General features: G+C 38.8%; 93 protein-coding genes, 2 tRNA genes and 1 other annotated feature (1 of these 96 running past the window's edge). Of the genes, 13 read left to right on the top strand and 82 right to left on the bottom strand.

The annotated features are described in order from the left end of the window. The 6 genes from NE664_10685 to yunB form a co-directional block, all read right to left on the bottom strand. Positions 1-716, bottom strand: partial view of an SH3 domain-containing protein gene (locus NE664_10685; protein ID MCQ4727109.1) — the 5' portion only. Its footprint begins 397 nt before the window's first position; 716 of the gene's 1,113 nt are visible here — the first part of the coding sequence; the start codon lies at positions 714-716; the stop codon falls past the left edge of the window. Between the two features lie 354 nt (positions 717-1,070). Next, complete coding sequence (locus NE664_10680) at positions 1,071-1,502, bottom strand: LarC family nickel insertion protein (protein ID MCQ4727108.1); 432 nt, start codon at positions 1,500-1,502, stop codon at positions 1,071-1,073. Then, positions 1,502-2,407 (bottom strand): LarC family nickel insertion protein, encoded by a 906-nt coding sequence (locus NE664_10675; protein ID MCQ4727107.1) that lies wholly within the window; start codon positions 2,405-2,407, stop codon positions 1,502-1,504. Before NE664_10675 ends, NE664_10680 begins: the two co-directional genes overlap by 1 nt. Continuing rightward, positions 2,407-3,159, bottom strand: a complete 753-nt coding sequence (larB, locus tag NE664_10670) for a nickel pincer cofactor biosynthesis protein LarB (GenBank protein MCQ4727106.1) — start codon at positions 3,157-3,159, stop codon at positions 2,407-2,409. Before larB ends, NE664_10675 begins: the two co-directional genes overlap by 1 nt. 17 nt (positions 3,160-3,176) lie before the next feature. Beyond that, positions 3,177-3,953: an ATP-dependent sacrificial sulfur transferase LarE gene (gene larE, locus NE664_10665; protein ID MCQ4727105.1), complete on the bottom strand. Its 777-nt coding sequence runs from the start codon at positions 3,951-3,953 to the stop codon at positions 3,177-3,179. A 70-nt stretch (positions 3,954-4,023) separates the two neighbouring features. Beyond that, complete coding sequence (yunB, locus tag NE664_10660) at positions 4,024-4,659, bottom strand: sporulation protein YunB (GenBank protein ID MCQ4727104.1); 636 nt, start codon at positions 4,657-4,659, stop codon at positions 4,024-4,026. A 162-nt stretch (positions 4,660-4,821) separates the two neighbouring features. Between yunB and NE664_10655 the strand changes: the two genes are divergently transcribed. Next, positions 4,822-7,590 carry a PBP1A family penicillin-binding protein gene (locus tag NE664_10655; protein MCQ4727103.1) on the top strand — a complete coding sequence of 923 codons (2,769 nt, stop codon included), beginning with the start codon at positions 4,822-4,824 and terminating at the stop codon, positions 7,588-7,590. A 594-nt stretch (positions 7,591-8,184) separates the two neighbouring features. After that, positions 8,185-8,541, top strand: a complete 357-nt coding sequence (locus NE664_10650) for a molecular chaperone Hsp90 (protein MCQ4727102.1) — start codon at positions 8,185-8,187, stop codon at positions 8,539-8,541. 372 nt (positions 8,542-8,913) lie between these two features. On the opposite strand, the gene NE664_10645 is transcribed toward NE664_10650, so the two are convergent. The 6 genes from NE664_10645 to NE664_10620 all read right to left on the bottom strand — a co-directional run bounded on the left by NE664_10645 (position 8,914) and on the right by NE664_10620 (position 18,112). After that, on the bottom strand, positions 8,914-9,615 hold the full coding sequence (locus NE664_10645; GenBank protein MCQ4727101.1) for a response regulator transcription factor: 702 nt from the start codon (positions 9,613-9,615) through the stop codon (positions 8,914-8,916). 2,019 nt (positions 9,616-11,634) lie between these two features. Further along, on the bottom strand, positions 11,635-13,026 hold the full coding sequence (gene rlmD, locus NE664_10640; protein MCQ4727100.1) for a 23S rRNA (uracil(1939)-C(5))-methyltransferase RlmD: 1,392 nt from the start codon (positions 13,024-13,026) through the stop codon (positions 11,635-11,637). A gap of 63 nt (positions 13,027-13,089) precedes the next feature. Next, complete coding sequence (locus NE664_10635; protein ID MCQ4727099.1) at positions 13,090-14,031, bottom strand: HD domain-containing protein; 942 nt, start codon at positions 14,029-14,031, stop codon at positions 13,090-13,092. Positions 14,032-14,321: 290 nt separating this feature from the next. After that, the gene (locus NE664_10630; protein ID MCQ4727098.1) at positions 14,322-15,755 is read right to left on the bottom strand and encodes a trypsin-like peptidase domain-containing protein; all 1,434 of its coding nucleotides are present in this window, start codon (positions 15,753-15,755) and stop codon (positions 14,322-14,324) included. A gap of 192 nt (positions 15,756-15,947) precedes the next feature. After that, positions 15,948-17,267 carry an AAA family ATPase gene (locus NE664_10625; protein ID MCQ4727097.1) on the bottom strand — a complete coding sequence of 440 codons (1,320 nt, stop codon included), beginning with the start codon at positions 17,265-17,267 and terminating at the stop codon, positions 15,948-15,950. Positions 17,268-17,281: 14 nt separating this feature from the next. Continuing rightward, on the bottom strand, positions 17,282-18,112 hold the full coding sequence (locus NE664_10620; protein MCQ4727096.1) for a Cof-type HAD-IIB family hydrolase: 831 nt from the start codon (positions 18,110-18,112) through the stop codon (positions 17,282-17,284). A gap of 389 nt (positions 18,113-18,501) precedes the next feature. Between NE664_10620 and NE664_10615 the strand changes: the two genes are divergently transcribed. After that, the gene (locus NE664_10615; protein ID MCQ4727095.1) at positions 18,502-19,125 is read left to right on the top strand and encodes an undecaprenyl diphosphate synthase family protein; all 624 of its coding nucleotides are present in this window, start codon (positions 18,502-18,504) and stop codon (positions 19,123-19,125) included. A gap of 618 nt (positions 19,126-19,743) precedes the next feature. Here NE664_10615 and queA read toward each other — a convergent pair. The 10 genes from queA to NE664_10565 form a co-directional block, all read right to left on the bottom strand. Next, positions 19,744-20,769, bottom strand: coding sequence for a tRNA preQ1(34) S-adenosylmethionine ribosyltransferase-isomerase QueA (gene queA, locus NE664_10610; GenBank protein ID MCQ4727094.1), 1,026 nt, complete (start codon positions 20,767-20,769; stop codon positions 19,744-19,746). 20 nt (positions 20,770-20,789) lie between these two features. After that, positions 20,790-22,430, bottom strand: coding sequence for a SpoIID/LytB domain-containing protein (locus tag NE664_10605; protein ID MCQ4727093.1), 1,641 nt, complete (start codon positions 22,428-22,430; stop codon positions 20,790-20,792). A gap of 187 nt (positions 22,431-22,617) precedes the next feature. After that, on the bottom strand, positions 22,618-24,849 hold the full coding sequence (locus tag NE664_10600; protein ID MCQ4727092.1) for an EAL domain-containing protein: 2,232 nt from the start codon (positions 24,847-24,849) through the stop codon (positions 22,618-22,620). Between the two features lie 115 nt (positions 24,850-24,964). Next, positions 24,965-26,488, bottom strand: a complete 1,524-nt coding sequence (locus NE664_10595; GenBank protein MCQ4727091.1) for a FapA family protein — start codon at positions 26,486-26,488, stop codon at positions 24,965-24,967. A gap of 535 nt (positions 26,489-27,023) precedes the next feature. Then, complete coding sequence (locus NE664_10590) at positions 27,024-27,893, bottom strand: DegV family protein (protein ID MCQ4727090.1); 870 nt, start codon at positions 27,891-27,893, stop codon at positions 27,024-27,026. Positions 27,894-28,195: 302 nt separating this feature from the next. After that, positions 28,196-28,552 carry a stage V sporulation protein AE gene (gene spoVAE / locus NE664_10585; GenBank protein MCQ4727089.1) on the bottom strand — a complete coding sequence of 119 codons (357 nt, stop codon included), beginning with the start codon at positions 28,550-28,552 and terminating at the stop codon, positions 28,196-28,198. Positions 28,553-28,556: 4 nt separating this feature from the next. Further along, positions 28,557-29,567 (bottom strand): stage V sporulation protein AD, encoded by a 1,011-nt coding sequence (gene spoVAD / locus NE664_10580; protein ID MCQ4727088.1) that lies wholly within the window; start codon positions 29,565-29,567, stop codon positions 28,557-28,559. Between the two features lies 1 nt (position 29,568). Further along, positions 29,569-30,024, bottom strand: a complete 456-nt coding sequence (gene spoVAC, locus NE664_10575) for a stage V sporulation protein AC (GenBank protein ID MCQ4727087.1) — start codon at positions 30,022-30,024, stop codon at positions 29,569-29,571. A gap of 115 nt (positions 30,025-30,139) precedes the next feature. Beyond that, on the bottom strand, positions 30,140-33,811 hold the full coding sequence (gene addA / locus NE664_10570; GenBank protein MCQ4727086.1) for a helicase-exonuclease AddAB subunit AddA: 3,672 nt from the start codon (positions 33,809-33,811) through the stop codon (positions 30,140-30,142). A gap of 13 nt (positions 33,812-33,824) precedes the next feature. Further along, positions 33,825-34,418, bottom strand: coding sequence for a hypothetical protein (locus NE664_10565; protein ID MCQ4727085.1), 594 nt, complete (start codon positions 34,416-34,418; stop codon positions 33,825-33,827). Between the two features lie 338 nt (positions 34,419-34,756). Between NE664_10565 and NE664_10560 the strand changes: the two genes are divergently transcribed. From NE664_10560 to NE664_10550, 3 genes are all read left to right on the top strand, one after another. Then, a complete protein-coding gene (locus tag NE664_10560; protein MCQ4727084.1) occupies positions 34,757-35,542 on the top strand; it encodes a hypothetical protein in 786 nt (261 codons plus the stop codon). 120 nt (positions 35,543-35,662) lie between these two features. Continuing rightward, positions 35,663-36,616, top strand: a complete 954-nt coding sequence (locus tag NE664_10555; GenBank protein ID MCQ4727083.1) for a hypothetical protein — start codon at positions 35,663-35,665, stop codon at positions 36,614-36,616. 272 nt (positions 36,617-36,888) lie between these two features. Further along, entirely contained in the window at positions 36,889-38,496 is a 1,608-nt protein-coding gene (locus NE664_10550) for a hypothetical protein (protein ID MCQ4727082.1), read from the top strand. Positions 38,497-38,865: 369 nt separating this feature from the next. Here the strand turns inward: NE664_10550 and hisE are convergent, their stop codons facing one another. The 17 genes from hisE to NE664_10465 all read right to left on the bottom strand — a co-directional run bounded on the left by hisE (position 38,866) and on the right by NE664_10465 (position 57,189). Continuing rightward, positions 38,866-39,189 carry a phosphoribosyl-ATP diphosphatase gene (gene hisE, locus NE664_10545; GenBank protein MCQ4727081.1) on the bottom strand — a complete coding sequence of 108 codons (324 nt, stop codon included), beginning with the start codon at positions 39,187-39,189 and terminating at the stop codon, positions 38,866-38,868. Continuing rightward, positions 39,190-39,525 carry a phosphoribosyl-AMP cyclohydrolase gene (gene hisI / locus NE664_10540; protein ID MCQ4727080.1) on the bottom strand — a complete coding sequence of 112 codons (336 nt, stop codon included), beginning with the start codon at positions 39,523-39,525 and terminating at the stop codon, positions 39,190-39,192. A 9-nt stretch (positions 39,526-39,534) separates the two neighbouring features. Then, positions 39,535-40,293, bottom strand: a complete 759-nt coding sequence (hisF, locus tag NE664_10535; protein ID MCQ4727079.1) for an imidazole glycerol phosphate synthase subunit HisF — start codon at positions 40,291-40,293, stop codon at positions 39,535-39,537. 12 nt (positions 40,294-40,305) lie between these two features. Next, positions 40,306-41,025 carry a 1-(5-phosphoribosyl)-5-[(5-phosphoribosylamino)methylideneamino]imidazole-4-carboxamide isomerase gene (gene hisA, locus NE664_10530; GenBank protein MCQ4727078.1) on the bottom strand — a complete coding sequence of 240 codons (720 nt, stop codon included), beginning with the start codon at positions 41,023-41,025 and terminating at the stop codon, positions 40,306-40,308. 2 nt (positions 41,026-41,027) lie between these two features. Beyond that, positions 41,028-41,624, bottom strand: a complete 597-nt coding sequence (hisH, locus tag NE664_10525; GenBank protein ID MCQ4727077.1) for an imidazole glycerol phosphate synthase subunit HisH — start codon at positions 41,622-41,624, stop codon at positions 41,028-41,030. Positions 41,625-41,627: 3 nt separating this feature from the next. Next, positions 41,628-42,218, bottom strand: a complete 591-nt coding sequence (hisB, locus tag NE664_10520) for an imidazoleglycerol-phosphate dehydratase HisB (protein ID MCQ4727076.1) — start codon at positions 42,216-42,218, stop codon at positions 41,628-41,630. 124 nt (positions 42,219-42,342) lie between these two features. After that, on the bottom strand, positions 42,343-43,632 hold the full coding sequence (gene hisD / locus NE664_10515; protein MCQ4727075.1) for a histidinol dehydrogenase: 1,290 nt from the start codon (positions 43,630-43,632) through the stop codon (positions 42,343-42,345). A 19-nt stretch (positions 43,633-43,651) separates the two neighbouring features. Then, positions 43,652-44,287 (bottom strand): ATP phosphoribosyltransferase, encoded by a 636-nt coding sequence (hisG, locus tag NE664_10510; GenBank protein MCQ4727074.1) that lies wholly within the window; start codon positions 44,285-44,287, stop codon positions 43,652-43,654. 14 nt (positions 44,288-44,301) lie between these two features. Continuing rightward, positions 44,302-45,570, bottom strand: coding sequence for an ATP phosphoribosyltransferase regulatory subunit (gene hisZ / locus NE664_10505; protein ID MCQ4727073.1), 1,269 nt, complete (start codon positions 45,568-45,570; stop codon positions 44,302-44,304). A 148-nt stretch (positions 45,571-45,718) separates the two neighbouring features. After that, on the bottom strand, positions 45,719-47,554 hold the full coding sequence (recQ, locus tag NE664_10500) for a DNA helicase RecQ (GenBank protein MCQ4727072.1): 1,836 nt from the start codon (positions 47,552-47,554) through the stop codon (positions 45,719-45,721). 639 nt (positions 47,555-48,193) lie between these two features. Continuing rightward, complete coding sequence (locus NE664_10495; GenBank protein MCQ4727071.1) at positions 48,194-49,267, bottom strand: aminotransferase class I/II-fold pyridoxal phosphate-dependent enzyme; 1,074 nt, start codon at positions 49,265-49,267, stop codon at positions 48,194-48,196. Positions 49,268-49,600: 333 nt separating this feature from the next. Beyond that, positions 49,601-50,671 carry a branched-chain amino acid aminotransferase gene (locus NE664_10490; GenBank protein MCQ4727070.1) on the bottom strand — a complete coding sequence of 357 codons (1,071 nt, stop codon included), beginning with the start codon at positions 50,669-50,671 and terminating at the stop codon, positions 49,601-49,603. A 70-nt stretch (positions 50,672-50,741) separates the two neighbouring features. Next, positions 50,742-52,007, bottom strand: coding sequence for a histidine--tRNA ligase (hisS, locus tag NE664_10485; GenBank protein MCQ4727069.1), 1,266 nt, complete (start codon positions 52,005-52,007; stop codon positions 50,742-50,744). Between the two features lie 56 nt (positions 52,008-52,063). Then, positions 52,064-52,278, bottom strand: a binding site (T-box leader). A gap of 90 nt (positions 52,279-52,368) precedes the next feature. Next, positions 52,369-53,814 (bottom strand): coproporphyrinogen dehydrogenase HemZ, encoded by a 1,446-nt coding sequence (gene hemZ / locus NE664_10480; GenBank protein MCQ4727068.1) that lies wholly within the window; start codon positions 53,812-53,814, stop codon positions 52,369-52,371. Positions 53,815-53,818: 4 nt separating this feature from the next. After that, a complete protein-coding gene (locus tag NE664_10475; protein ID MCQ4727067.1) occupies positions 53,819-54,481 on the bottom strand; it encodes an MBL fold metallo-hydrolase in 663 nt (220 codons plus the stop codon). Between the two features lie 9 nt (positions 54,482-54,490). Further along, positions 54,491-54,940: a D-aminoacyl-tRNA deacylase gene (gene dtd / locus NE664_10470; protein MCQ4727066.1), complete on the bottom strand. Its 450-nt coding sequence runs from the start codon at positions 54,938-54,940 to the stop codon at positions 54,491-54,493. 11 nt (positions 54,941-54,951) lie between these two features. Further along, positions 54,952-57,189, bottom strand: a complete 2,238-nt coding sequence (locus NE664_10465; GenBank protein MCQ4727065.1) for a bifunctional (p)ppGpp synthetase/guanosine-3',5'-bis(diphosphate) 3'-pyrophosphohydrolase — start codon at positions 57,187-57,189, stop codon at positions 54,952-54,954. A 281-nt stretch (positions 57,190-57,470) separates the two neighbouring features. On the opposite strand from NE664_10465, the gene NE664_10460 reads away from it, so the two are divergent. From NE664_10460 to NE664_10450, 3 genes are read left to right on the top strand one after another with little or no spacing between them, the layout of a single operon-like run. Next, positions 57,471-58,199: a tRNA 2-thiocytidine biosynthesis TtcA family protein gene (locus NE664_10460; GenBank protein MCQ4727064.1), complete on the top strand. Its 729-nt coding sequence runs from the start codon at positions 57,471-57,473 to the stop codon at positions 58,197-58,199. A 17-nt stretch (positions 58,200-58,216) separates the two neighbouring features. Continuing rightward, on the top strand, positions 58,217-59,281 hold the full coding sequence (locus tag NE664_10455) for a tyrosine-type recombinase/integrase (GenBank protein ID MCQ4727063.1): 1,065 nt from the start codon (positions 58,217-58,219) through the stop codon (positions 59,279-59,281). A 2-nt stretch (positions 59,282-59,283) separates the two neighbouring features. Continuing rightward, on the top strand, positions 59,284-59,913 hold the full coding sequence (locus NE664_10450; protein MCQ4727062.1) for a CoA pyrophosphatase: 630 nt from the start codon (positions 59,284-59,286) through the stop codon (positions 59,911-59,913). 89 nt (positions 59,914-60,002) lie between these two features. Here NE664_10450 and NE664_10445 read toward each other — a convergent pair whose 3' ends face one another. The 6 genes from NE664_10445 to NE664_10420 all read right to left on the bottom strand — a co-directional run bounded on the left by NE664_10445 (position 60,003) and on the right by NE664_10420 (position 66,244). After that, positions 60,003-61,223 (bottom strand): mandelate racemase/muconate lactonizing enzyme family protein, encoded by a 1,221-nt coding sequence (locus tag NE664_10445; protein MCQ4727061.1) that lies wholly within the window; start codon positions 61,221-61,223, stop codon positions 60,003-60,005. A 152-nt stretch (positions 61,224-61,375) separates the two neighbouring features. Then, positions 61,376-62,077, bottom strand: a complete 702-nt coding sequence (locus tag NE664_10440; GenBank protein MCQ4727060.1) for an alpha/beta hydrolase — start codon at positions 62,075-62,077, stop codon at positions 61,376-61,378. A 312-nt stretch (positions 62,078-62,389) separates the two neighbouring features. Then, positions 62,390-63,559 (bottom strand): aminotransferase class I/II-fold pyridoxal phosphate-dependent enzyme, encoded by a 1,170-nt coding sequence (locus NE664_10435; GenBank protein ID MCQ4727059.1) that lies wholly within the window; start codon positions 63,557-63,559, stop codon positions 62,390-62,392. 74 nt (positions 63,560-63,633) lie between these two features. Beyond that, positions 63,634-64,635 (bottom strand): 4-hydroxythreonine-4-phosphate dehydrogenase PdxA, encoded by a 1,002-nt coding sequence (gene pdxA, locus NE664_10430; GenBank protein MCQ4727058.1) that lies wholly within the window; start codon positions 64,633-64,635, stop codon positions 63,634-63,636. 111 nt (positions 64,636-64,746) lie between these two features. Then, a complete protein-coding gene (locus NE664_10425; protein MCQ4727057.1) occupies positions 64,747-65,907 on the bottom strand; it encodes a UxaA family hydrolase in 1,161 nt (386 codons plus the stop codon). A gap of 43 nt (positions 65,908-65,950) precedes the next feature. Then, positions 65,951-66,244, bottom strand: coding sequence for a UxaA family hydrolase (locus NE664_10420; protein MCQ4727056.1), 294 nt, complete (start codon positions 66,242-66,244; stop codon positions 65,951-65,953). A 482-nt stretch (positions 66,245-66,726) separates the two neighbouring features. Between NE664_10420 and NE664_10415 the strand changes: the two genes are divergently transcribed. After that, a complete protein-coding gene (locus NE664_10415; protein ID MCQ4727055.1) occupies positions 66,727-67,932 on the top strand; it encodes a cation:proton antiporter in 1,206 nt (401 codons plus the stop codon). Between the two features lie 592 nt (positions 67,933-68,524). On the opposite strand, the gene NE664_10410 is transcribed toward NE664_10415, so the two are convergent. After that, complete coding sequence (locus NE664_10410; protein ID MCQ4727054.1) at positions 68,525-69,175, bottom strand: adaptor protein MecA; 651 nt, start codon at positions 69,173-69,175, stop codon at positions 68,525-68,527. 168 nt (positions 69,176-69,343) lie between these two features. On the opposite strand from NE664_10410, the gene NE664_10405 reads away from it, so the two are divergent. Further along, entirely contained in the window at positions 69,344-71,053 is a 1,710-nt protein-coding gene (locus NE664_10405) for a CvpA family protein (GenBank protein ID MCQ4727053.1), read from the top strand. A 95-nt stretch (positions 71,054-71,148) separates the two neighbouring features. Here NE664_10405 and scpB read toward each other — a convergent pair whose 3' ends face one another. From scpB to trpS, 28 genes are all read right to left on the bottom strand, one after another. Next, the gene (scpB, locus tag NE664_10400; protein ID MCQ4727052.1) at positions 71,149-71,697 is read right to left on the bottom strand and encodes an SMC-Scp complex subunit ScpB; all 549 of its coding nucleotides are present in this window, start codon (positions 71,695-71,697) and stop codon (positions 71,149-71,151) included. Next, a complete protein-coding gene (locus NE664_10395; protein ID MCQ4727051.1) occupies positions 71,678-72,451 on the bottom strand; it encodes a segregation/condensation protein A in 774 nt (257 codons plus the stop codon). Before NE664_10395 ends, scpB begins: the two co-directional genes overlap by 20 nt. A gap of 15 nt (positions 72,452-72,466) precedes the next feature. Next, entirely contained in the window at positions 72,467-73,054 is a 588-nt protein-coding gene (locus NE664_10390) for a site-2 protease family protein (protein MCQ4727050.1), read from the bottom strand. Positions 73,055-73,234: 180 nt separating this feature from the next. Continuing rightward, positions 73,235-74,410 (bottom strand): S41 family peptidase, encoded by a 1,176-nt coding sequence (locus NE664_10385; protein ID MCQ4727049.1) that lies wholly within the window; start codon positions 74,408-74,410, stop codon positions 73,235-73,237. Between the two features lie 263 nt (positions 74,411-74,673). Then, on the bottom strand, positions 74,674-75,837 hold the full coding sequence (locus NE664_10380) for a cyclopropane-fatty-acyl-phospholipid synthase family protein (protein MCQ4727048.1): 1,164 nt from the start codon (positions 75,835-75,837) through the stop codon (positions 74,674-74,676). Positions 75,838-76,263: 426 nt separating this feature from the next. Then, entirely contained in the window at positions 76,264-77,163 is a 900-nt protein-coding gene (ftsX, locus tag NE664_10375; GenBank protein MCQ4727047.1) for a permease-like cell division protein FtsX, read from the bottom strand. Beyond that, positions 77,153-77,839 carry a cell division ATP-binding protein FtsE gene (gene ftsE, locus NE664_10370; protein ID MCQ4727046.1) on the bottom strand — a complete coding sequence of 229 codons (687 nt, stop codon included), beginning with the start codon at positions 77,837-77,839 and terminating at the stop codon, positions 77,153-77,155. The genes ftsX and ftsE overlap by 11 nt, the downstream gene beginning before the upstream one ends. Before the next feature lie 41 nt (positions 77,840-77,880). Then, positions 77,881-78,975: a helix-turn-helix domain-containing protein gene (locus NE664_10365; GenBank protein MCQ4727045.1), complete on the bottom strand. Its 1,095-nt coding sequence runs from the start codon at positions 78,973-78,975 to the stop codon at positions 77,881-77,883. A 262-nt stretch (positions 78,976-79,237) separates the two neighbouring features. Continuing rightward, entirely contained in the window at positions 79,238-80,113 is an 876-nt protein-coding gene (locus NE664_10360) for a YitT family protein (GenBank protein MCQ4727044.1), read from the bottom strand. A 144-nt stretch (positions 80,114-80,257) separates the two neighbouring features. Continuing rightward, the gene (locus NE664_10355; protein ID MCQ4727043.1) at positions 80,258-80,983 is read right to left on the bottom strand and encodes a WecB/TagA/CpsF family glycosyltransferase; all 726 of its coding nucleotides are present in this window, start codon (positions 80,981-80,983) and stop codon (positions 80,258-80,260) included. A gap of 9 nt (positions 80,984-80,992) precedes the next feature. Then, positions 80,993-83,224, bottom strand: a complete 2,232-nt coding sequence (gene csaB / locus NE664_10350; protein MCQ4727042.1) for a polysaccharide pyruvyl transferase CsaB — start codon at positions 83,222-83,224, stop codon at positions 80,993-80,995. A 23-nt stretch (positions 83,225-83,247) separates the two neighbouring features. Next, positions 83,248-83,736 carry a DUF4330 domain-containing protein gene (locus NE664_10345; protein MCQ4727041.1) on the bottom strand — a complete coding sequence of 163 codons (489 nt, stop codon included), beginning with the start codon at positions 83,734-83,736 and terminating at the stop codon, positions 83,248-83,250. Continuing rightward, on the bottom strand, positions 83,733-84,212 hold the full coding sequence (locus tag NE664_10340; GenBank protein ID MCQ4727040.1) for a DUF4330 domain-containing protein: 480 nt from the start codon (positions 84,210-84,212) through the stop codon (positions 83,733-83,735). The genes NE664_10345 and NE664_10340 overlap by 4 nt, the downstream gene beginning before the upstream one ends. Beyond that, positions 84,193-85,332 (bottom strand): glycosyltransferase family 4 protein, encoded by a 1,140-nt coding sequence (locus tag NE664_10335; GenBank protein ID MCQ4727039.1) that lies wholly within the window; start codon positions 85,330-85,332, stop codon positions 84,193-84,195. The genes NE664_10340 and NE664_10335 overlap by 20 nt, the downstream gene beginning before the upstream one ends. Next, the gene (locus NE664_10330; GenBank protein ID MCQ4727038.1) at positions 85,325-86,743 is read right to left on the bottom strand and encodes an O-antigen ligase family protein; all 1,419 of its coding nucleotides are present in this window, start codon (positions 86,741-86,743) and stop codon (positions 85,325-85,327) included. The genes NE664_10335 and NE664_10330 overlap by 8 nt, the downstream gene beginning before the upstream one ends. Continuing rightward, a complete protein-coding gene (gene murJ, locus NE664_10325; GenBank protein MCQ4727037.1) occupies positions 86,736-88,307 on the bottom strand; it encodes a murein biosynthesis integral membrane protein MurJ in 1,572 nt (523 codons plus the stop codon). The genes NE664_10330 and murJ overlap by 8 nt, the downstream gene beginning before the upstream one ends. 1,693 nt (positions 88,308-90,000) lie before the next feature. Continuing rightward, complete coding sequence (locus NE664_10320) at positions 90,001-90,729, bottom strand: amino acid ABC transporter ATP-binding protein (protein MCQ4727036.1); 729 nt, start codon at positions 90,727-90,729, stop codon at positions 90,001-90,003. A gap of 31 nt (positions 90,730-90,760) precedes the next feature. Then, on the bottom strand, positions 90,761-91,456 hold the full coding sequence (locus NE664_10315) for an amino acid ABC transporter permease (GenBank protein MCQ4727035.1): 696 nt from the start codon (positions 91,454-91,456) through the stop codon (positions 90,761-90,763). Between the two features lie 76 nt (positions 91,457-91,532). Continuing rightward, positions 91,533-92,345: a transporter substrate-binding domain-containing protein gene (locus NE664_10310; protein ID MCQ4727034.1), complete on the bottom strand. Its 813-nt coding sequence runs from the start codon at positions 92,343-92,345 to the stop codon at positions 91,533-91,535. 143 nt (positions 92,346-92,488) lie between these two features. Next, on the bottom strand, positions 92,489-93,715 hold the full coding sequence (locus tag NE664_10305; GenBank protein MCQ4727033.1) for a chloride channel protein: 1,227 nt from the start codon (positions 93,713-93,715) through the stop codon (positions 92,489-92,491). A 238-nt stretch (positions 93,716-93,953) separates the two neighbouring features. Beyond that, positions 93,954-96,767, bottom strand: a complete 2,814-nt coding sequence (locus NE664_10300) for a phosphodiester glycosidase family protein (protein MCQ4727032.1) — start codon at positions 96,765-96,767, stop codon at positions 93,954-93,956. Positions 96,768-96,796: 29 nt separating this feature from the next. Continuing rightward, positions 96,797-97,279 (bottom strand): hypothetical protein, encoded by a 483-nt coding sequence (locus NE664_10295; protein ID MCQ4727031.1) that lies wholly within the window; start codon positions 97,277-97,279, stop codon positions 96,797-96,799. Between the two features lie 197 nt (positions 97,280-97,476). After that, positions 97,477-98,427 carry a TIGR01212 family radical SAM protein gene (locus NE664_10290; GenBank protein MCQ4727030.1) on the bottom strand — a complete coding sequence of 317 codons (951 nt, stop codon included), beginning with the start codon at positions 98,425-98,427 and terminating at the stop codon, positions 97,477-97,479. A 5-nt stretch (positions 98,428-98,432) separates the two neighbouring features. Further along, positions 98,433-98,843 (bottom strand): hypothetical protein, encoded by a 411-nt coding sequence (locus tag NE664_10285; protein MCQ4727029.1) that lies wholly within the window; start codon positions 98,841-98,843, stop codon positions 98,433-98,435. A gap of 201 nt (positions 98,844-99,044) precedes the next feature. Next, positions 99,045-99,974 (bottom strand): cysteine synthase A, encoded by a 930-nt coding sequence (cysK, locus tag NE664_10280; protein ID MCQ4727028.1) that lies wholly within the window; start codon positions 99,972-99,974, stop codon positions 99,045-99,047. A gap of 405 nt (positions 99,975-100,379) precedes the next feature. After that, a complete protein-coding gene (locus NE664_10275) occupies positions 100,380-101,315 on the bottom strand; it encodes a hypothetical protein (GenBank protein MCQ4727027.1) in 936 nt (311 codons plus the stop codon). A gap of 64 nt (positions 101,316-101,379) precedes the next feature. Next, positions 101,380-101,901, bottom strand: coding sequence for a QueT transporter family protein (locus NE664_10270; protein ID MCQ4727026.1), 522 nt, complete (start codon positions 101,899-101,901; stop codon positions 101,380-101,382). 99 nt (positions 101,902-102,000) lie between these two features. Beyond that, complete coding sequence (trpS, locus tag NE664_10265) at positions 102,001-102,999, bottom strand: tryptophan--tRNA ligase (GenBank protein ID MCQ4727025.1); 999 nt, start codon at positions 102,997-102,999, stop codon at positions 102,001-102,003. A gap of 121 nt (positions 103,000-103,120) precedes the next feature. On the opposite strand from trpS, the gene NE664_10260 reads away from it, so the two are divergent. Then, a complete protein-coding gene (locus NE664_10260; protein ID MCQ4727024.1) occupies positions 103,121-104,158 on the top strand; it encodes a 3-deoxy-7-phosphoheptulonate synthase in 1,038 nt (345 codons plus the stop codon). 337 nt (positions 104,159-104,495) lie between these two features. Here the strand turns inward: NE664_10260 and NE664_10255 are convergent, their stop codons facing one another. Beyond that, the gene (locus NE664_10255) at positions 104,496-107,111 is read right to left on the bottom strand and encodes a calcium-translocating P-type ATPase, PMCA-type (GenBank protein MCQ4727023.1); all 2,616 of its coding nucleotides are present in this window, start codon (positions 107,109-107,111) and stop codon (positions 104,496-104,498) included. A 93-nt stretch (positions 107,112-107,204) separates the two neighbouring features. Here NE664_10255 and ytaF point away from each other — a divergent pair, with 93 nt between their 5' ends. Further along, a complete protein-coding gene (gene ytaF, locus NE664_10250) occupies positions 107,205-107,843 on the top strand; it encodes a sporulation membrane protein YtaF (protein ID MCQ4727022.1) in 639 nt (212 codons plus the stop codon). On the opposite strand, the gene NE664_10245 is transcribed toward ytaF, so the two are convergent. The 7 genes from NE664_10245 to NE664_10215 all read right to left on the bottom strand — a co-directional run bounded on the left by NE664_10245 (position 107,840) and on the right by NE664_10215 (position 115,246). Further along, on the bottom strand, positions 107,840-108,688 hold the full coding sequence (locus NE664_10245) for a patatin family protein (GenBank protein ID MCQ4727021.1): 849 nt from the start codon (positions 108,686-108,688) through the stop codon (positions 107,840-107,842). The genes ytaF and NE664_10245 overlap by 4 nt on opposite strands. Positions 108,689-108,700: 12 nt before the next feature. Further along, positions 108,701-109,390, bottom strand: a complete 690-nt coding sequence (locus NE664_10240; protein MCQ4727020.1) for a ComF family protein — start codon at positions 109,388-109,390, stop codon at positions 108,701-108,703. A gap of 9 nt (positions 109,391-109,399) precedes the next feature. Further along, positions 109,400-111,640, bottom strand: coding sequence for an ATP-dependent RecD-like DNA helicase (locus NE664_10235; protein MCQ4727019.1), 2,241 nt, complete (start codon positions 111,638-111,640; stop codon positions 109,400-109,402). Between the two features lie 589 nt (positions 111,641-112,229). Next, positions 112,230-113,084, bottom strand: coding sequence for a DUF3298 domain-containing protein (locus NE664_10230; GenBank protein MCQ4727018.1), 855 nt, complete (start codon positions 113,082-113,084; stop codon positions 112,230-112,232). Further along, positions 113,084-113,563, bottom strand: a complete 480-nt coding sequence (locus NE664_10225) for a sigma-70 family RNA polymerase sigma factor (GenBank protein ID MCQ4727017.1) — start codon at positions 113,561-113,563, stop codon at positions 113,084-113,086. Before NE664_10225 ends, NE664_10230 begins: the two co-directional genes overlap by 1 nt. Positions 113,564-115,099: 1,536 nt before the next feature. Beyond that, a tRNA-Cys gene (locus NE664_10220) sits at positions 115,100-115,170 on the bottom strand. A gap of 4 nt (positions 115,171-115,174) precedes the next feature. After that, positions 115,175-115,246 (bottom strand) — tRNA-Glu (locus NE664_10215). Between the last annotated feature and the right edge of the window lie 97 nt (positions 115,247-115,343).

The raw sequence follows: 115,343 nt of genomic DNA, 5'->3' as shown, positions 1-115,343 counted from the left end.
CTTCTTGAAGGTTTTTCTCCTGTACGCACCGCAACAAATTCGCTGCTTACATATCCTGTTTGTCCCGCATCTGTTTTAACTTTTACCCAATCTCCATTAACCTCTAAAACATCAAGCACTTCATCTAAAGAAAGCGTCGTAATAATCCCGCCGTCCGTTGAGGCAGAATCTCTAAGCCTCAAAGATGAGCCTGTAACAATAGCGTAAGTCTGAGAAGCGATTTCTTCTCCGCCTGAAAAAGTCGGAACTTCACTTAATAATTCTCCTGTAACATACGATTTGCTTACATACGCCGTATCGCCGTTTCCTCTTCTGATCTGATACCAGCTTCCGTCTTGTGCCGTTACCGTTACGGTATCGCCCTTATTAACTTTAGCAACGGTATCTGAAGATGTCGAAGCTTTGCTTCTTACATTAACGTCGTTGTCATTAACCTGCCCTTGGGCTTCCGTAATGTTAACAAATTCAGAAGAAACGTAAGCGCCGTTTACATTATCGAATGAAATTTTATACCAGTCTCCGTCTTTTGCAAGTATTTCAATATTATCGCCGTTATTCAAAACATCAATTTTTTCTGAAGATGTACTTTTATCTGATCTGACATTTATATCGCTTCCTTTAATAGTTCCTTTAACCGCGGCAAATGCGTTAAATGAAAATCCGAGTGTTAAAACCGAACCAATAATTAAAGATGCGCTTATTTTATGTAATATCATAATTACCCCCATTAATAATTGTTACGTTTTTGTTACGAGTTAATTATAAGTATGTTTACCATAAATGTCAACTAAAATTTAAAAATAAGCTAAAAAAAAGAGCTTTTTTATGAATTTTTAACAAATTAAATTACTTTTTTCTTACAAATAAGCTTTTTTATTGTAATCTACTTGTAATATATTTAATTTATTAAAAATATGTTACGTTTTATTTTATAATTATATTACGCATTTCTTAACTCAAGTTTACATCATTAAACATATTTCGCCGGAAACTTCTTTTTAAAAAAATGTCAGAACCCACATTTAAACTGAAACTGATTTTTTCAAATAAAAATGGCCTTTTCAGGCCATTTATTTTATTTCCTTATATATTTCGTTTAACGCTGTATGGTTTTTTTCCGCAAGTTCTTTTGCGCTTTCAAATTCAGGATATATTTTTTCACCTATAGGGCTTAAAACAGATTTAACTTTTAATTTCCCGTATTTTGTTTCTATTTCTTTGATTTCCCTTTTCAAACATACCCTTTCTTCTTTTCTTTTTCTGAGGCCGATAGAAGTCGTTTCGGAAAAAATAATATTTTCCGCTTCTTCCGTCATATCGTCCGTACAAAGTACGGTAAGCTTATACGCCGGACGGTTTTTCTTCATATATATAGGCGTATAAAAAACATCCCTCGCGCCTGCCTTAAAAAGTCTGTCCATTACATATCCGAGCGTTTCACCCGTACAGTCGTCGATGTTTGTTTCAAGCACGTTTATAACGTCTCTTGTTTTAAAATCCATTATCCTTCATGCCTTTCGCCAAGCATAACTCTTAAAACGTTTGGTATTTTAATATTCTTTTTCCCCGCCCCATATCCGGTTTTTAATGTGTTCATTACAGGAGCAGGACCGTATGACTCTGCAAGTTCGGCAATTATAGCCGCACCTGTAGGCGTTACAAGCTCGGTATCAATATCAATCTGTCTGCTTACTACATTTGAAGAAGAGAAAATCTCGGCCGTTGCCGGAACAGGCACGGGAATCTGTCCATGCTGGCACTCTATAAATCCATATCCGTCGTTAACAACAGACGCATATATTTCATCGGGATTAATCATATCAATTAAAATTGCCGTTCCGATTATATCGACAATAGAATCCAACGCCCCGACTTCATGGAAATGGACTTCCTCAAGGCTTTTGCCGTGTACCTTCGCTTCAGCCTCCGCAACCCTCATAAATATTTTCTTTGCCAGCTCTTTTGCTTTATCGCTTATTGAGCTTTCATCTATAATTTTATTAACGTCAAAAAGATTTCTATGTACATGGCCATGATGGTGATCGTGGTCATGATTATGCTTATGCTCATGCCCGCACCATTCCTCATGATGATGAATCGCTTCGTGTCCGTCCTCATGGCTGTGGCAATGTTTATGTCCATGCTCGTGGCCATGGCAATGCTCGTGGGCATGTCCGTGATCGTGGTGGTGATGCCCTCCTTCATCGCCTTCAATCACTACGTCAACGTCAACAGCCCCAATGCCGTTTTTCTCAGCCCTGCCAAGTTCAATTTTAAATCCGTCAACATTTATCTTTTTAATTTCCTCGAGAAACGCTTCTTTATCAATTCCTAAATCAAGAAGCGCACCTAAAGTCATATCTCCGCTTATTCCAGCGAAACAATCGAAATATAAAATTTTTCCCATTATTTTCTTGCCCCCAATTTATTAATGCTGTTAGCCGTATATCCCGCCCCGAAACCATTATCGATATTCACAACAACAACGCCGTTTGCACAGCTGTTAAGCATGCATAAAAGCGAAGAAAGGCCGTTAAAATTTGCGCCGTATCCGACCGACGTCGGCACCGCTATAACAGGCTTATCGGTAAGCCCTCCTATAACGCTTGCCAAAGCGCCCTCCATTCCAGCAACCGCAATTATAACATCCGCTTCAGCTATTTTATCCAATTTTGCTAAAAGTCTGTGAAGGCCGGCAACTCCCACATCATAAACCCTTTCAACATTATTTCCGAGATACTCTGCCGTAAGCGCGGCTTCTTCCGCAACCGGTATGTCGCTTGTGCCTCCAGTGGCTACAAGTATTTTCCCTCCGGTCTTTTCAACCGGTTCGCGTTCGATAAGTATAATCCTTGCATCTTTGTGGTAAACCGCATCAGGGCAAATTTCCTTCACGCCCAAATACATTTCCTCCGTCGCCCTTGTTCCGAGTATATTTTTTGTGCCGGCTCTGAGCATATTCTCAACTATGCCTTTAATCTGTTCAATAGTTTTGCCCGCGCAATAAATAACTTCAGGGCATCCGTTTCTTAAAGCGCGCTGATGATCTATAACGGCATATCCCAAATCTTCAAATGGTTTAAATTTTAAATGCTTTTCAGCTTCTTCAACGGAAATCTTCCCTTCTTTCAAACTATTCAGCACAGTCCTTACATCCAATTTATTAACCGCCCCTTTCAATCCATGCTTCCGCTTCTGAACCCTTCCAAGTCCAAAGTTATGTATTTAAATCCTATATCCTTGATTTTCTTAATCAATACGGCGTCTTTCATAAACGCCTCAAAATACTCCCGCGGCATTTCAATCCTCGCAATGTCGCCGTGAAGCCTGACCCTTCCGCTTTTAATGCCCGCGTCATCAATAAGCTTTTCAGCCCTTTCAACCATAGAAAAGTTTTCCGCCGTCAGTAAAGTGTCGTATGGGAAACGCGTTGCCAAGCACGAGTTTGACGCTTTATCCCAGGTTTCAAGCCCCATTCTAAAAGCCTCTTCGCGTATATCTTTTTTTGTGAATCCTGCCTGATAAAGCGGGCTGACAATTCCAAGCTCTTCGGCCGCCGCCGCTCCGGGCCTGTAAACGCCTGCGTCGTCTAAATTTTTTCCGTCGGCAACAACACTGAAACCGAGCTCTTCCGCTTTTTTCAGCACGCCGCCCATTATATTTTTTTTGCAGTGATAACAGCGGTCTTTCCTATTATGTTTAAACTCTTCTGTTTTAAACACGTCGGCTTCAACTGTATAATACATCACTCCCGCTTTTTTTGCAAGACGAACGGCATCGTCAAAATCCTTTGAAGCAAGTTGGGCCCCGTTCGCTATAATTGCAATAACATTATCCCCAAGCGCTTTCACGGCGGCATTAAGGAGAAAATCGGAATCTGTCCCCCCGGAATATGCAATGCAAATTTTTTTATATCCATTTAAAATATCTTCAAGATTTTTCATTTTTCCCATATAATTACCCCCATATTGAAAGCTCGTTTAATTCATACTATTTTACTATTATATACTTCATTTTTCAACTTTATTTGCCCATATTAATATAATTATTCGGAACTTTTCCTGCCTTTACCGTATCTATTAAAACAATTTTCCTTGTTGTTTCAACAGTGCCGCTTCCCAATGGGTTAACTGTCTTAATATCAAGCTTTACGGAAATATAAACCCTGAAATTAACTTGGTTTATACCTGCCGTCAGAAATTCGGTTTCATAATCTACATCGGCTTTGCCCATCTGTTTTATGTAAAAACCAATTTCGGGACCTGTATTGGCAAAATAGTCAATGCCTAAGGCGGAGCCTAGAGGTATATATACTTTCCTTTTTTCCATTTCCGCCATTTCATTATTAATACTTTCGCTTACGTCTGCACATAATTCATTTATAAGCACTGTGTTTGCCGAAAACGACTCCCCATTATCGCTGAAAAAATCGCCTGTATTAAGTTCTCTGCCCTCTATGCTCCCGCTTACGCATCTGTCAATCACCCCCGCCGCAATTTGCTTCGCTTCAACCATACTTATTTCAATTACGGCAGGCATAATCTTCCGTTCGGCAGCCAAAAATATATTAATCAGAACAAATACCGCCGCAGCGGTTTTAAATAAAAAAATACGCTTTTTTCTGCTGCTTACATAATGCTTTTTTAAATATGCTTCCATATCGCACCCCCATTAAACATACTATGTTTGTGCAGGCCGTTTTCTGCATTGTAATAGTTTTTTAATAAATCCTTATGCAAATATTACCTAATATTTAATAAATATACTTTAACATCTCTTTTTTTTCTGCTATAATTGCTAAATGATGAAAGGAGGCATATAATGGATTATTCTCAAAAAGCCAATCAGCATAAGACAAATAACAGCCGCAAAAAACGCAGAAAAAGGAAAAATACGGTTTTTACCCTTATAATGCGAGTTATAGTTGTTATTGTCATTGTAGGAGGGTTTGCACTAGGCGGAGCCTTCCTTGGCGCGTACATGGGCATCATCGAAACAGCCCCTATACTTAACGCTGACGATGTAATCCCGGAAAGCTACACATCCATAATATATGACGAAAACGGAAACGAAATAGACAGGCTCCATGGTAAAGAAAACAGGGTTTATGTGAAACTATCGTCAATCCCTTTATACCTTCAGGAAGCCGTGATTTCAATTGAAGACGAAAGGTTTTACGAACACAACGGCATTGATATTAAAGGTATGTTCAGGGCGCTTTTTGTCAACATAAAGAATATGGAAGCTACCCAGGGCGCAAGTACGATAACGCAGCAGCTTATTAAAAACGAAGTTTTAGATTCGGAAAAACGTTTAAAAAGAAAGTTGCAGGAACAATATCTTGCCGTAAATTTTGAAAAAGACCTGGAAAAAGCTCTTGGCAGCAAAAAAAAGGCCAAAGACTATATACTTGAGCTCTATTTGAACACAATCGCTTTAAACCACGGCCTTAACGGCGTTCAGGCGGCAGCTGAATTTTATTTCGGAAAAGACGTAAGCGAACTTACACTTGCCGAATGTGCAAGCATTGCAGGCATAACCAAAAACCCTTCAAGATACAGCCCTATTTCCAATCCGGAACAAAATAAGGAACGTCAGACGCTTGTACTTAACAAAATGAAAGAACTCGGCTATATAACCCAAAGCGAATACGATCAGGCAATGGCCGAAGACATTTATTCTAAATTAGTAGGTTCAAAAAAGACAAATGAAAACACAAACGCACTGCACAATTATTTTGTAGACAGCGCTATAGTTGAACTTGCCGACCAACTTGCCGAAGTTAAAAAAATAACGACGCAGCAGGCATATGACATGATTTACAGCGGCGGTCTGCAAATATATCTGACAATAAATACAAATATGCAGAATATCATGGAGGAATCATTTAAAAAGGACGAGCTTTTTATTCCTTCCGGAACAAGCTACAACGTAACCTACAATATATCCGTTATGGATAAGGCCACAGAAAAGCAGAGCCATTATTCAAGGGAAACAACCGTTTCAAGCCAAGAAGAAATTGACGCGTTTGTAGAATCCGTAAAAAGCGAAATATTAAACGACAGCAACGAACTTGTAGCCGATAATGTTTTACAGTCTAAATCATTACAAGCCGCAATGGTCGTTATGGATTACCATAACGGTCAGGTTAAAGCTATCGTAGGAGGACGTGAAAAAACAGGAGACCTTGTGTTTAACCGCGCAACACAGGCTTTAAGGCAGCCTGGCTCATGCTTTAAGGTTCTTGCCGCATACGCCCCCGCTATAGATCTCGGCCTTGTTATGCCGGGCACCCTCATACGCGACGAAGAATACACTTATAACGGCTGGTCGCCTAAAAACTGGTATTCAGGTTACCGCGGGCTTTGCAGCGTTCGGGAAGGAATTAAAGATTCTCTTAATATACTTGCCGCCAAAACCATAGTTATGGTTGGAGTTGATACAGCTTATGACTACCTCGTTAATTTTGGATTTACAACGCTTGAACCAGGGCGCGAAATTAACGGCCAGCTGTATACTGATAAATCTCCGGCAATAAGTCTCGGCGGCGTTACGGACGGCGTTACCGTTCTGGAACTTACAGGGGCTTACAGCGCAATCGCCAACGGCGGCGTGTATAATAAGCCTATATTTTACACAAAAGTGCTTGACCACGACGGAAATGTTATAATCGACAACACTACTCCCGAAAGTCATCGTGTAATTAAAGAAACAACCGCCTATCTCCTCACGGATATGATGGAGGACGTTGTTTCAGGCGGCGGAACAGGCGGCCTTGCAAGATTTTCACAAGTGCGTATGCCTATAGCAGGCAAAACAGGTACGACAAATGACGACAAGGATCTCATGTTTGCCGGGTATACCCCTTACTACTGCGCCGGTATATGGATGGGATATGATAATCCAGCAAGAATGAAATATGATAAAAGTTATCATTTACTCCTATGGCGCGATGTAATGGAACAGATACACGCTGGGCTTGAAAACAAAAGTTTTGTGCAGCCAAACGGCATAGTCACCATGAATATGTGTTCCGTTTCAGGCGGTACGCCGAACAGTCTTTGCAGCAACGATTATTTTGGAAACCCCGTTACAACCGATATTTGCGCTTCTGATTTTGCAAATTCAGCCGCGGCATGCACCGTACATCAAGAAGTAAGAATTTGTAAGGACAGCTTAAAGCCGCCCGGCGATAACTGCCCTGAAGAAAGCATCGAAACTATTGTGTTGGCCGTAGATTCTGACGGTAATGTTATGAACAACCCCGAAGAAGGAGGAATTGATTTAAGCACAAAATGCGACCTTGAACACACCGGCTCTGAGGAAAATCCAGACGGCTCCGGAAACACGGACGGAACAGATACGGAGGCTCCTGATTGGCTGTTCCCTCCCGACGGAAACGGAAATCATAACAATAACGGAAACAGTAGTTCGGAAAACGGAAACTCTTCAAGCAACGATTCAAATAACAGCAGTGGCAGCAGCTCTGAAAATACGCCGCCTTCAAACGGCAACGACAGCCATGACCCGCTCCCTGAAGAAAATGCAGGCCTTCCCGGGCTAAGCGGCCTTCCCGGCGTTGAAGAGTAGTAATACAATATATATGAAATTACAGCCTGTAATTTTAAGGCATGGGAAACAAATTATTTTTCCCATGCCTTTATATTTTGTAAATTTTTAGGCATAGACCTTATATAAATATATCGCCCATTTAAATCAACCTAAAATCATTTCACTTGTCGGGGATTCCGTTTTCCCATATGCCGCTTTAAGATTTAACCAGATAATAATATCTATTAAGAATCCGGATGCTTAAAAACACAGTTTATTTCCATAATTTTAAATATAAGTCTGTCTTTCGGTAAAATCGTTTTCCTGTGAAAAAACATAATTCGGCAATAGTCTAATTCAGTTGTTTTTTATTTCCTAAATGTCTTTATCAATTAATAATAAAATCATATCAACATATATCAAAAAAATTATCAATCATGTTCTATTGCCGCCAATATTTAAATTTTTCCAAATCGGGTTTCGTAAATGTACGTCATAAGCCTTAGAAACACATATTTTCTTCATGCGCTGAAACCTATAAAATACGTAATACTGATTATTTAATTTCAATTTGTAATAAGTTATTTTTTATGGTAAAATATGTATATATTACATAAGAAAGAGGGTATTAATATGGATAAAAGAGCATTGGATTTTATTGTTGAAAAGTCACATGAATTAATAAACTCGCCTACATGCTGCAAAGAAGCTAAATACGCCGCCCAATCTTGGCTTGATTCATTGGGAACAGCCAACGAAGCCGCTGAAACAAGAAAATTCATAGAGGAACTGGAAGCAGATATTATGCCGATTGACAATTTAATCGGTTTTGCCGGCTCCGAAGAAGGCAGTAAATATTTTGGAACCGAAACAGCTGAAAACATTGTTATACATGCAAAACAAATAAAATCTAACGGCGCGGTGTACTGCGACTGCCCTGCATGTGCGGCTGCCGAAGCAATACTTTCCAAAAAGAATATTATTCTTTAACAATTAATTTTAATAATAAAATAGCGAATGTCGCCTAAAAATATATGTTTAAGCGACATTCGCGACAATCTTATATATAAAATAAACGGTCAAAGTTTTTAATTACGATATTTTGTCACTATATTTTACTAAATTATACCATAATTAATATTTTTGAAAATGATTTACTGCTCTAAACAGTTCGCAAAAGTATTCCGTTTACTATTTTTATAAAGTTAAAACTCAACGATCGCCGTTTGTGCCAATTACTTTTGTAATAATATTCCTCTTTGGGTGGTCTTTAGCTTCTTCTTTAGTCATCCTGCCGTGTCTTACCATTTCCATAACATACGACAGGTTACCAAAACATTTAGAAAGTCTTTTCGTAAACTATTACTCCGCCTTTACCATTCTGTAACCAACGCCGATATGAGTTTGAATATACTGAGGCGAATTCTCACCCTTTTCAATTTTTTTACGCAAGGTTGCCATAAATACCCTAAGTGAGGCAACGTCGTTTTCCCAACTGCTTCCCCAAATATTCTGCGTAATAAACGTATGTGTCAATACTTTTCCGATGTTCCTTGAAAGAAGGCATAACAGCTTATATTCAATAGGAGTTAAATGCAGTTCCTCACTTCCGAGGTATGCGCATCCGGCGGCATAATCAATACGCAGATCCCCATTTATAAATGTTGACGCCTCGGCTACAGACTCGTCTTTCATAATTAAAAGCCGTCTTTGAGTAACGCGAAGCCTCGCCAGTAATTCTTCAACAGAAAATGGTTTTGTCAAGTAATCATCCGCCCCTGCATCCAAAGCTTCAATTTTGTCAGTATCTTCACTTCTTGCACTTATAACAATTATGGGCATATTAGACCATGTCCGTATTTTTCCTATTACACTTACACCGTCCGTATCAGGCAGGCCTAAATCAAGCAAAACAATATCAGGATTATGCGAAGAAGCTTCTAAAATAGCCGTTTCTCCATTTACCGCTGTTAAATATCTATATCCGTGAGCCTTTAAAGTTGTTGTAATCAAATTCTTCACCGACGTATCGTCCTCAACAACTAAAATTAACGGTTTATTCATATAATGTTTCCCCCTAAATCATTGATGTAAAAGCAAAGTTTTCCATAAACTGCTTTTTTCCGTTATTGATATGAATTTACTATGATTTCAGGCACAAATATTACCGACCGATTTTTTAACTCTTCCGGCAACATATATAATATCACGTCATTACTGTATACCTTAAAACATTTTAAACTCATATGTTCAACTACGTTACTGTTTCTAAATTATTTTCAATAATTTATCCATGTATAAAAATTTCTCCTTATAATCCAAACTCCTTTTTATCATATTAAAAAAATGATAAAGTAAGAAAAAGTATTTTTCAAATAACATTAAGATTGTATAAAGATTATACCCCATTTTATAAAAATAAGCCATTATGTATTAAAACTCAACTAAAATAGAAAAGCATAGAATAATTTCTATGCCTTAAATGTATATTTTCAAATCTAATAATATTAAACAATGCTAAATTAATCCAATATTATATTTTTTGTTCTAATCTGCTTCCGCAGACAAATTATTTGATACAATTCAAATTCTAACAATCGGAACATTCATTCTCACATAATATATAAATATATTGTTTTCGTCACGTATGTATGTTATTTTACATTTGCTATTGCCATTCATTGTAAATATAGTATCTGCAATTTTATACAATAAATATCGATAAATTCAATTGTGTCTAACATAACATTTTAAATATATTTCCATTCTATATAAATTTAACTGCAATCCAGATCCCTATAAAACTGATTGTTCCAATACAGCATATAATTTTCAGTAAATTTTTATATTTTTTTGAAAAATACTCCTGATAAAAAATCACTTCATATAAAAATAAAAGCTGTAATATAGTCGGAACCGGTGAAAATCCCAATGTGAAATAAAAGGAAAGAAACGCCGGTATAAAATCCATAGAAAAAATTAAGAAAACATATCTGATGAAAATAACGATAATATACAGCTCAAAAATAAAGAAAAAAAGATTGATAAATTTTAATTTTTCTTCCCGTTCTGCCATTTTGTCACCCTCAAAAGATGTTTGCTATATAAAAAATGTAACCTAAAACCATAAAACATACCGTACCCAAAAAACATATTTTCCTCATCTTCTTTCGGTAACCTTCAGAAAAATACTGCTGAAGGCATATTGTTTCTATAAGAAATAATATCTGCGCAATTAATACAATAATCTGTGAGAATCTATTAAAAAAAATCACCCCAAAATTATCAATATAAAAATTAGAATTAACAACAAAAAACGAGTAAACAAATGCAAAGGGATAGTATATCTGCAAAAAAAAGAAAACATAATTTATATATTTTAAAATGTGTACTATTTTTTTATGTTCTTTATCAACCATTATTTATTTCCCCGAATATTCTTTACTTTTTCCTTTTATTTCTTCTTCATTTCATCAAATATAGTATGTAATATCATCTCTTTTTCTATGATTTATATAAGATGATTATACCTTCAGTATAAAAGGATATATACGCTCCATACGGTAAACTTTTCTGCTCTTCGGCGTTGCAAATACTTGCCTGTTAACTCTCGAATTTTCATTCGGAAAACGCTGCGCGCCGCGATCCTCACGCGGTTCACACCATTACCTCTTAGTAAACCGACACATTTGCGCCTTGAATAACAAAAAAATTCCCCCATGGGGACTATTGCGCCGCTAATGCCCGTTAAAACCATGTATGTCCCTGTAAACTAAAGCTATTAACCTTCTTGTCTCATTTCTAAAAAATATTTTAAATTGCATCTTAAAAATGCATAATTTTTCTGCCAGAATTTGTTTCTCTTTAATAACCTTTAAGAAATTCCAAAAATTTTAATAACAAGCGATTTATTTCAAATGAAAATTAAAAAGGCAATGAAATTTTTTCTATCTCACTGCCTTAAAAACATTTATTGTTTGTTCTATGCGTCCATCAAAACACCATTTTTACGGGTCAAGAAACAGATATTTTCAATCTTTAAAATGACATATTTTTGACCCTCGAACCACAATATATTGCAGTTTAATCCTCATTTTTTGTGTTGTCGCCACAATACGTCATCAGAGTCACCGTTTCCACATGCGTAGAATGACAAAATTGATCAAATGGCTGTACATCACCTAAAGCATACCCATTTTGCACAAGAAATTTCAGATCCCTTGCAAAAGTTGAAGGTTCACATGATATATATACAACCTTTTGCGGCGCCATTTCAACAATAGTGTTAAGCACTTCCTTGTCGCATCCTTTTCTCGGAGGATCAACAACAAGCACATCAGGTTTAAATCCTACTCTATGCAGCTCAGGTGTAATATCCTCTGCGGAGCCAACCAAAAATTCGGCATTTTCAATGCCATTCATTTTTGCATTATTCTTTGCATCCGCAATGGCTTCCGGTATAATTTCAATTCCTACAACTTTTTTAGCATGTTTAGCCATAAACAGCGAAATTGTACCTATGCCGCAATATATGTCCAGCACGTTTTCATTTCCTGTAAGGCCTGCCAGCTGCACAGCTTTCTCATATATGGCCTTTGTCTGAACAGGATTAACCTGAAAAAAGCTCAAAGGCGATATGTTGAATTTAACTCCGCCTATATAGTCCGTTATATAACTTTGTCCCCAAACTGTTTTTGTATTCTTTCCAAGTATAACATTTGTCTTTTCCCTATTTATATTAAGTACAATACTTTTCATTCCTTCAACCGCTATAAGCTTTTTAACAAGTTTATCTATTTGAGGAACTTCTACACCGTTTATAACAAGGCAAACCATAATTTCTCCGGTAGTAAATCCTACCCTAGTTAAAATATGTCGTATAATACCTTTATGGCTTTTTTCATCATATACAGATATATTATATTTGTTTATAAAATCCCTGACAATTTTTATAATTACATCGTTTATATTATGTTGTATATAACACTTTTCACAATTTATTACATTATGGCTGCGTTTTGAATAAAATCCAATCTTAACGCCGTCTTTTCCTTCTGAAACCGGAAACTGCGCCTTATTCCTATAATTATACGGATTATCCATTCCAACTGTCGGAAGCACATTTATTTCTTTGAACCCGCCTATACGTTCAAGCGTATCCCTAACACGCTTTGTTTTAAACTCAAGCTGCGCTTTGTAATCTATATGCTGAAGCGAACACCCCCCGCATTTCCCCGCCGCCGAACAAACAGGCTCTATCCTATTTGGCGAAGGCCGTAAAATTTCAGCAACTTTGCCGTATGCGAGGCTTTTATTCACCTTCAGTATTTTAGCTTTTATTTTCTCACCAACAACGGTTTCGGGAACAAATACTGCAAATCCTTCAAATTTCCCTATTCCCTGCCCGTCGCTTCCAATATCGTTTATATCGATTATATATTCCTTATTTTTCTCCACAGGAGGCTTGATTTTCATATTTTCCCCTTCCCAAAAAACTAACCGATGCTGTCATTTTATAGCCGTATGACATAGATAATGTCAATACTCAGAATTCCTTATATTCCTTTGCATTATCCTCTGATACCCAACCCAGTTGCCTTGAGTTGAATTTCCTTCAATAGCTTCTTCAATAGCCTTTGTTTTTGCGTCCATATTGTCTGCACAGTGAAGTATGAAAGCTTCTATTGTTTTCGGAAGTTCAGGGGAACCGAATTCATACTCGCCGTGATGCGCCAATATGCTGTGTTTTATGAGGCTTTCAAGCGTTTTGGGAAAGTCTTCAATTTTTGAGGCCGCCTCATGTACCATTTCAGATCCCATTACAATATGTCCTAAAAGCTGTCCGTCGTCAGTATATTCATTCATTGGAAACTGCGAAAGTTCCTTAACTTTTGCAACATCGTGAAGCATAGCTGTTGCCACAAGCAAATCTCTGTTAACGTTTTTATATCTTCCAGCCATAAAATCACAGATTTGCGTAACTGAAAGCGTATGTTCAACTAAGCCGCCTAAATAGCTGTGGTGCATCGTCCTTGCAGCCGAATGGGTTTTAAAGCACTTTGAAACATATTCATCATTAATAAAAATCTCTTGAAGCAGTTTTTTTATATACTTGTCATTTATGCTGTCTATGTATCCATAAAGTTCTTTAAGCATCTCATCTATATTTTTTTCCGTGCTTGGAATATAGTCCATCGGATTATATTCACCCTCGTCGCTTTTTCGTATCCTCCTTATATTCAACTGCGGTTCGTTGTTGTATATAAGCACCGTACCGTCAATTTTGATAAAATCATTTTCATCAAAGCTCTTTATATCGTTGTTTAAATCCCATACCTTTGCATCAATTGTTCCTGTCTTATCCTGAAGCTTAAGCGAATAATAACTTTTTCCAGCCCTAGACTTCAATGTCTGCTTTGACTTGCAGAGATAATGCTCTACTAAGTTTTCCCCTTCACGCAACTCGTTTATATATCTCATTAATATCTACACCGCTTTCTAAATTATAAATAATTTATATTATACATTATTAAGCCTCTTTTAACAAGCCAAAGCTAAATCCGTAATGAATTAAAGCAGTCCTTGTAATCCTGTTTAAAAATAAAATACCGCATAATTGCAGTTTACAATTATGCGGTATTTTAATTAAAATCATTTTATTGTCGTTTAACGTCCTTTCATTATATATGGCGGCAATGTTGCCATACTCATATAAAGGATTAAATGAAAAACAATTTATTCTATTTATATATAAAGGCAATTTATACCTGTCAGTTATTTGCGGCAATATTATTTGCATCCATTATCTCTATATTAAGGGTCATAGGCGTTTCCCCGTTTCTAATAATGCCGACTTCCGCACTTGATCCGATCTCAAGCTCAGAAATTGCAGCAGTAAGCGATTCCATATCCATTGTGGATTTTCCGTTAACCGAAACAATTATATCATTCTCCTGAAGCCCAGCGTTTGCAGCTCCCGCTCCTTCAGTAACCTGAACAACGAGGACTCCTACCGGAAGCCTATACATGCTTGAAATATCTTCCGTTATATCCGTGCCCATAATGCCTATATACGGCCTTGGAGTCGTCCCCTCTTCCAAAAGCCTTTCGGCAACCTCAAGGGCCGTATTGCTTGGGATTGCATAACCCATTGCTTCGGCAACAGTCGTACTTGTTTTTGCCGTGTTAATACCTACTATTTCTCCGGAATAATTAACAAGCGCCCCGCCGCTGTTGCCTTTGTTAATTGCGGCGCTTGTCTGGATAACATTAAGGTTAATCCCTTCAATTTCAATATTTTTATTAAGTATGCTTATCATACCTCCCGTCGCGCTCTTTCCTTCTCCCAAAGCGTTGCCAATAGCTATTACGCTTTCGCCGACTTTAAGTTCGTCGGAATTTCCAAATTTAGCAACTGTTATTTCTTCAATGCCGGCCGATTTAAAATCCGACCTAAGGGCACAGAGCACAGCTATATCAGCCGTTGAATCTGTACCGACTATTGTTGCCGGGATTGTTTCAGCCCCTGTTACGGAAATACTTACTTGGTTTGCCCCTGAAACAACATGGTTATTTGTCAGTATATAAACGTTTTCGGCGTCGCTGTCAAATATAACCCCTGAACCGGAGCCGGAGCCTTCATATGGCACCATAAAGCCATAATAATTTGTTGTTCCATGTACTTCCGTATTTATATTAACAACGGCAGGCGAAACTGATTCTATAACATCAACAGCAGTCATAGCGCCGCCGCTGGAACTGCTAACCGCTTCGGCTTTTGCAATAGTTGTTCCCGTAGTATTTTGAACCTCCAATTCAGGCGTACTTTTCTGAGTGTTTCCGCCTCCAAACACGAGATTTTGCATAACAGAATATGAAGCTCCGATTCCAACCCCGCCAAACAGGCTTATAACAAGGCATGCAGCCAAAACTTTTTTAAAGCCCGTTCCTTTTTTATGCTTTACGCTTTCTTTATAATAAGTATCTTTTATAGGTTCATACGGCGCTCTTTTTCTTTCTTCGGCCGCTTCCGCCATGGATTCGGTTCTTTCCGTTTTGTCAAAATAACTTCTTTTAGTTTCGGCTTCTTTTTCTTTTATTTTATTGTACTCATCAAACGACACCTGATTCTCCATTACATGCTGTTCGTCTGTATTATCCAAAATATTATTCCCGCTGTTTGCAGTCCTTTCATCATCATACATAATAACTACCTCCTAATATTGCTTTCTTCTTATCTATGTATTGAATTATATTCCCAATTTTTGAACTTAATATGAACTTGCTGTAAATAATCGCTTAAAAGTTTTTATTTTATGTAAACATAATTTTAATTAAAATTCATAAAAAAGCTTTGAGACATATAAGCCTCAAAGCATAATACGTTTGTATCATTTTTAAACATTGCGCAGTCTTGCAAGTCTCTCCTTTATTTTAATTTCAATTCCATTAGACGAAGGCTCATAATATACGCGGCCTAAAAGTTCGTCGGGAAGATACTGCTGCTTTACATAATGTCCCTCGTATTCATGTACATATTTATATCCTTCGCCGTGCCCGAGTTCCTTTGCTCCGCTGTAATGCGGATCTCTTAAATGTGAAGGCACGCTTTTTATTTTAACATTCTTAACATCATCAAGAGCTCTATCAATACCTATATACGAGGCGTTGCTTTTAGGCGCGCACGCAATATATGTAACCGCTTGTGCAAGTATTATCCTGCCTTCCGGCATTCCTATAAAATTTACCGCTTCTGCCGCCGCAACTGCAACCTGAAGGGCATGTGGATCGGCATTTCCGACGTCCTCGCTGGCGCAAATAACAATCCTTCTTGCAATAAATCTCGGATCTTCACCGGCATATATCATTTTTGCAAGATAATACAAAGCGGCGTCAGGATCCGACCCACGCATACTTTTTATAAATGCCGAAATCGTATCATAATGATTATCGCCGTCTTTTTCATAATTTAAAGCACGCTTTTGTATACATTCCTGCGCAACTCCGATTGTTATATCAATTGTGCCGTCTTTTCCTTTTTCAGTTGTTAAAACTGCCAGTTCAACTGCGTTTAGCGCCGCTCTGGCATCTCCGTTTGATACGTCTGCAAGAAATTTTAACGCTTTATCTTCAATATTGACTTTAAAATATCCATATCCTCTTTCCCTATCTTTTAAAGCCCTTAAAATGAGTTTTTCTATATCGGCGGATTCAAGCTGCTTTAATTCAAAAACTATGCTGCGGCTTACTAAAGCTTTATTTACTTCAAAATACGGATTTTCGGTTGTAGCTCCTATTAACACTATAATTCCCTCTTCAACGTGTGGAAGAAGGGCGTCTTGCTGCGTTTTATTGAAACGGTGTATCTCGTCTATAAACAATATGGTTTTCTCGCCGTCAACAGACATCTTATCTTTGGCCTTTAAAACCACGTCTTTAATCTCCTTAATGCCGGAGGTTGTCGCATTAATCTGCAAAAACGGCCTTTTTGTCGTGTTTGCAATTATTTTTGCCAATGTTGTCTTACCGGTTCCCGGCGGGCCGTACAGTATAATAGAGCTAAGTTTGTCAGCTTTTATGGCTCTGTAAAGCAGTTTGCCCTTACCGACAACATGTTCCTGCCCGACAAATTCCTCAAGCGTTGACGGGCGCATTTTGGCAGCAAGAGGAGCGTCTTTTTTCATATTCTGCCGCATGCTGTATTCAAATAAATCCATAACAACCCAACCTTTCAAAAAAATCTGTTAACGGCGTAGGCGACTCCGTCGTTGTCATTAGACAATGTAATAAAATCAGAAACAGCTTTAACCTTTTCAACTGCATTTTCAACCGCAACACCCATGCCGACAAACTCCAGCATGTCTATATCGTTGTTTTCATCTCCGAATGCAACAACCTCATCGGGGCTTACCCCGAAATATTCGCATAATATCTTAACACCCCTTGCCTTTCCCATGCCGTTACGATTTATAAAAAGATATCCGTCCCAAATAAAGTCGCGTACTTCTATGCCGCCGATTCCGCTTTTTCTTATTATATCGGATATTTCATCCGCAAGCCTTTTTTCACATGCAAGCGTAACTTGGTATATCGGTTCTTTAATGCAGCACAGCTTTTCAGGATTTTTAAAATACCTTATTCCTCCCGCATAGCTTTTTATTCTGCCTGAAAACGTATGCTTATTAAAGAAATCATATTTTTCGGCATCCTTATCAGGTAAATGCTTATAATATTTAAATCCGTCCGAAACTTCGATAAACGTCTTATATTCTATCCCTAATTCAACAAGATACTTAACTTGTTCATAAGTTAAATTCATATTATAAACCGGGCTTTTTTTTACAGGATCGAAAAGAAGTATTCCGTCTATGCATACAAAAGGAGCTTTTATTCCCAGCGCGTTTGCAATAGGCAAAGTTTTCCTTATATTTCGTCCTGTACATAGTGTAAAAATTATCCCCTTTTCCTGAAGGCGCTTTATAGTTTTAATTGTATTTTCAGAAAGTTTGCCGTTACTGCCGATCAAAGTTCCGTCAATATCGGAAACAGCCATTTTGTACATGCAATCACCTAATTTTATGTAAAATTGTTTATTGATTATTATACCACATAAATCATTGTCAATCTATATATGCCGTTAAGCTTAGCTTTAGTTTACAAGACACACACTGTTTTAACGGGCGTTAGCGGCGCAATATCTATGTTAAATCCTTCCGCTGTTCCGGCGCTCATTTGCCTTGCTCTTACGCCGCTAACGCCCGCGCTCACAAGGGAAAATTTTTTGCAGTTAATGGCGCGGTTGATTCTACGGCAAGAGGATGCAGCACAAAAATGCGTAAAATTTCTCCTCTTGTGGCGCATATGCCCTTATAAACCGAAGCTAATTGTCGGTTATAAATATTTGTATTTATTGCCATAATAATATATAAATACACATGAAAGGATAATATTATGAGAATACCTAAACATATAGGAATAATCCCTGACGGAAACAGGAGATGGGCTCTTGAAAACGGGCTTGAAAAAAAAGACGGTTATAATAAAGGCCTTAATCCCGGATTGGAACTTTACAAAATTTGTAAAGATAAAGGTATTAAAGAAATGACATACTACGGCTTTACAGTTGATAATACAAAACGCCCTACAGAACAAAGGCTGGCTTTTACAAAAGCATGCGTTGACGCTGTTAAACTTCTTTCAGGTGAGGATGCAGAACTGCTTGTCCTCGGCAATACAAATTCAAAAATGTTTCCGGAAGAGCTAATCCCATATACAACTCGAAAAACTTTCGGTAAAGGAGGAATAAAAGTTAATTTCCTTGTAAACTACAGTTGGGAATGGGACACCGGATACGCCAAAGATAATTTAAAAGGGCCGTTGAAATCAAGCGATGTTTCAAGAGTGGATCTTGTTATTCGATGGGGCGGCAGAAAAAGGCTTTCCGGATTTCTTCCACTACAGTCAGTTTATTCCGATTTTTATTTTATAGACGAGTTTTGGCCCGATTTCAGTTCCAAACATATTGATGACGCCATAAATTGGTATAATAAACAGGAAATAACCCTTGGGGGTTGAAAAAAAGAGGTTTTGATATTCTCAAAACCCAATCATCCAATATGGATATCCAAAAATTCTAAGCCTAAATTTTCTATTATAATCTCAAAATATATCAAATTTTTATTTTTGCCTCCCGGCAGCTTCAGTTTACAAGACGGCGCGGGAACTTCCGTATATATTCCAATGGATAGCTTCGATTTACAATGGCGCACACGGTTTTAACTCTCCGGCCTCACAAGGCAAAAACTTTTTTCAGTTCAAGGCACAGCCGCTCCTGCGGCAAGCGTATGCAACGCCGAAATGCGGAAAATTTTCCTTGTGAGGCGTGTGTGCCCTTGTAAACCGAAGCTATATACTAATGAAACATTTAAAACTCCATAAACAATTGTCAGTATAAGGAGTATAACAAAAAAAGCCGCTCCCGTTTAATAAAGTCAGGGAGCAGCCCATTTTTCAGGCTTTTATAAATAAATGGTAAACTGTATAAATGCAAAAAAACTCAATAATAATTGAAACTATATAAATTCGGATACTTTATATTCGTCACGGCATCCCCATACGCATATAAAAAAGTATTCCTGTTATATAATGGCAACTGTTTTCAGGAGATATTTTTACTATTAAAACAATCTGCCGCTAAACGATAAACATGGCGTCCCCGAAGCTAAAAAACCTATATTTTTCTTCAACAGCAGTTTTATATGCTTCCATCACATGCTCTTTCCCCGCAAACGCCGAAACGAGCATAATAAGCGTTGACTCAGGCAAATGGAAATTAGTTATAAGGCAGTCTATGGCTTTAAATTTGTACCCCGGGTATATAAATATTTTTGTCCAACCGCTTTCAGCCCGGATTAATCCGCTTTCATCGGCAACCGACTCCAATGTCCTTGTTGATGTTGTTCCTACGGAAATAATCCTTCCCCCAGCTTTTTTTGCAGAATTTATAATATCTGCCTGCTCCTGCTCAACAACATAATATTCACTGTGCATTTCATGTTCCAAAACATCTTCCACCTTAACAGGCCTGAATGTACCAAGACCAACATGCAGCGTAACGCGGGCAATTTTAACTCCCATATTTTCTATTTCTTTTAAAAGCTCAGGAGTAAAATGCAGTCCGGCGGTCGGTGCAGCCGCCGAACCGTCGTGTTCGGCATAAACAGTCTGGTATCTTGCTTTATCTTTCAGTTTATGTGTAATATACGGCGGAAGAGGCATTTCTCCCAGTTCGTTAAGTACCGTTTCAAAAACGCCCTTATAACTGAACTTTACAATCCTGTTGCCGCCCTCTATAATGTCAATGACTTCTGCTTCCATCATCCCTTCGCCAAATACGATTTTATCTCCTATTTTAGCTTTTTTCCCGGGATAAACCAACACTTCCCATGTATCGATACCTTTTCTTACAAGCAAAAGCACTTCGATTCTGGCGCCTGTATTTTTCCGCCGGCCTATAAGCCTCGCCGGGAGCACTTTAGTATCGTTTATAACAAGGCAATCGCCCTTTTTCAAATATTGTGTTATACTTTTAAATACAGTATGTTTTATTTCTCCCGTTTGCCTGTCCATTACCATAAGCCTTGAAGAAGCTCTGTCATTTAAGGGCTCCTGCGCAATTAATTCTTCCGGGAGGAAATAGTTAAAATCGCTTGTCTTCATTTTAAATCCCCTATCAGTTGTTATTCTACAGTGATGCCTGTATAATAATATTTTAATATTTCGTCATACTTATATCCTATAGCCGCCATACCGTTTGCACCGTACTGGCTCATACCTACGCCATGCCCGTTGCCCTTTCCTTCAAATATAAATTTATCGTCGGCGGCAGTAAAAGTCTGTGTGTCATTAACCGTAATTTCAGATATGCCCTCTATTTCCGTTATGTCATTCCCTTTCCCGATAGCATGCACTCCAGAAACTTCTCGGCCTATGACAAGTTCGCTGTTTCCTCCCCCCATTATGTATGCATTGTCAAAGTCAATTTCACCCATATCCGAACTTGACTTTACATAAACGCTTTGAGAGCCTTTATTTTCAGCCGAACTGTCCGTATTTGGAGTACTTATTTCGCCACCGTCGTCTTTAATAACCGCACCGCCGCGCCCATTTACAGTGTACATACGGCTGGGAAGGCTTCCTTGAGAAGTCTGGCTGAAGATAGTCCTGGTTTCTTCTTTCTCAAGCTTTTTAGTTCCCTCTGTTCCCGTTATTGTCAGTTCTAATACGCGTCCGTATTGGGAAGTTTTAGTTATTTCAATATCAATAATATTTCCTATATTTATACCTTTCCCCGCAAGTATACTTTCCATTTCACTTGCAGTATATGTGCGTGTCCAAACCCCTACGCCAGTTTCATTTATTTCGGGAACCCCTTTTAAATACGGCAGATCGTTTACCCATACGTTAACTCCATCGTCAGTTGCTCCGCCGCTTGAAGCAAAAAATACAGCGTTAATAAGCTTGCCGTCATAATATGCCCCTTCTCCGCTCGTTTCATCGACAGCCCTGTTTGTCGTTTCTTTTTCCTGATCATATCCTAAATATGCCTGACAATGTACGTTGTCGCACACGTCATATCCTGATGAAGAATGACGTCCCATATATGAAGCCGTATATGTCCTTGCGGCAACCGCCTGCGCCTTAAGAGCTTCAATTTCCCATGAGGACGGCATTTCACTAGGTACAACGCCATAAAGATATTCGTCCATTGTTAAAACATTTACAGCCGTTATATTACCGCCGCCATACCTTCCAAACTCAATAACTCCTCTGTATTTTCTGGAGCCTATTGCAGTTGTATTGCCTTCAGACGCCGCAATCTGAGGGAATATGCCGTTAAACACTATCTTATCTTTTCCCCCGTCTTTTAAAACCATTACAGACGACGTGTCCGATATAACTTTGCCTCCAACGTCGCCGGCGGCGCGTTTTGCATCAGTCTCTCCGCATATATAAACGCCCCAAAGCTCTTCCCCTACGAAAGCGGGTACTGCCGCATATCCCCAAAGTTTTTCTATATCCGCACATGCGTCCAAAGCATCTTCATAACTTCCATAAAATTCGTTAACATCAATTATATTTCCTGACGGAACATTAACGCTGAAAGAGGACTCTGCCAAAAGTTCGGCCTCCGCGCTGAAATCTCCTTCATGCCCAATTCCTATCTTAATATTATTATTTCCAATCGGCACAGAAGAAACCTCTTTAAATCCATTTTCAATCCCAACTCTGACGTAATCAGGCATATCATAAGCCCTGCAAACGCCGGAATAAACAATCAAAAAAGCAAATATAAAAAATATCAGTCCTCTTTTTTTCAATTAAGCGTCCTCCCTGTAATATCAATGACTAATATTATATGTCAAAAACTTTCAAAAATCAATTTAAAATCCCGTTTGGCAGCATAAATAAAATACTGCCAAACGGGATTTTACAGAACTGTTGCCCAGAGACTTTTTCGCTGTTTAAACATTGCTTTTATTTTTGTATATCTAAAAATACATATATTTAATGAGGCAACATAATTTTTTCAAATTCACTATCCTCAAGAGGTTCGCTGAAATAAAATCCTTGTATAGAATCACAGCCAATATCTTTAATATTTTCATATTGCTTTTGTGTTTCAACGCCTTCACATATAATTTCAAGGTTCAGTTCCTTGGCCATATTTATAATATGCCTGAATATAGTTTTCCCACGGGCGCCGTCTTCAAAGTTAATAAGGAATTTCCTATCAAATTTTATTTCATCTGCAGGTATTTCCCTTAACATATCAAGAGATGAATAACCCGTTCCGAAATCATCGATCGAAATTAAAAACCCTTCATTTTTAAGCCTTGTTATAATGTTTATAACTTTCTCGCTGTTATCATATACAGACGTTTCCGTAAGCTCAAGCACTATAAGTTTCGGCGGAACGTTATATTTCCTGACAATATTTAAAATACGGTCAATGAGATCCCGGCGATGTAAATTAAGCCTCGAAATATTAACTGAAAGCCTAACCGGCATAATCCCTTCCGACAGCCACTTATTTATCCTGATACAAGCCTGTTCTAGCATTAAAAGGTCGAGTTCAAGCACACAGCCGCCGGCCTCCATTAAATGAACAAAAGAACCGGGCATTAAAATTCCATATTCGGGATGTTTCCATCTTGCAAGCACTTCAGCTCCGATAACTTCTTTTGTGTTCGCGTCATACTGCGGCTGGAAATACGGTATAAATTCCTTATGTTGTATTGCTCTTGACAATTCCGGCAGAAGCGATGTATTTAAATCTATGCTTATCCTTTCATTCTCGTCAAACCAATGCCATTTAATTCCAACAGAATCAGGCTGTTTTTCAATAACCATATTAGCTTTATAATTAATTTTCGCAAAATCACTGTTTTCGTCAAGGCAGAATGCAACGCCCACATACGAACAATGATAATTATAAACAATATTTCCGTCGTTTGCCGAAATACTGTAAAGCCTTTCAAAAAGCCCGTCTATACGTCCTGAAACCATATCCTTTGAACCTTTAAATAAAACCGCAAAACAATCTTCCGAAATTCTGGCCGCAATTTCCTTGCCTGAAACATAGTTTTTCAAAATATCGGCCACGTCCCTCAAAATCCTAACGCTTACATCATTTCCAAATATGCTGTGCGCCTTATCAAAATCCGGTATCCTAAAAAGCAGATATGACCAACCGCTTTTATCAATAATTTGTTTATATCTTCGCGAAATATATTCAAAATTAGCAAGGCCCGTAAGCCTGTCATATAACGCAATATTTTCCATAATTTTATTTTTGCTTTCTCTGCTTTTTAAAAGCGCGATAATCAGGATTGACGTAACCATAACGGAAATAATCGCAACCAATATTATTTCCGTAACCAACTCTGCTTTTCTTCCGTCTAAAATATTTGAATCAATTTGATTAACAATAAACCAGTCGTTTACTTCCAAAGGCAGATAGCTCACATAATAACTTTTATCATTTCCAGCCCTGTAATAAATTGAACCGCCCATTCCGGAATTGATGTCAGACTCCATACGGGAAAATTCCGGCTGATTCTCTTTAAAATCACCGGCTGTAAAATCCTTTTCCATATTAACGCCGAGTTCACGCCCTTCTTCCCGATCCCAAAATAATAATTCTCCTGAGCTTTTGATTATGTATATATTGCCTTCCCCACCCAAAACCGGAGTTTGAATTATTTTCTTATAATGTTCGACATCGCATTCAAGCGTAACCGTTCCGATTATAATATTTTCATCATATATCGGCGTCATAATCACAATTACGTCGTTTCCGTCAGGCTGTATAACAGATTTCCGTGCGTCGGAAATTATAGTTTCCCCGCCTATGGCTTTTCTGAATATTTCTTCAACCGCAACGTCCCCAAAAAATCCATCGCTTGAGTAGCTTTTCCCATCCAAAGAAGAAACAACAATACGCATCCCCTCTTCAAGCCAGTCCTGCTCCAAAACAAATGTTTTTGCCGAATCGCTTTCAGGACCTCCGACAGCGCTTATTGCATTGGCTGTTATATCCAAATTTTCAACATCTTTCTCAATCGTCTGCTTTACTGCAATGGCGCTTTGCTTTGTTGTTTCATTCAGGCCCGTAATAAGATTATACTCAACCAGGCCCGTCATATGGTACGCGCTTACTGCCGCAATAACTATAAGTCCGAAAAAACAAATAAAAAACAAGGCCATATATTTATAGAACCTTTTTTGCTTACCCATACTGCTCCCCACAATCCATTATTTTATAAAAAACCATATACAAGAAACCATCATTATCATACAATCTTATAAAATTCGGAAAGATTCATACGACGGCTTAAAACTTAATTAATGATCACGACAACCCTAACTCAATTTTGCCGTTTTCCATATACAGCTTCATACCCGGCAAAAAGCTGCTGCTGCACCATAAATTTCCAAACAACGTACAGAAAACATTAGCATAAACCGCTTTAAAAGATACAAATTTAAAATCGCACTCATCTTCAATATTTATAAAATAGCCAACTGTATTCGAAAGATTTTTTTCAGCAAAACGCATATTCTTCAGGGCATGGTTCAATATTTTCTGAACGGCTGAATTCCTTGCCGCATTTCCTGATATTCCGTTCATCCGAGTAAGTTCGTCAACGCGCCGCGACCATGCTTCATACTCATTCCTGTCTTTTTCAATCCTTATATTAAAAAGTTCAGGCGAAAGTATTTCAAGCCGTGTTTCAGTTCCCGAAGTATTTCCGAATTCGTTTGCTTTTATTTCCCTCGCCGCACATTTGCCGCCTATTATACGCCCTTTAGGGCCCAGCGCATATATACCTTTCTCACATAGTATGTCGCTTGAAAGCAAAACGTCCGTATAAACGCTGCCAAAAACTTCCGCTTTTACATTCTCTAAAAACGGGGCCCTTATGCTTCCTTTAGTTTTCAGAGAACTTTCCCCACCGCCTTTAATGCCAAGTCCGGCAACTATATTTTTACCGGCGGTTATACGGCAATTTTCGATTATCCTTCCAACAATGACATTTCCGGAAGCCCTGACAATGCAATCGGACAATATAGAATCCTTCACATAAATTGAACCGTCAAAATCTAAGTTTTCCGAAACTTCATCAACATACAGTATCGGTATAATCGATAATATCCCGTTGTTAAATTCTATTTCGCCGCTTATGCCAGCAAAAAGCTTTTCGCCGTCTTTGGACACTATAACGTTATCGCCCGCTTCAGCCCAGTTAATTCCCTGTCTGACAGGCATAAACTGCCTTCCGTAAACATCTATTCCCTCATGTTCTTTCCCGCTTTCATGCCTTGCGCACAGAAGCTGCCCTTCGCTGACAACATTTACAAAATCCGGAGCATTTATATCAACGCTGTAATCATTGTTTTTCGGTTTTATAGTCAGCATATTATCAAAATTCAGTTCCAGAGGATTATAATCGTCAGTAACTGCTTCTTTTCCATGTGCAATTAATATCGGCACATCAAAAACAGGGGTTTCGGCAAGCCTTTTCAGCTGGCGTTCATAAACCCCATAGTTGATTCCTTTTTTTTCTAACTCCTCTTTTATTAAAATCTCCAGACCTTCGCCTGAAATATTATAAAATTCCCTCGATAATTTAATCCATGCATCCATCCTGTCATCAGAAACGGATATTTCGATTAACTTATCGTCTGGAAGTTTTTTGTATTTCACAGGCTTATACATGCCGTTTTCTTCCAATTCGTCAAACCGGACGCTTTTAACAAGTTTTTTTATTTCATTATACTCATTTTCATCAGCCAAAAGGCCTTTTATATCAGGATCTGATAAAAAAGCGTCTAATACGCTGTTTTCATAAAAAGACTCATCGAACCCCCTCATCAATATCCTCCTCATAAAATTAAAACCAATAATTCAAATTATATTATTTTATAATATTTTGATGAAAAAACATTAGCTTTGTTTTACAAAAACACATGTATCACAAGGAAAATTTTCCGCGTTTCGGCATTGCAACGCTTACCGTAGGATCCGCCGCGCCTATGCGCATATGCCTTGAACATCAAAAAATTTTTCTTTGTGAGGTTGAAGAGTTTTAACCGGCAGCAACGGCATAAGAGCAAGGCAAAGATGCGCATACGCAGCGAAAAACCTACGGCAAGCGGCTTTAACGCGGCTATTGCACCGCTGTTGCCAATTAAAATCACATGTACCATTGTAAACCAAAGCTAATATTATTTTAGCATATTTTACTCTAAAAATAAATTAAAAAATAAATTTTTGTCCAAAAAATGATAAACAATTTAATTTGCAAATAGTTTTTCGTAAAAATATTTTTTTGGAAATTTCTGAAAACAAGCTCCGTTTTTTATAATTTATAATAATAAAAAGCCTGTTTAATAATACAGGCTTTAAATTATATATCCAATTTCCTTGTACATGCAACCGCGATAGCTCCGGGGCCTATATGGCAGGCAATGCTTAAAGAAAGCGGGTCGATTATAACATTATGATTTGGATAAATTTCTTTCAATTCTTCATAAAATTCCATTATTTCATCTTTGTTAGAGGTATACGCCATTTCTATATGCATCCCTTCGCCGTTTTCAGGAACTTTAAAACGGTTTTCAAAATCATTTCTTAAAGCGTTAATCATAATTTTTTTAGCCATTTTTTTAGTGCGCGCTTTTGCAAAGGCATCCAACTTTTCACCTTGAATCTGCAAAACCGGTTTGAGCTTCAAAATATCTCCCAACGCCGCGGCCGCCGGCGTAATCCTTCCGCCTTTTTTTAAATATTTCAGCGTTTCAAGCGTTATATAAATGCTTGATTCAAATTTTGTATTTTCAAGAATTTCTTTAATTTCCAGAGCTGATTTGCCTGATTGGGAAAGCTTTAGCGCGTCAAAAACAGACTGCTTCTGCGTTACTGAAATCCTTTGGTTATTGACAACCCGTACCCTGCCGCCGTAATCTTCAGCCAATACTGCCGCCGTTTGATACGAACTGCTCAGACCGCTTGACATAGGTATATGGACAATCTCATCATAATCCGCAAGAACTCTGTCCCAAAGATCAAGTATGTCTCCCACAGCCGGCTGTGATGTTGAAATTTCAGCGCCCGCTTCAAGCATTTTATAAAAATCGTCTTGTGTTAAATTAATATCTTCAAGAAATATTTCACCATTTATCGTAAACGGCATCGGAATAACATTAATCCCAAGGCTTTTACCCTCTTTTTGGGTTATTCCGCTGTTACTGTCAGTAATTACCGCTACCTTTTTCATAATATTATCCTCCGCAGACAAAATTTAAGGTTATTTATCGAAATATTATACCATATTAATACCTTTTTGTCACTAATATGTATACCCATACTATTATTTATTTTTATATCGACTGTTTTTATCGGAAAAAAGTCTTTAGAAATTCCCAATTTTCGGTTAACATTTCATTATTTTTCAGGTTTCAAAATTTCTGTCTATTTATGCCTATATTTTTATTAATACAAAAGAATCTATTAATATTCCCCGCCGTTCTGCAAATGTACGGCGGGGATAATAACTTCAAACAAAACTATTTAATTGTTTCATCCTTTTTCTTTCGGGTTGAATATTAACGCCGCCAAAAATGCAAAAAATACAGCCGCGCTTACTCCGCCCGCCGCCGCTTTAAGGCCGCCGGTAAAAATCCCCAAAAATCCGACTTTATCGATTTCTTCAATTACGCCTTTGCTTAAAACCCAGCCGAACCCTGTTAACGGCACTGTAGCCCCGCTGCCTCCAAAATCCGCAATAATTTCATATATGCCGAGGCCTCCCAAAATACAGCCGAGGCTTACAAACATAACAAGTATACGAGCCGATGTTAACTTTGTTTTATCAACAAGTATCTGGCCTATAACACATATCAGCCCGCCGACCAAAAATGCTTTTAAATAATCCATTATATCACTCCATTTCAATTGACACGGCATGCGCTATGCCCGGTATGCTTTCTCCCTGCTGGCTTGTTGTAGTGCTCATAAGCGCCCCTGTAGGAACAAGAAGAAGTTTTTTGATTTTTTTATGGCTTAACAGCGTATTGTAATATCCGCAGTAGGTCACCGCCGAACATGCGCACCCACTGCCTCCGCTGTGGGTATCCTGCTTTTCCCTGTCAAAAATTTCAATCCCGCAGTCAGTCAGGTTATCGCCCATTAAATACCCCTCGGCTTCAAGCAGCCTTCTTAAAAGCGCGCGGCCTATATATCCCAAATCTCCCGTTGCAATAACGTCATAGTAATCGGGTTTCCTGTGAGTATCATTAAAATGTGCGGCAATAACTTTTGCGGCCGCCGGGGCCATTGCCGCCCCCATATTGTTTGCGTCTTTTATGCCCATATCGACAATAGTTCCCGTCGTTATATGAGTTATTTTAGGCCCGTCGCCTTTTTTGGCCAGTATGGCCGCACCTACCCCGGTTACAGTCCAAGTAGAAGAAGGCGGCCTTTGCGTCCCCATTTCCAAAGGAAACCTGAACTGTTTTTCCGCCGAACAAAAATGGCTTCCCGCGTTGCACACAACCTTTTGCGCATAACCTCCGTCTACAGCCATTGCGCCTAGGCTTAAAGATTCCCCAAAGGTTGAACATGCTCCGAAAAGACCGAAATATGGTATGTTAAAATCCCTTAAACCGAATGTTGAGCCGCAGCATTGATTTAAAAGATCCCCTGAAAACGCATAATCTATATCTCCTGCTTTAAGCCCCGCTTTTTCAAGGCATAAGCTTACAGTTTCGCTTACGAATTTGCTTTCCGCTTTTTCCCAGCTTTCGGCTCCGAAATCAGCCTTATCAATCTTCCTGTCAAAATAGCCGCTAAGCGGTCCCTCGCCTTCCTTTTTTCCCACTATCGACGCCGTTGATATGATAACCGGCGGCATATTAAGCTTAACAGTCTGCTTACCAATCCTCTTATTCATGTCACATCACCTTACCTAAATAGAAATATGCAAAACCGACAAGCATGGAAGACAATATACCATAAACAATAACAGGTCCGGCAACTGTGAAAATTTTTGCCGCAAGTCCAAGAATCCACCCCTCTTTCTTAAACTCAACCGCAGGGGAAACCATGGAATTTGCAAACCCTGTTATTGGCACAAAAGTTCCCGCGCCGCTGAACTTCCCAATTTTGCTGAAAAGCCCCATTCCTGTCAGCAGCGCCGTAATGCCGATAAGCACTATATTAATTATTAACGAAACTTCATCATTTGTAAAATCAAATGACGATAAATAAGTTCTGAACATTTCCGAAACAGCACAGATTCCTCCGCCCACAAAAAACGCCTTCAGGCAGTTAACAACTATATTACTGTTAGGCGAAGCCAAATCAGCCATTTTGCTGTAAAGCTGTTTATTTATAACGCTGTCCTGCATATTAAAGCCTCCCTAAAAATATTTTTTCTTAAATATTATCCCTCGGAATTTTGATTAATACACATGACGATTTTACCATAAAAATAAAACCGCCGATTAACGGCGGTTATTCTTTCTAAAAAACTTTCAGAGCCTTATCAAGAAAGAACGAATATATGTATACTTCATCTACATTCCTTCCAAGCGACCTTTCCACTGCTTTTTTATATAACTCAAGCTGTATCCTGTATTTGTCTATAAGCGTGTTTTCGTTTCCTGACGGCACATAATCTGTTTTATAATCATATAATATAACTTTTCCTTTATATATAAAAAAGCAGTCTATTATTCCATGGATAAGTATCCTTTCTTCAATGCCTGTGTATATATCGCTCCCATAAACTTCATAAGGCGTTAATTCCATTGCAAAAGATTCTTCCTGATAAATTTCTTCCGCACATTTAAGCATTGCTCCTATCTCACTTTCCAAAAATTTCAATATTTTATCCGGCTTTATGCTTTCAGCTTCTGCATCCGATAAAATATTTGCTTTATTAAGCATTTTTATAACATCAATTAAATCTTCTTTGGAATAATCATTTTTTAAAACAATGTGTTCCAAAACCGTGTGAAGCGCCGTACCCCTTTGAGCAAAAGTCAAACCGCTGTTTTCCGCAAATGACCACGGTTTTTTATATTCGCCTTTAACAGCCGCCGGTATCAATTCCTTTGCATCCTTTCTGTCAAGGTCAGCCATATGGCGTCGTTTGATTTCCGATACGGACACATTAGCAGGTATGCCGCAGTAATCCGAATAATGGTATTTAAATTCCAGAAGTTCCGAAGCATATTGGCTGTCCTCATATTTTTCCTCAGCCTCACATGTTTTATCCAGATTATTTTTTACAGACGTTATTTCTTCTTTATTAACCAATTTTATTTCCCAATTTGAAACATGATTATAAATTCGATCGGCGGCATCGGAAAAATTTGCCAATCTTTTTATTCCGAGATTATCTAAAAATTCGCATCCCTTTCTATGTCTTACAAGAGCCGCCATTATCCATTCTATATATGAACGGCATCCGAGTATTGAGTATGAAGGGAAAAGCATATCGCCGTACCCGCAGTATAAAGAAGATTTTTCTATAAATTTATAAGCGTCGCCGCTTGAAGCGGTTAATATAAGTTTTTCCTTAGCCCTTGTAAGGCCGACATATAAAACTCTCATTTCCTCTGTTACAGCGTCGTTTCGTAATTTTTCTTTAATGGCGACCCGTGAAATAGTCTTGTACTTAACCCTTTTTTCTATGTCGGTATAGTACAGCCCAAATCCCAAATTGCGCTCCATTAACACTTGTTTTCCAAAATCGCTTTCATTGAATTTCTTTCCAAGGCCGCATAAGAAAACAACGGGATATTCAAGCCCCTTGCTTTTATGTATCGTAGTTATCCTTACAAGGTCTTCATTTTCGCTCAACACAGCCGCTTCCGAATTGTCTTCGCTGAATTTTTCAAGTTTTTCAATATACCTTATGAAATTAAAAAGCCCCCTGAAATTTGTATTTTCAAGGTTTTCCGCTTTTTGTATTAAAAGACGCAGATTTGCCTGCCGTTGTATGCCGTTTTCTTTAACGCCTATATAATCGAAATATCCCGTTTCATTATATATTGTCCACAAAAGCGAGCTAACAGGAGTAAATTCCGACATATGTTTCCATCTTGTTATGTCGTTTAAAAACATATTAAGTTTTTCGGAAATTATATCCCTTTCTTCTTTCCCCGCATAACTCAAAACATTGTCATAGAAGTCGTCATATCCGCCGTAAAGTTTGATTTTGACAAGCTCGTCGTCGGTAACGCCGTAAACCGGTCCTTTAAGAGCCGCCATAAGCGGTATATCCTGTCGGCTGTTGTCTACTACGCGCAATATACTGAGAATAATCGCAATTTCCGTATTTTCAAAATACGGCGACTGTGTCGGAGCAAACACGGGTATTCCGGCATTTGTCAAAGCTTCCGCCGCCGCGTTCCCCCAGCCTTTTGCCGCTCTTAAAAGTATAACTATGTCGCCGTATTTTATATCTCTGTACTTATTCCGGCCGTCATAAACTTTAAACCTTCCGTCTATCATTTCTCTTATTTTGTTTGCAACAAATGCCATTTCAAGCTGTGCCGTATCAAGTTCTTCTTCCTCCCCAGCTTCTTGTGGCGGATCATCGTGCTCAGCTCTGTCGATAATATAAAGCTCTATCGGTTTTTGCCGTTCTTCTTCCTTAAACGCGGGGAAATCCGCCCCATAGTAAAGAGCGGTTTTCCCGTCATATTCGATTCCACCTGTTTCCGGCCCCATTATTTGGCTGAATATCATATTAATTCCGTTCAGTATATTTTCCCTGCTCCTGAAATTTTTAAAAAGATCTATTCTTACCTTATTATATTCGCCGTTATAGCTGTTAAACTTGTCCATAAATATTCCGGGTTCGGCCTGCCTAAATCCGTATATGCTTTGTTTAACGTCGCCAACCATAAATCGGTTATGTTTATTGCCGCTTATTGCCGATAAAATCATTTCCTGAACCATATTGCTGTCCTGATACTCGTCCGTCATAACTTCAAAATATTTTTCCTGAAAATTCAACGCGGCTTTTGAAGGTATTGGTTTTCTGACGGCGCTCCCTTCCTCAAGAAGTATCTCAAGGGCATAGTGCTCCATATCGCTGAAATCCAGCACTGATTTTTCCCTTTTTGCATTTTTAAATCTTGCCGAAAACTCTTTTACTGTTTCTGTAAGTTCTTTTGACACGCTGTATACGGCTCTTATATCCTCCAACATATCTTCTTCATAAAAAAACATATAGTCGGAAGCAATAGATTTCATTCTTTTTTTAATGTCCTCCCTTTCGGCCTTAATTTTATCTGCAAATTCTTTATCATGTTCCCCGGCTTTTATTCTCCCTATATTTTCATATTTTATATTTTTTATTTCATCCACCGCTTTATCAAAATCGTTCAAGACACTTGATTTAATGGAATTAATCTTCGCCATATCACTGTAAACCGCATTAATATAGCTGTCAGGGAGCGTACCTTCCGATTCCATGCGTCTTACCATATCCATACACTTGTCAGACAGCGAATTAAAAGCGTTTATAACGGCATTAAATATAACTTTTCCCCAAACGGTGTCAATTATTTTTGTATTTACGTCAATATTAAAATTTTCTGCCGCTTCATCAAGCCACTGTTCGGGGAATGGACTGCTTTGCACAAAATCATAAATTGAAAGTATGAGTTTTTTTAAATTATTGTCGCCGGAAGCTTCGGAAAATATCTCAACAAGTTTCAGAAACTCGCCGTTATCCTCGCTGCCGTATTTATCCTCAAAAAGTTCTTCCAAAATATCGCTTTTAATCAGATCACATTCCTTTTCATCGGCAGTCCGTACAGCCGGGTCAAGATTTATATGCATGTAATTTTCCTTAACAATTTTAAGGCAGAAAGAATCAATGGTTGTTATCTGTGCACGGCTTATAAGCGCAAGCTGTCTTTTTATATGATTGTCGCCTGGCTGTTCTTCAAGCTTTTTTGAAAGAGCCCTCTCTATACGCTCGCGCATCTGTGCGGCTGCGGCTTTTGTAAATGTTAAAACCAATAGCCTGTCAATATCTACAGGATTTTCGACGTCGCTTATTATCCTGATAATCCTTTCAACAAGTACGGCTGTTTTACCGCTGCCGGCCGCCGCCGCAACAAGTATATCCGCGTTTTTTTCATTGATTGCCTTTAATTGTTCGTCAGTCCACATGCCAAACCCTCCGTCATGCCTGTTTTGCTAATTTAATCCTTCTGTTTATGGAAATATATTTTGAAAGGTATCCCATAAATGTTTTATAAGAATTATAGCAAAAATTTTCAATAAATGCCAATGCAAACGGACTTTTAGCTTCTTCTCCGAATAAATATTGGGAAAGGCTTTTAGAAAACAGCGACGGGAAATGTTCCTTAAACTTCACGGCGCAGATAAAAAGCAGATTAAAAAGCTTCTGCTCGTCCTCGTCGAAGCCATAAACGTCAAACATGCACTTTGCCATATCGTCGGGATTTAAATCCATTCTTTTTTGCCTTAAAATTTTTATTGTATGGTGCATCGCCATAATCTTAAAAAACCGCGCTCCGCGTTCTTTATCCATTATGTCAATATTTCTGCTGAAAATATTGCTTTGGCAGTCGGCCTCAAGAAAAAAGTCATATGCGTCAATAACTGTAAATTCCGCCGCAAGCTCATAAAAAGATAAATAAAAGCTGTTTTCAAGCTTATAAACTTTATTTAGTATGTCTGTTTTTTGACTTTCTACCGTATTTTCAATTATTTTGTCTTTACCGCAGTAAATATTATAGGCTGATATTATCATATAGCACCTCCCTGATGAATATTTTACAATACTCATTAAACGTGTACAAAACATTTCATATACATAATTTTTATAAATTTCTACAGGAACCAAAGGTTTACACTAAACAATTTCATACTTTAAGAAACGAAAAAGAAAAAAAGCGGATACATTGATAAACTGTGTCTTACAGAAGCATAAAATTTTTCTGAAAATCAAGTTGAATTTCATAAAATCATTAAAAATTTTTAGTATTTACACATTTTATTGACCTTCCTGTATATATGCAGTATCATGGAGTTGAAATATATTTATTCTGTTTATAAGAAAATGTACACAAAACCAAGGAGGAATAAAATATGAATATACGCATAGGAAATTTCGGCGCAACGCCTGCCGTCACGCGGCCTATTAATCACAATTCAAAAGCTTCTTTCAGGGCTTCCATGGCCAATTCCGTTAAAGACTCCGTCACAATTACAGGCTCCACCCCCTCCGATCCGAAAGTTGCCGAAGTTGAAGAAAAGCTCGCTAAAATCAAAGCCGAGCTTGCAAATACCGATTTCTCCCAGATGAAAGATTCTGACATATTTAATTATATAGACAATATTTATGAAAGGGAGTTTCCTAATTTGTATGGGCAATTTGCTTTAAATCAAGATTTATATATACCTGTCTCTGCCCAGAGGGGAGAACAAATCAGAGAATTAACTGGAATCAAAATTGAAGATTATAAATATGAAAAATTATTCATTGAAAGCCGTAACTATGGTACTATGAGCAAAAGTGAAATAATGAATGACATAATAAATAGACATCCTGGTGAAACTCCTGCCGCCCGTATTGCTGTATTGGATGATATGTGCAAGGCCGGCCTTATAAGCATGGATGAATACTTTTATTTAAGCGGCGACATTATCAACAATATTGCCAAAGACATATGCAAAACAAAAGGTCTTGACTTCATTAAGGACGGTATTTGGCAGAATCCTGCTAAATTTATACGGGAAAATATTAACTTGGACAGTATTGAGCTTTCATGGTCCGATATTCTCGATAACTTTAAAAATACCGACCGTTTAGCTGAAGACGAACTATATAAGCTTACCGAAAAACTTGATGAAATTTTTATGGGGATTGTTTAAAAAATTTAATTGCGGCAATAAAATTAATACGGAAAGGAGGCATATTTATTTTTTTAAACCGCCGCATATATATAATGTGATATGAAATCATAAATTTACAAAAGAAGGAAGGAAAGTTCTATGAATAAAACACTCTTCAGAAAGCTTTTGTCACTCATTGCCTGCTTCACAATTATAATGTCGTCAGCCGTATTTGCAGAAGAATCCGTCATTCCTCCTGCGTCCGATACGTCAGTACATGAAAATCTCATAAACGAAAACATCTCGGAAACAACGCCGCCTGATACCGGACAAAATCCACATAATAATGAAAACACACCCGGCAATGATGAAAACGGAAACATGCAGGACAGCATCGATCCTTTGCCGGAAATCAACATCCCTTCGGAAAATGCGTCGGATAATGAAGAAAACAATAATACTTCTGATAAAGGCGAAAATCTTCCCCCTGCCGCTAATCCCGAAGAACAGCCTGAGAACGGAGGAACCGATGAAAATAATCAGTATATTGAGACAACCCTTCCGGAAGAACAAGAGAAAGAACAAATTAACGACGCGCAGCGCGCCCCCACAATACCGCTCTCAGCAGTTTACATTGTCGATATTAGAGGGAATATTGACAACAATAAATATGAAATTGAGTCTTTAAACTGCGGTCAAAACAACGGCACGACGGGCGACATAGTCTGTGAAACAAAAAATTACTTTGACAGAAGTAAAGGCGTAACTTTAGGCGTGCGCCAGCACGGCTATCATAACGCAAAGCTTAGGGCGACAGGGGCTACAGCTGATAATGCCTCTGTAGAAAGCACGGGCGTTCCGTATAACTTTGAATATGACTCATACGGCTCTGTTGCCGCATTTACTATTGATTACAAAGTTGTAAACGTTGATCCGGACGTCAGCCAAACCCGTTTTACTGTAAGGGATATCGGTGATAAAGGTTATTTTACACGCACTGTCGTTAGCTTCAGTTTACAAGGGCATACACGCCCCACAAGGAAAAATTTCCCGCATTTCTGTATTGCATATGCTTGCCATAGAAACCACTATGCCGGCGCATATGCGCCTTGAACTGCAAAAAATTTTTTCCTTGTGAGGTCGGAGAGTTTTAACGGATGGTAGCGGCGTAAGAGCAAGGCAAAGACGAGCAGGCGTAGCGGTTCCTACGGCAAGCGGCTTTAACACAGCTATTGCGCCGCTAACATCCGTTAAAACCGTGTGTGCTCTTGTAAACTGAAGCTATAAATTGGATAGACGACAGGCCGGAATCCCCCAATGTAGAATTTCTCATAGACCAATCATCCGGTACGGAACGATATCTCCTCTCCGGCGCAAACAGCTCAATGGAATATAAACTTCAAGACGGAGGCGAATGGACTCCTTGCACGGATGAACCTATGTATTTCGATATACCGGACACACTGACCGTTACATACCTTGTAAGATATAAAGCTTCCGGCTCCGGCAGCGAATCTAAGGCGACCGCTCTGGATATGTACGGGCACGATATGCAGCCAAACGTTTCTGCATCATATATGACTGAAGAAACAAAATCTATAACGGATAAGATGGAATACAGCATAAATGACGAACCTTATAAAGACGTAACAAAAGAAATGATTGAAGGCTCCATGTCGTCATTAATTGATGAATTAACCGAAAGTTCCGCAAAGCTCAACATTCGTTACAAGGCCACGGATAAAAAACCTTCAAGCCATGTATATACAACAACTTTTTATCCAAGACGCGATGTGCCATCAGGGTTTGGCATTGATACAAAAAAAGTTGAACTTATAGGCCTAAACAGCGACATGAAATATTTGCTTCCAAATTCCGATTGGAAAACAGCTTCAACATCATCTGTAAAGCTTGATGAATATGCAAGCGAGAATGAAGAAGTTACAATTTATATCCGTAATAAATATATAAGAGGAGAATACAGCGCTTCAAAACCCGTTGCAATAAACCTTCCTAAATTACGGCCTAACAGCACAACTTTGAAACTTAACTATTTGACAGAACAAATCGAAGGTTTTAAAACAGGCGTATCATACGAGTATCGTAAATTGACAACCGGCAGTTGGAAAGCAGTGCCTGAAAACAACGGTTCAATCCCCGCAAACTTCTCGGGAAATCCAAGCGTTTCAAAGGATATAAGCATATATTTCAGGGAAACAGGTTCATCAACACAAATGCCGACAAGCCAAATAACTTTTATACTTTCAAAACGTCCTTCCGCTCCTTCGGTTAAATTTGTTTACAATAATCCGAGTTATCCCGAAAAGGCCGTCCTTACAGGCCTTGAAGGAAAATCCGAATATAAACTTAATTCCGATACGCAATGGAAAGACGTTCCCGACGGCGATTTTGTCTTTGATATTCCGTCTGTAAGCGCTAAATATGATTTCAGGCTTAAAGCAACCGAAACAAGCTTTGCTTCAAGCATTTGCAGCGAAACATTAAAGAAACAGGCATCTCCATCAGGCATATCATATAACACTACAACCGAAATATTGTCATTTTCGTTTGAAGCTTATAAATATGAGTTTATAAATTCAAAAGGCGAATGGGAAAAATTTGATTCGGATGCAAAAGAAATAAGCCTTTCCGCACTGGTCGACTCCGTGCCGTCAAACGGCGCAACAGAATATTCTGTAAGGAAAGCCGCTACAGATTCTTCAGCAGCGTCGCTGCCGCGCGTTATTGTATTATACCCCCGTCTTGTCATGACTTCGACGCCGACGTTTGATACTTCAACAAAAGTATTGTCAAACGTTACAAAAGAAATGCAGTACCGTGTTCCGGGCGTAACATCATGGAGAAGCATATCAAAGACAACCGTTGATTTATCCTCGCTTATAGAAGGCAAGCCAAACCCGGTTGTAGAAGTCAGGATGAAACCTACGGCAACAAATTCTGCTTCTAAAACAATTACAATCAACTGCTTTTGATATTTAATCATTAACATTTTATAAATAGTTTGTTTATTCTAACCTTACTTCTTAACAATAAATCTACCCGCATAAGCGGGTGGATATTTTTTACAGAATAAAACACAAACTATTTCATGCGGCTATCAAATCAATTTAAAACTCCATAACAAGTTTTCCAATGCATCTTACATATGTCCGTAAAAATAATAGTTTGTTACGCAACTTTTTATTTTCATGCTTTCAGCCGCTTATTTCTTTCTTTGCCTTATTTTTATAATGAAAATAAATATCATAATGATACCTATAAATGTACATGCCCCATATAACGCCATCATGCCGTCTCCGCCGCTGTAAACTTCCATACCGCACCTCCCGTTTTTAAATATTTTAAATATCTCCTTTTACATTAAACTTCTTTAAATTGCCTTCCTTTAATTCCCTTACGGCAAGTTCGCCTAAAACGTCATCCCATGTTATTCCCATATCAGCCATCAGAACCGACAAGTGGTATAAAAGATCGCAAATTTCATAAACAGTTTCTCTTTTATCATTATTTTTAGCGGCGATTATTGTTTCGGAACTCTCTTCGCCAACCTTTTTCAAAATTTTATCAATGCCTTTGTCAAGCAGATAATTGGTATACGATCCTTCCTTCGGATTAGCTTTTCTGTCTGTTATAACATTGTAAAGCTCATACAAAACGTTTTCCAACTATAAAACCTCCTCGCCGTTCATATTCCTGTAAAAACAGCTCCTTTTTCCTGTATGGCACGCCGCCCCTTCCTGTTCAACTTTGATAAGAAGCGCGTCGCAGTCGCAGTCATAATAAATCTCCTTAACATGCTGATAATGCCCCGACGTTTCCCCTTTATGCCAAAGCTTTCCGCGGCTTCTGGAGTAATAATGCACCGTGCCTTTTTTTATTGTAAGTTCGACGGCTTCCCTGTTGGCATACGCAAGCATTAAAACTTGGTTATTTTCATAATCCTGCGCAATAACGGGTATCAGGCCCTTTTCATCAAATTTTAAACTGTCAATAAACTCCATCTTATCTCCTTAAATCCTAACCGGGACGTTCCTGTTTTTCAAATATTTTTTTAAATCCATAATTTCCATTTCCTTAAAATGGAATAAGCTTGCGGCCAACGCCGCGTCTGCCCCGCCTTCCGTAAAAGCTTCATAAAAGTGTTCCATATTTCCGGCTCCGCCGGAAGCAATTACAGGAATTTTTACACTTTGCGAAACAGCTTTCGTAAGTTCAATATCATATCCGTTCTTAACGCCGTCGCAGTCCATACTTGTTAAAAGTATTTCCCCGGCTCCAAGCGATTCCGCTTCTTTCGCCCACTCAACGGCGTCTTTCCCCGTATTAACCCTTCCGCCGTTAAGATATACGTCGAAACCGCCGCCGTCACGCCGTTTTGCATCTATTGCCACAACAACGCATTGGCTTCCGAAACGCCTTGCGGCTTCTTCAATCAATGCAGGCCTTTTTACTGCCGCGGAATTAACGGAAATTTTGTCTGCTCCAGCGCTTAATATAGTCCTGAAATCATCTATTGTTCTTATACCTCCGCCCACTGTCAAAGGTATAAATACCTGTTCCGCCGTCTTTCTGACAACGTCCAGCATTATTCCTCTTGCATCGCTTGAGGCAGTTATATCAAGAAAAACAAGTTCATCCGCCATTGATTTATTATAAAACGCCGCAATTTCGACAGGGTCCCCGGCGTCCTTCAGATTAACGAAATTAACGCCTTTGACAACTCTTCCGTTGTTTACGTCAAGGCATGGGATAATCCTCTTTGTATGCATTCGGCTCTCCCCCTATTTCTTCTCAAACCGGTTTACAACTTCCGTCAGATTGATTGATCCTTGATATAAGGCTTTTCCTATTATAACCCCATGCGCCCCGGCTTCGTCCGCCTTTTCAATATCCAAAACGGAAGAAACGCCGCCCGATGCGATAATGTCAATGCCAGTAGCTTCAACAATTTCCTTTGTGCCTTCTATATTAGGGCCTATCATCATTCCGTCTTTTGATATATCTGTATAAATAATAGTTTTGACTCCAAGTTCTTTCATATTTTTACAAAGATCTATAGCGGACACATTGCTTACTTTTTCCCAGCCGTGAATTGCTACCCTTCCGTTTATTGCGTCAATTCCAACCGCTATCTTATCGCCGTAAACCTTTACCGCCTCTTTTATGATTTCCGGATTGCTTACGGCTGCCGTGCCGAGTATAACTCTTGATACGCCGATACTTATTCTGTCCTCTATGTCCCGCATAGTTCTTATTCCGCCGCCGGTCTGCACCGGTATTTTACATGATTCGATTATCCTGCTTATTATTCCGCTGTTGTATCCGGCGCCCATCCTTGCGCCGTCAAGATCTACAATATGTAAATAAGACGCTCCCATGGAAACAAATTTTTTCGCCATAGCTACGGGATCGCTTCCATAAACCGTCATATCGTCAAATCTTCCCTGCTTCAGCCGCACACACTGGCCGTTCTTAATATCAATAGCCGGATAAATACGCATAGTTAAATCCTCCCAAAGTTTTCAAGTATTTTAAGGCCCGTATCCCCGCTTTTTTCAGGGTGGAACTGCAATGCAAAAACATTGCCTTTCTGCGCCGCAACCTGAATTTCCCTGCCGTAAAAGCATGTGGCGCTCACAACCGGGGCGTCTGTTTCAAGATAATATGAATGTACAAAATATACATACGGCTCTTTTCCTATTCCTTCAAAAAGCGGCGTTTCCAACTTAATATCAAGCGAATTCCAGCCGATATGCGGTATTTTTTCCGTTTCCGGCAGACGTACAATCCTGCCGGGTATTATTCCAAGACCGTCGTATTCGCCGTTTTCATAACTTTTGTCAAACAACATCTGCATTCCGAGACATATTCCCAGAAACGGCGTCCCCTTTTCCACAATGCTATGTATTACTTTATCAATACCTTTTTCCCTTATTGTTTTTATAGCTTCGCAAAACGCGCCCACCCCCGGAAGAACTACTTTTTGCGCGCTTTCAATAATTTTTGGATCATCGGTAACGACAGCGTCAAAGCCTAAAAATTCAAATGCTTTCTGAACGCTTCTTAAATTTCCCATGCCGTAATCTATTATAGCAATCAAAATTTACACCTCCAACATCCCTTTAGTAGAAAGGACGCCTTTAATCCTTTCATCCTTTGAAACGGCAATATCGAACGCTTTTGCGAAGGCTTTAAAAACGCCTTCCGCAATATGGTGGTTATTGGTTCCCGCAAGCTGCTTAATATGCATATTTATGCCTGCATTTGAGCATACGGCACGAAAAAATTCTTCAACCGTTTCAGCCGCCATTGAACCTATATAATCATTTGTGAATTTCACGTCAAAAGCGAGATAAGGCCTTCCGCTTATATCCATCGAACAAAGTATAAGCGTTTCATCCATTGGAAGTATGAAGCTTCCGTATCTTTTTATGCCGGCTTTGTCTCCAAGGGCTTTCTGAATACATTTTCCAAACACTATTCCGACGTCCTCAACCGTATGATGACAGTCAACATATAAATCTCCTTCGGCTTTTACATTTAGGTCTAAAAAGCCATGTTTCGCTATATGAGTAAGCATATGGTCAAAAAAACCAATCCCCGTGGAAATTTCATTTTTTCCGCTTCCGTCTATATTAAGTTCCATATGGATTTTTGTTTCCAGAGTATCCCTTGTCAGTTCGGCTTTACGCATATTTCCCTCCCCAAACTATTTAACAAATTAAATAAAATTAAACGCCGTAATTTATTGTATTTTTATATAATATTTTACTCCTAATATGAAAATATTGCAATAAGGCTACATTGATTTTGTGCATTTATTTTCTTACCCTTACGGCATTTGCATGCGCCGTAAGCCCTTCCGCATCGGCAAAACTGATTATATCGTCGTATAAATTCATAAGGGCTTTTTTATTAAAAGATATAATGCTGCTTTTTTTGATAAAATCGTCTATGGAAAGAGGCGAGAAAAACTTAGCCGTGCCTCCTGTGGGAAGCACATGGTTGGGCCCAGCCATATAGTCTCCCAAAGGTTCAGGCGAATAATGTCCCATAAACACAGCCCCTGCATTTTGTATTAAAGGAAGAATCTCAAACGGCGACGATGTGCATATTTCCATATGTTCCGGCGCTATTCCGTTTGAAATTTCACAGGCTTCTTCTATTGTGCCGACAATTATAACAGCGCCGAAATTATTAAGGGATTTTTCAATTATCTCTTTCCGCTCGAGTACAGCCGTTTGTTTTTCCAACTCTGCAACCACATCTTTTGCCAGTTTTTCATCCGTTGTTACAAGAATAGAGCTTGCAAGCTCGTCATGTTCCGCCTGGCTCAGCATATCGGCCGCAACATAAACAGGATTTGCGCTGCTGTCGGCAATTATAAGGATCTCGCTCGGCCCGGCCACAGAATCTATGTTAACATGCCCATAGACAGTCCTTTTCGCAAGAGCGACAAATATATTTCCCGGTCCGCATATTTTATCAACCTTGGGAATACTTTCAGTGCCGTATGCCAAAGCCGCTACAGCCTGCGCCCCTCCTATTTTGAATATCTCTTTGACTCCCGCTTCCACGGCGGCAACAATGGTTGTGGGGTAAACGCTCCCGTCGCTTTGAGCAGGAGTAGCCATGTAAATATTTTTAACGCCGGCGACATGAGCCGGTATAACATTCATCAATACGCTTGAAGGGTATGCCGCCTTGCCTCCGGGCACATATACGCCCACATTTTCAAGCGGCCTTACAAGTTGTCCCATTATTTCCCCGTTTGGGTTCGGATCAAACCAACTGTTTATTTTTTGCTTTTCATGGAAAGCCCTTATCCTTTCGGCTGATTTTTTAATAACTTTAAGCAAGTCGCAGTTAACTTGTGTATATGCAAAATCTATTTCTTCTTTCGTAACTTTAATGTTCCCGGCGTTTGCATCGAATTTATCGAATTTTCTTGTATATTCAAAAACGGCTTCATCTCCGTTTTCTTTTATATCTTTAAGTATGCCGTTTACAATTTCCTGAGTATTTCCGTATTCAAGCTGGGATCTTGACAATATTTTTTTTACTTGTTCCAGTCCCTCTATAGTTTTATATTTGATAAAAGGTATCATTTGCAGCATTTCCCCCAATCTATCTGACAAGCTGTCTTATCTGTTCAATTATATTGATAATCCTTTCATGTTCCATTTTCATGGAAACCCTGTTAACAATTACCCTTGCGCTTAAATGGCATATGTCTTCCAGCACTACAAGCCCGTTTTCTTTTAAAGTCGCCCCGCTTTCGACAATATCGACTATAACGTCCGAAAGTCCTACTATCGGCGCAAGCTCCACAGAGCCGTTAAGTTTTATGATTTCAACGGTTTGTCTTTTCTGGCGGTAGAAATAATCGGTTGCAATCTTTGGGTATTTTGTAGCCACGCGAAGGTTGTGGCATTTATTTATTTTTTCTTTCATCTCCGGAGGCCCGGCAACAGCCATCCTGCACTTTCCGAGCCTTAGATCAAGCATTTCATATACATTTCGGCCTTCTTCAAGTATTGTATCCTTACCGACTACCCCTATATCGGCCGCGCCGTGTTCGACATATGTCGGTACATCGCTTGTTTTTGCAAGAAATATTTTTATTCCCAGTTCCTCATTAATAAAAATAAGCTTCCTGCTTTTCTCTTTCATTTCCTCACATGGCATTCCTATTTTTTCTAAAAGTTCCATTGTCTGATCCGCCAGCCGCCCTTTTGCAAGGGCAAATGTCAAATACCTCATTTTCAGTCCCCCTTTCACGGCTTAACCAAATCATCAACCGTTATATCGGAAATAAGTACGCCTATTTCGTCAACTATTTTGACAAACTTTATATTCACCGCATCTTCAAAATATAAAATTGTTTCCATACCGCGCTGTTTTGCATATTCTATATTTGACTCCAAGTCCTCTCCAATTAAACTGTTTTCAACATTTACTCCACCGTTCCTGTAAATATCGGCCGTTTTCATCGCAGTCGCTTTGCCTTTTTGCCCATAGGCAAAAAGCGCCTTTGTCCCGCCGTTGTCCTGTTCCATGCCGTTAGCTTCAAGTACATTCATAACCTCATTTATTTTAATGCCAAATCCAACGGCCGGAATATTTTTCCCAAACTGCTTGACAAGATTATCATACCGTCCCCCGTCAAGAACAGAATATCCTGTGCCGTATGTATATACGCTGAATATGATTCCCGTATAATAATTAAGCCTGTTAACCATTCCCAAATCAAAAACAACGTACTCCTCAACTCCGTAAAATTTCAGGCAGTTATATAATTCCTCAAGCTTTGAAAGGGCTTTTTGCGCTTCCATACTTCCAACGAGGCCTTTTGCAGTTTCGATAACGTTTCCTGCTCCCACTAACTTCGGCAATTCCATAAAAAGCGTTTTAATGTTTCCGTCCATTTCCCTTTCTTCAAGCATATCTTCCATACCGACGTAATTCCTATTTGCAATTAAGTCTTTTAAAATATTTCTTTCGTCATTATTTAATCCGGTTTCGTCAAGTATGCTGTTAAAGAATGACACTTCTCCTATATGCAGCCTAAATTCGCTTATTCCGGCAGCCAATATACTTTTGACGGCCAAAGCAACGGCTTCCGCATCGGCGTCGGCGCCTCCCGCCCCCATAAGTTCTATTCCTGCCTGTGAAAACTCACAAAGTTTACCTTGATAATCTTTATTGTACCTAAACGCATTTCCCGAATATGAAAATCTCAGCGGCCCGTTTACATCGGCATACGCAGTTGCCGCAATGCGGGCTATAGGCGGAGTCATATCGCTTCTTAACGCCAAAGCCGCGCCGTTTCTGTCAAAAAAGCGGAACATATCCTTTGGATTTGTACTGCCCATCTTTTCATCGGAGAAAACTTCCAGATATTCAAACATCGGGCTTTCAACCGAATTATATCCATACCGTTCAAATACTTCTTCAATTCTTCTGTAAACTGCCTGCCGCTTCCTCTTTTCATCAGGAAGTATGTCGTTAACTCCTATAGGAGTATGAAGCTTTATATCAATCATAATACGCCTCCGCTTTATCACTTTATCAAACTAAAGTTAGTATACTTATAAATCATCTTTTTGTCAAATGTTTTATTAAAAAATATAATATTATGCCGCCGGATAATTTTAAAACCGGCGGCGTTATTATGTTTTGGTTATATTACCTTCAGTTATCAAATTCATTCAAAACTTTTAAAAATTCATCGCCGTAGCTTTCAAGCTTGCGTCTTCCTACCCCCGAAACCTCGAGAAATTCGCTCCTTGTCCTCGGCATTTTAATGCACATATCTTCTAAAGTTGCATTTGAAAATACAATATATGAAGGAACGGCTTCCCTTGCTGCTATAGCGGCTCTTACACGTTTAAGACTTTCAAAAAGCTCGGCCTTGTCAGGAGGAAGTTTTTTATTATTGATATTCATGTACTTTTTATATAAGTCCACTTCTTCGCTTATTTCTTTTTCCTTCTTCATAAATATCGGTTTCCGCATTGACAATATTTCACCGGAATTTTTACCTAATATAAGCACAGGGAACTCCCCGTCGGTAATCTCAAGATAACCTCTGAGCACCATGAAATTTATTACGTCCTGCACATACTGCCGCTTTTCACCTTTCATACTTGCAAACGAACTGTCATAATTAAGCGAAAGCCTTCTTATCCTTGCTGTATCGGCCCCTCTTAAAACGTCGATTATAAGTTGGACGCCGTATCTTTCCCCGGTGCCTTTAACGCACATAATAACTTTTTTTACATCGTCGGCTATATCTTCATTTTCAAAACTGTTCATACAATTACCACAGTTTCCGCAGCCGCCTGTTAAACTGTCGCCAAAATAATTTAATATGTAATCCCGCAGGCAATCCTTTGTGTGGCAGTAGAACGTCATTTTTTTCAAACGCTCCCTTGCCTGCTTCATAACCGTTTCCCGCGTTTTTTCATCAAGACAGCTGTTTTCCTCGGAGTTATCAAGCAAAAATTGATTTGTAACGACATCTTGTCCGCTGTACAGGAGAAAGCATGACGCCCTTTCGCCGTCGCGCCCTGCCCTTCCTGCTTCCTGATAATAGCTTTCAATATCTTTCGGCATATTATAATGGATCACAAAAGATACGTTTGATTTGTCAATTCCCATGCCGAAAGCGTTTGTTGCAACCATTATAGGGCGCCTGTCATATATAAAATCTTCCTGGCTTCGCTTTCTCTCTTCATCATCCAGGCCTGCATGATACCGTGCGGCCATAAAGTTCCCGGCGCAAAGCTTTTCGCAAACTTCTTCAACATTTTTCCTTGTTGAACAATAAATAATACCGCTTTTGCCTCTCATTTTTGAAAGTATTTTAAACACTGCCGCCATTTTGTCTTTGGGCTTTTGAACTTCAAAATAAAGGTTTTCCCTATCGTACCCGCTTATATGTACAAAAGGGTTATACAGTTCGAGAAGATTGATAACATCCTCTTTTACTTTAGAAGTTGCAGTTGCAGTAAAAGCCGAAACAATTGGGCGTTTAGGAAGCGAATTTATAAATCCGCTTATAAGCAGGTATCCCGGCCTGAAATCCTGTCCCCATTGTGAAACGCAGTGCGCTTCGTCAACAGTTACCATGGAAATATCGGCGTTCATCGCAAAATCCATAAAACTTTCTGTTTGAAGCCTCTCAGGCGCAACATATATAATTTTATATACGCCGTTTTTGGCATTCTCCAACGCCTTGAAATACTGCCTTGGCGTAAGCGAACTGTTCAAATAGGCCCCCCTGACGCCGTTTTGAATAAGCGCGGCAACTTGATCTTTCATAAGCGAAATAAGCGGCGAAACAACAAGCGTTATACCGTCCATAGCTATCGCCGGCACTTGAAAGCAAAGCGATTTTCCGGCGCCCGTAGGCATAATGCCAAACGTATCGCGTCCGCTTAAAATATTTTTAATTATATCTTCCTGCCCCGGCCTGAACTGGTTGTATCCAAAATAACGGCGCAGTATCTGAAGCATATTTTTCATTACAGATCCTCTTCCATAAGCTTTAGTAAGATTTATTATAACCTTACGTCAAATTTATTGCAAGCAATGTGTAAAAAACCGCGCGGTTTCCTCTATCAAATATTTTTGTCCCATAAAGCGCGGGATAACGGAAACGGAAATACTTCATGAAACATATGAAAGCTATGTATATCAATATATAAATAAAAATCAAAAATATCTCCGACAACACTTTAACTAAATAAATAATAATATTTAATTATATACAAAGCCGAATATTTAAAAGGTATTCAAAGCCATTTATTTAAGCGCAAGTAAAAAACGGTTTTGAAAATATCTTCTCAAAACCGTTCTATTTATTTTTCGATAGGACTTAAAGAGCACACGTTTTTAACGGACATCAGCGGTGCAACAACTGTGTTAAAGCCGCATGCCTTAGGAACTACGGCGCCTGCCCGCGCGTCTTTGCCTTGATCTTACTCTGCTGACGTATTTTAAAACTCTCCGACCTCACAAGGGAAAAATTTTTTGCAGTTCAAGGCGAATATGCGCCGGCATAGCTGATCCTATGGCAATCATATGCAACACAGAAATGCGGAAACTTTTTCCTTGTGTGGCGTGTATTCCCTTGCAAACTGAAGCTAAAGCAAATAAAAATATCTAAATTTTAAAACCGTTAACGGCCTCGGCTATTTTTTCCATATCTTTTCGTCCATAACGCTGATCGACAGGAAATGAAATAATTTCACTTCCCATTCTTGCCGTGCACCCGATTTTGTTTACCTCGTCATAAAGATTAGTTCTCCATAAAACGGAAGGATAGATATTAAAATTATCAACAAGATATTTCCACATTTCCTCCCTGCATGAACAATACATAGGCAGATTAAACGGACATTCATTTTCTTCAAAACCGGATATGGCGGGCCTGAGATACGGCGAACAAATAAGGGATCTCAGATACTTTTCATTTTCCCGCCTTGCCTTTATCATATAAGGCACATCACAACAGCCGTATATAAATTTTGTGTAATCACACATAAAAAACATTTCGCCGTCATCAGTATATTCGTCAAGTTCCCGTTCTACCGAGGCAAAAAGTTCCGCTATTTTAGAAACAGGATAATTTATAAGCCCCTTTATAACCATTGATTTAAGTATCTGAGGATATAGTTTATCATATTGACGGCTGTGCTTAATCAAACCTTTAACGTCAAATACGCCTAAGTCCTTTTTGGAATACACCACGCCCCCATCAGGTACGGGGAACCATTTTCTTACAGAGGCCAAAGCGTAATCCCCTACTTTCAAACTGCCTGAAAATAAACTGTGCGTATTGTCCTCAATTATTATAAGATTATATTTCTTTTTAAGTTCAAGTATTTTTGCTGCGTCCGCATCACTGATAAAATGTCCGAAATAGTTTGTTATATAAATCCCGCCCGTATTTTCCGTTATTTTATTTTCAAGGTCGTCAAAGTTAATTGTAAAATCATCGTTAACAGCGTAAAAAACCGGTTTTACACCATTAATAAATCCCGAAATAACAGCAATACATGAAAATGACGGAACCAGAATTTCCTTGTCTTTAAAAATCTGGCATATAACTTTTATACAGCTTCTTCCGCTGTCAAGATAAATGCAGTTATAACCGCTCATGTAACTGAATATATTATTATCTTTTATGCTGAGATTTTCAATGTCAAGATCCATATCATATCCTATTGTATTCAAAAACTAAGACCCCCTTTAAAAAATTATATTAAACGGCGCTGCATTCACTTAAATTATAAGGCCGGAAATTTCATTTTTCAAGAAATTTCCAAAAATATAAATTTTATTCGGAAGGCATAAAATTAAGTTGATCCAATAATATAAATTACAAAATTAAGTATAAAAGTTTATATAAAACGAGGCAAAACAGTTTAAATTCTCCTAAACCGCTTTGCCCCTTAATTTAATTGACGACTTTAAAAATATACGTTGGCATAATCTGATTTTAAAAACGCTTTTATTTGCTTAACAAATCGATTATATTTACTTAATCAAAATATATCGGATGTCAAATTATTTCGCTTCGACTTTTGTAATCCAACCGTATTCGTCTTCAAGTTTGCCGCTTTGTATGCCTGTTATCGTATCATAAACAAGATGTGAAACAGGCCCTATTTTTCCATCGTTTATTATTATTGTTTTGCCTTCCCAGAGAAGTTCGCCTACAGGAGATATAACGGCGGCCGTGCCTGTTCCGAAAGCTTCGTTAAGCTTGCCGCTTGAAGCGGCCTCATAAACCTCGTCGATAGATATTCTTCTTTCGGTAACTTTATATCCTTTAGACCTTAAAAGTTCTATAGCGCTCCTTCTTGTGATGCCCGGAAGTATACTGCCGTTAAGTTCGGGAGTGATAACTTCTCCGTCGATAACGAACATAATGTTCATTGTTCCAACTTCTTCAATATACTTTTTCTCAACTCCATCAAGCCACAGAACTTGTGTAAATCCTCTGTTTTCGGCTGTTTCCTGTGCAATAAGGCTCGCCGCATAATTACCGGCTGTTTTTGTAAATCCCATACCGCCCCTTACTGCACGGCAGTATTCGTCTTCAACATAAATTCTAACAGGATTGATTCCCTCTTTATAGTACATCCCCACAGGAGTAAGGATTACCATAAATTTATAAGTACGTGAAGGATGAACTCCGACATGTACGTCCGTAGCAATTATAAACGGCCTTATATAAAGACTTGTTCCTTCGCCTGTAGGAACCCAATCCTTTTCAACTTCAACAAGTTTTTTAATAGCTTCAACGCCAAATTCAACATCGATTTCAGGTATTACAAGACGTTTATTGGAAGTATTAAGCCTCTCCATATTCTTTTCCGGCCTGAAAAGCCTTATTTCGCCGTCTTTTCCACGGTATGCTTTAAGCCCTTCAAATGTTGACTGCCCGTAGTGGAGAACCATGCTTGCCGGATCCATTTCAAGGCTGTGATAAGGCACAATACGCGGATCATGCCAGCCAATGCCTTCGGTATAATCCATCTCAAACATGTGATCTGTGTAATACTTGCCAAAACCAAGGTTATTCATATCCGGTTTTTCTTTTCTTGTTTTAACCAACTCAATTTTAATATCCATCATAATAAATTCCTCCATATCTTCCTTAGATTTACTATCTTCGGTCTGTGTTCCTACAGACTAAAATTACTTATAAATTTAACAGTTCTTTCATCTTTGCGCCTATTTCCGAAATGTTTATTTCGGTTGTTTCTCCTGTTTCCATATTTTTAACGGACGCTTTTCCCAAATCAACTTCATCATCGCCAAGTATCAGAGAATACATGGCGCCTATTTTATTTGCATATTTCATCTGGGCTTTAACGCTCCTTCCGACTGTATCACACTCGGCTATAATGCCCATTTTCCTAAGTTCAAATGTTATCGCCTGAGACTTGATAAATCCCTTTTTGCCTATTGAACCAATATACAAATGCCTGAAAGGCTTGTATTCCGATTTTCCGTTCTGCGCTTCAAGAGTCATTAAAAGCCTTTCAATCCCAAGCCCAAAACCTACCGCTCCTGTTTTCGGCCCTCCGCATTCTTCGACAAGATTATCGTACCTTCCTCCGCCGCAGACAGTTCCCTGCGCTCCGATTGTGTTTGTCACAAATTCAAAAACCGTTCTGGTGTAATAGTCAAGTCCTCTTACAATCATAGGATCGACCGTAAAACTAATGCCCATGCCGGCCAATATTTCTTTCAAAGTTTCAAAATGCTCCGTACATTCTTCATCCAGGCAGTCGATGACGCTTGGCGCTCCCGCAATAATCTTTTTACATTTTTCTTCTTTGCAGTCAAGAACCCTTAAAGGGTTCTTCTCATACCTAGATTTACATTCGTGACAAAGGTTATCAAGGTTATCACCGATAAAATCCCTAAGCATTTTATTATATCTTCCTCTGCATTCAGGACACCCCAAACTGTTAATCCTTAGTTCCACGCTGTTTATGCCCATATCTTTAATGAGTTCATAAGCCACTGAAATTGCCTCGGCGTCCAGCGCCGGGCTGTAACTTCCGTACATTTCCACGCCGAACTGGTGAAACTGCCTTTGTCTTCCCGCTTGGGTATTTTCATACCTGAATGTCGGAGCAATATAATAAAGCTTTGTCGGCTGCGCATTATTAAACATGCCGTGCTCTATATAGGCCCTTGCCGCTCCTGCCGTACTTTCCGGGCGAAGGGTAATGCTTCTATCGCCCTTATCAAAAAAAGTGTACATTTCTTTTTGAACTATGTCGGTTGTATCGCCGACGCTTCTCAAAAACAGCTCCGTATGTTCAAAAACAGGCGTCCTTATTTCATCAATTCCGAAATTCCTGCATAGGTTTCTCATCTTGTTTTCAACAATTTGCCACTGAGCTATTTCAGCGCCGAAAATATCCTTTGTTCCCTTAGGCGCTTGTGTAAGCATACCATTCCCTCCAAACTGAATCTATAGTCCCGAATAAACAAAAAGAGCCTTCGCCTGTAAAGGACGAACGCTCGTGGTACCACCTTAATTCCCGCAAAATAAGCGGGCACTCTCAGCCAATAACGCGGCTTAAACGTCTATATCTACTCCCAGTTCAATATAAAAGCTCCCAAGCTACCTTCAATGCCGTATTTCTTAAAGGGTCTTTCAGCTAATAAACCCTTCTCTCTTTAAGATGCCTGCAAATACTCCTCTTGTTCATAGCTGTTATCATTTAAAATGTTATTAGACATTTTAAACAAATACCCTTCATTTGTCAATAGCAAAATAAAATTTTTTTGTATAAATTTTAATTCCCGGCTTATTCAAAAAACATGCCTCTGTTTTTCCTTTCAATCATTTCGTCAAATCTTGAAAGATATTCCTCAACGCTTTTAACATTGAAAATCCTTGAAATTCTGTTGTCGGCGCCGCTGTATACTTTCGTTGTGCTTCCCGCCCCTGCGGCGGCGACAGTCTGTTTTTCCTCCATTATTTCCACGTTGTAAAAGCTTTCGGCTCCTTTTTTGCAGTATCCTATATTCTCAAAATTTCCAACCATATTTTTCTGCCTGTACATATAGTATGGTTTCATTCCAATAAGGCCTGCATATCTGCCGGCCGTTTTAAGCATATTTTCGATTTCGGAAATTCCCGCAAGGCTGTAATCGTTAAAATTCTCTTTAAGTCTGGAAGCCCTCTTCACTGCAAGCGTATGCACAGTGATACTTTCGGGTTCAAGCCGCGCTATCCGATCCATAGTATTTTCAACATCAGAAACGCTTTCACCAGGAAGCCCCAGTATTAAATCCATATTTATATTTTTAAAGCCCTCGTTCCTTGCCATATTAAATACAGACACAATATCCTCAACCGTATGCCTTCGGCCTATTAAATCAAGAGTTTTCTGATTCATTGTCTGAGGATTAACCGACACCCTTCCCACATTATGCTTTTTCATTACTTTAAGCTTTTCCGAAGTAATCGTGTCGGGCCGCCCGGCTTCAACCGTAAATTCAAGCGCGCCTTCGGCGTCAAAATTCATGTTTATGGCCTCCAGCAGTCTTTCCAACTGCGTTTCGTTTAACGACGTAGGCGTTCCGCCTCCTATGTAAATTGACATTAGGCGCTTTCCTTCTGCTTTTAACGATATAAATTTAAGTTCTTCTATAAGCTTGTCTATATATAAATCAACAATATTTTTATATTTATCTATCGGATATGACGTAAAAGAACAATACAGGCACCTTGTCGGGCAGAAAGGTATTCCTATATAAAGGCTGTAATCATATTCGTGGTTTTTTTCGAGAATTTCCCTTTCAGCCCTTGCAACCTCCATTGTCAAACTCGCCTTTTCAGCCGATACAAAATATTTTTCCGTTAAAAAAGAATACGCGTCGGCTTCATCTGCTCCGGAACTTATAAGTTCGTTGACCGTCTTAGCGGGCCTTATTCCCGTTATCATTCCCCATTTAGGGGTATATCCCGTAATTTCTCTGAAACACTCATATAAAGCCAGCTTAATAACGCGCTTTTTTTCCCTTTCAGATATATTTTCCCCGCCGTGGGCAAATATTTTTTTTATCAGCGAAACACCGTCTTTAAAAATTTCCGCCCACGCAAAACTACTGTCAAATCCGCTTAAAGCACATATGCCCGACGTTTCAATACAATCCGTTTCATAATAGTGCAGGTTAGGATAAAAAACCTGCGCTATAGTTTGAACTTCATGGCCAAGTCCATGCCCTTTCAAAACATACTTTATCATCGCTTCAGCCTTTCACAAAAGGGTTAAACTTTTTTTCAAAGCCAATACGGGTTTCGCTGCCGTGTCCAGGGTATACAACCGTTTCATCGGGAAGTTTATAAAGTCTATTCTTAACGCTTGAAATAAGCCGTTCAAAATTTTCGCTTGAAGGATAGCCTTTTCCGTCTTTAACAGGCGGATTTGGAAAATCCGTCCTGCCAATTGAGGCATAAAAAAGCGTATCTCCTGAAAAAACGATACTATCCTCCTCGCTATAGTAGCAAACTCCCCCTATGGTATGTCCCGGAGTATGGATTACCTTAAGTTTCAGGCTTCCGAATTGAAATACGTCCCCATCCTCAAACACTATGTCAGGAGAAAACTCAACTTTTCCGCATATAGTCCCGCTCAGATTTGCTTCCTCGTCTTCCAGAACGGGGATCTCCCAGCTGTGAGCCGCAACAGGCCAGTTATATTTTTCTTTTATCTCCGGTATGGCGCCTATATGGTCGCCGTGGCCGTGAGTTAAAAGTACAGCTTTAACATTTATTCCGGTTTCCTCGACAAGAGACATTATTTTCTTTGCATCGTTTCCCGGATCAATTATGACGCCGTCCATTGTCTTTTCATCATAATAAAAATATACGTTCTGATCCATTGAACGGACAACATGTTTAAACAATTTCATATTTTCCTCCTAAAAAATTCGCTCGCTGTCCAAAAGTATTGTAACAGGGCCGTCGTTCATAAGCTCCACCTTCATATCGGCCTGAAAAATTCCGCTTTCAACCTTCACCGTAAGCTCTTTTGCCTTTTCTACAAGACGCGCGTATTTCCCTTCTGCTTCGGACGGGGATGCGGCCGCGGAATATCCCGGCCTCCTGCCCTTTCTCGCATCGCCGTAAAGAGTAAAATTAGGCACAATAAGAAGCTCGCCCTTTATATCTAAAAGCGATAAATTCATTTTGCCGTTTTCATCTTCAAAAATTCTTAAATTTATAATCTTGTCAAGCATATAGTCCATCGTTTTTTCGTCATCGGAAGGCAGGAAGCCGAAAAGCGCCATAATCCCCCTGCCTATTTCCCCGACATTTTTTCCTTCGACTTTAACGCTTGCATACCCGCACCTTTGTATAACAGCACGCATAAAATCCCCCTTTAACCTGTAACCCTCTCAATCTCGTCAACCCCTTTGACAGACAAAAACTTCCTGCATATTATGTCAAGCTGTTCTTTGCCGCCAATCTGCATAACAACGTTGAATACCGCCGTGCCGTCTTTAAGGCTTCTGCCGTTAAATGATTTAACTAGCAGGTTTTCCTCCGACAGTACCCTTGAAACGTCCATTATAAGCCCGTTTCTGTCTGTGCATATAAGTTTTACCTCTGCCGTAAACGATACGTCGCTGTTGGCCGTCAACGCTACGTCCCATTCGGCGTCTATAAGGCGGTGACGTTCAATTTCGTCAAGATTTATAATATTAATACAGTCCGTCCTGTGTATCGAAACGCCGCGTCCCCTTGTAACAAAGCCGACTATTTCATCACCCGGAACAGGGTTGCAGCAGTGTGAAAACCTGACGCTTACATCTCCGACCCCTTTAACCACAACGCCGCTTCCGCGTTTCTTCCTGCTGGCTTCCTTTTTAGCCGCCGAATCGGCCATTTTCCTGATAATATCCTCGGCCGTCTGAGCCTTTTTCGCCTCTTTCTGGACTTCTTCAATAAACCTGTTTATAACCTGGCCTTCTTTCAGGCCACCGTATCCGACTCCGCTGCAAAGAGCGTCCCATGATTTAAACGCAAATTTTTTGCATACGATTTCCACCCATTCGGGTTTAAGCAGATCGTTAAGGGAGTATCCCTTTCTTTTGGCGTCGGCTGCAAGAAGCTCCTTGCCTTTAATAATATTTTCTTCTTTATATTCTTTCTTAAACCATTGATTTATCTTTGTTTTTGCCTGAGAGCTTTTAACAATATTAAGCCAGCCCCGGCTTGGACCTTTGGAATTTTGGCTGGTTATAACTTCAATCCTGTCGCCGTTTTTAATTTTATAATCAAATGTGACTATTTTACCGTTAACCCTAGCCCCAACCATTTTATTGCCGACGGCGCTGTGAATCATATATGCAAAATCTATTGGCGTCGCTCCTTGAGGAAGGCTTATAACATCCCCGTGCGGAGTAAATGCATAAACCTGTTCGTCATATATATTTAAGTCTGATTTTATAGTGTCCATGAACTCTTTATTATCGCTCATGTCTTTTTGCCATTCAAGTATCTGCCTCAACCATGCAAGCTTTTCCTCGGATTTATCCTGAACCCCGCCTTGGGGAGTAGTTTTTCCTTCCTTATATTTCCAGTGTGCGGCTATACCATATTCGCTTGTCCTGTGCATTTCAAACGTCCTGATCTGCACTTCAAAAGGCTCGCCTTCCGGCCCTATAAGAGTATTGTGAAGCGACTGATACATATTAGGCTTAGGCATTGCAATATAATCTTTAAACCTTCCCGGCATAGGTTTATACATATCGTGCACAATACCTAAAACGGCATAACAGTCCCTTACGGTTTCGACTATTGCACGAACCGCAAAAAGGTCGTAGATCTGATCAAAAGTCTTGTTTTGGTTTTTCATCTTTTTATAAATGCTGAAAAGATGCTTATTGCGCCCGTAAACCTTGCCGTTAATTCCCATCTCTTTCATTTTGGCCGAGAGATCCGCAACAATGGTATTAACATATGTTTCCTGCTCGTCGCGTTTAAGAGCTATTTTTTCGCTTAGGCTTTCATAATCTTCCGGATAAAGGTATTTAAAGCACAGATCCTCCATTTCAACTTTAATCTTCGAAATGCCGAGCCTGTTGGCAAGCGGGGCGTATATATCAAGAGTTTCCTGCGCTTTTTCCGTCTGCTTTTCCGCACTCATGTAATTAAGCGTGCGCATGTTGTGCAGCCTGTCCGCAAGCTTTATAAGTATTACACGGATATCCTTAGCCATTGCCATGAACATTTTCCTGTAATTTTCAGCCTGTATTTCTTCTTTGGAAATTGAAACGGAATAAGACAACCGTCCAAGCTTTGTTACGCCGTCTACAAGTATTGCAACCTCTTCTCCGAAAAGCCTTTCAATATCAAAATAAGTATACGGCGTATCCTCTATGGTATCATGCAGGAGCCCGGCTACAATACTTTCCATGTCAAGCTCAAGATCTGCAAGTATATATCCCACTTTAAGCGGATGGATTATATACGGTTCTCCTGATTTTCTAAGCTGTTTGCTGTGAGCGCTTATAGCAAGCCTGAATGCGTTATCAAGCATTGAAAAGTCTTTTGTTGGATGGTACTGTGTTATTCTGTTTTTCAATTCAAGATATAAATCATTTTCAACCGACATACACACAACCCTCTTCTAACTAAAAATCCCTATCTAAAAAATGAATATAAGATACATTATAATTACGCAAATACAAGTTTGCAAGAAGTGTTTTGTTTTTTTATATTTTAAAGCGCGTTAAATGGTATGCTTCCGTTTTATTATGAAGTATTCCGCCTGTTTTTGCTGCAGACATAAATTTTTCTTTGCCGCCTTATTAATTATTTTTAAAAACAGGCCTTTTATTGGCGTTTTTTATTATGTATAATAATAATAAACCAAAAGTACGGAGGACATCAAATATGAAACACCAAAAATTATTAAGTTATGTACGCCGCGCCGTTGAAGACTATAAAATGATAAATGAAGGCGATAAAATAGCTATAGGCATTTCAGGAGGCAAAGACAGTATATGCACACTGCTTGCCCTTGCGGATCTCAGGCGCTTCTATCCCAAAAAATTTGAAATAGAAGCCGTAACAGTTTCCCTCGGCTTCAAAAATGCCGACTACAGCGCAATAAATGAACTTTGCAGTAAAATCGGCGTAAATTATACAGTAGTGGAAACCGATATAGGCCAGATAATATTCGAGGAACGAAAAGAAAAAAATCCCTGCTCTTTATGTGCTAAAATGCGTAAAGGCGCGTTAAACGACACGGCCGAAAGTTTGGGCTGCAATAAAATTGCCCTCGGACATAATAAAGACGATATCGTCGAAACCTTTTTTATGTCCCTTTTCTTTGAAGGCAGAATAAATACATTTGCTCCCGTAAGCTACCTTGACAGGAAAAAGCTGTATTCCATACGTCCGTTGATGTACGTCCCCGAAAACGAAGCCAGAAGCTATATTAAAAAAAATTCCATAGAAATAGTCAAAAGCCCGTGCCCGGCAGACGGCGCTACAAAGCGGCAGGAAATTAAGGAACTTATTTCCTCCCTCAAAAAAACTTATGACAATCTTGACGGCAAAGTTTTCAGCGCAATACAAAATTCATACATCAAAGGCTGGAGCAAAGAAGAATATAAATAAAGCAAAGGAGCGCCGTTATGGCTGAATTAACATATAACGAAGAACAACGACAAAAAAATACAATACATCTGCGCGAAATCATCTCCCAACTGCCCGGATTTGCCGACGTCTTTTTCAGGAGTATTGCCCAAAATACATCCGTTAAAACAAGGATAGCATACGCATATGATCTTAAAATATTTTTTGCTTACCTTACAGAATACCATCCTCGCTTTAAAGGCAAAAATATTTCAGATATAGATATTTCAGACATGAAATCCGTACAGTCCGAAGACATAGACAGATTTATGGAGTACGTTACATATTATGAGAAACCAAACCCGCAAAATCCCGAAGAAGTCGTCGCGCATACAAACGACGAAAAAGGAAAGCTGAGGAAATTGTCGGCAATAAGACGTATGTATAAATATCTTTATTCAAAAAAACTTGTTGACGCAAACCCGGCCGGTATCGTCGAAGGCCCTAAAATACACGAAAAACCAATAGTCCGTATGGATGTAAACGAAATGTGCAATTTTCTTGATGAAGTTGAAAACGGCAGCAATCTTTCAAAAGGCCAAAAGAAATATCATTCCCACACACAGAAAAGGGATCTTGCAATCGTCACTCTTATGCTTGGCACCGGCATGCGCGTTTCGGAATGTGTCGGCATAAACAAAAACGATATAAATTTTGACAGCAACGCCGTTAAAGTTACGCGCAAAGGCGGGAACGAAGTTATACTTTATTTCGGCGAGGAAGTACGCGAAGCCCTGATCGACTATATAGAAGAAAGGAAAAATAATCCGGCGGATACGGAGGACGCGCTTTTTATATCCATGCAGGGAAAACGCATAAATGTACGCACGGTGCAGAACCTTGTAAAAAAATACGCAAAAGCTTCTGTACAGATTAAAAACATATCTCCGCACAAACTAAGAAGCACCTACGGTACGAACCTATATAACGAAACAGGCGATATATATCTTGTCGCCGACGTTTTGGGCCATGCCGACGTTAACACAACAAAAAAGCATTATGCGCAAATGGAAGAAAGCAGGCGAAGGAGCGCGCCTAAATTCGTAAAGCTGAGAAGGGAATAAATATGGAAAATAAAAAAAACAATATCGACAATATAGAATATATGCTGAGCGCCCATACTTCCGCCGCCGAGGGCAGCGGCATACCGTCCGCCGTTTTGATACCGATAACGGAATACAACGGCAGCCTTCATCTTATTTTAACGCAACGTTCCCTTAAAATGAAACGCCAGCCCGGCGATTTTTGTTTTCCTGGCGGCCATGGCGAGCTCAACGAAACGCCTGCCGAAACCGCCGTTCGCGAAACATGTGAAGAAATCGGCGTATGCGGCGAAAACATAAAAATACTAGGCGAAACCGATTTTATTGTCACAAGCTACGGCGCATACATAAGGCCGTTTGTCGGTTATATTGACGGCATAAAACCCGATGAATTCAAAATAAATCCTGATGAAGTGGAAAAAATTATCCTAATTCCTTTAAGCTTCTTTATAAACACGACGCCGCGGCTTTCCGTTGTCGAATTAGAGCCGAAATTTCCGCCCGACTTCCCGTTTCACCTTATACACGGCGGAAAAGATTATAAATGGGGCAAAGCCCTTATGAAAGAATGGTTTTATGATTATGAAGGCAATATTATTTGGGGGCTTACGGCTAGGATTATAAATAACTTCAAATCCATAATAAGCATTTAGCAAAATATCTGCCGCATAAAAAATTAAGCGTAACAGAGTTAGCGGCAATCGGCGCTCTGTTACGCTTTTTTATTTATCGATTGCACTGATTATTCGGGCATAATAACTCCGGCTTTGTCATCGCCGGGAGATTGAGCCCATGGATCTCCCGTTACGGCAAACATTTGGTCATGCCTTGCTTCTTTTGTAACTGTTCTTACAGTATCTTTCGCATTTAAAACCTCGTCTTTGAGGCTTATGCCAAAACCGGGCCTGTCGCTGAGATATATATGGCCGTCCCGTATATCAACCCCATTGTCCGTAATATCAAACGTTTTGTACAGCGCACGTACGGTTTCAATCCCGTTAGTGTTAGGGCAGCTTATCATCAAATGCGCAACAACCATTGTCATTACAGGCGAGCCGCAGTTATGGGTAGTTACGGGCAAATGATAAGCGTCAGCCATAGCCGCTATTTTTTTGCACTCTGTAATGCCTCCGCAATAGCTTACGTCAAACATAGCAATATCACATGCGTCTTTTTCAAACAGTTCCCTGAACTGATATTTTGTTGCAAGCCTTTCGCTTGCCAGTATGGGGAGTTTTGTTTTTTTGCGCAGGCTGGCAAAACATGAGATATTGTCAACAGGAATGGGATCTTCAAACCACATCGGATCATACTGCTCCAACTCCTCCGCAACGCGGACGGCCATAGGCATATTCCATCTCGAATGACATTCAAGAGCTATTTCCATTTTATCGCCTACAGCGTCGCGTATTTTTTTAAAAGGCGCAAGGCCCTTCCTTATGTCTTCCCTTGTAACATACTGCCCGTTATATTTTGTTGAAAGCGCGTCCAAAGGCCAAATTTTCATGGCTTTTATACCGTTTTTAAGCAAATCTTCGGCAAGCTCTCCAGCGTCCTCCATAAACCGCTCCCTGTCGCGTATATTTCCATAGCTTATGCATGTGTTGTAAATCCTTAGGCTGTCCTGTGTTTTTCCTCCCAAAATATCATACACAGGCATGCCCGCCGCTTTTCCTTTAATATCCCATAAAGCCATATCTACGGCGCCCATTGCGCGCATTTCCGCTCCCATATACCCAGTATAATTTGCACTGTCATACATCATGGCCCAAAGTTTTTCGTTCTGAAGAGGGTTCTGCCCGAGTATAATTTCGGCGCAGAAATTATGTACTGCCGTTTTGGTAAGTTCAACTTTGTCTGTGGCCTCGCCTATGCCTGTAATTCCTTCGTCCGTATGAACCATAACCCAAATGTGCCGCGGATGCGCCGGTAATTGTATCGTTTCGACAGCCGTAATTTTCATAATTATTCCTCCTTTAAATATGTACTATGCTCTGATTTTACATTATACATCATAATGCCGTTTTATATTGAACACATCTTTCAAATAAGCTTTATAATGAGCCATTGTGAAAAAATTATTTAAAAATTTTAAGCATTATGGGTCAATATAAATTACATAGTTTCTTTTAACCACAGATCGACACATTCCAGCTCTTTCTCAGAATGGAAATAGTGCCCTGCTTCATTAATAATATCAAGCCTGCAACCAAAAGCATCGGCAAATTCCTTAATAAGCTCCACACCACATATATCGTCGTTCCCGCCGCATAAAATATATGTGCATACATCCCATTTTTCCACCGGGTTTGATAAAACATAGCAATAATAGTCCCAATATAAAATCTGCCCTATGGGAGTTTCCATCTCACCATTTTCTTTAAGCCGTTCTTTAGTTATATTAAATAAACCCATCATATTTTCAATAACATGTTTCATATCTGTAACCGGCGAAAGAAACCATGCCCTTGAAATATTCCTGCCGCTATATGCCAAAAGACTGAAATATGCTCCCATACTGACTCCAAAAACGCTTATATTTTTATATCGGAGTTTTGCATAGTTATAAACAGTTTTCAAATCTTCCACACAATTCTGTACCTTGCACAGAGCGCCTTCATGTTTCCTCCCGCCGTGTTCGGCAAGATCGAAACTTAATACCTGATAGCCATTGGCAGCGGCATTCTCGGCCATAATCCTAATCGGCGCATCCGTTTTGTTTGACATATTGCCATGAACGGCAATAATAACATTCTCGGATACTTCACCCCATAGCGCCGCGGGTATATTATATATTTTAAAATAGTTAATATTCATATATTACTTTCCTTTACTGTTTAATAAATAATAATCCGTAAAAACCGTCCGCCTGATATATGAAAGCGTTGAATTTTGCAGCAGATATTCTGCTAATATAACATACAGTAAAATTCCATAAACAAACATATTATATATAAAATAATTCTTTTCATCAAACTTAATCTTCAAAACAGAAAATCTATTTTTTACAGGCAGTATATTTAAACAGTCGCTCCTAATCATAAATTGATAAAAAAGATACCAAAAAGTTCATTTATACGACAAAACGCCGCGTTCCAAAACTGAAAAACACGGCGCATATATCAATACTTATTTAATCATTCCGCTTTCTTTGATAGCGTTGACAAGCTTCTTAATCTCGTCAACATTTTTAACAAGGGCAAAACGGACATATCCTTCCCCAAGGCTTCCAAAAACGCTTCCCGGCACACAAAAAACGCCCGTCTTATCAATAAGTTCAAGCACAAACTTTTCTGAATTTGTATAGCCTTTCGGAAGAGGAGCCCAAGCAAACATTGTCCCTTCCGAAACGCAGCCGTCCCACCCTATCTCTTTAAGGCCAAGACAAAGCGCGTCTCTTCTTGCCTGGTATTCTTTCCTGTTGATTTCAATGCTTGTCTGCGGCCCTTCCAATGCCGCCACAGCCGCTTTCTGCACAGGAAGAAATATGCCGTAATCAATCTGGCTCCTAAGCTTTTTAAACTGTGCGATTATGTCTTTATTTCCAAGCGCAAAAGAAATTCTGCTCCCCGTTAAATTATAAGCTTTTGAAAGCGAATTAAACTCAATCCCAACTTCTTTGGCGCCGTCAATGCTCAGGAAAGAAATTCCTTCGTTTCCGTCATATACAAGCTCGCTGTAAGCGTTGTCATGTAATATAACAATATTATATTTTTTTGCAAACTCAATAAGCTCCTTATAAAACTCTTTCGGTGCAAGGCGGCATATAGGATTTGCAGGATAAGATACAATCATAGCTTTAGCGGCCGCCGCCGTTTCCTCGCTTATAGAACTAAAGTCGATAAGATAGTTATTTTCTTCCCTTAATTCATACTCGACAATTTTAGCGTCGTTCAAGGCCGGCCCAAGGCTGAAGATAGGATAGCCCGGGTTAGGTACAAGCACAATGTCCCCCGGATTACAAAGAGTAAGGCATACCCGGCTTAATCCTTCCTGCGAGCCATAAAGCGACATTATTTCATCGCTCTCAAGTTCAACATTATATCTTCTCTTGTACCAGTTTTTCACAGCATTTATAAGTTCATCTGAATCCGTAATTGCATATTTATAATTTTCAGCATATTTTGAAGCCTCCGTAAGCGCTTCCATAACATGTTTATCAGGCACAAAATCCGGAGTTCCAACCGATAAATCATAACATTCCTTCCCTTGTTTCAATCTGTCTTTTTTTAAATTGGCAAGCGTAGTAAATATACCTTCTTTTATATTATCCATTCTGTCTGCAAACTTTATTTCCAATTCTGTTCCCCCCAAATAATCCAAAAATAAAAGATACAACTTAAAAATCAGTATAATTGCTAAAACATACTTTTTCAACCATTATTTACAAAGTTTGGGGAATATTTTGCGGCAATCAAAACAGCTTCTATCATACTAACGGCGCTTACAATATTTTTGCCGGCTATATCCATTGCCGTCCCATGATCTACGGAAGTCCTTAATATAGGCATTCCCAACGTTATGGCTATAGTCCTTTCAAAGTCAAGGGTCTTTGTCGCTATATGTCCCTGGTCATGATAAAGCGAAAGCACGCTGTTATATCTGCCTTGAAGCGCCAAATGGAAAACCGAATCCGCGCCTACCGGCCCTTCTACATTATATCCCATTTTTTTAAGTTCATCTATAGCCGGAGAAACATGTTCAACTTCCTGCATGCCGAAAAGCCCATGCTCGCCGCTGTGCGGATTAAGCCCGGCAACAGCCATTGTACCTTCGTTTACTCCGAGTTTTTTAAGTTCTTCTGTACATCTTATAACATAATCTATGATTCTTTCTTTTTTTACCATTTGGCATGCTTTTTCAAGAGAAACATGGCGCGTCAGGAAAAAAACCCTAAGTCCCCTTACTTCAAACATTGTCAAAGGATCTTTTGTGTTTGTAAGCGCTCCAAATATTTCAGTATGCCCTATATAATTTATACCGCCCATTTTTAACGCTTCTTTGTTTATAGGCGTTGTTGCAACGGCGTCAACTTTGCCTTCCATGGCAAGGGCAACGCATTTCTCTATATACTCAAAAGCGGCTTTTCCGCACATTCCCTGTATTTCGCCGATTTTAAAAGAAGCCGTATCAATATTTTTAAGGTCGATTAAATTTATAGTTTTTTCATCATATATGCCGTCTTCAACATTTTCAATGCAGTTAATTTTGAGGTCTGCCCCGGTTATATTAATCGCATTTTTAATTATATTAAGCTCGCCGACAACCACGCATCTTGCGGCCTCAAAAACCGATTTGTCGGCGACGGCCTTAACCGTGATTTCAGGCCCAACGCCTGCAGGATCCCCTATGGGTATAGCAATTAAAGGTTTCATTTTTACACTCTCCCAATAAAACAATTTGCCGAATAGTATATCATAATTTTTAAATAAAATAAACCCGCCTAAAAATTTTAAGCGGGTTTAAGCTCAAATATACATTTGTAATTAAATAAACTTACATATCCTCTGCATTGAACATTCGTTAAATCCAAAAGCTTCAGCCTTTGTAACTTTCCCGTTTGCAACCGCTATAAACTCGTCGAACAGCTTCTCTCCACATTCGTCTATAGACATCTTTCCGTCAATAACAACGCTTGCATCAAAATCTATATTGTCAATCATATTCTTATATGTTTTGCTGTTTCCGGTTACTTTTATAACAGGAGCAATTATGTTTCCTGTGGGAGTTCCCCTTCCGGTCGTAAATATAATAGCCTGGCATCCGCCTGCAACCATTGCCGTTATACTGGCAATATCAAAACCGGGAGAATCCATAATAAGAGCGCCTTTTTTGGTTGGCATTTCCGCATATTTAAGCACTTCGACTATAGGCCTTGTGCCCCCTTTATATATACAGCCGAGAGATTTTTCTTCAATCGTAGAAATTCCGCCTTCTTTATTGCCGGGAGTAGGCTGGCCTGTCCTGAGATTTTGATTAACATTTGCAAGGTGATCTTCAAGGTCTTTGCATATGCCGATAATCTGTTTTTTTATTTCAGGCGTAGCCGCCCTTTTTGCCAATACATGCTCGGCTCCTATAAATTCAGTTGTTTCGCTCATAACCGCCGAACCGCCGAGATCAACAATCATATCCGAAACTTTGCCTACTACAGGATTAGCCGCAAGCCCGCTTGTAGCGTCTGAGCCGCCGCATTCTATTCCAAGGAAAAGTTCCGAAACGGGGTATTCTTTTTTAGGCACAAGCGAAGCTTCCTGAACCATTTTTCTTGCGGCGTTAACAGCCTTATTTATTGTGTTTACAGTGCCGCCCTCTTCCTGTATAACAAAAACCTCCAAAGGTTTATTTGTTTTTGCAAGTATAGCGTTTTTAACAATTTCCGGCGTACAGCCTTCACATCCAAGGCCGATAAGGACTGTTCCGTATATGTTGGGGTTGGCGGCAAAGCCTGAATACATTTCCGTACATATCTGAAGGTTTTGTTCAACCTCGGAACATCCTGCAGTATTGCTTGTGTAGACAGCGCCTTCAACCTGATCTGCAACAATACGGCATGTTTCGCTTGAACAAGCGCATGTAGGCAGTATCAACACTTTGTTCCTTATTCCAACCCTTCCGTCGGGCCTCCCGTATCCTAAAAAGTTCATAAATCAGTCCTCCTTATAAAATAAGAATATCTAAAAAATAAAATTATAATTCATCCTCATAATTGCGCGGCAAGCTTATAATGTTCTTATGGCTTATCCACTGGCCCGCCTCCGCGTCAACAACAATGCCGCCTATAATTTGACCGTATTTAATGATGTGTTCCCCATTTTTAATAGGCTTAACAGAAATTTTATGGAACGCCGGAATATCCTCTTTGGCAACTACGCTTTCGTTTTTTCCGTCCATTACATAATTTACCGTGTCTCCGGCCTTCACGTCCCCAACAACTGTAACTACATTGTCAATAGGCCTTAACATAATTGCATTTACACTCATTTCAAATTCCCTCCTTATAAATTGCGGATGTCTTTCAGTCCATGTTATCTTTCCTCATGAATTAATTATATATTAAAATATTTATATTTTCAACACTTTTAGTATTTTTTTTGCTGTTTATTTTTTTAACAGTTGTTTTTTTACTAAAGTGATTGCCTTTTAATCTTCTACAGTTTTATTTTTTCTTTACATGCCTTTATTTTGTGCAATTTGTACACAGTGAAATATTAACCGATTTACAAAATACTTAAACAATGCGGCTTCCAGACATCTGTACAATAATGCCGAATAAAAAATTGTATACAGGATACTTTAAAAAATGTCTTAAAAATCATTTATGCCAAATTTATGCATACTTTTCATGGATATTTCGATAACAAGTTTGAATATTTTTAAACGTCATTTTATTTGAAAAAAAATTCCTCTATGTATATAATATATAAGCATTATACAAACTATTAAATTAAAGGAGACATATGGTTATGGATTCATATGAATTTTTGTTGGCAATAGCTCTTATACTTTTATCAACCAAAACCTTTGGCCTTTTATCCACGCATGTTCACATGCCTCAGGTTGTCGGCGCCCTGTTAGCCGGCATAATACTCGGCCCCAGCATGTTAGGTTTTGTCGAAGAAACGGATTTCCTTTTAAAGGCCTCGGAAATAGGCGTAATAATGCTTATGTTCCTAGCCGGTCTTGATACTGACATTTCAGAACTTAAAAAAACAGGCCCGACGGCGTTTGTAATAGCATGCATAGGCGTTATAGTTCCGCTTGCAGGAGGATTTATTATTTATGATATTTTCTTTGTTGATACTTACACGAGCGACGTATTTTTAAGGGCTGCATTTGTTGGCGTTATATTAACGGCAACTTCTGTCAGCATTACAGTTGAAACTCTCAGAGAAATGGGAAAGCTTAAAGGCCCTGTAGGCACGGCAATTATGGGGGCGGCAATTATAGACGATATACTCGGAATAATACTGCTTTCATTCATGTCCGGCTTTACAGACCCTTCTGCAAAGCCAATGATGGTATTCGTAAAAATAGGCGGTTTCTTTGTTTTCTTGGCAATTATAGGAATTATTGTATACTGGTCTTTCCAAAAAATGGAGGTTGCATTTGGCCAAAAAAGAAGAATCGCAATATATGGCCTGGCCTTCGCCCTTATACTTTCATATATTGCAGAAAAATTTTTCGGCATAGCCGACATCACAGGGGCTTATTTTGCCGGACTTATTCTCTGCAATATAGCTAATACAAGGCAATATATTGCAAAAAAAGTAAACGTAGCGTCTTATTTGATGTTTTCGCCGTTGTTTTTTGCAAGCGTAGGTATAAAGACGGATATTCATTCCCTTACTTCACAATATATGCTTTTTGCCGTTGTGCTTCTGATAGTTGCGGTGTTGACTAAAATAGTCGGCTGCGGGCTTGGAGCCAAAATCTGCGGCATGTCTTCGCGTGATTCCCTTCGCGTTGGCGTAGGTATGATTTCCCGCGGCGAAGTTGCGCTTATAGTTGCAGACAAAGGAATGCAGGCCGGTCTTGTGGATCCTGCCATATCGCCTGCAATAGTGCTTGTAGTAATCGCTACGACACTTATGACGCCTATACTGCTTAATATTGTAATGAAAGAAAGAGGAAAAAGCCGTATCCCCGAAAAACAGCCTTACGTCGGCTAGCAAAATATCAGTTTTTACCGTAAAAAATAAGTAAAAGAATATTATATTCATTTTTGCTACAGCGTTAAAAAAGCCGCCATTAATGGCGGCTTTTTTAATATTATCAAAATAACACAAATTAAAAAATTACTTTTAAACAGCCTTTCACGCTGTATATAACTTATTAAACACAGTCATATCGGCTGTGCGCTGTTCAACGGTATTTTCCAATATTATTTTTACATTCTCACCCGCGGCTTTCTTTAACAATCCTGCCGCCGTCCACTGCCCCGTTATAACCGGCTAGTTCCGACTAAATTATCATTTATCCATAACCATACATTACGTACTCATAATGCGTATTCTTTAAACTGCGCTTTTCTCAATTAGCAAAAATAAGAATACCGCCTATGGCAAAATTACCCAAACATGTGAAAGTCATTGTTTTCAATACCGACGCTTATGCAAATAAATCAGACGCAAAGTTAATTTTCTTATTTTTCTCCCTTTTTTATCTTAAAATTAACAATTTATTCGCCTGTTTTTTAATGTTCAGTAAATAAATATAATTATCTCTTTACTTTTTTAAACTTTTAAAATAAAATACCGTTTATCAGTATGTAAATATATTGGCAAGCGTTCTTACCGCCGGCGATTTAATAAGCAGTTCCCCGTGTTCTGCAAGGTGATACTTTGATATAACAGTCGAAACATGCTTTTGACCGTATTCGTTTAAAATCATTTCAATGCTTTCAGTAGAAATGTCGTCGCCTTCATTATCATTTTGAAGCAGCATAAAATATTTATCCTGATATTTATAAAGCTGGCTGAAACCGTTGAATTTCGAATCGAGCCTTATAGACGCATCCGTTGCGGTATCAATATCTTTAAAAGAATATATGCATATGCCTTCGTCAGAAGAATGTTCCGGTATGTAATGTGAAATTGTTTTTTTCTTATATCGGTGCAGTGTTTTATTTTGTGAAACCAGTGAAATTTTTTCCTTCTGCGTTTCTTTATCGGGAAGTCTGGTAACAATTATCATAAGGCCGTCAACGGAAACCGGAGTTGCTTCCACCATAAGCGGGGCATTTTCAAAACAGAAACTGCATTCGTTAAAAGCCTGTTCCATAATGCTTCTGAATAATTCCTGCGTTTTTTCCGACGGTTTAATTAATTCATCAAGTTTAATATTTCGTTCTTTTAAATCATCGGATGTAAGGGTAAGTTTAATCTGGTTTTCACTTATTCTTTCGATTTTCATGGTATCACTTCCTCTCCGGGCAGCCGATTAATATACTGCCGCTATAATAAGTATAAATAATATTATGCTTAATGTAAAGAGGGTATTAATGTTAATGTTTCAAATTTGTAAGCGTTATGCCAATAAAATTAAGCCAACATTCATTTACAACAAGGAAGGAGATTTAAAATGTTCAAAAAGAAATTAATACCGCCGCTTTTAACGCTCATTATATGGTTTATAATGTTCTATGCGGCTCTGCCGCCCATTAATATACAATCCCAGGAATTCTGGTCGTTTGTCATAAGCATGATTGTTGTAGCCATAGTTGTAAACGGTTATGCAATAATAAAAAATATTTTAGAAAATCCGGAAGGGCTAACGTTTAGAGAACGTATAAAAAAATACAGGAAATTTGTAATTATTGCCGCTGCCTTTGCATTATTTTACGGTATAGGAACTCTTCTTTCCTCGCCTATACTAAGAGCCGGCCAATACAGTTCTCTTTTAACTGTCAACAGCAGCAATTTTGAAGACGATATAAAAGAAGCCGATTTCAGCCAAATACCAATACTTGACAAAGATTCCGCCGCCCTTCTTTCCGAAAGAAAAATGGGAAGCATGATAGATATGGTAAGCCAATATGAAGTAAGCGGATATTACTCCCAAATTAACTTCAAAGGCAGACCAGTCAGAGTAACGCCTCTTGAATACGGAAGCGTTATAAAATGGCTTACAAACAGAGGAACCGGCATACCCGCTTACATTCAGATTGACATGACAACCCAGGATGTGGAGCTTGTAAAACTTTCCGACGGCATAAAGATTTCCCCTTCGGAACACTTCGGGCGCAACCTTGACAGATATGTCCGTTTTAGGTATCCGACGGCAATGTTTTTAAATAAAAACTTTGAAATAGACGATAACGGAACTCCATATTGGATCTGCCCGGTAGCGTCAAAACGCATAGGGCTTTTCGGCGGGCTTGATGTTAAAGGAGCCGTACTTTTAAATGCCGTAACGGGAGAACACCAATATTATGATGTTGAAAATATACCGACTTGGATCGATAAAGTATATGATGCAGAACTGCTTGTACAGCAGTATGATTATTACGGAACGCTTTCAAACGGATATATAAACAGTATTTTCGGACAGCGAGGCTGCCTCCAGACAACAGAAGGATATAATTATATAGCATTAAACGACGACGTATGGGTTTATACAGGCATAACGTCGGTAACCGGGGACGAATCCATAGTTGGATTTGTGCTTATGAACCAGCGTACAAAAGAAACAAATTATTATCAGATCTCGGGGGCAAAAGAAATTTCTGCAATGAGTTCAGCCGAAGGCCAGGTACAGCATCTTGGATACAAAGCCACATTCCCGCTCCTTTTAAATGTCGGCGGTGAACCGACTTACTTCCTTGCTTTAAAGGATGCAGCCGGCCTCGTAAAAAAATACGCTATGGTAAACATAGAAAAATATCAGATTGTAGCCATCGGCGATACCATATCCGAATGTGAAAAAAATTATAAACAGATAATGTCCGAAAGCGGTATTGTAACGGCTCCCCCGGCTGATGAAAAAACATACTCCGGAAAAATAACAAACTTATGGGATGTTGTAATAGACGGCAATACCTGTATATTCATTGAATTGGATACCGGCAATGGCCTTTACGGAATCGAAGTTAAAAATAACCTGAATATACTTTCGGCAGCAGTAGGCGACAATGTTGAAATAGTAGGATATAAAACCGAAAATTCCGACGTTATTGAAATTTCCAAAATAAAAATAAACGGAAACCCTAATAAAATAAGTTACAGTTCATATACTACACTAGAAACGCCTGATGCTGAAACAAATGAAACAGATACAAATGAAACAAAATAACTCCATAAATAAGGCAAACCAAAAGCCCTGCATGTTAGTGTGCAGGGCTTTTAATCAACATAAATAGGGCAATTGAACAAACAGGCCTAAATCTCTTATTCATGTTCAACCAATTCAATATCTTCAGCAGAAATATTATTCTCCAAAGACGGAAGCTCATCCATAGAAGAAAAACCGAAATATCTTAAAAACTCTTTAGTTGTCCCAAACAATATCGGCCTTCCCGGCGCATCCTGCCTCCCAACTTCACATACAAGGCCTTTTTCAACAAGCTTATTAACAGCATGTTCGGCGCTTACGCCTCTTATATCTTCAATCATAGATTTTGTAACGGGCTGTTTATAAGCGATTATCGCAAGCGTTTCTAAAAGCGATTGCGTAAGGCCCTGCTTCCGCGCCGTTTTATAAATACTGCGGATATAATCAAAACAGTCCGCCGCCGTACACATTTGATATGAACCGTCCAGTTCTACTATGCGGATTCCACGTTTTTCACTTTCATACTTTTCAGCAAGGGAATTTATTATGGCTTTGGTAGTCGCTTTGTCCATTCCCACAGCATCTGCAATTACCGTCAGGCTGACTGCGTCGCCGGAAACAAATAATATCGCTTCTACAACGGCTTCAAGTTCTGACAGTTTCATTTATACCACTTCCATTATATTTAGTTATTATAATATCGTCAAATATTCCGTTTTGGCTTATACTCACGCTTTTAACCTTAATAAGTTCCAGCAGAGCGAGAAATGTCGTAATTATTTCTGATTTACGCGCGCCTTTCCTAAATATGTCGTTAAATTTTACCTTAGGCGAAACTATAAGCAGATCCTTTATATAGCTGATTTTATCTTCTATAGTAAATAAATCCCTTTCAACCGAATTAAACCCTGCCCTTATTTTATCCGTTTTGCGCTCCCTGCGGTTCATAACGCTGCAAAAAGCTTTGTATATGTCGTCAAACGTAACTCCATCCAAAAAAACATCGAGATTAATTTCATCCTGTTTTTTAAATATATCAATGGATGGATCCGCTTCTTTAAATACAAAAAAAGACGCCTGTTCTTCTCTTTCCCTAAATTCTTCCGTTACAATTTTAAATTTTTTATACTCAATGAGTTTTGCAACAAGTTCATCCCTGGGATCAATTTCCTCCTCGTCGTTTTCCTTATGCTTAGGCAAAAGCATCCTTGACTTTATTTCAATTAAAGTAGCGGCCATAAGAAGAAAACCGCTCATAGTATCCATATCTTTATTTTCAGCTTTTTCTATAACAGCAAGGTATTGATCCGTTATTTCAGCTATCGGTATATCGTATATATCAATCTTATTTTTTTCTATAAGGTGATATAAAAGGCTCATAGGGCCGGTAAAATTTTCAAGCTTTAAATTTATTTCCATGAAAACACCTTTTATTTAGGTTAATAAATTTGTTATTATATTAATAATCGGTGCAAAGATTATATTTGTATATCCCATAAAGAGCGCAAGCAAAAATACCATCTGTATTATTTTTTCATACTGTATATATTTGAAATAGCTGTTTGCAGGCATAGCAACCGAAAGCACTTTTAAACAGTCCATAGGTGTTATGGGAACAATATTATAAACGGCAATGGCAACATTTTTGCTTATAAGCCCTAAAAGTAAAATATAAATATAATAGTTGTCAACGTCAACGGCCTTAATTAAAATCCCGAACACGGCGGCGGCAACAAGATTTGAAACCGTTGGCAAAACAGCCGTTAACAGCGTCCCTTTTTTCCTGTCCTTGTAATAAAGCGAGCTTGTTTCGACAGGAAGCCCCCATCCAAACCCGGTTAAAAGCGCAAGCAAAAAACCTATCGGTTCAAAGTGCTTAAACGGGTTAAGCGTAAGCCTGCCATTATCCCTAGGGCGATTATCGCCAAGCTTTGTAGAAACAAACGCCCTCGTAAATTCATGCAGCGTAGTTGCGAAGATTACGCACGGCGCCTGAAGCGCCAATATAATAAGTGAATTCATAAACACAAAACCCTTTCAATTTTTTAATATATTGTAACTATATAATAATATCAAATTTTCCCTTTTAAGTCTATTATTTTATATTATCGCCGTCAAACAAAATTTATAAACTTTTCATACAAATCTTAAAAGCGCCGCCTAAACGGAACGGGCCATTTCTGCAGCGCTTCTTAATCATTATCAGAGCTTTCCTTTTAAAACTTCAACCGCTTTTATAAGTTGCGTATCTTCGTCCTCTATAATAACCGGGCCCGCCTCTTCAGGAAGTTCAACGACATAATCAGGCGTTATCCCTGTTCCCTGAATACAGACGCCGTTTGGCGTATAATATTTCTGTATTGTAATTTTAAGCGCCGAACCGTCCGGAAGGGTGTAAATATTCTGGACAAGCCCTTTGCCGAAAGTCTGTGTCCCGACAAGCTCGCCTGTTCCGCTGTCCTGCACGGCTCCGGCTAATATTTCCGACGCGCTTGCGCTGTTTCCGTTTACAAGCAGCACAAGAGGCACATTTACGCTTTCTTTATCAGAATTATAATCTGTTCTGTTTCCTTCTTTGTCTATCGTGTACACAATATTCCCTTCAGGAAGGAGCTTATCCGCAATTTTATTTACAACGTCAAGCAATCCTCCGGGGTTATTCCTGACGTCAATTATAAGCCCTTTCGCTCCTTCATTCATCAGTTCATCATATATTTTTGAAAATTGATCAAATGTGTTGGCTTTAAAACCTGAAATAGCTATGTAAGCAATATCGTCTTCAAGCATTTTGCCTGCCACAGACTGCACTTCTATTGCGCTTCTTTCAATATTAAAATCAATTTCTTTATTTTCACTTTGCCTGTATATGGTTATATTTACAAGGCTTCCCTCTTCCCCTTTAATTTTAGTAATCGCCTCGCTTATATCCATATCTTTTACATTAACGCCGTCAATTTTAGTTATAATATCTCCCGGAAGTATTCCTGCTTTTTCGGCAGGAGTGTCATCAATAGGAGACACAACAGTCAATGTTGAATTTTCATAATCCGCAAGTATTGAAACGCCTATTCCGTAAAAATTCCCGTTTGTACTTTCCATAAAGCTGTTAACCTGTTCCTTGCTTAAATACGAAGTATACGGATCGCCTATACTGTCAGCCATACCGTAATATATGCCTTCCACAAGCTTCTCATCGTCAACTCCGTCAACATAATATTTATCAAGCAAACCGCTTATGTAATTTATCTTATCCGTAACGTCAAATTCCGTTTTTGTTTTAGCGCTGATTGCCACAGACGCAACATTAAGGACGCCAAACGCTATAACAGCCGACACAACGCCTGTTGCCACCCCCGTGTAAAAGTTTTTTCTGTTCATTTATTCTCCATCTCCTTAAAAGGGATAATAATAAAAATATATTCTTTTATAATTTAAATTATTGCCGATTAGAAAAAATCTTAGATAAAATATTAAAATTGCAAAAATAACCTCAAAAAACATATATAATATGATTTTATATTTCATCAGTATAAATATTATATAACTTTACAAAATTATTTGTTTAATAAATTGTAAACATAAAAGAAGCCGATATGTATATTACAAATCGGCTTCTTAAATATTTGTTTAATTTAGTATTTTCAATACCAGCGTACCATCGGCAAATCATTGTTAACGCCGTTGCTCAGTAAAATTTGATGCAGTTCGATAATACCGTTGTGAAATGTTGCGGCGCATGACGACAAGTATAAATCCCACATACGCGCAAACCTTTCGTCAAACATTCTTTTAACTTCGTCCAAATGTTCTTTATAGTTCTTTTCCCAGCAAAGAAGCGTACGGTTATAGTGCATCCTAAGATTTTCAATATCTAAAGTATGGAATCCGTCTTCAGCCGCACATGATACCATTTCCCTAAGGCTTGGAACCATTCCTCCCGGGAATATATATTTCTTAATCCACGGATCTCCGGGATGCTCTTTTAGTGCGCTTATAAAATGCAGAAGAAAAAGACCGCCGGGTTTTAACGCCCTCTTTGCACAGTCCATAAAAAGCTGATAATTGTCACGGCCTACATGTTCAACCATGCCTACGCTCACGATTCGATCATATTGCTTCTTATGCTTTGGAAGATCTCTGTAATCCATAAGTTCAACATCGAGTAAACTTTCTAAACCTTCATTTACAATGCGTTTTTTAAATTCCTTATACTGTTCCCTGCTAAGAGTGATACCGGTACCGCAAACGCCGTATTTTTTAGCCGCTTCTATAAGCAAAAATCCCCAGCCGCATCCAATGTCCAAAAGCGACATTCCTTTTTTCAAATCAAGTTTTTTAAGTATATAGTCAACCTTATTGACCTGCGCCTGATAAAGCGTATCGTCATCATGTACAAAATAACCGCATGAATAACTCATAGTGTTATCAAGCCATAATTTATAAAAATCATTTCCTATATCGTAGTGGCTTTGTACTTCTTTTTGCTGGTTCTTTTTTGAAAGCGATGTAAAAACCAATTTTTTAAGCGCGCTCTCATCTGTAGAAAATTTATCCATCTGCCCCAAAAAATGATCCAAGGCATAATATAAATCGCCTTCAATTTCAAGTTCTCCGTTCATGTAAGCCTCGCCCAGCGCGATCGAAGTGCTGGTCAATAAATCTGACAGCGGGATTTCTTTATTAAATTTAACCGCAAATTCAGGCTCTCCGTCGCCGATCTTGTATTCCTTTTTGTTAGTCTTTACTAAAAAAGGATATTGGTTAAATTTCTCCAAAAATGAAATCAAAACATTCTCTTCTAACATACTCTCACCTTATTTCTAAATATCTTTATTTTCAGCTTCTAATTAGTTTTGCCGCAAATACGGCCGCTAATTCATTCTAAGGCGGAATTTTAATTTCTCAGTATATTCCGCCAACTTAAAAATAACTTTAGAACAGGCTGGATCAATAACAACCTTTTGCATATCGTTGAAGCAGTCCATTTTAAATTCAAATTTTTGTTTATTAAAAATCGATCCATATATTCGCTTTTCTTATAATTTACGGAAAACTCATATAAATGCCGCTCTATAAATCTAAATAACGGCAAACACCTTTGGCATCATCGCTCTGTTAAAATACAAAAAACACCTCGATATTTACAAAAAAACGTATACTTTTCTAATTATGGAAACAGCCCGGCAAATAACGGCACTAACCGCCGTCCCTGTTGCAAACCGTTCATATTCTTATACCATAAGGTATTTTCTTATAGATGAAACGCTTCCGAAAACTCCGAGACCGCAGCCTACAATAAGCGACGCCGGAAGAAGTTTTGCAAAAATTATATTTGCGTCTACAAAAGTCACAACATTTTGTATAATAGGGAAATTTTCAATTATCAGATTTCCAACTTTATCATAAAGCGGCCATGTTATAAACATAGGTATCGCGGCGCCTATAAGTCCTATAAGTATACCTTCGATAATAAACGGCCATCGTATGAACCAGTCTGTAGCGCCTACAAACTTCATTATATTTATTTCAGTCCTTCTCGTATAAACCGATATTTTAATAGTATTCATAATTATAACAACTGAAATAACAGCAAGTATGGAAATTATTACAACGCCTACAACGCCCAAAACTTTATTAAGATCAAGAAGCATTTGCGTTTCCGTCTGGGCATGGCGCACATTATTTATCCCCTTTACATTGTTTATGTCCGCAAGTACCTGCGATTGATTCTCGATACTGTCAATAGATATTTCAAACGAGTGTGAAAGCGGATTATTTTCACCTTCAAATCCATCAAGTATACCGTTGGCGTCCCACTCAACCTTCAGTTCTTCCAACGCTTCGTCAGGCGAAATGTATATAACATTCGTAACATGCTCTATATCATTTAAATCGTTGCTGATTCTGTTAATTTCATCAGAAGACAAATCTTCGTTCAAAAAAACCGCAATGCCTATAGTATCTTCGATCTGATCAAGTATTGAAGACAAGTTCGTTATCATGCAAACCGAAATCGAAACTATAAATATACAGGCTGCAACCGTAGCAATGGACGCTATAGTCATCAACCTATTTTTCAAAAGACCCGTAAAGCCCTCTTTAAAATAATACCTAATAGAACTAGGCCTCATCGCTGTAACCACCTTTTTTTACATCTCTAATAACATGCCCGCCTTTAAGTGTTATAACCCTCTTTTGCATAGCGTCTACTATATCTTTTGCATGGGTTGCGACAACAACAGTAGTGCCTCGTTTATTTATTTCATCCAGCAGGCACATTATGTCCCAAGCCGTATCCGGATCGAGATTACCGGTTGGCTCATCTGCAATAAGTATAGGCGGATTATTTACAATGGCCCTTGCAAGCGCTGTACGCTGCTGTTCGCCGCCTGAAAGCTGGTTCGGCAGGGCTTTCGCTTTATTCTGAAGGCCGACAAGCGAAAGCACGGTAGGAATATTCCTTCTTATCTGGCTTCTGGGAGCCTCTATAACCTGCATTGCAAACGCTACGTTTTCATAAACATTTTTTTGAGGAAGAAGCCTGAAGTCCTGAAACACTATTCCCAAGTTCCTTCTTAAATAAGGTATTTTGTTTCTTTTCATTTTAGTCGTATTTATTTTATTTATAACTATCTGTCCGCTTGTAGGGTTAAGTTCCTTCATAAGCAGTTTGATAAGCGTACTTTTTCCCGATCCGCTTGAACCTATAATAAATACAAACTCGCCTCTTTCTATGTGTATTGAAACATTTTCAACACCGGCGGAACCGTTTGGATATACCTTTGTTACATTATCTACTCTAATCATCCCTAAGGAAACTCCCTTTCATTTCTTCAAAAACATTTGGATTAAAAAGTCATTTTCTCCATGTAAAGCATATATTTGCTCACCATAAGGGTAATTTTAAATATAATCGCATCGTCGAAGTTGCGCAGATCAAGCCCAGTCATTTTCTGAAGCTTATCAAGCCTGTAAACAAGAGTATTCCTGTGAATATAAAGCTGTCTTGAAGTTTCCGAAACATTAAGATTGTTTTCAAAAAATTTACCTACCGTTGCAAGCGTTTCTTCATCAAAATCGTCAATAGTAAGCCCGTGAAGCACTTCTTTGATAAACATTTTGCAAAGCGGTATAGGAAGCTGATAAATAAGCCTTCCAATTCCCAGCTGTTCATAATTAACAATAGATTTTTCCCCGTCAAATATCCTTCCGACCTCTATAGCCATCTTAGCTTCTTTGTATGAGCGTGAAACGTCTTTTAAATCAGTTACGGCAGTTCCTATTGCAATAAATGTTTTGCTTCCAGTTTCGCCGTTTAATGTGTCGCTTATTTGTTTGGCTGTTTTTTCTATATCTTCAAGAGTTTCTTTTTCGCGTATTTCCTTAACAAGTATAATACAATGTTCGTCCACAGCCGTAACGAAATCCTTTGTTTTGGCCGGGAAAATATTCCTAACCATTTCCACAATATTCATGTCCTTATCAATATCTGTTTCGATAAGATAAACAATACGCTTAACATTATTTTCAATATGAAGTTTCTTAGCCCTGCTGTATATATCGACAAGGAGAAGATTATCCAAAAGCAGGTTTTTAATGAAATTATCCTTGTCATACCTTTCTTTATACGCCACAAGAAGGTTTTGGATTTGAAACGCCGTTATTTTACCGATTCTATAGCTTTCTTCGTCTTCGCCCTTCACCTGAACCACATATTCAGGCACATTGTTGTCATAAACCTTAAAATATTGATATCCAAGCACAAGCTGGCTTTCAGCAGGTGAAACAACAAAGCTGTCAATATCCTCCACCATGCTGCCGTTCATTTCCGGCCCTTCCGTGGTAGCTATTATTTTTCCTTCTTTTTCAATTACGCTTAATTCTTTCCTAGTAATGTTTTTAAGCCCATCAATGGTACTTTGTAAAATCTGATTTGAAATCATTGGCTCACCCCGTAAAATATACTTTGATTTAATAGCTACTTAAATTATCGCGCTTCCAACAACACAAACTTATACAGTAAATAAATTTTGTATATATGAAAAATAACTATAAATAAAACTCCCTTTATAAGATAATACCAAAAAAGCCAAGAAAAATCTATAAAAAAATGACAATTTTTAATTTTTTTGTTGTTTGTTAAACTTTCACACAGAAATATGCGTTTCCGCTGATTTAAATATCCTCGAATATATTAATTCCCGGTTAATCGGCGGCATACAAATCTTTAAATCCTTCGCCCATAACTTCCGTTATATCCGTAAGTATAATAAAAGCTTTCGGATCAAGGTTTCTTACAATTTCCTTGATCTTCGTTATTTCTTTCCTTCCAAAAACGCACATCAGCACTTCTTTGTTATGCCCCGTATACATTCCGCGGCCTTGAAGGGCCGTAACGCCTCGGCTGTTTTCTTTCATAATCCTTTCAGCTATTTCGCCGCTTTTTTCCGAAATAATAAATGCTGCTTTTGAAAACGAAAAGCCTTCCAGCAAAATATTTATTACTTTGCTGGAAATAAAAATCGATATTACCGCATACATAGCTTTTTCCGCTCCAAATATAAAAAAGCCGGCGGCTATTATCAAAAAGTTTACAACAAACATAATAGAAGAAATCGATAAATGTTTAAATTTTCTGTGTATCAAAGAAGCCATAAGTTCAACTCCTCCGGTGCTTGCCATTCCCCTAAGAACAAGGCCGATTCCAATACCGTCAATTATACCTCCGTAAATAGCAATAAGCATTAAATCCCCGTTATACGCCGGAAGGAATGACGTAATCTCAAGGGCGGCTGATAAAAACACCGTCGCAAAAATCGTTTTTCCCAGATAGCTTTTCCCAAGGAAAATATATGCCAATATAAAAAGCGGAAAATTTAAAACTATATTTGTTAACGATATTGGTATCCCTCCGTTAAATCTATCGGCCGTAATCGATTCGATAATAATTCCCAGTCCCGAAAATCCGCCTACAACCAAATTTGAAGAGAGGAAAAACACATTAATGGCAATAGCAATAATCAATGTCCCCGAAACGACAAAAACCGCATTTTTAGCCTTTAAACCAATACCGTCCATCATAATATAAACACCCCTAGTTAATTTTTTATAGCTTTAAGCGGCATATAAAACAAGGCAACAGCCGTACTTAATCCTTTTAACGTTTTTTCACATATGTTATAAGACGTTATCCCTTATACAAATATAAATCCCTTAAACTGCCTGCTATTTTTTATTCACCAGAACCTTAATGACAAACACGGGAAGGCGCATCATACGTTTCCATCTCGACGGCTGTTTTATAAGCCTGTAAAACCATTCAAGGCCGAGCTTTTGATATATTTTAGGCGCGCGTTTTAAATTTCCCGCCATTACGTCAAAACTTCCCCCGATACCTATTGCAACCTTAGCGCCAGTAAACCTTAAATTTTCATATATCCATTTTTCCTGTTTGGGCGCTCCAAGACCTACAAAGAGCATATCAGGCGAAAGCCTTTTAATTTCCGATATTATTTCTTTTTCCTCTTTTGCCGAAAAATATCCATTTCTTGTGCCTATTATTTTTAGACCCGGATGATCTTTCATCAGTTTCTTTGCCGCTGAAGCCGCAACTCCAGGCGCTCCCCCGAAAAAGTATGCCGTTTTGCCTTCAACAGCCATTTCTTTTAAAACATTCATAGCCAAATCATATCCGGCCACCCTTTCTTTTATTCTTTTTCCGGTAAATTTTGAAGCCCAAACTATCCCTATTCCGTCCGGAACAACAAGATCCGCGGCTTTAAGTATTCCCATAAGCTGCGAATCTTTTTGCGCTTCCATAACTATTTCAGGGTTAGGAGTGCATATAAAACGGTTGCCTTTTCCGTCAAAAAACCCCATAACCTTGCCAACAGCTTCTTCCATAGTAAGAACGTCAAACTGCACCCCAAGAATTTCAGTTGTGTTCCTCATATCTTTCACCTATTCCCCTAACAAATTAATGAGATATGTTTCATTTTTTTCCGCAAGTTCTTCCAATACCGCAACCGACTTATTAAGCCTGTCAACGTAGCTTTTCCTGTTTATGGAAATATCTTTTATTATTTCAAAACTTTTTTCAAAATCATATTTATTCACGCTTCCTCCGGAAGGCATATCAAATTTTTGAAGATACGATTCTATTTTAGGGTCATATACAAACCCGACTAAAGGCACCCTCTGCCTTGCGGCAAATATAAGCGTATGAAGCCGCATGCTCATAACAAAATCCATAACGCCTATCATTCCCATAGTTTCAAACGGAGTGGCGTCCTCTTTAAGTATATATGATTTATTTTTCATACGGCTTTGAACAAGCCGGCTTACAACAGCGTCGTTAGGAACCTGCATTGAAACAAAAACCACAGTCCTGCCAAGTTCTTCTGCAACCCTGTCGCAAAGCCCTGCAAAATCATCCAAAAACCTGTCGGAATCTTTCCAGTTTCTCACAGATACGCCAACTATCGGCTTATCTAACGGTATGCCCTGAGCCGAAATCATTTTAACGGCTTTTTCCCTGGATATTCCGTCGAGGGTAAAAACAGGATCTGCCGTTACAAACGTATTTTTATTTGTAACTCCCATATTCCTTAATTCTTCAAGGGAGTTATCTTCCCTTAAAGTTATTATATCCGCTTTGTTAACGACATTTTTTACAAGGTTCCTGTTCTGTTGTTTTGTAACCGGCCCAATGCCGTTTGCATACAGCATGACTTTCTTTCCGAACAGTTTAGCGCATCTTATAATCGAAAGGTAATAAATAATAGACCTTGTGCTCGTTCTGTCCTGAAGGAGGCTTCCGCCGCCGCTTATAAGCATATCGCATTTCCTTATGGAATTTAAAACGCTTATCATATTGTATCTGTTTACAACTTTAACGCCGTATTTAATCTTTGTCTGCTCGGGGTTATTAGCCAAAACGGAAACATTTATATTTCTGTTCATTTTTCGTATATTTGAATGTATTGAAAGCAGTATTGCATCATCGCCCGCATTATTAAAACCATAGTATCCCGACATTAGGACATTTTTCCTTTTATACTTCGATTCTTCCCATGCGGCATTGTAAGCCGCTACACAGTCGGAAGCCATTTTGCTTACAGAATAATATTCAAATATAACTTCGCGGCCGTATCGTCCCAATTCATTAATATTTTCTTCTGTCAATTCATTCAGGGCGTATACAATATCTTTTTTAAGCCGTTCCTCTGTTGAAAGTTCACAGCCGCGGCAGCAAAAATTATTTTCCTGCGCCTCTTCAAGTTTTTCTTCTTTAAAAATACCGATATACCCTTCGTTTCCTGCAATTATCACAGGCTTAGCAGCGGCCATAGCCTCAAGCGCGGCGCGGCTTACTCCTATAAAAAGCTTTCCTGTTGCCACAATTTCATTTATATCAGTCCTTGCTCCCAGCATAGATATACATTCCCGCCCCAGGCGTTTGTTAACGCCGTCTGCTTTTTCTTTAAGGCGCTGAAAAGAATTCCCTCCGCCGGCAATAACAATTCTTAGTTTACCAATATTTTTATCAAGTTCTTCCGTAATGTTAATAAGCTGTTCCGCAACAAGAGATCTGTCCTCGTCCATTCTGCTGACATACACAATACGGTTTTCTTCTGTGCTCAGACCAAGCTCCTTTATTACGCTTTCACCTTTTTTATCGGGAGAAAACTTATCTGTGTCTATACCGTTGATTGTAACAAATATATTGCTTCTGTCTATACCGTAATTTTTAATAAGGTAATCTTTAATATCGTCGCTTACGGCAACAACTTTCTGCCCCCAGTTAGTTAAATACTTAAGCCCCATACCTGTATAGAAAACCCAATGAGCGGTAGTTACAAAAGTAAAATTCATTTTCCGTTTGAGAAGCGCACAGACAAAGCTCGGTATTCTGGCGTGGGCATGCACAATATCAATATTTTCCTTTTTAATAATATTCTCGAGAAGTAAATATGATTTTCTCATATCGGGAATACTCCTCTTATTCATAGGAACCTTATAATGCTTTATCCCCGCCTGTTCAAGCTCTTTAACATAAACGCCGCCGTTAGACGCCACAACAATCCTGTACCCGTCCTTATTAAGCTGTTTTGAAAGTTCAACAACATGCGTTTCGGCCCCGCCTATTTCAAGCCCCATCAAAGCCATTAAAACAGTATATTTTTTCTGCATAATTTTCACCTATAAAAATCAGCCTAAAGAATTTCGCTGACACTTCCGTCGCACTCTATATATTTTGTTACAAACTTCTTTTTGGAGCCGACAAGAAGTTCATACGTCCTGTTTACAAACGAACCGCTTTCATTAACTACTCCGTCCGCCTCAACCGTTAAAATAATATTATACCTGTTTTCAACTTCCCCCACCGCGACGCTTCCGTCATCATATTTAATCCTTCCTTCCGCCGGCTCGCTTTCGATATTTGTAATTGTGCCAATAGCGTTTCCGGAAGTTTTGTCGTAAAGGGTATCACCAATTTTAAGATTATTCAAAGCAACGTCGCGAACCCTTTCAATCTCAACTTTGTATTCAATACGCTGTGTAGAAGCCGACGAACTTGTCTTATTCATAACAACAAATTTGTAATACGCACCAAATGCAAGGGCAATTACAATAATCAAAACACATAAATCTATCGCATTAACTTTACCGAAAAGTTTCCCTTTTTCATCAATCAGTTTCATTGTTCAGCCGCCTCCCTTTCAACTGTAAGTATATATCCGCGTCCCGCATATCCCAGACCTTTAACCGCAATTTCAAGGCCGCCTTTAACAGTAAAATAACCGTTAACCTTCAGATCGGGACCGTTTTCCGTTACATTTGCTTCAACGGTTACAATAGCCGTCTCCCTTCCCGGAATTTCTGTTTCAACAACCTTTCCTAATTCCTGGCTGTCTACAAGCTCCGTGTACGGAACTTTCTTTACGTCAACAACACGCCCCATATAATAATTTTTTATATTGTCTGTTATTTCGTCGCCTACGGAAATCAAATCCGTAAATCCTTCGTCGTTATCCGTAAGTTCAAAAGTGTACCTAATTGTTTTCGTTTCAACCGCAACTTCTTTATGGGTAAACTTATAACCGACCAAAATAGCTGCCAGAACTATAATAATAAGTACAATATCAAATAAATTTATTTTAAACTTCTTTTTTGTCATGGCTTCCTTTACCTCCTAAAACATTTCTGTAAACATCCTCAATATTTGCGGCATATATTTGGGCTGTGAATTTTCCGTTAAATATCTCTTTTGCCCTCTCCGACATATATTCATATTTTTCCCTGTCAGTTATGAGAGTTTCAATATACTTTGCCATGTCTTTGCTGTCTTTAAGCTTAAATATATAGCCGTTCTCTCCCTGTGAAATAACCCCCGGGTTGCCGCCATAGTCGCTTACGACAGCCGGTATTCCAAGGCTCATTCCCTCAAGAAGAGCCAAACTCGTAGCTTCTGTTCCATATGAAGCATTGGCTTGAATATCCATGATATTCAGCACATTTTGCACATTATTTATAAAACCTGTAAAAACCACTGTGTCTTGAAGCCCCTTTTCCATAACCATACTTTTCAGTTCGCCTTCACAGCTGCCGGTTCCGGCCATTAAAACTTTAATTTTATACCCTTTGCTTTTCAAAATTTCAGCCGCTTCAATAAGGTATTTATGCCCTTTATAAGGCTCCATACGGGCCATTATTCCTATTACAAAATCGTCGCGGCTTATACCATATTGTTCCATAGTATTGTTTTTTTCATCTTCACTGCACTCTTCAACGGCTTCAACGCCGTTTAATATCACTTTAATCTTGTTCGGGCTTATACCGCCTTCGGTTAAATTATCTTTTGCCGCTTCGGCAACGGCAATTATATCGTCAGAAAGAAACTCGTTCATTGTCTTGTTAATGAACTTTCCCAAACCTTTGCTGATTTTAGGGCTGACCGGAAACACGGAATGACGCGTATATATAATTTTCCTTCCGCATATTTTAGCGGCTACCCTTCCGCTCAAATTTCCGTGAGTATGGACAATATCCGGCTTTTCATCTTTGATAATGCTTTGCAATATTCTAACGGCTCTTTTATCAAAAGATTTTTCGGCTATGCAGTCTGCCGATATTGTTTCACATCCAAGTTTTTCTATTTCAGGTATCAGAAGGCTGCCTGCCGGGACAACGACTTTAACTTCAAACTCATCCCTATTATAATACTTTATAAAATTAAGCAGGCATTTACCCGCCCCGCCTATATTGCTGTCGCTTATTATATTTAAAACTTTAATCATCGCACACCTCCGGCATTGAAGAATACTTAGTAAATACAACGCCAAGGCCTATAAGAGCCCAGAAAAGCAGCATAACCCTGTAATTATAAAACGTATAGTCAAACATACTTTGGACAAAAAAGCCGCTTGCAGAAGCAAGCCCGGCAAGAATTAAAAATCTGCTTTCCTCGTCCTTTTCCGATATAAACGCTATAAAAAGCGCTTTATAATATTGATATATAAGGGCTGCAAAAGCAATTATCCCTATTATCCCGCTGTCGCACATAACCTGCAAAAATGTGTTATGCGAATGCGGCGCGCTGATACCGTTATACCCATAAATAGGATACACCACATTGTACGCGCTTTCTCCGGGGCCGATACCTGTAAACCAGTAATCTTTAAGCATGGCTATGGTGCCCATCCATATATAAACCCTGTAAGACGTTGATGAATCTTCCATATTCCCGATACTCAAAATCCTGTTAAGCATTGTTTCCGGCAGGAAAAACGGCATGAGCAGAAGCGCCAATACCCCCAGAAAAATAAATCGTTTATCATACAGCACAAGATAAACTGCCGCCGCAACGGCTATGCCGATATAACACCCCCTTGAATAAGTGAGCACAAGGCATGCAAGCATTACGGCTGTTGTGCCTGCATAAAAAATCTTCATTAAAATTGGTTTTGATATAAAAAAACATGCAACCGAAATAGGTATTACAATTAAAAAATATTCTCCGAGTACATTTGGGTTTGCAAAAGTGGAATATACGCGGAACATTCCGTCAAACATTTCGGTATCTACCCATACCCCGCCAAACTTCGACTGGAACAAATACTGGTAAAAACCATAAAGCGAAACAATCACTCCGCCGCACACCATTACAAACAGCAGTGCTTTAACTTGTATCCTGCTTTCAAAAGCATTTATAACTACAATGGAAAAAAGTATGAAGCAGACTGTTAAGAGTCCTCCGAAAAGACTGCCTTTAAGATCTACAGACAAAAATGTTGCAAACAAATATACCCCGGCATAAACATATATGTATTTGTTAACCGCGGAATATCTGAGTTCCCTTTTTTCATCGCACAGAAGCCTTAAAATCATAGAGCCAAATCCTGCCGCCGCCATCAAAAGCACAAGCATTGTCGGAACAAAAGGCGCGGCCGCTATAGTAAGCCCCGCCCAAAAAGCCGTGACTTTAAGTATGCTGCCGCTAAGCAGCTTGTCAAGCCGCATGGCTCTGAATATTTTGGAAAATAAAACTTTCAGAAAATAATACGCTTTAAAAATCAGGCTGCCCGTAACTGTTTCCAAATGGTCGCTTTTAGTAAGAAATGCGGTAACAAACGCACTTTCGTTAAGGCATTTCATAAACGAATTTCCAATACGGGTAAGGAATGAATATATTAAACTGTTTTCAATCATTTTTTCCCTTTCCTTTCAAAAATTTTATTCCAAAGCCAAAAGCAGTTTTTGCTTGTGGAACATTTAAAATATAAGTTAAAACCATATATATCAAAATCCCAATAAACGTTGGAATTCCTACCAAAATAATTTTTGAAATAACAGACTGTCCAATAATATTTGTCAGCATATCCCTGCATACTGCCACAGCCCCTGCCATTATTATTGCGGATACGGCCATTTTTAAATACTGTTTTAAATTGTCCCTGCTTATAATCTTATCGTTTTTTTGCGTAGGCAGCAAAAGTATTATTCCCGCCACAACAGTTGAAACTGACGATGCAAGCGCCAACCCTCCAATCCCCATAGGTTCTGAAAGTACGGAACATAAAAATATGTTTATTATAATTGAAGCGACTCCGCTTAAAAGCGGTACCTTGCCGTTTTGTTTCGCATAATATGCCCTGCTTAATATCGTCTGTATGCCAAAACCAATCATCCCTATTGAAAAAAAGAAAAGCGCATTTGACGTAAGCCCTACCGCATAATCCCCAAATTTGCCGTGTTCGTAGATAAGGCTTATAACAGGCCCGCTGAGAGCCATGAGCCCGGCCGTCATAGGAATAAGCAGGAAAGCCATAGCTTCAAGAGTTGATCCAACTGTCGCGCTGAATCCGCTCTTATTGTCGTCAATATTCATCCTAGAAAGCTTCGGAAAAATTACATTTGCTACAGAAAGTACAAAAACGCCTACAATAATAGAGTATACTGTGTTTGCATATTCTATTGCCGAAACTCCGGAACCTTCCAGAAGCCTGGACGCATATTTAGTATTTATAGCAATATTAATAGGCTGTATCCATGTGCTTACCATGACGGGGAGCATAAGTGAAATTATCTTTTTAAGCCCTTCATCTTTCAAATTTATATACGGCCTGTAAGAAAACTTCTTCTTAACAAGCGGCGGTATCTGCACAAGAGCCTGCATTGCCCATCCTAAAAGGAAAGCGGCGGTAAGGCCGTATATTCCGAATCTGTCGTTAAAAAATATAAAATAAATTATTATAACAAGGTTCGACGCTATGCTCATAGCCGCCGGGACATTAAATTCATCCATACTTTGAAGTATTCCTACAAATGAAAACGCAATGCCCGTGAAAATCGTCGTAGGGAATAAAATCCTTACAAGCTTTGTGCATAGCAAGGCCGTTTCTTCATCAAATCCATCTGCAAAAAGCGTTGTCAGCTGAGGAGCAAATAATATCCCCAAAATTGTAACTGCCGTAGTAAAAACACCTACAAGAGTAATAAAATTATTTGACAGCTTAAATGATTCTTCCCTGCCATATTTTTTCATATATTCGTTAAAAACAGGTATAAAGCTTGCCGAAATCGCCGAAGCAAAAACAACGTCAAAAAATACACGCGGTATTCTGCTTGCAGTAAGAAAAGCATTGGCCTCAATACCTATAGAATAATTGCTTGCAAGAAATTGATCCCTTACAAGCCCCATTATCTTGCCAATTAAAGTTATAACCATTATGAAACTGACTGTTTTAACATCATTATTATTTTTTTTCTCCATTGCGTTTCCTCATAATACCCCTATTATATAATACAGTTTTCTATTATAACCGCTTTTATCCAAAAAAGGTAGCCTTTTATAAATTTTTTAACAAAATATTCAATAAAATCCATTGCAATAATGTATTTTATAACTAAAACCGTTGGCACTGAAAACAACCTTTTGGGTTTGCAAATAACGTACACGGCTTTACTTGGCATAAGCACAATATCCGTATTAAAGCCGCTTGCCGTAGGATTTGTTACTCCGGCTCATCATTGCGCTGCTCTCATGCCGCTGCAAATTGTTAAAACTTCCCGGCCTCATAAAAAAATTTTTGCTGTTCATGGCGCAACGGATCCTGCGGCAGGCATATGAACGCATAAAAGCCAAAAAATTTTCCTTGTGAAACATGTGCGCCATAAACCGAAGCTATTAAAAGCTATAAAAAATTTAACTTCCGCAACCTTGCAGAGAATAATATTTAAAATTAAATATACTTTAGAATTAAATCCAAAATCATATATTGTGCGATTTTTAAAAAAATTAAAAATTACCGCAAAATAATTAATACAAAGTTCAGCCTGCAACCTCAGAAATTTTTATTGTTAAATCCACTCCTTATGAAGATCAATATCACAATTTATATCATTATTTATTCTTAAATATTAATTTTTAAAATAGCAGCACATTGAAAACAAAAAATGTTCCCTGTAATATATACATAAAATACATATAATCCATATTCTGCTTTATAAAACTAATTTTAAACTTCCACAACTTTGAAGAAATAAAAATCATCCCTTATTATTCAAATCATTTATATTTTGAATGTTTGTGATTTCTATATATGAATTCATAATAGCTTAAGTTTACAAGGGCACACACGCTATGCAAAGAAAAATTTTCCGCATTTCCATGTTGCTTACGTTTGCCGTAGGATTAGCTACGCCGATGTGTATTCGCCATAAACAGCAAAAATTTTTTCCTTAAGCAGTTGAAGAGTTTTGACGGGAGTTAGCGGCATAATAGCAAGACAAAGGCTTGCAGGCATACGGTTTTATCCTACGGCAAAAGGCTTTAACATAGCTACTGCGCCGCTAACTACCGTTAAAACCGTGTGTGCTCTTATAAAGCGAAGCCAATGATTTTATCAACAATAAGTTTAACAATTTACATCTGTATTTATAAAAATCATCGCTGGAAACAACGATTGTAAAACTATTTTAAATAGTCGGTAAAAAATGAATATATCTCTAAAACACCTTCTTCATGTATCCTAATCACTTATAAGAGCATATTGCAATGTTGAAGCAAACACATATCTCATAAACCAATTATCAATAAAATTAGAACTCAATATTCGATTAAAACCTCATAAATTAATACTAATAACCCACTTCACTTTAATACAACTCTGTAAATACCCTGTTTAACATATTAAATTCAACATTTATTGGCAGTTTGTAAAAAATCCCTTGTATATGTTTAATTATACAAAAAAATAGAGCTCCGGTTAATAAATAACCGGAACTCAGCCCCAAAAATTATATGGTATAGTGTGTGTTGTCTTTATGTATATAATATAACATACATATTTTATAAATTCAATACCAAATTTTTATATAAGGATCATTTTTTCACATTTTGAAACATTTATATTATACCGGCATGTTATTTTGTCACACCGGTATAATTCCAAACATCCAAGTTCCTATAAAACTTTCGCCAAAAATCCCTTTAATCTTTCACTCTTAGGGTTAGAAAAAATTTCATTTGGCGTTCCTTCTTCAACTATCTTCCCTCCGTCAACAAATATAACTCTGGACGCAACTTCACGCGCAAAACCCATTTCATGCGTTACGACAGCCATTGTCATTCCTTCAATGGCAAGGCTTTTCATAACTTCAAGAACTTCCCCAACCATTTCCGGATCGAGGGCGCTTGTAGGCTCGTCAAACAGCATAACTTCCGGCTGCATACATAAAGCGCGGACTATTGCAACGCGCTGCTTCTGACCGCCTGAAAGCTGCGAAGGATATGCGTTTGCCCTATCTGAAAGTCCAACTCTCTCCAATAGCCCCATTGCAAGCTTTTCAGCTTCCTGCTGGCTTTTTCCCTGAAGCTTTATAGGTGCGATTGTCATATTTCTTAAAATTGTCATATGAGGGAATAAATTAAAATGTTGAAAAACCATTCCCATTTTTTGACGATGCTTATCTATATCGACGCTCTTATCAGTAAGATCAACACCGTCAAACAATATGCTGCCGCCAGTAGGAACTTCCAAGAGATTAAGGCATCGAAGGAAAGTTGACTTCCCCGAACCTGAAGGGCCGATTATAACAACAACCTCGCCTTTGCGGATTTCAGTTGTAATCCCGTTAAGAGCTTTTACTTTACCACCGGCAAAATGTTTTTCAATATTATTAACTTTAATCAGCACATTATCTGCGCTTAAAGCGGAATTTTCATTAGTGGTCACTGTTGCGCAGCCTCCTTTCAAGCCTTGTTACGCATGCTGAAAGCCCCATAACAAGTACAAGATATATAATAGCAACCGCAATCAACGGCATAAACGCGTCATATGTGCGTCCAAGTATAATGTATCCGCCTTTTGTTAAATCCTGAAGCGCAATATATCCTGCAACAGAAGTTTCTTTTAAAAGCACAATAAATTCATTTGCAAGCGAAGGCAAAACCGTCTTAAAAGCCTGCGGAGCAATTATATACCACATTGTCTGCCCATAATTAAACCCAAGACTGCGCCCGGCTTCCATCTGTCCATAATCTACGCTCATTATTCCCCCGCGCACTATTTCCGCAACATATGCGCCGGAATTTATTCCAAAAGCGAGCATTGCAACATAAATAGTCAAGTCCATAGGCGCTTTTGAAAATATAATAAAAACCATAATCATAAGCTGAACTACAACCGGAGTTCCTCTTATAACCGTTAAGTATATCCTGCACAATGCATCTAAGAATTTAAGTTTTCCAGTCCTGTCATGCGTAGAACGGATAACGGCGACAACAAAACCAATCGCAATACCGATTAAAGCCGCAAAGAAAGTAATTTTCAGCGTTACCCAAAGGCCGTCCGTTATATACCTCCACCTGTCGTCTGTTATAAAGTTGTTTATAAACCTCAGTTTAAAATCTTCCAAAATAAAAACCCTTTCCGGATACAAAAATTATAAATAATCGAAAAAGGGGAATAACAATCCCCCTTTCCTATTCTATGTATTATTCTGCAGTAATGTATTTGTCGATTATAGACTGTACGGTTCCGTCTTCAATAAGTTCATTAAGCGCCGTATTAAGCTTTTCAAGAAGTTCCTCATTATCTTTTGCAACCGCTATCGCATAATTTTCAACGACATATTCAGTTGGAAGTATTGTAAGTCCTTCATTTGCTTCAACAAAAGCCTTAGCCGGCTCCCTGTCGATTACAACGGCGTCAATCTTATCCTGAGAAAGCGCAAGTACGGCTTCGGTACCTTTGCTGTAACGCATTACTGTAGCGTCGGGATAATCGTCGCTAATATAAATATCGCCTGTCGTATTTTCCTGTACGCCTACCGTTTTATCCGCTAAATCGTCTGCGCTTTGAATCGGAGAGCCTTCTTTAACAATTATTACCTGATATCCTTCGGCATAACTGTCTGTAAAATTAACGCTTACGAGCCTGTCTTCGTCTACAGTCATTCCGGCCATGCCAATATCGGCTTTGCCGCTTTGAACCGCCGTAATAATCGAGCCGAATTCCATATCTTCGATTTGAAGTTCCATACCCAATTTATCAGCCAGAGCTGCTGCGATTTCAGCATCAATACCTACAATTTGGTTGTTTTCATAATATTCATACGGTGGAAAAGTAGCGTTTGTAGCCATAATAAGCTTATCGCCTTTTTCCTCGCCGCCCTCAGCTGTCTGCTCTGTTTCTCCGCCGTCAGCCGGCGTTTCCGATGACGAATCCGTTCCTCCAGAGCATCCTGCCATTGCAAATACCATAGCTCCTGCAACAATAGCGGCCATAACTTTTGAATATATTTTCATAACACTTACCACTCCTCTTTTAACTTTTATTTTTATTCAGCTTCCGCTACTTAGGTATTATACGTTATTATTTAATAAAATTCAATATTATTCTCAAATTATCGTATAATATTCATACCCAAATTAAAAAATTAATAATATGTTCAGCAGGCTTTTTTATCAATGAACTCTGTTTTGGTTTTAGAATAAATAATTTTCTGTTCGCTGTACAAGCCTGTATACCCGCTTAGCATATAGCTTACCGCACATGCAACGGCAAAAAACAAAAATCCCTCAGAACCAAAAAGTTCCAGGCTCAGTATAATCGAAGAAATAGGGCAGTTGGTAACGCCGCAAAAAACGGCAATCGTTCCTATTCCGGCCCCAAACCCCGGCTCAAGCCCTATAATACGGCTTACAGCATTTCCGAATGTGGCCCCTATAAAAAACGTCGGCACTATTTCTCCTCCTTTAAAACCGGCCCCTATAGTAAGCGCCGTAAGAACCATTTTAATAAAAAAAGCAAATATAAAAACGTCGCCCTCTACAGCTCTTTCGACAATATTCATCCCGCCGCCGCTGTAATCATAATTGCCTATTAAAAGCGTTGCCGCAAGAATTATAAACCCGCCGATTGTTCCCCGTAAGTATAAATTTGGTATATACTTCTTATAGCCTTTTGAAACATTATGCATTATTATACAAAATAAAATGCTTATAAAAGCGCATAGCGCGGCTAAAATCGTAGTTTTTATCAAAAATTCCGGCTTAATTTCCGGCACGGAACTGAGAAGTATGTTTTCAGGCTCAACGCAAAAATATCCCGCAACGAGCTTTCCCGTAACTGCCGCGGCAACACAAGGCACAAATGCCGAATAATGCATAATTCCTATACTTATAAATTCCATTGAGAATACGGTCGCCGTTATAGGCGTTCCAAAAAGCGCTGAAAATGCGGCGCTCATGCCGCACATAGTTATTGTATGCATATCTTTTTCATCAAGACGTATTGTTCTTCCGATTTTATTTCCTATACTTCCTCCTATTTGCAAAGCGGCGCCCTCACGTCCCGACGAACCGCCCACAAGATGAGTTATTACCGATCCTATAAAAACAAGCGGCGCTGTCACAAGATGCATACAATCCCCGGTTCTTATAGCCACCATGGCAAAATTTGTTCCCATATCATTTTCGTTGCCAAATGTTTTGTAAAGCCATGCAATTATCAAGCCGCCGACAGGAAGGAAAAAATATATCCATGTATTATTAATCCTGAAATTTGTTGCAAAATCAATGCAAAAATGGAACAAAACTCCTACAAAACCTATAATAACCCCAAGAAATACACCCAAAATTATCCATTTTAAAAACGCCAATATATCCTCAACCACTTTATAACCCCCCTGTATAATCCCATAACTTCCCTTTTATCATTTTATCAAACTACCTGTTTCCTTTCAATAAAATAAAATTAAAAATAATTATTTTAAGAAATAAAAGGGACGTTTGTCAAACGTCCCTAAGATAAAACAAATATAAACAGAAACCTGCCAATTAGTTTTGCTTTAGAATTAAATTCCGCAGCCCCGCTTTTGAAAATATTTGCATACGCTTCTTAAGCATATCTAATTAAAGCACATCTAAAACTTCAAATTTCAAATCGTTTCCGTTAACTTTAAATCTGACAATTTTATAATTGTCATTAACAGTCCCTCCGGAAGTCCATAGATTCGGCAGAGATATGTATCTTATACCGTTATCTACAGTTAAAGAATATTCGCCTGTATTTGAATACAATACGAATACATTCTTGCCGGCTTCAGCAATATCCTGAAGCATGCTGTTGAAAAGCTCTGCCTCATCGCCGTCATTAAATTTTGACGGAGCCAAATCCATAAATATAATTACATTTTTGTTTTGGCTGTTAACCGCGTCTGATTTAATATGCTGCCATTGTGAGGCCAATGTATCTTTAATACCGCCGTTTTGGGCAAATACATTAATAAGCACAGCTCCGTTTTTATCATAAACGGCATAATCGCCTTTCCACTTAATAACCTCCGCACTTCCTGCCGAATCAATATCGCTCTTTCCTGCAAATAAGGCTATGTCGCTGTCTTTGCCGAGAGCCGCGCCTACCTGATTCCTTGCGGATGTATATATCCCGCCTTCGGCGTTTCCGCTTGTTATCGATCCTGAAACATTAATATATGTATATCCCTGTTCTTTTCCCTGCGTATTGCCTTCATAAATATCAAGCCCTTTAACAGGTTCGGGCATGTTCACAGCTGCATCAATAGGATATTCGCCCCTCAAATTGTCAAAATACATTACCTGCTGATTTGTATTTGTATTGCTTAAAGCCGCAACATATATTGTGTTCAGAGTTATTGGATATACAGCCTCCGACGGTATATTTGCCGTCATATCTTTCCAGTCTGTCCAGTCGACATTTTGGGTAAATTCAATAACAAATTCCGTTCCGTTTGCATCTTTAATTTTTCCTCTTACCCATTGTCCGGAACCGTTGCCCTTAATTGAAAGCTTGAGAGCTTTAGGGGTTCCGTTTATCTTAATGGGAGCCGCAAAATCAAGATACGCCGCCTGTGTATATTCAGCTTCTTTAAAATAGTAACTAAGCCCGAGCGAGGATACGCCGTCAGAAACAACCGCTTTCGAAATTCCCGCAATTCCCTCTATATCTTTCGGATATGCCGAATATTTAAGGTCTTTTGTATCCTCAAATGACGTTATGCCGCTTTCGCTTGTTCCGACAACCACTTTTATATAACATGTAAGCCCGTTATAACTGCATGTTATATAACCGCCGCCGTCCTGCACAGCCGTAAACGTCGAGCCGTTTACATCTCCGAAATCCGATGAAATGCTTACATTCCCTGACAAATCAACTTCATATCCGTCTGTAGTTACGCCTTTAACAGATATATTGGCGCTTTCACCCTTATTGAGATAAATTGCGCTTTGATTTGGTTTTATCTCTTTAATATCAACAACATTGACTTCTGTAGTTGCCACAACTGAATTATACTCAGCAGTTATAAAATTGTTTCCTATTGAAAGCGGAGTATATCTGTTCCCCGAAAACATGCCGGTATTTTCATCCGTTTTGAAGCTTATATTATCAACTGAAATCGGTATTTTATGGAGATTTTCATCATATCCGAAAACTTCCACAGCCACAGATTCCCCTACAACAACTCTGTCGCTTTCCGGTTTAATAACAAGCTGCGTTATGTCTCCGACAGGACTGTCGTCAAAAACTCCTACTGCCGTCATCACAAGCCTTTCGCTTCCCTCGGCAGGGCTTGAAACAGTTGAAACAGCATCTTCTTCCGCTGTTTTTACCGCCATTACGGACGACCCTCCGCCATCCAAGTTAAGTCCGTAATACATACCTTCCGCTTTTAGCAGATCAACTGCCTCATCAACTGTAAGGCCGATACTTTTATTGTTTCCGTTCGAGCGTTTTCCGTCGGCAACAATAAGTTTCATAGTTTTTTGATCTTCCGAAAGCCCAAGAAGCGTCCTGGGATGTCTTCCGGAAGCCATTTCGCCTATATTCTCAGGCTTTTGGCCGTCTTTAAGTATAATTCCCCCGCCTGAAATTGCAGTTTGTATTTTGTCTATATCAAATGTAGAGGACACACGCAGCTCCGCTTTCTGGCCAACATAAAAATACTGTAAAAATGCGTCGGCATATTCGGAACTTAAAACAATAACATACCCGTTTTCCGGTATATCGACTGTTTCCCCTTTCTGGGAAATTTTTGTCACTTTTCCTTCTTCAACAACAATTTTCACAAGATCGGCAAACCTTGCGTCAATAGGAGCAGTATTTTCGCCTGCCGCTCTTGTGAGGCATACTGGATAAATCATTTCCGTAATTGTATTTATTCCTGCAAATTCAAAATATGAATTGCCGTCAACATAAACCTGTATATTTGTAGAAAAGTAATCAAAATGGCTTATGCCGTCTAAATCCTCATAATATGTGCCGAATTGGTTCCCTTCAAGGTTTTTGTCAGTATCTATTGAAAGTACCTCTCCGTCTTTAATTGCCGGCCCGAATGATGATGAATATTTACCAGTCATTCCGAAATAAGAAGCGTTTACTCCTGCCAAGGCCCCTCCCATGCTCAAGATTGTTCCGACACGCTCCCTTAGTCCGATTTCCGTGCCGGATTGTACAGGCTCAACCCTTATATCGCTGTTTGACAGATCTATATTTAGTATATATAAATCAAGCCAGCCCTCGTCGGTAAGCCTGTGTTTTTTTTCATATGTAACGCCCTTAACAACGTCTTCAACCGTAACATCCTCATAAAGCGTATATGCGGCAAACGCCGAAACCGAAGAAAAGAGCGAAGCCGCAACCACGGCCGCCGCCGCGGCGCTTTTGAGTAATTTTGTCCCTTTTTTCATTGTGCATCTCCTTAATAATGATACTTTATTTACTTTATCTCATATCCGCCTTTTACAATAAACCATGCCTCGTTTGACGTAACAGTCGCCCCGCGCCCGTCGGCTCTGGGAATAATAACCATATGGTTTGCCGCAAGCGGCGTTCCGTTAAAATATTCTGTTCCGCTCGTTACGTCAATTATGCCGTCCTGCCCGCTGCAAAAGCTTACGGCGCTGCCGCTGCGCAGTATTATTTCCGCTCCTTCGCCGCCGATAAGTATTTGCCCTTTAGCAACCTTAACAGGCACAAATGCTGCCGAAGAACTTGCAGAAACCGCCTGGGAATCCGAATTATTTTCATTAAGCGCCGTTAATAAAGTGCTTATAGATTCATCTACATAGCTCTTTGTAACAAGAGGATCTGTGCTTGATCCTGCCTGTGAACTGTTTGCAGCCGAAACTGAGTTCATTGTTCCGCCGATAACCAATGCCGTTACAGCGCCGAGGATCGCCGCCTTTTTTTTATTAACCATTCCCTTTCCCCCTTCTTAGACATATAACGATATAATAGCACAAAAACATATTTAATTCTAATAATCTAAAAATATTTAATAAAATGTTAACAACTGCCGTCTCAAAATACCATATTTTTACTCGCGTTTTAAAATTTTCAGGCCATAAAAATAAGACCTGCATTTTAACGGAAAAGTTCCCGTATTGCAGGTCTCTATTAAAAAAATTTCCTAACTGCTTTGCCGCCGAGATAGTCGAACTTGTCGCCTTGGCAAAAACCTTTTTCCGTCATTTCAGCTTCTATTTCGTCCCTGATTTTCCACCAGCTTTGTCCCCAGTTTGCAAAAACGGAGCCTTCTTTCGGAGCGCGTCCTATTACCCTTTGCACATATATTTCCGGCGAGAGGTATCTCAGGAAGTTTATCACCCTATTTTTATACTCGCCGCACGAACATATTTCAAACATATTCCTTTTATACTGTTCACCAATATCCGTTCCGTCTACTATATAAAGGGCATGGAGTTTTATAAAATCTGTCTTAAGCGCCGAAACGATTTTAGCGGTTTCCACCGTATCGTCCATATCGTCCCATGGCATGTTTAATATTATATGCGTGCATGTTTTAAATCCATACTGTCTGATCAAAAGCATTGCGTCAATATATTCGGCCAAAGTGTGGCCTCTGTTAATATTGTTAAGAGTGTGGCAATTTGAACTTTGAAGCCCTAATTCTACGGTAATTTCTATTCCTTTGTCTTTTTTAATTTCGTCCAGTACATCCAGATACTCGTTTCTTATACAGTCGGGTCTGGTTGACACGGCAATTTCAACAATATTTTCTTTTGCCGCCATTTCCATATATGATTTAAATTCGGAAAGCGGAAGGAAAGTATTCGTAAAGTTTTGAAAATACGCAATAAATTTATCCGCTTTATATTTTCGGCCTATATAGTCCATATTGGTTTTCAGCTGCTCCCCAACTGAAACGGCGCCGGATAAATTATCAAATCCGGCGCCTCTATCATCGCAATATGAACATCCGTTTTTTCCGTCGGCCCTGTTCGGGCATGAAACGGGAATGTTAACCGGAAGTTTATAAACCCTGCCGCCGTATCTTTCTTTGAGATATGCCGAATACCGTTTATAAACTTCATTACCTCCAGACATTAACCTTAAATCACATATTTTTTAACGCCGTCTGGGAGCTTAGCTGGATCGGCGCTTATAATCATAGTAAAATCAACATTTTCGCTTACGGAAAAAGTTTCAATCTCTTTAACGAATTCCTGTAAACTTTCAACGCTGAGGCCTTTAACAATATTATGGAGACCGTCGATAAAAATATGCTCAATATCGCTGTCCTGCGACATTATACCGCATATAAATCCAAAGAAAATCTTCTGATCCTCCATTTCAAAATTAGTTTTAACAAATCTGATATTGTAATGTAAATCATACATATGCCTGTTGTCGTCGTCAATAAAAACAACATGCCCGTTCGACGTCTTTCCGGCTTCGTTGGCCATTTCAATAAGCCTTTTTGTTTTGCCTACACCTTTTTCGCCTGCAATAATCTGTATCATTACAATCTCCCCCTTTGTTTGGATGTGATTTTTAATTAAGGTGAATCTTTATACTTATTATTCGATAATTACATTTAAAATCCTCTTTTTTTCAATGAACAATTATTTTTTAGTAACAATTAATATTTTAATACATATATTTTTAATTTTTTATCATTTTTTTATGCACTATATACAAATAAAAATCACTTTAAAACACTGTTATTCAAAAAGCGGAGTTGAAATGTATCTCTCTCCCGTATCAGGCAAAAGTACGACTATATTTTTCCCTTTATTTTCCGGCCTCGACGCTATAATTTTTGCGGCATGTATTGCCGCCCCGGACGAAATTCCGATAAGGAACCCGTCTGTCTTTGCAACGCTCCTGCCCGCCTCATATGCTTCTTCGTCTTTTACCTTAATAACTTCGTCTATTATATCTGTATCAAGAACTTTCGGCACAAATCCGGCTCCTATTCCCTGAAGGCCGTGCGGCCCGCTGCTTTCACCGCTTAAAACGGCGCTGTTAAAAGGCTCGGCGGCAATAATTTTTATATCAGGGTTAAATTCCTTCAATCCTTTTCCTGTTCCTGTAATCGTGCCTCCCGTTCCCACTCCCGCAACAAAAAAATCAATTTTTCCATCGGTGTCGTCAATAATTTCTTTCGCAGTAGTCATAACATGCGCCCGCACGTTTGAATTATTTTCAAACTGGTTTGGTATAAATGAATTTTCCGAAACTTCCGCAATGCTTTCCGCTTTTTTGATCGCCCCCGCCATACCTTCTGACGCCGGAGTTAATACGATTTCCGCACCCAGCATTTTTAAAAGCTTACGTCTTTCAATACTCATGTTCTCCGGCATGGTAAGTATAAGCCTTAAGCCTTTAATTGCGCAAATAAATGCCAGTCCGACGCCTGTATTGCCGCTTGTAGGCTCAATTATAATGCTTCTTTCATTAATTTCCCCGCTTTCAAAAGCGTCGTTCAGCATATAAAACGCCGCCCTGTCTTTTACGGAACCAAGCGGGTTAAAATACTCCGCTTTGGCGATTATATTCCCTTCAAGGCCATACTGCCTGCAATACCCGGAAAGCTTAACAAGCGGTGTGTTGCCTATAAGCTCTATAAGGTTTTCAGCTATTTTTGCCATTTCCATCATCTCCCTATATCATTTTTCCTAAAGTATAATGCAATTATAAAACTTCATATAAAATAAAACAACCTATTAATCGTAAATCGTAAATATTTCAGTTCACATCACAGCTTCAGTTTATAAGATCACACACGGTTTTAACGAACCTGTTAAAACCGTGTGCCGTAGGCTCCGCGGCACCCATGCGTCTTTGCCTTGCTCTTAAGCCGCTAACGCCCGTTAAAACTCTCCGTTCTCACAAGTAAAAAATTTTTTGCAGTTTAAAGCGCATACGCGTCGGCTAAGCGTATGCGGCACGGAAATGCGGAAAAATTTTCCTTGCATGGCATGTATGCCATTGTAAACCGAAACTTCCCTGACGCGAAATATTTATAAAAAACGAGGCTTTGATGAAGCATAGTTTTATTCATTTAAAATATCAATATTATTTTTATCCGCAACAGACACCGTTCCATTGCGCCTTACAACCCTTACTTTATTTTTATTGTCCTCAAACTGCGGCACTAAAGCATATGGCTGGCTCTCCCAATCTTCTATAACGGCGACTGCTTCTTGTGTAGTTTTATCAATTCCTTCCGCAAGTATAAACCTTTTCCATTCTCCGCTCCAATAATAAACCTCTTCTGTTTCATTTGACGAATTAAGCTGAAAATCTTTATCTTCAGGTACTTCAGACTTATGGCAGGAACAAGTGTAATATTCATTTTTAATGCTTCTTGAAATATTAGGTTCATTACCGTTTTCAAACTCCGCCACGCTTTTATGCAGTACCTTACGCCAAAGAAAACTCCCGTCGTCCTTAACATCATACCATTGCGAATCAATGCTTGAAGGAATGTTAAAAACAAGTTCAAAGTTACCTCCGTTCCAAAAATATCCTCTCATAAAATCCGTATTTTCATAACTTCCCATAGTTTGATTCGCATTTTCCTTAATAAATATCAGATCTTTTCCTTCTGGCTTAAGCCCTGCCGGCATTATACTTTCTATTTTAAGGAAACTTCCCAAATCATCGATAAATCGATAACTTTTGCCGTTTTTTTCATAAACGCTTATAAGGGTCAGCTTTGAACCGAATTCAACAGAAACAACTATGCCTTCGGTTCCCGTAAAATTGCCTTTAACAATTTCTATGCCGCCGGCTTCTTCCGGATTTACATTAACTCCTTTATGACCGTCGGACAAAAATACTTCCGTTATTTTCTGTTTTGTTTCTTTGTCATTAACATTTTCAATATCCTGAACGGTAATAGATTTTCTGACGGCATAAACCCTTGCTCCAGTACCGATAACCATAACAAACAGCAAAGCTGTTATAACCCATTTTTTACTGCGCATATATCCCCCTCCTTTAAGGTAAATATATGCAAAAAAATAAGGGCATATACTGCCCTTATTTCTTTTAATCCTTATTAATCCTTAATATTTCCATAAGTCCGCTGTTTTTCATAAGCGCCTTAAAAATCGGATAGCCTATAAGCGTTACAACCGCAAATTCGCCCAAAGCAACCGTAATGAGGGTCGGAACATAAGGAAGACCGCTTCCTATGCTGATTCCAGCCGAAACCACAGCCATGCTTATCGTAGGCCAAAGCGATGCGGCAAACAATCCTTTTGACTTAACGATGCCGATAACCGCAACAATCGTTCCCATGGTTCCGAAAATAACGTCTATCGCTCCCACAGGGCTGAATATATTGCTGATAAGGCATCCAAGTATCAAACCGATACCATATCCGGGATCAATAAATGCCAAAAGCACCATAATTTCCGAAAATCTTAGCTGTATCGCCCCATATCCAAGCGGGGCTATAGCCAGTGTTGCCACAGTATAAACGGCGGCCGTTATGCCTGTTACTGCAACTGCCCGTGCCGAAAAGCGCGTTTTTTCCTTCTTCATTGTTCCTGAAAACTCATTATTCATTTTTAATTCCTCCTGTTTTGTTTTAACGCATTACCTATGCGCCGAGAGATGGTGTTCAGGCACATCTCTTTAAAATTGTAATATTTATATAAAGCTTTATTACCTTGGTATAAAGCCGATTTTTTTGTGGACTTTCCTTAAAGTTTTAGCCGCAAGGTATGATGCTTTTTCGCTTCCTTCTTTAACAACTTTTTCGATATAGTCCTTATTTTTTTCAAGTTCCGCAACTTTTTTCTGGAAAGGCTCAAGTTTGGAAACCACAGCTTCACCTACGGACGTTTTAAAACTTCCGTATCCGCAGTTTGCAAACTCCGCTTCCGCCTGCTGTAATGTTTTGCCCGTAACGGCGCAATAAATACTTAAAAGATTGCTTACTCCCGGTTTATCTTCAGAAAATCTTACTTCATTTTCGGAATCCGTAACCGCTTTTTTAAATTTGTTCATAATAACCGACGGTTCGTCCAAAAGGGCTATAGTGTTATTCTTATTCTCATCAGACTTGCTCATTTTTTTAGAAGGCTCCTGAAGCGCCATTACGCGCGCCCCTGCCTTGCCGATATACGCCTCCGGTATTTTAAATACATCTCCGTAAACGGCGTTGAACCTTCCGGCAATATCCCTTGTAATCTCAAGATGCTGCCTCTGATCTTCCCCTACCGGAACAAGATCCGTTTGATAAAGGAGTATATCCGACGCCATAAGCACAGGATATGTGAAAAGCCCCGCATTGATATTGTCTGTATGCTTCTGGCTCTTCTCCTTAAACTGCGTCATCCTTCCAAGCTCTCCCATATAAGTATAACAGTTTAATATCCAACTTAATTCAGCATGCTGAGGGACATGGCTTTGATAATACAAAATACTCTTTTCAGGGTCAATTCCCGCGGCGATATACTGTATAAGAACGTCCCTTGACGCTTTTCTGAGCTTTGCAGGATCCTGCCTTACAGTTATTGCATGAAGATCCACAACACAATAAAGGCAGTTATATTCATCCTGGAGTTTAGTCCAATTATTAAGCGCGCCGAGATAGTTTCCAAGCGTTATAAGACCCGACGGCTGCATTCCGCTGAATATTACTTTTTTATCTTCTGACATAATATCGCCCCTTAATCAATTGCAATTATAAAAAATATAGTTTATAGTATACTTTGTATAATAAAAATAATCAACAGAAATATATTTATTTTTCATAAATAATAACGCCAAACGAAAGGATTTGAGAAGTATGAGCTTCAAACATGTAAAATCAATCCCAACTCCTATGCAGATTATGGAAGAAATACCTATGCCGGCAGAGCTTAAAACCATAAAAAGCGAACGCGACGCCGAACTTAGGGAAATAATAGAAGGCAAAAACGACAGGTTTGTAGTAATAGTCGGGCCGTGCTCCGCAAGCGACGAGGACGCTGTTTGCGATTATGTTTACCGTCTTGCTGAAATTAATGACAAAGTAAAAGATAAACTTTTTATCATACCGCGTATTTATACAAATAAGCCCCGTACGACCGGCGAGGGTTATAAAGGCATGCTTCACCAGCCCGATCCTACGAAAGGCCCGAATATACTTGCAGGGATACGCGCTTTAAGAAAAATGCACATAAGGGCGATAAACGAAACTCACCTTACGGCCGCCGACGAAATGCTTTATCCCGAAAATTACGCTTTCCTTGACGATATATTGACGTACGTTTCCATAGGAGCGCGTTCAGTTGAAAACCAGCAGCACCGCCTTGTTTCCAGCGGCATAGATTTCCCCGTTGGAATGAAAAACCCGACAAGCGGGGATTTCAGCGTTATGCTGAACGCTATTTATGCCGCGCAAAGCAGCCATACGTTCCTTTATCGCGACGAAGAAGTCGCCACATACGGCAATCCCCTTGCACATGCAATATTAAGGGGATATGTCAACAAGCACGGTCAAAGCCTTCCAAACTATCATTACGAAGATATGATACTTCTTGAAAATATGTATTTAAAAAAGGGGCTTATAAATCCTTTTGTAATTGTCGACGTCAACCACGCCAACTCTCAAAAAAGGTTTGCCGAACAGCCTCGTATCGTAACGGAAGTACTGCACAGCCGCAACATAAATCCGTCGCTAAAAAAACTTGTGCGCGGCGTTATGATTGAGAGTTTTATAGAAGAAGGCAGCCAGCCTATAGACGGCACAGTATACGGCAAATCAATCACCGACGCATGCCTTGGCTGGAACGATACGGAAAAACTTCTTTTCTATATGGCCGAACATGTATAAACATATGATAAAATTCCGCTTGCATGCATACGCCTTATATTTCCGGAATAATAAAGGAAAAAAAGAGGAGGCAGAAAGGATTTACAAAACATTTCTTGAAAATAGGGAATCCGCACGGAACAAGTTTAAGTTCTGTTTTATATGTTTGCATCCGAATAATTTAAAACAATCGCGGCTGAAGCGTAAACAAAGCGGAAAAACGATAATATTTCCATACCGAAAGCGCTCTCGTTCATTTATCATTTTTACAGCCTAATAATCGGATTTAAGCCGCTTTAAGCAAATAGAAATAAAAAACTCCTGTACAAATAAATATACCTGTTCAGGAGTTTTTTGTTTATTGTTTTATAATCCTTTTTTCCACTTCCACAACGATTAAAGGAATAAGGCAGAAAGCCCCAACTATTATCCATTGTTCCAAATTAAGGCTCACAACTTTAAAATATTTTGACACAGAAGGCAGCATTATAACGGACCACTGCATCAAAAATCCTAAAATTACGGCAAAATTTAAATATGGATTCCCAAAAAAGCCTTTCTTTAAAACGCTTCTCTCGCTTCTCATATTATATGCATGGACAAGCTGCGAAATACTCAAAACGGCAAACGCCATAGTACGTCCAAAATCCGCGCCTATTCCCCCGTCATAATAAATATGTCCTATAGCAAAGGCAAGCAGGGAAATCATGCCTATCATCGTACCCTCAAGGCAAATCCTGAGCCCAAGCCCGCTTGAGAAAATACTGCGGCTGTTTTCAATAGGTTCCCTGTCCATTAAATCATTATTAAATGTGTCCATTCCAAGCGCAATAGCCGGCAGTGAATCTGTGATTAGGTTAACCCATAAAAGCTGGATTGGCAAAAGCGGCGTAGCCCAACCCATTACCATTGCCACAAATATTGTTATAATCTCCCCAATATTGCTTGAAAGGAGGAAATGCACCGTTTTTTGTATGTTTGCATAAATGCCGCGTCCCTCTTTAACCGCTTCTACAATAGTTGCAAAATTATCGTCGGCGATAATCATATCAGCCGCATTTTTTGCGGCGTCCGTTCCTGTTTTTCCCATTGCGCAGCCTATATCCGCCGCTTTCAGCGCCGGGGCGTCGTTAACTCCGTCGCCGGTCATGGCCGTTATAAGCTTTTTGCTTTGAAACGCTTTGACAATGCGCATCTTATGTTCAGGGGTAACCCTCGCAAAAACCGTGTATTTGTCAATATTTTTAATAAGCGTTTCCTGGCTCATTTTCTCAAGTTCAACGCCTGTAACGCTTTCATCTCCGTCTTCAAATATGCCGACTTCACGCCCTATAGCAACGGCTGTCATAGGATTGTCGCCCGTTATCATAAGCGGCCTTATTCCTGCCTTTTTACATATTCCGACAGCTTTCCTCGCTTCCGGCCGGGGCGTGTCCATAATCCCGATAAACCCATACAAAGTTAAATCCCTTTCAAGTTCGCTCTCTTTAGGCATACGGTCAAATTCTTTTTTGCTTACGGCAATAACCCTAAGCGCGCGGCCTGCCATAGCGTTGCATATTTCCTCCGCTTTCTTTTTATCAGACCTAAGAAATTCCAGTTCGTTGCCTTTTCTCATATAACTTGAGCATTTTGCTATAAGCATTTCCGGAGCGCCTTTCGTTACGGCTATGTATTTCCCGTTTTTTTTATGCACTGTCGTCATAAGTTTCCTGTCGGATGAGAAAGGCAATTCCATAACCCTCGGAAACTGCATGTTTATATTATCTTTGTAAATCCCTCTTTCAAGAGCTCCCTCGCAAATTGCCGTTTCTGTCGGTTCCCCTGTAAAATTCCTATCTTTATACTGACTGTTGTTGCAAAGCGCGCCAAGCGTCAGTATCTTATTCACGCTCTCAGAAGATGCGTTTGACGCTCCGTCCATATCCATAAATTTAACCGTCTTCATTTTGTTCATAGTAAGCGTTCCAGTTTTATCCGAACAAATTATCTGAGCTGATCCTAAAGTTTCAACGGCGGGCAGCCTTCTTATAATTGCATTTTTAGCCGCAAGCCTTCTTGTTCCCATTGCAAGCACAATAGTTACTACAGCCGTAAGCCCTTCAGGTATTGCCGCCACCGCAAGGCTTACGGAAGTCATAAACATATCGAAAATATCCCCCTGCCTCAATACTCCGAGTATAAATATTACAACACAGACAAGAACCGCCCCTATTGCAAGGGTTTTTCCCGTTTCATCAAGTTTCGACTGAAGCGGGGTTTTTTTATCGTCTTGGCTTTGCATAAGTTTTGCGATTTTTCCTACTTCCGTATCCATTCCGGTTGCGGTTACAACGCCCTTTCCTCGTCCGTAAGCCACAAAAGAGCCTGCAAGCACCATATTATGCCTATCGGCAATATGGCAGTCTTTTACGCATATAAATCCACAGTCCTTTTCAACGCTTTCAGATTCGCCCGTTAACGCCGATTCTTCCGTTTTAAGGCTGACGCTTTCAATGAGGCGTGCATCCGCGCTAATGGAATCTCCTGTTTCAAAAACAATTATATCTCCGATAACTATGTCTTTCGCTTCGATTTCCTTAACTTCACCGTCACGCACCACCTTTGCTTTGTGCGGCGTCAATTTCTTCAAATCGTCAATAGCTTTTTGCGCTTTAGACTCCTGAACGACTCCAATAACTGCGTTAACAATAACTATTGCAATAATAAGGAAAGAATCCGCAAAGTCTTTATCCCCTTTCAATACGGAAATAATAAATGAAGCCGCGGCCGCGCTCAGAAGCACAATTACAAGAAAATCGTTAAGCTGATCAAAAAACTTTTCAACAACCCCCTTTCTTTTCCCTTCATCACGAAGTATATTTTCACCGTTTTCATCAAGCCTTTTCTCCGCCTGTCGGCTTGTAAGACCTCTTGACAAGTCGGATTCCAATAATTCAACCGTTTCTAAATAAGTTCTGTTATGCCAGTCCATATTCTCACCTCGGTTAAATTTTATTCGGATGATAGCAAAGTTATTACTTTATTCATATTATAAAAGTAACCGTAAATTATCGGGGGCATATCAATGGCGTATAAATTAATAATACTTTCCCTTGCGCTTTCAATCGACGCTTTCGGCGTCGGCCTTGCATGCGGCGGCCGCGGCATAAAAATAACTCCCGGCGCAAAGCTGATAATTTCTTTCCAGTCGATAGCCATAACATTCCTTGCACTCGTGCTCGGTGATTTTATAAGGAATATACTGCCCGCAAAACTGGCCGGCAACATAGGCACTATAATGCTTATACTTCTCGGGGCATGGATAATATTTCAAAGTAAACGCCCGCCAAAGCCAAAAAAATCAAAAACACCGGAAAATAAAAAACATATATTTTTTTTAAAACAGTTCGGCCTTACAATAGAGATTGTACGAACACCGCAAAGCTGCGACATGGATAATTCAAATTCTATTGATACGCTTGAAGCTATTTATCTGGGATTTTCACTTTCAATAGACGCTTTCGGAGCCGTTACGGGAGCCGGTATAGCAGGCGGATATACAGTTCTTCTGCCATTCCTTGTCGCTCTTCTTCAAATACTTCTTCTTGTTTTGGGCACATATTTCGGCAATAAAATAAAAAATATCTGTCCTTTGAGAACAGATATTTGGAGTACGGTTTCAGGCGTGCTGCTAATAGCGATAGGCCTTATATATATGATTTAACTTTTTAAAAAATCAATTAATCTTTTATAATGGCGCTTGGCATCATTATATCCTTCATTATAAAGTTCATATAGCTTTTCTTTATTTTTCTCGAGCCTTCCTATCTCCACAGGCTTTTGCGGGCGTATGACATATATGCCGCCCGCTTTTTCCTTTTTTTCTATATAATCCAGAGTATTGTTATATTTAATATGTCTTTCGGCCATAGCTTTAACAAGATTTGGATACTTCCTGTATTTTATCTTCAAAACTCTGAGCATTTTATTTTTTGTTTTGCGGTATTTACCATCACGGGTAAGTATAACAACATTTTTTAAATTTCCGTCGCTTTCAGATTTTTTTATCGGTATTGAATCACTTATACCCCCGTCAAGGTATTTTCCGCCGTTTATTTCTACCATCCCGGAAATCATAGGGAGAGAACTCGAAGCTCTTATAAAATCAATATCTTTTTTCATATCTTTAACTTTAAGGTATTCGGCTCTTCCTGTAATACAGTTTGTAACAACACAACAGAAGTTTCCCTCGTATTTATTAAATGAATCATAATCATAAGGGCTGAGTTCATTCGGTATTGTGTCGTATACAAATTTGCTGCCAAAATAATCGCCTGTCTTAAACAGGCTGTATAAACTTGCATACCTCTTATCCTTCAAATAGTCCACGTTAACGTTAAACGCCCTTTTGCGTTGTTTTGACAAGTAGCTGCATGCATGGCAGGCTCCGGCCGAAACGCCGTATACCGACGAAAACCATATATCCTTGTCTATAAAAAAGTCAAGCGCTCCGGCTGTATAAACTCCGCGCATGCCGCCGCCTTCCAAAACCAGACCAGCATTATACATATAAAAGTCCCCTTAATCCAAAATCGCCGCCGCAAACGTATAGCAGTTTACTTCTTTCGCACCGTTTTTAAGCAGAACTGAGGCACATTCATTCAAAGTTGCGCCCGTTGTAAAAATATCGTCAATTAAAAGAATATTCATGCCCTTTACATCGCCGTTTCCAAACTCAAAGGCCCCTTTTATATTTTTCCTTCTTTCGGAAGCGTTAAGGGAGCTTTGCGGAGCAGTCTCCTTTGTCCTGATAATCGTATCCGCCGCCGTCTTTATCCCTGTCAGTTCCGCAAGCCTTTCGGCTATAATCTCCGATTGGTTGAATCCCCTTTCCTTATATCTTTTACTATGGATTGGAACAGGAACAAGCAAATCGCAATCTTTGAAAATATATGGAAAATTACGTCGGGCAACTTCATGCATAATTTCCGCAAAAGCCGCGCCGCTTCTTTTATAACCGTCAAATTTAAAGTATCTGACGGCCTCGCGTACCTCGCCGTAGCTGTAAACTGCAAATGCGCTTGTTATATTTTCCGTAAATTTAATGCTTTTGTCATTAAAATACTTTACTGTTATTCCATTGTTTTTATTCATGCTTTCAAAGCACGGGCCGCATAAATACTTGTTGCCTCCCATAGGAATTATGTCAAGGCAAACGGCGCATCTGGGAGGATAAATCAAATTAAGAACGGCATCTGCAATTTTAATCATGTTTCCACCTTATTCCTGATGCATAAATTCGTACAAAGAACAAATACGTTTGTCCAAAGTAGAATATCTGTTAATCTCCCTGTTATTATCAACCATTTTATTCATAGTTTCAGGTATACCGACAAGTACAGCCAATTTTTTTGCCCTCGTAACCGCCGTATACAAAAGGTTTCTTGAAAGCAGCATGGGCGGACCGCTGTGTATAGGCACAATAACAACCGGGTATTCGCTCCCCTGAGATTTGTGTATTGTTACCGCATAAGCAAGCTCCAGCTCCTCGAGCTGTGTAAAATCATATTCGACCAATTTATTATCGTCAAAAATAACGCTCATTGTTTCACTGCTTTCATCAATATCATGAATTATGCCGCAGTCGCCATTAAAAATTCCGAGGCCTTCGTCTATAACCTTTCCTTTAAATCCTTTAACTTTCCAAGCCATATTATAATTATTTTTTATCTGCATAACTTTATCGCCTTGACGGAAAGTTCCCATTCTAAACGCCTTTTCTTTTTTCCCTCTATGCGGCGGATTAAGCGTTTCCTGCAAAACTTTGTTAATTTCCTGAACTCCTAGTATCCCCTTTTTCATAGGAGTCAATACTTGAATATCGTTTACAGGGTCGCATCCGTTAAACGCCGGCAGTCTTCTTGTTATCAGATCTTTTATGGCAGTTACCACATCCCCCGCATTGGAACGCTTTACAAAAAAGAAGTCTTTCGTTTTATCGTTTAAAACAGGGTAAAGGCCGTTGTTTATCCTGTGCGCATTTGTTATTATCGCGCTTTCCTGCGCCTGCCTGAAAATTTCAGTAAGGCGCACAACTTTTATAACATTGCTCTTTATCAAATCTTTTAATACGTTTCCGGCCCCTACAGAAGGGAGCTGATCAACGTCTCCCACAAGTATCAGCCTTGTTCCCGGACGCACGGCGCGCAAAAAACTATTCATAAGCAATATGTCTATCATAGAACTTTCATCTATTATAATAACATCGGCGTCTATCGGATCATCTTCATCCTTTTCAAAGGACTGCGTTCTGCTGTCGCCGTCAATAAAGTTAATTCCCAACATCCTATGAATTGTCTGTGCTCCCATGCCTGTGGCTTCTGTCATCCTTTTTGCCGCCCTGCCGGTAGGAGCTCCAAGCATAATGCTCCTTCCTTCTTTCTCTAATATCTTGATAATGGTGTTTATAGTAGTGGTTTTTCCGGTGCCGGGTCCGCCGGTTATTATAAGAGCTCCTTCCGTCAACGCTTCCTTGACGGCCTCGCGCTGCTTATCTGCAAGCTTAATTCCCGTTGATATTTCGGCATTGTCAATTACACTGTCCCAGTCTTTCCCGTATTCGTCCCTGTATTCAAGCAGTTCAATCATTTTTTTTGCCGAAGAAATCTCGGAATAATAATATAAATTTAAATATATTATTACTTCATCATTTAAATTTTCACGCCATATCTGATGCTCTATCTGTAGTTCCAAAAGTCCGTTTTCTATAAGCGTGGCGTCAACTCCGGTTATATCCTTAACATTTTCCAGCAGTATATCCTGCGGCAGATAAACATGGCCGTCCTGCGCCGCTTTATTTAATATATACTTCACGGCGGCTTTAATCCTTCCGGGGGCGTCCTCGGCTATACCGGCCGAAGCGGCTAATTTGTCTGCCATTTTAAATCCTATGCCTGTTATGTCGTCCGCCAACCTGTATGGGTTTGTATTAACTATATCAAATGTTTTTTCTTTATATTTTTTATATATTTTCATTGCATAAACAGGAGTAACTCCAAAATTTTGGAGAAAAATCATAACCCGCCTAAGTTCATGCTGTTCTCTGAAAACTTGACTTATACGAACCGCTTTTTCATATGTAAGCCCCTTTATCTCAACAAGCCTGTCGGGCTTTTCTTCAATGATGTAAAATGTCGTTTCGCCGAATTTTTCAACAATTTTTTTAGCCGTTTTAGGCCCTATACCTTTAATAACACCGGAAGAAAGATATTTTTCAATACCGTCTATGGTTGTAGGAATTGTTTTTTCATAAAACTCAACCGAAAGCTGCCTGCCATAGGAAGGGTGTACGGTCCAATTTCCTATAACCTTAAGGCTTTCGCCGTTATGCAGGTTAGGCACAATCCCAACGCATATAACTTCGCTTTCACCATTATCGACAGAAAAAACCGCATATCCGTTATCGCTATTTTGAAATATAATATCTTCAACTGTGCCTTCTAAAACAACGCTTTCAGACAATAACTCCCCCTCCTTTCCAAATCAGTTAAATTTTATTTTACCACAAAGGAAAGGCTTTAACAACGTTCTTTTATCTCACATTTAGTTTACAAAGTATAAAATTCCGTTTATCGTCAGAAAATATAAATGTTATGTTCCAACTAAAAAATAAACGGCCTGCCGCATATAATATTGCATATTGTCTTAAAGCTGTTATGCTTGGACACCAGGTTTTAACGGACAGCAAGCGGCGCAATAGCCGCATTAAAAGCGCTTGATGTAGAGTTTGCGGCATTTGCGCATCTTTATCTTGCTCTTACGCTGCTGCCGGTTAAAACTCGCCGATCTCACAAAAAAATTTTTTGCTTTTCAAGGCGCATACGCACAGACCCAGCGGTTTCTACGGCAAACGTCCGCAATGCGGAAATGCGTAAAATTTTCATTGTAATACGTGTGCGCCCTTGCAAATTGGAGCTAACACTATAAAGAGTAAAGCGTATGAAATACAAGTCTATTTTATAAAGCAACCATAATGGCGGATAATTAAATAATATTTGCCGAATAAGCATATAAAAACCGCGGAAATAAATTCCGCGGTATATTGAAACATTTATTTAACTATATCTTTTACTACTTCATCCGGCAAAACAAACTCAGGGCTGCCTTGAGCTCCGGCGGCAACTTCATATTTGTCAAAACAAATCACTATATTACCATCGTCATTAATATAAAATTTCTGGTCTTTTTCTATTTTTTCAAAGCCTTCAAAGTTATTTTCATTTTCCGGAAGGAAATACATTCCTCCCTCTTCTTTATTAAGTCTTTCCATTTCACCTTTTATATATTCGCTGATAGGAGTTATATAATCAACATCGTCTTTGAACAATCCTTCAAACGTAAGCAGTTCGCCTGTTTTCTTATCTATGTTATAATATGTGTGTTCAATCCATGAAGATCCGCTGGCTCCGTAAAGGTAAACGTCAAGCGCAAGCATATTTTCATTATCAGTTTTTACATTATAGTTATATTCAATTCCTTCATGGAAATTGCCTTCGCCGAAGTCTTCAGTAAGCTCCTTGATTGATTTCTCAAAAGCCGCTATAACTTCTTCTGCGTTTTCCTTAAACTCGGCGTTCAGCTTTTCTTCAAGCTCCTTATCAACAAGGCCTTCAAGCTTAGGAGTGACAACCGTCGCATTATAATTTCCTTCATCAACTTCATACTTATTAAGCGTAAGCACCTTAACTATGGAATCAACCACCGGTATGTTACTCATTGCATATGCAAAAGTAGGGCTCACATTCAAACTTACAGTTAAAACAGTCACACAAGCAGCCGTACCAACAATACCACGTAACATTTTTCTTTTTGAATTCTCTTTTCTCATAGTTTCTTCAATCCTTTCTTTTAATCTGTCATCAGCTTTGATATTTTCATACTCAGTTTTCAATTTATTTAAATCCATTAAATCGCCTCCTCAACATCGACTTTCAATATTTTCAGAGCTTTGTACAGTCTTGTCTTAACAGTATTTTCATTAGTATCAAGAACTTGTGCAATTTCCTGCAAAGTCATATTTTCAAAAAACCGTAGGACTATAATTGATTTATACTTTTGATCAAGCTTTTCAATAAGTTCGTTAAAATTTAAATCGGAATAGTCATCTTCTGTTTTCTGGAGGTGTTCCATATCATCATAATCCAAATACACTATCTTCCCTTGCCGTCTTATATAGTTGATAGCAGTATTAGCTATTATTCTGAAAAACCACGATTTAATATATTTGGGTTCTCTGAGGGAATTGATCCCTTTTATAGCTTTTACCACACTCTCATTGAGTATATCTTCTGCATCTTCTTTATTTCTCACATATGTGAAAGCAAATCTATATGCGCTATCTATATTCTCTGTTATATAATCTTCAAACAGCTTACTTTTCTTCATTCTTTTTCCTCCTTTGTATGTTAAGACAATATACAAAGCCAAAAAGTTTTAATAATTTATTTAACCGGTTAAAATTAACTGACAGCATTTATACACACTGTAATTTCAGGCTTACACATTATGTTGTAAAATCTGAAAATAATAGACTTACGAATTGATATATCAAGCAAATTGAAATAAACTTTAATATTTCTGACAAAGTGCCGTTATTAATATAACTTAAACTTTTACCTTTCTGTATGTTAAGACAGTATAACTATATAAAAAGTTTTAAATATCATTAAAAAAATAAATTTAAACTTATGATAACAAAGATAACCAGACTGTAAATTAGATTAGACACCTCATTACTGAAAATCTATATAATAAATAGCCGCATTTATATTTAAAAACATATTGTAAGTATAACTTGAAAACCCGTATATGTTTTGATTTAAGCCTTATATCAAACAAAATATGGTTCTGCCAATGCGTCTGTGTAAAAAAGAACGATACCTTCAGGGCACAATGACATATATGCTCCATGTGGTAAATTTTCTTTCTCTTCAGCGGTGCAAATACTTGTCTGTGAACCCTCAAAATTTCCTTTGGAAAACGCTGCATGACGCGTCTCTGACGCGGTTTGCACCCTTACTTCTGTGTAAGTCGGCGCATTTTGCCTTGAATAACAAAAAATTCCCCCATAGGGAGTCAAAGATTTGAGGAGGGCATTAGCGGTTTAATAGCAAAGAAAAAGCATGTAGGCGTAACCAAAAGTACATCAATTGCTTTTGACGCAGCTATTAGTTTTATAATGCCGTCCTCGACCATATATATCCTTGTACGCTTAAGGTACTATATTTTTAAATAATAATTTAAAGTAAATTATTGTTTTTTTATAACAGAACTATTTAAATTGAAACAACATTTAATAAATCGGACTCATAAAAAATAAATGCCTTTGGCAAAAATATAATTTAAATTAACATTACTCCACAAACCTAAATAAAAAATACCCTTAAAATATGCAAAATATATATAATGCTTATGAGGCGGCATTACGCTTCTGCTCAAAATTACTTTTGATGTATCCGGATAGTCAGCCTTTGTATATCACATAAACATTATATATCCCGTATGCGCCAAATCACAATATTATGTAAGCGCGCTTTAACATCGATATCAAACACATAATATTTTAAGAAATAAAATTTAAGAACCTGATTAAAGAACTGTATAGAATGGTTGTAAATAGAGTTTTATGAAGTGTAACTTGATTTATGAAGCGTAAGTCAAAGAGTTGAAAAAAGCTGATTCGACAATAACCAAGCATATATAAAAATTCAGCTTATACCTTATTATAAAATAAATTTACATTTAGTTTAGTATCTTACGCAAAGTATTTCCTATATAAGCCCCTGTTTCAAAATTAAACCATTTATAATCTTACAAGACGCATGTAAATTTAATTAAATCACTTCTTTAGTTTGAATCCTATAAATAAAATAAAAAACCTTAAATATCCGATAAATATCAGAATTTAAGGTTTTTAATAAAAGGCGCCACCCGGATTTGAACCGGGGGTAGAGGTGTTGCAGACCTTTGCCTTACCACTTGGCGATGGCGCCAAAGTGACCCGACCGGGAATCGAACCCGGGTTACAGCCGTGAAAGGGCCGTGTCTTAACCGCTTGACCATCGGGCCTTATTCTTTTACTTCTTACTACTTCTTTCTTACTTTCTTCCCGCTTTTTATTAAAAGCTCCCCGAGTAGGGCTCGAACCTACGACCCATCGGTTAAC

It is taken from the genome of Anaerotignum faecicola, from assembly GCA_024460105.1.
In the GTDB taxonomy this organism is placed as follows: Bacteria; Bacillota; Clostridia; order Lachnospirales; family Anaerotignaceae; genus JANFXS01.
This window is presented reverse-complemented; position numbering and strand designations above follow the sequence as displayed.

Bases quoted from the DNA above. Each gene is read 5' to 3' on its own strand.
- pdxA (MCQ4727058.1), bottom strand. From the start codon at position 64,635: ATGAAACCTTTAATTGCTATACCCATAGGGGATCCTGCAGGCGTTGGG.
- NE664_10285 (MCQ4727029.1), bottom strand. From the start codon at position 98,843: ATGATACAGATTATTGCAGGCGAAAAAGGTGTAGGCAAAACAAAAAGG.
- NE664_10310 (MCQ4727034.1), bottom strand. From the start codon at position 92,345: ATGAAAATATATTCAAAAGTTATGGCCGCTATTGTTGCAGGAGCTATG.
- csaB (MCQ4727042.1), bottom strand. From the start codon at position 83,224: ATGCAGAAAAAATATACTGTTTTAATGGCTTTGATGGGGCTTGAAATA.
- scpB (MCQ4727052.1), bottom strand. From the start codon at position 71,697: ATGAAACTGTCAGAACTTGAAGCCGTTGTAGAAGCGATATTATTTGTT.
- ftsX (MCQ4727047.1), bottom strand. From the start codon at position 77,163: ATGAGGCCTAGTTCTATTAGGTATTATTTTAAAGAGGGCTTTACGGGT.
- NE664_10345 (MCQ4727041.1), bottom strand. From the start codon at position 83,736: ATGAAACTGATTGATGAAAAAGGGAAACTTTTCGGTAAAGTTAATGCG.
- NE664_10625 (MCQ4727097.1), bottom strand. From the start codon at position 17,267: ATGGATTTATTTGAATACAGCATGCGGCAGAATATGAAAAAAGACGCT.
- NE664_10410 (MCQ4727054.1), bottom strand. From the start codon at position 69,175: ATGAAAATCGAAAGAATAAGTGAAAACCAGATTAAACTTACCCTTACA.
- NE664_10300 (MCQ4727032.1), bottom strand. From the start codon at position 96,767: ATGAAAAAAGGGACAAAATTACTCAAAAGCGCCGCGGCGGCGGCCGTG.
- NE664_10565 (MCQ4727085.1), bottom strand. From the start codon at position 34,418: ATGATAATATCAGCCTATAATATTTACTGCGGTAAAGACAAAATAATT.
- NE664_10245 (MCQ4727021.1), bottom strand. From the start codon at position 108,688: ATGTATAATGCTGGTCTGGTTTTGGAAGGCGGCGGCATGCGCGGAGTT.
- hisD (MCQ4727075.1), bottom strand. From the start codon at position 43,632: ATGATACCTTTTATCAAATATAAAACTATAGAGGGACTGGAACAAGTA.
- NE664_10635 (MCQ4727099.1), bottom strand. From the start codon at position 14,031: ATGAGATATATAAACGAGTTGCGTGAAGGGGAAAACTTAGTAGAGCAT.
- cysK (MCQ4727028.1), bottom strand. From the start codon at position 99,974: ATGGCAAAAATAGCTGAAAACCTTATAGAGCTTATAGGCAACACACCG.
- NE664_10225 (MCQ4727017.1), bottom strand. From the start codon at position 113,563: ATGAAGAAAAGTAAGCTGTTTGAAGATTATATAACAGAGAATATAGAT.
- hisS (MCQ4727069.1), bottom strand. From the start codon at position 52,007: ATGCTTACACAAGCGCCTAAGGGAACAAAGGATATTTTCGGCGCTGAA.
- NE664_10680 (MCQ4727108.1), bottom strand. From the start codon at position 1,502: ATGGATTTTAAAACAAGAGACGTTATAAACGTGCTTGAAACAAACATC.
- NE664_10645 (MCQ4727101.1), bottom strand. From the start codon at position 9,615: ATGAATAAACCGTTAATTTTAGTTGTTGAGGACGATACGTCGGTGAAG.
- hisA (MCQ4727078.1), bottom strand. From the start codon at position 41,025: ATGCGTATTTATCCGGCTATTGATATTAAGAACGGCCAGTGTGTGCGG.
- NE664_10550 (MCQ4727082.1), top strand. From the start codon at position 36,889: ATGGAATATAAACTTCAAGACGGAGGCGAATGGACTCCTTGCACGGAT.
- NE664_10390 (MCQ4727050.1), bottom strand. From the start codon at position 73,054: ATGAATTCACTTATTATATTGGCGCTTCAGGCGCCGTGCGTAATCTTC.
- NE664_10230 (MCQ4727018.1), bottom strand. From the start codon at position 113,084: ATGGATTTAAATAAATTGAAAACTGAGTATGAAAATATCAAAGCTGAT.
- NE664_10330 (MCQ4727038.1), bottom strand. From the start codon at position 86,743: ATGATTGAAAACAGTTTAATATATTCATTCCTTACCCGTATTGGAAAT.
- NE664_10415 (MCQ4727055.1), top strand. From the start codon at position 66,727: ATGGATTCATATGAATTTTTGTTGGCAATAGCTCTTATACTTTTATCA.
- NE664_10425 (MCQ4727057.1), bottom strand. From the start codon at position 65,907: ATGAACTTTTTAGGATACGGGAGGCCCGACGGAAGGGTTGGAATAAGG.
- dtd (MCQ4727066.1), bottom strand. From the start codon at position 54,940: ATGCGTGCTGTTATACAAAGGTGCGGGTATGCAAGCGTTAAAGTCGAA.
- NE664_10445 (MCQ4727061.1), bottom strand. From the start codon at position 61,223: ATGAAAATTACGGCTGTCGAAACGATACAATTACCGGCGCATCCGCGG.
- NE664_10620 (MCQ4727096.1), bottom strand. From the start codon at position 18,112: ATGTACAAAATGGCTGTTTCCGATATTGACGGAACTTTGATCGGCAGT.
- NE664_10655 (MCQ4727103.1), top strand. From the start codon at position 4,822: ATGGATTATTCTCAAAAAGCCAATCAGCATAAGACAAATAACAGCCGC.
- NE664_10290 (MCQ4727030.1), bottom strand. From the start codon at position 98,427: ATGTCTGGAGGTAATGAAGTTTATAAACGGTATTCGGCATATCTCAAA.
- NE664_10460 (MCQ4727064.1), top strand. From the start codon at position 57,471: ATGAAACACCAAAAATTATTAAGTTATGTACGCCGCGCCGTTGAAGAC.
- NE664_10340 (MCQ4727040.1), bottom strand. From the start codon at position 84,212: ATGACAAAAAAGAAGTTTAAAATAAATTTATTTGATATTGTACTTATT.
- spoVAC (MCQ4727087.1), bottom strand. From the start codon at position 30,024: ATGCAGGACAGCGTTATAAATAAACAGCTTTACAGCAAAATGGCTGAT.
- NE664_10395 (MCQ4727051.1), bottom strand. From the start codon at position 72,451: ATGGAAATAAATTTAAAGCTTGAAAATTTTACCGGCCCTATGAGCCTT.
- hisI (MCQ4727080.1), bottom strand. From the start codon at position 39,525: ATGGAGTTTATTGACAGTTTAAAATTTGATGAAAAGGGCCTGATACCC.
- hemZ (MCQ4727068.1), bottom strand. From the start codon at position 53,814: ATGATAAAGTATGTTTTGAAAGGGCATGGACTTGGCCATGAAGTTCAA.
- NE664_10275 (MCQ4727027.1), bottom strand. From the start codon at position 101,315: ATGCGCAGTAAAAAATGGGTTATAACAGCTTTGCTGTTTGTTATGGTT.
- NE664_10360 (MCQ4727044.1), bottom strand. From the start codon at position 80,113: ATGATGGACGGTATTGGTTTAAAGGCTAAAAATGCGGTTTTTGTCGTT.
- NE664_10385 (MCQ4727049.1), bottom strand. From the start codon at position 74,410: ATGAACAGAAAAAACTTTTACACGGGGGTGGCAACAGGCGTTGTGTCG.
- hisG (MCQ4727074.1), bottom strand. From the start codon at position 44,287: ATGAGGTATTTGACATTTGCCCTTGCAAAAGGGCGGCTGGCGGATCAG.
- rlmD (MCQ4727100.1), bottom strand. From the start codon at position 13,026: ATGAAAATCAAGCCTCCTGTGGAGAAAAATAAGGAATATATAATCGAT.
- recQ (MCQ4727072.1), bottom strand. From the start codon at position 47,554: ATGAAAAATATGCTTCAGATACTGCGCCGTTATTTTGGATACAACCAG.
- NE664_10355 (MCQ4727043.1), bottom strand. From the start codon at position 80,983: ATGAGGAACACAACTGAAATTCTTGGGGTGCAGTTTGACGTTCTTACT.
- NE664_10560 (MCQ4727084.1), top strand. From the start codon at position 34,757: ATGAATATACGCATAGGAAATTTCGGCGCAACGCCTGCCGTCACGCGG.
- NE664_10465 (MCQ4727065.1), bottom strand. From the start codon at position 57,189: ATGTCGGTTGAAAATGATTTATATCTTGAATTGAAAAACAGAATAACA.
- NE664_10240 (MCQ4727020.1), bottom strand. From the start codon at position 109,390: ATGATTAAAATTGCAGATGCCGTTCTTAATTTGATTTATCCTCCCAGA.
- hisB (MCQ4727076.1), bottom strand. From the start codon at position 42,218: ATGCGTAAAGCCGAACTGACAAGGGATACTCTGGAAACAAAAATCCAT.
- NE664_10450 (MCQ4727062.1), top strand. From the start codon at position 59,284: ATGGAAAATAAAAAAAACAATATCGACAATATAGAATATATGCTGAGC.
- NE664_10650 (MCQ4727102.1), top strand. From the start codon at position 8,185: ATGGATAAAAGAGCATTGGATTTTATTGTTGAAAAGTCACATGAATTA.
- murJ (MCQ4727037.1), bottom strand. From the start codon at position 88,307: ATGGAGAAAAAAAATAATAATGATGTTAAAACAGTCAGTTTCATAATG.
- NE664_10590 (MCQ4727090.1), bottom strand. From the start codon at position 27,893: ATGAAAAAGGTAGCGGTAATTACTGACAGTAACAGCGGAATAACCCAA.
- NE664_10600 (MCQ4727092.1), bottom strand. From the start codon at position 24,849: ATGGGTAAGCAAAAAAGGTTCTATAAATATATGGCCTTGTTTTTTATT.
- NE664_10365 (MCQ4727045.1), bottom strand. From the start codon at position 78,975: ATGATTTCAAATCAGATTTTACAAAGTACCATTGATGGGCTTAAAAAC.
- spoVAE (MCQ4727089.1), bottom strand. From the start codon at position 28,552: ATGGATTATTTAAAAGCATTTTTGGTCGGCGGGCTGATATGTGTTATA.
- hisF (MCQ4727079.1), bottom strand. From the start codon at position 40,293: ATGCATACAAAGAGGATTATCCCATGCCTTGACGTAAACAACGGAAGA.
- NE664_10440 (MCQ4727060.1), bottom strand. From the start codon at position 62,077: ATGAATATTAACTATTTTAAAATATATAATATACCCGCGGCGCTATGG.
- NE664_10335 (MCQ4727039.1), bottom strand. From the start codon at position 85,332: ATGATTAAAGTTTTAAATATAATAAGCGACAGCAATATAGGCGGGGCG.
- NE664_10615 (MCQ4727095.1), top strand. From the start codon at position 18,502: ATGAGAATACCTAAACATATAGGAATAATCCCTGACGGAAACAGGAGA.
- NE664_10455 (MCQ4727063.1), top strand. From the start codon at position 58,217: ATGGCTGAATTAACATATAACGAAGAACAACGACAAAAAAATACAATA.
- NE664_10380 (MCQ4727048.1), bottom strand. From the start codon at position 75,837: ATGTTAGAAGAGAATGTTTTGATTTCATTTTTGGAGAAATTTAACCAA.
- NE664_10490 (MCQ4727070.1), bottom strand. From the start codon at position 50,671: ATGGATATTAAAATTGAGTTGGTTAAAACAAGAAAAGAAAAACCGGAT.
- NE664_10405 (MCQ4727053.1), top strand. From the start codon at position 69,344: ATGTTCAAAAAGAAATTAATACCGCCGCTTTTAACGCTCATTATATGG.
- hisZ (MCQ4727073.1), bottom strand. From the start codon at position 45,570: ATGATTGATATAAAGCTTCATACTCCTATAGGAGTTAACGACATACTT.
- spoVAD (MCQ4727088.1), bottom strand. From the start codon at position 29,567: ATGAATAAGAGGATTGGTAAGCAGACTGTTAAGCTTAATATGCCGCCG.
- NE664_10270 (MCQ4727026.1), bottom strand. From the start codon at position 101,901: ATGAATAATGAGTTTTCAGGAACAATGAAGAAGGAAAAAACGCGCTTT.
- NE664_10420 (MCQ4727056.1), bottom strand. From the start codon at position 66,244: ATGAGTGTAAATGCAATTATGTTAAGGCCTATTGACAATGTAGTTACA.
- yunB (MCQ4727104.1), bottom strand. From the start codon at position 4,659: ATGGAAGCATATTTAAAAAAGCATTATGTAAGCAGCAGAAAAAAGCGT.
- larE (MCQ4727105.1), bottom strand. From the start codon at position 3,953: ATGGGAAAAATGAAAAATCTTGAAGATATTTTAAATGGATATAAAAAA.
- NE664_10595 (MCQ4727091.1), bottom strand. From the start codon at position 26,488: ATGAGGGGGTTCGATGAGTCTTTTTATGAAAACAGCGTATTAGACGCT.
- ftsE (MCQ4727046.1), bottom strand. From the start codon at position 77,839: ATGATTAGAGTAGATAATGTAACAAAGGTATATCCAAACGGTTCCGCC.
- NE664_10475 (MCQ4727067.1), bottom strand. From the start codon at position 54,481: ATGAAATTGTTTAAACATGTTGTCCGTTCAATGGATCAGAACGTATAT.
- trpS (MCQ4727025.1), bottom strand. From the start codon at position 102,999: ATGTCAGAAGATAAAAAAGTAATATTCAGCGGAATGCAGCCGTCGGGT.
- NE664_10255 (MCQ4727023.1), bottom strand. From the start codon at position 107,111: ATGGACTGGCATAACAGAACTTATTTAGAAACGGTTGAATTATTGGAA.
- NE664_10675 (MCQ4727107.1), bottom strand. From the start codon at position 2,407: ATGGGAAAAATTTTATATTTCGATTGTTTCGCTGGAATAAGCGGAGAT.
- addA (MCQ4727086.1), bottom strand. From the start codon at position 33,811: ATGTGGACTGACGAACAATTAAAGGCAATCAATGAAAAAAACGCGGAT.
- NE664_10555 (MCQ4727083.1), top strand. From the start codon at position 35,663: ATGAATAAAACACTCTTCAGAAAGCTTTTGTCACTCATTGCCTGCTTC.
- queA (MCQ4727094.1), bottom strand. From the start codon at position 20,769: ATGAAGACAAGCGATTTTAACTATTTCCTCCCGGAAGAATTAATTGCG.
- NE664_10295 (MCQ4727031.1), bottom strand. From the start codon at position 97,279: ATGGTTAATAAAAAAAAGGCGGCGATCCTCGGCGCTGTAACGGCATTG.
- NE664_10630 (MCQ4727098.1), bottom strand. From the start codon at position 15,755: ATGTATGATGATGAAAGGACTGCAAACAGCGGGAATAATATTTTGGAT.
- ytaF (MCQ4727022.1), top strand. From the start codon at position 107,205: ATGGCGTATAAATTAATAATACTTTCCCTTGCGCTTTCAATCGACGCT.